The following is a 115343-nucleotide window of genomic DNA, read 5'->3' on the forward strand; positions in this document are numbered from 1 at the left end:
GGGGATCCCGGGGCGGCTGCCGGGGACAGCGGGGCACCCACGTCCATACCGTCGTCGACGTTGTCGCCGGGGTCGGCGGCGATCACCCGGTCGGGCAGGAGCACGATCGCCAGCAGCCCGCCGTACGCCGAGGTGCGCAGGCTAACCCGGATGCCGTCCCGCTTGGCCAGCTCCGCCACCACGTGCAGACCGACCTGTGCGCCGTCCTTCAGCGCCGTCACGTCCGGCGTCGGCGCGGTGGACAGCAGCTCGTTCGCGCGTTCGAGCGCGTCCGGCTTCATTCCCACTCCGCCGTCTTCGATCTCCACCGCGACACCGCGCTTGACCTGGTTGCAGGTGACCCAGACCGTCGTCCCGGGCGGGGAGAACGCGAGAGCGTTGTCCAGAAGTTCGGACAGGAGGTGGATGGTTCCGGCGACCGCGTGTCCCACCAGCGCGACGTCGGGGGCGTTGCGCAGCGTGATCCGCTGGTACTGCTGTGCCTCGGCGAAGGCCGCCAACAGCACCCGGCGGACCGGCACCGGATTCTGGAAGCGCCGGCCGATCTGCCCGCCGGCCAGGATGACCAGGTTCTCCAGGAAGCGCCGGGTCTGGGTGAGCTGGTGGTTGATGTCGAAGAGTTCCGTCAGCAGCTTCTCGTCGCCGACCCGGTTCTGCAGGTCCTCGATGACCTTCAGGCCCCGCTGGAGGGGGCGCTGCGGGCGCCGCGCGACGCCCATCAGCATCGCGAGGCCGGCGGCCCGGGTCTTCGCCTCGTCGATCGCCGCCCCCGCCGCGGCCTTCAGCGACCTGTTGATGACCTCGGCGACCTGACCGATCTCGTCACTGCCGTAATCCTGGTTGGGCAACTCGACCGCGAGGTCGACCTTTTCGCGCCGACGTAGTCGTTCCATCATCGCCGGTAGTCGTTGGTCCACCACCGACGCGGCGTCCTTGCCCAGCCGGGCGAGGCGGACGGAGAGCGCCTGGTCCACCAGGACCTGCGACTGGCGGATCGCCCAGACGATGGCGGCGATCGCGATGGACAACGCGATGAGACTGCCCAGCGACGCGGTCAGCAGCTGGTTGTTACCGGTACGCAGCGTCTCTGCCGAGACCCGGTCCGCCTGGACGATGCTCATATTGATCAGCTCGTCGGAGACCTGGCGCGTGATCGTCTCCCAGCGAGCCCGGTTCAGGGGCACGCTGCGGGGTACGCCGTTCTGCCATGCCCCGGCGGCGACGAGCGCGTTCTCCGCGGCGACGAGCTCCTTCCAGGGCTCGCTCGCCACGATGGTCTCGAAACGCTTGCGGACCTCCGGTTCCAGCTGCGGCGCGACGTTGGCCAGCGCGAAATGGTAGGCGCCGATCAGTTTCACGAACTCGAGATGGTCCTGCTGGTTGAGCTGGCGCGAGCTGAAGGCGCCGTCAATGGTGGACCCGGCCCGGGACATCAGGTCACTGGCCCGGAACGCGTCCGTCGCGGTGAGGCCGCCCAGGGACGCGGCCACGTCGGGCACGATCCGGGCCTGGGTGTCGAAGAGGTTCGTCGCGGCGTCCAGCAGGTTGTTGTAGTAATCGTAGATCCGTTGCCCACCGACCGACCGCGAATCGATCGTGCTCCGTACGCTCGGCAACTGGTCCAGGTAGTCGGTCAGCGTCCGCCACCGCGTCTCAATGGACTGGGGAGCATTCGCCAACGCCGCATTGGCGGCGGTACGCAGCGCGGACAGGCGCTGATCGGTCTGTTCCCGTTGGCCGATCAGCGCCTGGAGGTCCCTCGACGGCTGGGCCAGATAGGCGACGCTCAACCGCCGTTCCTGTTGGACCGAGGCCAGGGCGGGAACCGCGGGAATCGACACGTTGCGGACGCTGTTGGCGACTGTTCGGTTGTAGAAGCCCTGGAAGACGAGGTATCCGGACGCCACGAGCCAGAGCGCCAGGGCGACGACGCCCGGGATGAGAACCAGCCTGATGACGCGCCGTTTGATGGACTGCTGCCGGCCACGGCGCCGACTCGACGCTGTCGACTGATTGCGGTTATCCGAATCAGGTTGCCTGCTTGCGTGGTCGGCCTGGTTATGCGCCAACTTCTATCCAATCATGGGCAGCCCGGAAGAACCAGCAGGCGAAACACTGCTGGCGAACGCCGATCTGTGTGCAACCCTACCGGTGTGTCCGCTCTGGCACTAGCCCGCCCGAACCGTCGCTCCGGAGGGCAGTTGTTTGTACTGGTCAGCCTGGCGTCATTGCCATTAGCTACTAATCGACTACGCGGTGCCCGTACTAACCGGGATGTCGCACACTACCGTTCGTCCGTGCCGATTCGAGTCTACGATCCGCGACAACATAGTCACGAACTGGCCCTCGCTGAGGCGACGAAAGGGCTTTGCCGGCTTCGATCCGTGTTCGGTTGGTGGATCGGAGCGGCGGAAACGAAGGCCAATACTGGGCAACGCTGCCGGAAACCGAGGATGTCGAGGGGTGGGGTGGGGCTGTCGAGGGTTCGTACGTCCTCTGTGGACGAACAGTACCCGAGGATCGGACCGCCACTACTCCGACCACCGGCCGGGCACTACTCCACCGTCCGGATGGCGACTGCTCCATCCCCCGACGGACTCACCCGGCCAGGTGTCGGTAGGCGGTCGATTGTGGACGGCCCGGGTCATGCGGCGCCGGTGTTCACCACGCAGCACAGATTGTCGTCCGGATCGGCGAGCACGACGAAATTCGCGTCGTCGGGATAGCCCCACGGAACGCGTCGGGCACCGAGCGAGATCAGCCGTTCGACCTCCACCCGCTGCTCGATCTCGTCGGCGACGTGCAGATCGAGGTGCGTCGAGTCGGTCTCGTCGAGGGTGATGGCCGGCCCGTTCCCGTCCGGCGGCACCAGCACCGGGGAGTCGTCGCCGATCGGGCCGTCGCGCAGGACGTACTCCCACGCGCCGGTCCAGAACCGCGCGGCCCGGTGGACGTCGGCGACGTGTAGGACCACTGTTCCGATCCGCACCATGGCGTCCAGTATCGGGGACCGGGGTACGGCCTGCCGGGCGTGCGTCCGCCGGGCGTGCGTCCGCCCAGCGGCCGTCAGCCGGGTTCAGCCCAGGCCCGCCACGATCGCCCGGGCCACCGGCGAGGGGTCGGTGCCGTCCAGGACGAACCCGTCGGGAACGTCCACCCCGGGCTGGGCGAGCATCCGGGGCGTGGTACCCCGGTGCGGCCAGGTCGCGGTGTGCACGATGAAGGGGTGGCACAGGTAGACGTCGCCGGCCCGGCCGGTGGCCTCCGCCGTACGACGGCAGAACACCGACGCTTGCAGCCGCTCGGCGACCGCTCCGCCGCCCATCCCCGCCTCGCCGGCCGGGGCGAGGACCCGGGCCGCGTACGGGTGGGAGCCCACCACGAGCCGGGTCGGCGCGTCGTCGGGGCCGACGTCGGAGAAGAGGAACAGCGCCAGGAGACCCCGGCCCCGGGAACGTACATTGGTCCAGTACTCGTCGCCGCCCCACCAGTTGCCCTCGATGTGGTGGCCCACGTCGCCGGGGTACTCCTCGGACGGAAACCGCACCGGTACGCTGCCGCCCACACCCGTACGCCGGGTCCAGCGCCCCGGACCGATCAGCGTGTCGTACGCCTCGACGAGCGCCGGTGACGCCCCGGCGGCCGTGAACGGTGCCCCCTCGGGGCAGTCGACGTGGACGCAGGGGCGGGCCCAGGTGCTCCGGTCCGGTTCGGATATCCCGTGCTCGGCCAGCGCCTCCCAGATCAGGCGCCGGCAGCCGGCGGCGGTCTCCGGCTCGAAGGCACCGCGTACGGCCACGAAGCCGTCCCGTACGAAGGCGTCGACGTCCATCCATCCAGTGTGGTTCCCCCGTCCGCTCGACGCACCCGGGTTTCCGGCCCTACCAGGTGCCGGCGCGACGGTCCCGCCAGGCCCGGCCGTCCGGGTCGTAGACCAGCCGGTAGGCCGGGACCGCCCAGAGTCGCTGCCGCCACGGCAGCCGGTTGGTCTCGTGCGGCAGCAGCCGACCCGGCGGGCGGGGACCGACGCGCCCGCCCCGGTGCCAGTCCCGCAACGCGTCGGCGGCGGCGCTGATGGCGCGTACCGCCGAATCCGGGTCCAGCAGGTCCTGGTCGTCGTCGGTCCGGTCGAGGTGCTCCCGCCAGAGCGCCAGCCGCAGGTCGCGGGGGAACCGCCGGGCTCCGTCGCCGAGCCCGGCCGGATCCTCCGGCGTACGCCCGTCGTGGGTGTCGTCCAGCACCGCACAGGAGAGTTCGCTGTCGTGGGTCCACGACCGGCGGTTGAAGTTGTCGCTGCCGACGCTGCACCAGACGTCGTCGACCACACAGACCTTGGCGTGGACGTAGACCGGGGTACCGGCGTGGTTCTCCACGTCGAAGACGTGCACCCGGTCGGCGGCGGCGGCCCGGCACAGCGCGATCGCCTGCTCCCGGCCGACCTGGTTGGGGGGCAGGGCGAGCCGACCGTCCACGTCCGGATGCCGGGGTACGACCGCGACCAGGTGCAGTCCGGGGTTGTCCCGCAGCGCGTCGGCGAACAACTGCGCCACCTCTTTGGACCACAGATACTGGTCCTCCAGGTAGATGAGCCGGCGAGCCCGCTGGATCGCCTTCGTGTAGCCCCGGGCGACGGTCTGCTCACCACGCCCCGCGAAGCCGTACGCTGGTCGCATCGCCGGATAGGTCCGCAGTACCTGGACCCGGTGCGGCCCGCACGGCGGCGGGTCGGGTGGCTGCGGCGGCAGGCGGTCGGCGTGCAGGTCGGCGCCGCGCAGCCGGTCCCGGATGGTGCTGATCGGCCCGTGCTGGTCCAGGGGTGCCGGATCGGTCCAGCGCTCCCGAAAGGTGAGGTCCAGCGCGCCGACGACCGGTCCGCGCAGCGCCAGCTGCACGTCGTGCCAGGGCGGATGGTCGCCGTACGCCCGGGCCATCGCCACCGCCTGCGGGTCGCCCCGGTGGTCGGCGTCGTCGCGTCGGCTGTGGCACAGGTCGATGCCGCCGGCGAACGCGATGTCCCGCTCCGGCCGGCCCGGATGCCGGAGTACGACCAGCTTCTGGTGGTGTGAGCCGCCCCGCCGGACGCGCTGGTCCAGCAGCACCTCGCCGCCGGCCGCCTTGACCGCGTCGCCGAGGTGCCGGTTCTCCTCCTCGCTGTACGCCAGCTTGTCCAGATGTGAGCGCCAGATCAGCCCCTTGACCACCACCCCGCGCCGGGCGGCGTCGGCCAGCAGCTCGGCGATGGTCGGCCCGGCGTCGCGGAGCCGTTCGTCCGGGTCACCGCGCCAGTCGGTGAAGAACAGGTGGTCGCCCGCGCGCAGCTCCCGCACCTGCGAGACCAGCCGGTCGAAGTACGTCGCCCCGTGGATCAGTGGTTCGACGAGGTTGCCGTCGCACGAGGCGGGCAGCGAAGAGTCGGGATTACCGCGCTCCGCCGCAGTGAGGAACCAGTCCTGCGGTTGCACGGGACCCCTCTCGGTAGCTGATGTCCCCACCGTAGGACGGCACCCGGCCCGCCGCATCCCGATCCAGCGGGTACGTGATCGCCGGAACACCGATGAGTTTTCTTGCGAGCCGCCGTCTTTATCGGGTAGGCCGGAATCTGAACTCGACGGAGGTACCTCATGGCCAAGCTGCTGTACTCGGCCACCATGTCGGTGGACGGCTTCATCGCCGGTCCCGGTGGTGACATGTCCTGGATGACCGAGTACCTCGGGCCCAACCCGGCGGTGGACGAGTTGATCCCCCGGATCGGCGCGCTGCTCGTCGGCGCCCGCACCTTCGGCGGTGACGACCCGTACAGGGACACGCCGCAGGAGGGGGAGGCGTTCGGCGGCGGGTGGAGCGGGCCGCAGTTCGTGCTCACCCACCATGCCCCGGAGGTCCCGGTCCCGGACGTCACCTTCGTCGGCGACCTGGAGACCGGTGTCAACGCCGCCAAGGCCGCGGCGGGGGAGCGGTACGTCAACGTCCTCGGCGCCGACATCGCCCGGCAGTGCCTGGCGGCGGGAGTGCTCGACGAGATCTTCATATCCGTCGCGCCGGTCCTGCTCGGCGACGGTGTACGCCTCTTCGATCAGCCGGGTGGGCGCACCGTGAAGCTGGAACGCCTCAGCCTGCCCGCCGCGCCGGAGGCGACGAACGTCTGGCTGCGCGTGGTCGGCTGACGCCGGACGCCCGACGACGGCTGCCCGGTCGATCGCTGCGGGCGCCCGGTCGATCACGACGCTGCTCGGCCGATCATGATGCTGCTCGGCCGATCACTACGGCTGCTCGGCCGACCGCTGCGGGTGGTCGGCCGAGTCGGTCGGCGTGCGGCCGGTGTCCTCGTGCCCCGGCCACCAGGCGGCGTGACCGAGCAGCGCGGTGAGGGCCGGGGTGAGGAACAGCGACATCACGAAGGCGACGATGGCGATGCCGCAGGAGATGGCGAAGCCCATCTGGGTCAGGGTGCTGTTGCCGGCCAGCATGAGTGAGGCGAACGTACCCGCGAGGATGAGGCCGGCGGCGGCGACCGTCGGTCCGGCGTGCCGGATCGCCATGCTGGCGGCGTCGCGGGGGCTGCGGCCCTCGCGGGCCTCCTCCCGGAGCCGGGCGATCATCAGGATGTTGTAGTCGGTGCCGAGCGCGACGACGAAGAGGTACATGATCACCGGGAGAATGAAGATCAGGCCGGGCTCGCCGAGGCCGATCTGGAAGATCAGTACGGTGGCGCCGAGGGTCGCCGCGAAGCCGAGGCCGACCGAGAGCATCAGGTACCAGGGCGCGACGACACTGCGTAGCAGCAGTCCCAATATGATCATGATGAGGATGGCGGCGACCGGGAACACGACCGCGTAGTCGCGGTCGACCGCTGCCTGGATGTCGACGAAGACCGCCGTGATGCCGCCGACGAAGGCGGTCGTCCCGTCGGGTGCCGCCGCGTGCGCGGTACGCCGCAGTGGGCCGTCGACGGTCCGTAGCGCGGCGGCGGACTGTGGCGTGTCCGCGAGGGTCACCTGGAAGTTCGCGACGGTCCGGTCCGGTGACAGGGCCGGTACGCCGACCTGCCCGACGCCCGGCACCCGGGTCAACTCGCCCCGGTACGCGTCGAGCTGGCCGGCCGGCAGCGGGCCGCCGGTGTCGGAGCGCAGGAACACGTTCGACGGCTCGGTCGCGCCGGCCGGCAGGCCCTTGAGCAGTTCCCTGCTCCAGACGTTGGACTCCGATTCGGTCGCGGTCGATCCGCTGCTCAGGTCGAAGTTGGGGTGGAAACCGAACGCGAAGACCGCGAGTACGACAAGCGCTCCGCCGGACACCGCCGCGTACACCGCCGGGCGCCGGCCCAGCGAGCGGCCGATCGCGGCGAACCGTGCGCCGCGCGGCTCGTCGCGCCACGCCTTAGACGGCCAGAACACCTTCGTGCCGAGCAGCGACACCACCGCCGGGATGAGGGTGAGGCCGGCGAGCAGGGTGGTGGCGACCGCGATCGCCAGGGCGGGCCCGAGCGAGCGGAACAGGCCGAGTGTCGACAGGGCCAGGGCCAGGAAGGCGATGATGACCGCACCGGCGGCGGAGGCGATGGCCTCGCCGGCCCGGGCGACCGCGCTGACCATCGCCGTCTTCGAGTCCTCGCCCAGCCGCAACCGTTCGCGGTAGCGGAACATCAGGAAGAGGATGTAGTCGGTGCCGACCCCGAACAGCACGACGATCAGCATCGCGCTCACCGAACTGTCGGTCTTCAGGTCGAACGCGTCGTTGGCCCAGGCGATCAGGCCGGTCGCGATCTGCGACACCAGTCCGATGATGACCACCGGCAGGAGCGCGATGATCGGGCTCCGGAAGATGATCAGCAGCAGGATCAGGATGAGGCCGATCGTGGCGACCCCGATGATCAGGTTGGCCCGCTCTCCGGAGTTCTGGGCGTCGAGGGCCTGCGCGGCCGTACCCGTGATGCCGGCCTTGAGGTCGGAGCCGTCGAGCTGGGCCGGCAGCGCGTCCCGCAACCGCTGCACCGCGTCGGCCTGTGCCTGGTCCGCGGCGCTGCGCTGCGGCGTCAACTGCACCGCGATGATCTGGATCGACCGGTTCGGCGACGGTGGGGTCGGAAGGAGGGCCAGGACGTCCGGAATCCGTTGCCCGCCGAGCGCCTGCGCGATCGCCGCGACCTTTGCCGCGTCGGCGTCGGTCAGCGGCGTGTCGTCCATCCGCTCGAAGACGATGATCGCTGCCGGCGTCGTCGCCTGCGGAAACGCCTTCCGCTGTAGTTCCGCCGCGCGGATCGACTCGTAGTGCGAGGGCAGGAAGGACGCCTCGTCGGTGGTGGCGGTCAGCGTGGGCGCGAGACCGATCACCGCTCCTCCGGCGATCACCCAGGCCACGATCACCCAGATCGGATGGTGGACCACGAACCGTCCCACAGCGGCGAACACCAGCGGCACCTCTTCGTGATAGGCGAGTCTCCCTCCGTGATCAACCTAAACGCTTGATTGCCCGCAGATAGGACAAATGGCTGGGGTGCCGTCGACCGGGGCGCCGTGATCGGTCCCACCGATGCCACCGGCCGGGCCCGGCCAGCCGTCGGCCGGCAGCGGACGTACCGCCGGTGGCCGGCCGGCAGCGGGCGCGCGGCCCGCCACCGGCCGGCTGTGGCTATCCGTTCGTCGGCGGGCCGCTCGGCACCGACGTCGAGCCGATCGGGTTGAGCAGCTCGGCCTTGCCCTCGAAGGCGAAGAGGAGCAGGTCGACCATGCGGAAGGTCTCGTCGTCCGGGCCGAGCGAGGGCCGCCAGGACGGGTCACGCAGGACCGAGATCCGGCTGCCCTGCATGGCCCGGTGGAACACCTCGGCGACGATCCGTGCCCCGACGCCGTCGAGCCGGCCACCGTTGAACTCGGCCTCCCGCAGGATGTAGAACCACAGCGGGGTGTTGGTGGTCAGCGCCTCCTTCTGCTCGTCGGTCAGGTCGTCCAGGCTGGCGCCGCCCCGGCCGTTCAGGATCTCGTCGGGCTTGAGCGGCACCATGTCGAACAGTTCGGCCATCTGCTGGCCACTGGCGAGCCGGACCATGACGGCCCGGGTGAGGTTGCGGAAGGCGAGGTTCAGCTCGATCTCGGGGGGTGCGGTGCCGTGCCCGCCGAAGGATCCGAGCGGCAGGTTCCGCAGCGGATCCACCAGTTGGGTGTCGATCCGGCGGGTCAGGTTCAGCCCCGGGCCCTCGGTCGCCGGATCCACCACGAGATCGTCCCGGCCGGCCTCGGCGAAGTCGTACAGCCGACGGAAGTCCGCGATCCAGTTGGTGGGCAGGCGTTCGAACGAACCGGACTCGGGATCGGCGATGGTGCCGTCCGCGGAGAGGATTCCGCTGGTACCGGAGAACTGGAACAGCAGTTGCAGGGTGCCCGCCGGCAGACCGGTGTCGGTCCCGGTGCGGAAGATCCGGTTCCAGTCGTAGACCTCCCGGATCATGCTGTGCCCGAGCCGGTAGGCGGCGACGGAGAACTCGATCGGCATGGTCGGCCGGTCGCCCGGCTGCACCCACTTGCCCCGGCGCCGCCGGTTGTAGCCGGGTGACACCTCGAAGAACCGCCGCCCGTTGGTGAACACGTCGTCCACCACCGCCGGATTGACGATCCGGGGCAGGAAATCGTGCCAGAGCATCCACTGGTAGTGCTTCACCACCACGGAGCGGGCGGCCCGGAACAGCGCCTGACCGGACAGGCCGCCCGAGGCCAACTGGTCGACGACCCGGTTGTGGAACCGGATGAACGCCAGATGGGTCTGCGCGACGGCCAGGTTCTCGTCGTTGCGGGCGTCCGGGATCACCGCGGCCCGCCGTTCCCGCTTCGTCGAGCCCTGCCCCGACCGGGGCAGGTCGAACCCGGTCAGGTCCCGGTCCGCGGCGGGGTCCACCGGTGGCGGTGGCGGTCCGGAGACCGCCGCCGTGCTGCCCACCTTCAGGTGTATCCCGTCCTCGGCGTAGAAGACCTTGTCGTGCTTGTCGTCGGGGCCGCGGCCGTACAGGGAGTCGAGGTCGAGCGCGGGTGAACGGCCCTGGAGGAGGTCGTCCACCGAGACGTCCGAACCTAGCGCCGCGGCCGTGGCGTCCATCGTCAGGTCGTGGTCGACGAACTGCCCGAGGTACGTGTACCCGGCGGGGACCGCCGGCTCCGCCGAGTCGACGGACTGGCCCGCGACCATTGCCCGGGCCAGGGCCGCGCGCACTTCCTCCGGAAGTTGCACACCCTTCGGCCCGAGTCGGGAGAACCGGAACTTGCGCAGTTCCGCCGTTGTCGAAGGTCGTCTCGCTGCTGGCTCGTGCTGTTCGTCGAAGGCGAGCAATCCCTCACCCTCGACGAGGTAGTCCTCCCGCATGTGCCGTTTCATCAGTCGTTCCTCCCTCGTGAGGACCGGCTTGCGGACCTGGCCGCCACACGGGGGAAATCACCGACAATGATCGGGTGCACGCCAAATCAGGACGTGCGTCAGCCGGATCGGAGCCCCCGTGAACGCCCGCGATCTGCGCGGACCAGTCGACCTGGTTCGGTGCTCGCCGCCGGTCTCAGTCGACTGACTCCAGACTCCGTCGCGCAATTCGGATCGTCCACCTACTGTCACCGATACGACCACAGAGACGCGATTGTCACTGTACGAATTCTGATCCTGACTATACGAGCTGAATCAATATATTCGCGCCTATGTTGCCTGCTCTTTCAGCGGGTACGGGATGAAAGTGCTGCGATTTTCGTCCAGATCGAGGCGACGGCTGATCGGCGCGGCGGCCCGCTGCGGACAGGTCATCCGGGTGCAGGTCTTGCAGCCGGGCCCGATCGGGGTGGCCGCCTCCGTCGCGTGCAGGTCCATCCCGGCCGAGTAGACGAGCCGCCCGGCGTGCCGGGTCTCGCAGCCCAGCCCGATCGCGAAGACCTTGCCGGGCTGGCCGTAGCCGCCGTGGTGCCGGGTGACCGTACGGGCGATCCACAGGTAGCGCTGACCGTCCGGCATCGCCGCGATCTGCGTCATGACCCGACCCGGTGCGCTGAACGCCTCGTAAACGTTCCAGAGTGGACAGGTCCCGCCGGAGCGGGAGAACGGGAAGCCCGTCGCCGACTGGCGCTTGGACATGTTGCCGGCCCGGTCGACCCGGACGAACGAGAACGGCACCCCGCGCGCCTTTGGACGTTGCAGGGTGCTCAACCGGTGGCAGATGCTCTCCCAGCCCATCGCGAAGTGGTCGGTGAGCAGTTCTATGTCGTACCGCAGCGTCTCGGCGGCCGCCAGAAACTCCCGGTACGGCAATATCAGCGCGGCGGCGAAGTAGTTGGCCAACCCGACCCGCATGAGAATCTGTGTCTGCAGGTCGTCGAACTTCTCCTCCTCGATGATTTCGTCGATGACGTCGGCGTATTCCAGCAGGGCGATCTGGGCACCCATCCGGATCGCCTCCTGACCGGCCCGCAGCGAGGTCGACAGGTGCAGGGTGCGGGTTTCCGGGCGGTACCGGTGCAGCTCGCCGGCGAGCGAGTCGGTGTCCTGCCGGACGATCCGGATGCCATGCCGCTGCGCCAGTCGGTCGTTCAGGGCCAGTCGGCTCTCGCCCCGGCGTACCCCCAGCTCGGCCGCCAGGGCCTCGGCCGCCTCGTCCAGGTCCGGCACGTAGTTCTGCCGGCGGTAGAAGAAGTCGCTCACCTGGTCGTGCGGGCTCCGCCCGGCCACCAACTCGCGGTCACCGACCACCTCGGCCAGCTGGTCGTTGGCCTGCCGGTAGCGCCGGTAGAGGTCGATCACCGCCTCCGCCACCTCGGGCAGCCGGGTGGCGAGTTCCGTCAGGTCGGGCAGGGCGGCCCGGGTGGGCAGCGCCTCCCGGAGCTGCGCCACCAGCCGGGGCGTGTCGTGCGGGGCGAAGTACGCGGTGTCGACGCCGAACACCTCGGTGATCCGGATCAGTACGGCGACGGTCAACGGCCGGGAGTCGTGTTCGATCTGGTTCAGGTAGCTGGGGGAGATGGCGAGCTGCCGGGCGAGTTCGATCTGACTGACGCCGTGCTCCTCGCGCAACCGGCGCAGTCGCGCGCCCGCGAACGTCTTGACCATGGCGACTCCCTTCGCCTGATTCCGACACATTAACACATCTGTTAAGAACGCCATTCGCAAGTTCGCAAAACTGCGCGCCGACTTTTCAAAAATTGGCTGTTTCCGTATCTCGACGCTCCGAACGGGACCGTGCGATCGTTCCGACAGAAGCGAGAGGGCCGGCACGAGAAGACAGAGCCCGGAGGAGGAACCGATGAGTACGTCAGCGGAGCAGTTGCGTACCGAATGGGCCACCGACCCGCGCTGGCGGGGGGTGGAGCGGACCTACCGCGCCGAGGACGTCGTCCGGCTGCGCGGTGCGGTCCAGGAGGAGCACACGCTCGCCCGGCGGGGAGCCGAGCGGCTGTGGCGACTTCTGCACGAGGAGGAGTACGTCCACGCGCTCGGCGCGCTCACCGGCAACCAGGCGGTGCAGATGGTCCGGGCCGGGCTGAAGGCGATCTACCTGTCCGGCTGGCAGGTCGCCGCCGACGGCAACCTCGCCGGGCAGACGTACCCGGACCAGAGCCTCTATCCGGCCAACTCGGTGCCGGCGGTGGTACGCCGGATCAACAACGCGCTGCTGCGCGCCGGACAGATCAGCACCGCGGAGGGGGGCGCGACCGGGCCCGACTGGCTCGCCCCGATCGTCGCCGACGCGGAGGCCGGGTTCGGCGGCGTGCTCAACGCGTACGAGCTGATGAGCGCGATGATCGCGGCCGGCGCGGCCGGTGTGCACTGGGAGGACCAGCTCGCATCGGAGAAGAAGTGCGGCCACCTCGGCGGCAAGGTGCTGATCCCGACCGGGCAGCACGTGCGGACCCTCAACGCCGCCCGGCTCGCCGCCGACGTCGCCGGCATCCCGTCGGTGATCGTCGCCCGCACCGACGCGCACGCCGCCACGCTGCTCACCACCGACACCGACGAGCGGGACCAGGAATTCACCACCGGCGAACGGACCGCCGAGGGCTTCTACCGGGTACGCAACGGAATCGCGCCGTGCATCGCCCGTGGCCTCGCGTACGCCCCGCACGCCGACCTGCTCTGGATGGAGACCAGCACTCCGGACCTCACCGTCGCCCGCCGGTTCGCCGAGGCGATCAAGGCGCGGTACCCGGACCAGTTGCTCGCGTACAACTGCTCGCCGTCGTTCAACTGGCGGAAGCACCTCGACGACGACGCGATCGCCAAGTTCCAGCGCGAACTCGGGCACCTGGGGTACGCGTTCCAGTTCATCACGCTGGCCGGCTTCCACGCCCTCAACTACTCGATGTACGACCTGGCCCGGGGCTACGCCGCCGAGGGCATGCCGGCTTACGTCTCCTTGCAGGAGCGGGAGTTCGCCGCCGAGGCCGACGGATACACGGCGGTCAAGCACCAGCGTGAGGTCGGCACCGGCTACTTCGACCTGATCAGTACGGTGCTCAACCCCGCGGCCGAGACGACCGCGCTGCGTGGCTCGACCGAAGAGGAGCAGTTCCGATGAGAGTTGTCGTCACCGGCCCGATGCAGGAGCGGTTCGAGGAGATCCTCAGCCCGAAGGCCCTCGACTTCCTGGTCGCGCTGGACAGCGAGTTCGCGGCGCGGCGGGTGGCGCTGCTGGACACCCGTCGGGCCCGGCGGGCCCGGTACGCCGAGGGCCAGCTGCCGGGTTTCCTGCCCGAGACGGCGGCGATCCGGGCCGACCCGGACTGGCGGGTGGCGCCGCCGGCACCGGGGCTGGTCGATCGGCGGGTGGAGATCACCGGCCCGCCGGACCGGAAGATGACCGTTCACGCGCTCAACTCCGGTGCCCGGGTCTGGCTGGCGGACTTCGAGGACGCCCTCGCGCCGACCTGGGACAACGTGGTCCACGGTCAGCTCAACCTGGTCGACGCGATCGACGGCCGGATCGACTTCACCGACGGGCGGGGCAAGCGGTACGTCCTCGGCGCCGACCCCGCCACCATCGTGGTCCGGCCGCGCGGCTGGCATCTGGTGGAGAAGCACATCGTGGTCGACGGGCGGGCGATCTCGGCGAGCCTGGTCGACTTCGGGCTCTACTTCTTCCACTGCGCGCAGCGGCAACTCGACGCGGGCAGCGGGCCGTACTTCTATCTGCCGAAACTGGAGAGCCACCGCGAGGCGCGGCTCTGGAACGACGTCTTCCGGTTCGCCCAGAACCATCTCGGCATTCCGCAGGGCACGATCCGGGCCACCGTGCTGATCGAGACCATCACCGCCGCCTTCGAGATGGACGAGATCCTCTACGAGCTCCGCGAGCACGCCGCCGGACTGAACGCCGGCCGCTGGGACTTCATCTTCAGCGTCATCAAGAACTTCGGGCAGCGCGACGACTTCGTTCTTCCGGACCGGGCCGACGTGACGATGACGGTGCCGTTCCTGCGGGCGTACACCGAATTGCTGGTGCGGACCTGTCACCGGCGCGGCGCCCACGCCCTCGGCGGGATGGCGGCGTTCATTCCCAGCCGGGACCCGGCGGCGAACGACGTCGCGCTGGCCCGGGTCCGGGTCGACAAGGAGCGCGAGGCCGGTGACGGCTTCGACGGGTCCTGGGTCGCCCATCCCGGCCTGGTCCAGGGCTGCCGGGCGGCCTTCGATGCCGTCCTCGGCGACCGGCCGCACCAGCTCGACCGGCTCCGCGACGACGTGTCGGTGACCGAGGCCGACCTGCTGGCGGTCGACCGGACCCCCGGTCGGGTCACCCTGGCCGGCGTGCGGGGCAACGTCGCGGTGGCGCTGCGCTACCTGCACGCCTGGCTCGGCGGTGCCGGAGCGGTCGCGCTCTTCGACCTGATGGAGGACGCGGCCACCGCCGAGATCGCCCGCTGCCAGGTCTGGCAGTGGCTGCACCACGCGACACCGCTGGCCGACGGCGGCCGGGTGACGGCGGAGCTGGTGCGGTCCATCCTGGACGACGAGGTGACGGCGCTGCGGGCCGACTGCACCGGGTCCGACCTGGACCGGATCGCGCCGGCAGTGGAGGTCTTCGCCCGGACCGCGCTAGGCGAGGACCTACCGGCGTTCTTCACCACCGAGGCGTACGCCCGGCACCTGACCACACCGGCCCTCCAGGACAGGCCGGACGCTATGTGATCGGGTGGGGTCAGCCGGTGACCTGTTCGGTGGTGGAGGTCTGCGGGATGTTGACGACGAGGTCGTAGGCGTCCAGGATCGGCGCCTCCTGGTAGGTGTCCATCAGGCGGATCCTGTCGGGCCCGGCGACCCGGCCCCGCGCCGGGCGCAGGTCGACGATCCTCGGTCCGGACGCTCCGGTGAAGGCCGCCTCGACGCTGTCGTCCGCCGGGGATGCCAGCTCCGTGGCGATGATGTCGACCCCGCCGGGCGCGTCCGGATTGCGTCGGCGCGTCGACGTCCGGCCCGCCGAGCAGGTCGCCGCGACCGCGAGGTAGTTGCCGCCGAGGCGGTGTGCCAGGTGGTGGCCCATCGCGGACAACCCGAACCCGGGCGCGACGACCGGGGTCCGTTGGAGGTGGCTGTTGTGCGCGCCGAGAACGATCTTCGTGTCGGGGCCGAGCTGGTCGAGCAGCCAGAACACCGTTTCGGCCATGCCCCGGTCACGTGCGGCGACCTTCGGGTGGGAGGCGCCGGGGACGAGGTGGCCGACGTACCCGCGCAGCGCCTGATCCAGCAGGCAGGTCAGCCGTACCTCGTGCCGGGCGATCCGGTACGCCTCGACACCGGAGACCTGGCAGAAGTCCACTTCCAGGGCGTCGAAACGGCCGGCGAGTTCCGCCAACAGCGCGGTGATGCCGTCCCGGTCGGCTACGTCAAGTTGCGCGTACGCCTGGTACGCGGCCATCGAGTGCTCGCCCGCGTACTTCTGCACCCGCACCAGTAGTCGGTCGACCAGCGGGACCGCGTCGGGGTCGACAGCGCCGAGGTACCGCCCGATGTTCTCCAGCGCCGGCACCGGTGACGCGGTCGAGCCGGGTACGTCCACCCCGAAGAACCGCAGTGGCGTTCCGGCGGTGCCGTTGTGCTGACGCATCCACGCCAGCTGGGCACGCATCTCCGGACAACGGCCCATCGTGTACGTGATGTTCCGCTCGGAGAGCGTCCGTAGCTCGCCGGGGCCGCCGCGCACCCACGCGTCGACGGCCAGCCCCTCGCTGAATCCGGACTCCATCGCGAACACGGTGAACCCGCACCGCTCCACCAGGAAGCGCAGCAGCCGGTGTCGCCACTGGTAGAACTCCCGCACCAGGTGGGCGTTCTCGCCGATCGCGACCACCCGCGCGTCGCGGAAGAGGGCGACCAGCGGTTCGAGGTCGTCCAGTGGGGCGTCCGGGTCAACCGTCGCGAGCGGTACGGCATGCTCGGCGACGTAGGCGTTGAAGGTAGCTGGCATCCGGGCACGATATCGGCTGGAACAGCGGCGGCGCCGGGGCCCCAGCCCTTCGGCTGGCGCCCCGACGCCGGGCTACGGCCGACAGTTCGGCCGGGGAAGGTGCCTACTCGCCGTTCTCGGCGAGCTGGACGAGCGCGCTGGCGGTACGGAAGTACTGGCTCCGGCCAAGGTCGCCGATGGTCTTGATGCCGAGGGCCTCCTTGAGGTGCGTCGCGGCCCGCTCGCTGACGCCGGCCAGCGCGGCGACCGGGGCGTCGACGAGTTCGGCCAGGCTCTTGTCCTGGTACTCCTTGTCGACCAGCTTGACGAGGTTGGCGGTTACCGGCACGAGTGCTCCCAGTGAGTCGTCGGTCCGGCACGGCGCCGGACCCATCCGACATTGTTCCATATTGGACGGAACCGTCACCGACGCCCCACCCCACTGTCCTAGGACGCTGTACGGGTGGTGGCCCGAGTAGATCTTGACGATCTCTCGCTGTTCACACCACAAAAAGTCGTCAACATCTCGATGAACTCCGCGAGGCGGTACTCGATGGCGGCACGCCTCAGTCGTGGCGGGGTCGGCGTGCTGGTCCGTTTGGGTGCTATTCCTGGATGTTATCGATACGTGCGGCCGCGCCTTGTCGGATCAACGATTCGTGTCACCCCGGTGGCACCGAGCCCTATCGCGCGACGGCCGAGCGGCCCATCCTAGTTCCGTGATCCGGTGAATCCGTGCCGCAGCCAGATCCGTCGCGCGGTCAGGTCCGCTGTCTCAGTCAGCCGTCGCCAGGTTGTCCGGTCAACAAGGGAGAGCCCACATCATGGATAAATCTGATCAGGTCCCTCGATGGACTCGTCGATCGGTCCTCACCAGGACCGCTGGTCTGGGCGTGGCAGCCACCGTCCTCGCCACCGTGGGCACCGGTTCCCCGGCGTCCGCCTGGACGAACACCACACACTCCCCGTACCGGTTCTGCGGCGACTGCTTCGTGATGTTCTACTGGGGCCTTGCTCCCAGCGGGCACTGTCCGGCGACGGGATATCCGCACCGTCAGGTCGGCTGGTTCTTCATGATCCCGTTCGGGGGCGGCTGGACGCCCACCGACCAGCCCGACTGGCGGTGGTGCCGGAACTGTTTCGGGCTGTTCTTCAATGGCTTCTGGCCGGACCGTGGTCGTTGCATCGGCACCAACATCGAGAACATTCCGCACCGGACGGGTTCCACCTTCCCGTACAACTACGTACTGCCGCACGACATCGGGGAGCCGCCGGGCACCCAGGCGAACTGGGAGTTCTGCATCAACTGCTTCCAGCTGTTCTTCAACGGCTGGGCGCCACAGCGGGGAGTGTGTTTTGCCTACGGCGGGCCGCACGTTCCGGACCCGAACGCGTTCCACTTCGCCATCCCAGTCTCCAGCTACGAGTCCGGGCGCGGTCTGCGCGACCTCTCACCCGGGTTCGAGCCCTAGCTCTGGTGGACGTTGCGGGTGAGAGTGGCGAGTTCGGCCTCGCGGTCGGCGCGCTCGCGGGGCCAGCCCGCCGCGTCCGGCCGGCGCTGCCAGGGCAGCGGGCCGGCGGGCCGGCGGTACTCGACACCGAGGGCGTCCAACCGGTGCAGGTGCGCGGCGAGGCGCCGCGCGAAGTCGTCCTCGGGAACCCGAGAGGGCGTCGGCGTCGCATCCGCTGACGGGGCCGGGGCCGGGGACGGGGCCGGGGACGGCAACGGCAACGGCAACGGGGGCGGGGGCGGGGACGCGGGCGACCAGACCGCCTCGGCGAACGCGGACAGCCGGGGAAAGGCCAGGTAGTCGAGCCCGCGCGGGCTGTCGGCATGTTCGGTCCAGAGGTTGCACTGCGCCCCGAGGATCCGGTCCCGCAACTCGGCCGGCAGCGCGGCGGGCACCGGCTCGAAGGCCCGGACGTCCGCGACGGTGAGCACCGTACCGACCGGGATCGGCTCGTCCGGACCGTCGGACTGCCGGTAGTCCAGGTAGGCGGCGGTGTCCCAGCAGGCCACCACCTCATGCCCGGCGCGGGCCGCCGCGACCGCCAACGCCGGACCGCGCCAGGCGGCGACCGTCGCGCCGGGCGGAAGTTCGCCCTCCAGGATCTCGTCCCAGCCGAACAGGGTTCGACCGCTGGCGGCGAGATGCTGCTGAAACTGCCGGACGAACCAACTCTGCAACTCGTCCTCGTCGCGCAACCCGAGTTCCCGCCGCCGGGCCTGGGCGGCCGGGCTGGCCCGCCACTCGTCCTTCACGCACTCGTCGCCGCCGATCCCGATATGCCGGCTCGGGAAGAGTTCCATCACCTCGTCCAGCACGTGCCGGAAGAACGCGATGGTCTCGTCGGAGACGTTCAGCACCCGGCGGGAGACCCCCCAGCGGGTACCGACCGCGACCGGCTCGCCCGGGTTGTTGCCCAGTTCCGGGTACGCGGCGATGGCGGCCTGGGTGTGGCCGGGCAGGTCGATCTCGGGTACGACGGTGACGAACCGTTCCGCCGCGTACGTGACGATCTCCCGGATGTCGTCCTGGCTGTAGTAGCCGCCGTGCGGCCGGCCGTCGAACCGCTCGTGCTGACGTGACCCGACCATCGACTCGGTACGCCACCCGCCGACCTCGGTCAGTCGGGGGTACCGCCGGATCTGCACCCGCCAGCCCTGGTCGTCGGTCAAATGCAGGTGCAGCACGTTCAGCTTGTGCGCGGCGAGCAGGTCGACGAGGCGCAGTACCCCGGCGACCGGCAGGAAGTGTCGGGCGACGTCGAGCATGCAGCCCCGCCAGCCGAAGCGGGGCGCGTCGGTGATCTCGACGCCCGGCACGGTCCACGGGCCGGCGGTCACCGGCGCGCGGCGGTACACGGCCGGCGGCAGGAGTTGCCGCAGGGTCTGGGCACCGTAGAAGACACCGGCCGGCGAGCCACCGGCGATGGCGATCCCGTCGGGGCGTACCCGCAGGTGGTAGCCCTCGGCGGGAAGTGCCGGGTCGACGGTGAGGGTGATGCCGCCGGTCCCGTCGGGCGCGCCACCCCCGTGTGCGGCGCTGTCGACGGGACCGGCGGGGCCGGGAAACGGCAGGCCGGTGGCGGCGGAGAGCACGGTCCGCAGCCAGCGCGCCACCCCGGCACAGGCCGGGTCCGTGCCGAGGGTCGTCGCCGCGTCGATGGTGAAGGGACCCGAGCCGGTACGCGCGACGGCGACCGGCCGCGGCAGCATCACTCCTTCACCGCCCCGCCGAGACCGGAGACCAGCCGGCGCCGGACGAAGATGAAGAAGACCAGCACCGGAATGGTCATCAGGGTGGAGGCGGCCATGATCCCGCCCCAGTCGTTCTCGTCCGGCTTGAAGAACACCAGCAACGCGGCCGGCAGGGTCTGGTTCTCGGTGGCGCTGATGATGAACGTCTTCGCGAACAGGAAGTCGTTCCACGCGAGGATGAAGGAGAAGACGCTGGTCGCGGCCAGGCCGGGCGCGATCAGCGGGAACAGCACGCGCCACAGGATGGTGAACCGGGAGGCACCATCCATGATGGCCGCCTCCTCCACCTCCTTCGGCACCGCCGCCACGAAACCGCGCAGCATCCAGATCGCGAACGGCAGGCTGAAGGCGACCTGTACCAGGATCAGCGAACCGAGGGTGTTCAGCCCGACGCCCGGTACCGTCCGGCCGAGGTCGCGGATCTGGAAGAACAGCGGAATGCTCAGCGCCTCCACCGGCACCATCTGGGCGATCAGGAACAGCACCAGGATGGTGGTCCGGGTACGGAACCGGTAGCGGGTCAGCGCCACCGCGGCCAGGAACGCGATCAGCGCGCTCAGCGCGACCACGGCCAGCGCGACGACCACGCTGTTCAGGAAGTACCGGCCGAACCCGCTGACTCCGAGCGCCGACCGGAAGTGGTCCAGGGTCGGATGCAGCGTCCACGGGCGGGGATCGGCGGACAGGATCTCGCCGGTCGGCTTCAGCGCCGACAGCACCATCCAGTAGATCGGGAACACCGTCAGCAGGGCGACCAGGATCGCCACCCCGTCGGCGACGCGACGACGCATCAGAGCACCTCCCCGGTGCGGCGCAGGGCGCGCAGGTAGAAGAGGGTGACCACGAGCAGGATCACCGTCATCACGATGCCGATCGCCGAGCCCAGGCCGTACTGGGCGGAGGCGAAGGCCTTCTGGTACGCGTACACGTTGAGCACCATGTTCTGGCCGGCGATGCCGCCGCCCCGGGTCATCACGTAGATCTGGGTGAACACCTTGAAGTCCCAGATGATCGACTGGATCACCACGATCGTGATGAGCGGGCGCAGTATCGGCGCGGTGACCCGGCGGAACGTGGTGAAGGCGCTCGCCCCGTCCAGCGCCGCCGCCTCCAGCACGGCACCGGGGACGGCCTGGATCCCGGCGTACAGGGTGATCATCACGAACGGGAAGGAGTGCCAGACCACCACCGCGCCGACCAGTGCGAAGGCCACGTTCCGGTCGTAGAGCCAGTTGTAGCCGTCCAGGCCCAGGACCTCGTTGACCAGGCCGAGATTGCTGTCGAACAGGAACGTCCAGACGACCGAGCCGGTCATCGCGGGCGCGGCCCAGGCGGTCAGGGCGGCGAACGACAGCACCGTCCGGGCCACCCGGCCGATCCGGGTCATCAGCACCGCCAGCGCGGCGCCGAGGGCGAGCGTCACCAGCACACAGCCGGCGGCGAAGAGCACCGTCTGGTTGAGCACGCTCCAGAACGTCGGATCGCCGAACAGGGTACGGAAGTTGCCCGTCCCCACGAACCGGGCCGGCTCACCGCCGCTGACCTGTGGTTGCCCGTACTCGAAGGTGGAGAGCAGGCCGAGTTGGTACAGCGGGTACGCGAACATCGGCACGAGGACGGCGAGCGCCGGCAGCAGCAGCCACAGGGGCGTCAACCGCTGCCGGCGGTTCGTTACGGACGACGACACCGTCGCTACTTCCCGAGCGCCGTACTGATCTGGGTGTTCGCCTCGGCAGCCGCGCCGTCGACCGTCGCCTTGCCGGTGATCACCTTCTGCAGCATGTTCGGCAGGATCTTCTCGGCGTCGATCGTGGTCCACGCCTTGTCGACCGGGACGAACTTCGTACCGGCGTCCATCGTGTCGATGAACGGCTTCAGGAACGGCTCCTTGGCGGTCACCTCGGCCCGGCCCGACTTCATCGCCGGTACGAAGCCCATCGCGTCGTACAGCTTGAGGGTGTACTTCTTGCCCGCCAGCAGGTGCATGAACTCGACGGCGAGGCTGCGGTGCGTGGTGGAGCGGAAGACGCCGAGGCTGCTGCCGCCGGCGAAGGCGGGTGCGATCGATCCCGGCCTGGCGCCGGGCAGTGGTACGACGCCGTACTTCCCCTTGACCGCGCCGGCCTCCACGGCGGAGCGGTTGAAGTTGCCCAGGATCGCCATTCCGGCCCGGCCGGCGGCGAACGCCTCGACGGTGCCGCCACCGGTCAGGTCGACGCACTGCTGTGCCGGGCAGATGTCGGCGCCGAACAGGTCGGTGTACGCCTTGATCCCGGCCTTGGCCGCCGGCGAGTCGATGGCCGCCGTGTACTTGCCGCCGGAGTTGGTGGCGATGTCACCGCCGGCGTCCCAGACGAACGGCAGGGCGCCGAAGGTGTAGAGCCCGCCGACGGCGATCCCGAGCATCTCGTTGCGTTCGGCCCGGATCTTCTTGGCGGTGCTGACGAGTTCGGCGTACGAGGTGGGTGGGGTCAGGCCGAGCTGGGTGAAGACATCGGTGCGGTAGTAGAGCGCCCGTACCCCGATCCACCACGGCACGCCGTACGCCTTGTCGCCGACGGTCACCGTTCCGACCAGGTCGGCCGGCAGGTCGGCGCCCTCGGACCAGGACCTGTTCTCCGCGGTGACGTCGGCCATGCCGTTCGAGGCGACGAAGCCGGCCAGGTCGGTGTTGCCGACCTCGGTCACGTCGGGCGCGCTCGCCGGGTCGTTGAGCGCACCCTTGTACTTCTCGGCCCGGGTGTCGGTGGCCAGGTAGCTGACGTCGACCTTGACATCTTTGTGCGCGGCGGTGAACTCGGCGATCGCCTCGTTGACGACCGCCTCCTTGGCGGTGCGGTTGGCTTCGTCGAAGAGCCAGACCCGCAGCGTGCCGGTCTTGGCGTCGGTGCTGTCGGCGGGCTGGTCGGTGGAAGGTGCGCAGGCACCGGCGCCCAGGGCGAGCGCGAGCAGCGCGGGAAGGGCCAGGAGTTTCCGCACGGGCTCTCTCCTCGAATAACGAGCTAGGTTCGTAATTAGGTCGATATGGATGTCCTACAGGCTGGGCTCCCCGCAGCGCCGCGTCAAGTCACAATTTCCCTGCTCAGAGCCACTTTGTGGGCATGCCGGCGGGCCGCCCGGCAGCGCCGGACGGCGGGTCGCCGACGCGGTCAGTCGCCCAGGTACAGCACGGCGTCGATCTCGATGTCGAAGCCCTTGAGCGCGACCGGCAGCGTGGTCCGGGCCGGCAGGTTCTCGGTGCCGAAGAACTCGACGTAGATCTCGTTCATCGCCGGGAAGTCGGCGAAGTCCCGCAGGTACACGCCGACCCGGACGGCCTTGTCGAGGTTGCCGCCGGCCGCCTCGGCCACCTTGGCCAGGTTGGTGAACGCGGCCCGCGCCTGCGCCGCGAAGTCGCCCCGGACCCACGTTCCGTCCGGCAGCACCGGGCAGGCCCCGGCCAGGTAGACGTGGTCACCGGCGATCACCGCGTGCGAGTACGGCCCTCCGGGCGGGGCCGCCTGGTCGGATACGACGATCTTCTTGGACATGACTCAACCTCCGTGTCGGGGAAACTGTTCGGCGAGCCCGTCCGGGCCCACCAGGGGCGGGGTCAGCAGGTGGCGTACCGCGCGTTCCCGGTCGGCCAGGGCGTGCCGCTGGGCGTCGGTGAGCGGGATCCACGGCGGTACGGGTTGGGGCAGTCGGGGTGGCAACGGCCGGCCGGCCCGGTACGTCACCTCGTTCACCAGTCGGGTCGGCGAGTGGCGGCGCTGCCCGTGCACGTCGACGTACTCGAACCGGCCGTCCTGAACGGCGAAGACCGCGATGTCGGCCGGTGCGCCGACGCCGAGCGTGCCGACGCCACCGGTCAGCCCCAGCGCCCTGGCCGGTCCCACGGTCGTCGCGGCCACCACCTGCGGCAGGCTCATCCCGACGGCGAGCATCTTGGCCATCGTGGTGGGCAGGTCGAACGCGGGACCGTGCAGCGACCTGGCGTGCAGGTCGGTGGAGACGGCGTGCGGCGGCATGTCGGCCGCCAACTGCGCCTCGAGTACGTCGAAGGCGAACCCGCCGGAGCCGTGCCCGATGTCGAACAGCACCCCCGCCTGGTACGCCTCCTTCGCGGCCGGGTCGAATCCGTCCGGTCCGGCGGCGATGCCGCTGGCACAGTGCGTGATGATGTCGCCGGGTCGCAGCAGCGGCAGCATCTGCGCGATCGTCGGCGGACCGGCGCCGATGTGCACCATCACCGGCAGTTCGCCGGCCTGCGCCGCCTCGACCGCCCGGCGCAGCGGGGTCAGGCCGTGCGCGCCGACGTTGTGCCGGTCCATCCGTACCTTGATCCCGACGATCGTCTTCCGGTGCTTCCGGACGGTCGCGACGGCCAGCTCGACGTCGCAGTTGGCCAGCTCCCGGGACTCGCCGACGGGCGCGATCAGTCCCACCGCGGAGATGTTCAGCAGCGCCGGCACCCGCACCCGGTAGCCGGCCGAGGCGGCGGCGAAGGCCGGGAACGAGTACGCCCCGGCCGAGCCGGCGTCCACCCAGGTGGTCACGCCGGAGCGCCAGGCCACCGGGTCGGGGTCGATGCCCCAGTACGTCGCGCCCGGGTACACGTGTGAGTGCAGGTCGACCAGGCCCGGGGTGACCAGCCGGCCGGTCACGTCGGTGACCTCGGCGGCGGCGTCGTGGGGCAGGTCCGGCGCCACCATCGCGATCCGGCCGTCGCGGACCGCGACGTCGTGCCGGCCGGTCCGGCCGCTGCCCGGATCGAGCAGGTCTCCACCGGTGAGCAGCAGGTCCCACCGGACCCCCTGGCCGCCGCGTTGCTCAGTCATCGGGCCTCGATCGCGGTGCCGATGCGCAGCCGGTAGAGCCGGGCGGGGCGGCCCTTGCGGTGCAGTTGCGTGCTGCCCTCCACCTCGACCAGTCCGGAGTCGCTCAGCTTGCGGATCAGGCGCCGGCCGCTGGGATCGGTGATGCCGAGCTGGGAGGCGAGGTCGCTGGGAGAGATGGCCCGGCCCTCCAGGGTCCGCTCGATGGCGGCCAGCCGGGACAGCGTCGCCGCGCTCAGTCCCACCTCGCCGGCCAGTTGTTCCAGTTCGACGCCGTGTTCCCGGTAGGTGAAGGCGACCGCCGACCCGGCCGGGCCCATCGGGCCGATGATGACTCCGCTGTCCTCGATCAGGTACGCGCCGGGCGTCTCCTCCTGCTCGGCCCGGGTCGCCGCGCGTTCGGCCAGGTGCAGGCAGCTCCGGGCGGACGCGCCCACGCCGAAGCCGGCGACGACCCGGATCCCGAGGGTCTCCTGCGCCTGGCCGAGCGCGGGCAGCGACACCCAGCCGCTGGTCGCCTGCTCGAAGAGTGCCTGGTGGGCGAAGACCACCACTCCGCGCCGGCCCCGGTTCTCTATCCAGGCGTCGCCGAACTCCGGCGTGTTCAGGAGCAGGTTCATCAGGCCCACCCGGGCCCGGTCCAGGTCGAGCTGTGGGCCGGCCTTGCCGACCAGGAAGACACCGGCGGCGAAGCGCAGCGCGCTGGCCTGTTTGGACTGCACCCGCAGGGCCAGCTCGTGCAGTTGGGCGCGCAGCGTGGCGGGTCCGGGCAGGCCACCGAGCACCCGGGTACTGCCCTGGAGCTGTGCCGCGACCGCGGTACGCAGGCTGATCACGTACTCGGCGCCGGTTCGGGTCAGTGCCGAGTGGTGGAACGCCACGATCTCGGCCACGCTCTGTTCCGGGTCGTACGGCAGGCAGCTGATCTGCTTCGGGTCCAGTTCCAGGGCCTGGACGACCTCGTCGACCGTCCGCGCGTCGTACGTGTCGATGCTGACCGGGGTGGGACGCCAGCCGCGTGCCAACGCCTTGAACAGGGCCAGTGACAGGTCCAGCCCGGCCGAGCGGAGGATGGCGACGAGCAGGTCTGGGGGGAGCAGGTCACGGCACTTGGCGTACGGGACGGGGCCGAGCAGCAGGCCGTCGACGTGCTGCCGGGCGAGCAGACCGGCGACGAGCCGCCGTACCACGTCCTCGTGCTCGTAGACGACCCACTCCAGGGTCACCCCGGCCAGAGTGCGGGCCGCGTCCTCGAACACGGCGCGGTGGCTGGCGTGGATGACCAGACCAATCACCATCGGCGCTCCAGGTTCGAAAGTAGTTCGTTTCCCAGTGACGCGGACAGCCTGGGCCTTCAGGGCCGGGTCCGTCAAGCCTTCTGCGCAGGTCCGGCCGGCGGTTGACGTGAAGTTCGTGATCAGGCAGGCTCGGCAGCCAACAGCGAGCCACATCCGAACATGCGGGAGAGCCGTGCTCCGCGATCAGCTCGACGAGCCTGCCCTCGACTGGCGGGCCAAGGGATTCTGGCAGCCCGGTCCGCCGGTGTCGTCCGCCGACTTCGCCGCCGCCGGCCACCGCCTGTTCGGCGGCGCCGTGAGCTGGCCGGTGCTGGTGGCCCGGTCCACCGCCATCGCGCACAACATCGACACGATGGCCGCGTTCTGCGCCCGGCACGGCTTCTCGTTCGCCCCGCACGGCAAGACCACCATGGCGCCGGCGCTGTTCGCCGCGCAGCTCGCCGCCGGTGCCTGGGCGGTCACCGTGGCCACCGCCAACCAACTGCTCGCCTGCCGTGCCTTCGGCGTACCCCGGGTGCTGCTGGCCAACCAGCTCCTCGATCCGGTGCCACTGCGCTGGCTGGCCGGCGAACTCGACCACGGGTTCGAGGCACTGTTCTACGTGGACTCGGTCGCTGGGGTCGAGGCGATCGGCGCCGCCCTCGCCGACCAGCCGGGCACCGCGCCGGTACGCGTACTCGCCGAACTCGGGCATCCGGGTGGCCGGACCGGCTGCCGTACGGTCGACCAGCTGGTCGAGGTCGCCGAGGCGGTCGCCGGCACCGCCCGGGTACGCCTGGACGGCGTCAGCGGATACGAGGGTGGCCTGCCCGACGCTCCCGCGGTCACGGCGTACCTGGGGCGGATCCGGGAGGCGACGATCCGGCTGGCCGACCGGGGGCTGCTGGCGCCGGAGGTGATCGTGAGTGCCGGCGGGAGCGCCTGGTTCGACATCATGGCCGACCAGCTCGGCGGCGCCTGGCTACCCGGTCACGACCTGCGGGTGGTGCTGCGCAGCGGCGCGTACGTCACCCACGACCACGGCTTCTACGCCGAGCACACGCCGTTCCGCCGGGTACCCGACGAGGGGGCGCTGCACCAGGCGCTGGAGATCTGGGCGCAGGTGACGTCCACTCCGGAACCGGGACTGGCGATCGTCGGAATGGGCAAGCGGGACGCCCCGTACGACGAGGGCCTGCCGGTCCCGCTGCGGATCCGGCGTACCTTCGGCGTGGTCGACGCCGCCGAGGGGCTGAGCGTGACCCGGCTCAACGACCAGCACGCGTACCTCCGGGTGCCGCCGGAGGTCGTGGTCCGCCCCGGTGACCTGGTCTGCTTCGGCATCTCCCATCCGTGCACCGCCTTCGACAAGTGGCGGACCATCCCGGTTGTCGACGACGACGACACGATCGTGGACGTCCTGCACACCTACTTCTGAGCGTCCGCCGGGTCGCGGTCGGCCCGGAGGAAGTCGAGGAGGGCTCCGGCCAGCTGTACCGGTGCCTCCTCGGCCATGTGGTGGCCGGAGTCGATCTCGACGGTCTGCACCTCGTCGGCCCAGTTCCGCCAGATGGCGGCCGGATCGCCGTACAGCTCGACCATGTCGTCCCGGGTCGACCAGCCGAACAGGACGGGGCAGCCGATCCGGCGGCCGGCGGCCCGGTCGGCGTCGTCGGCGGCGCGGTCCACGCCCAGTCCGGCCCGGTAGTCCTCGCACATCGCGTGCACCGTCGCCGGATCGTGGATGGCCGCCCGGTAGTCCTGGTACGCCTCCGCGCCCATCTGCTCGGCGCTGCCCCGGTACCAGGCGTCCGGGTCGGCGTTGATCACCCGCTCGGCCGGCTTGGCGGTCTGGCCGAGGAAGAACCAGTGCCACCAGGAGCTGGCGAACTTCGCATCGGCCCGGGCCAGCGCCTCGCCGATGGGTACCCCGTCGAGCACGGCGAGCCGGGTCACCGCAGCCGGATGGTCCAGTGCCAGCCGCTGGGCGACGTACGAGCCCCGGTCGTGCCCGACCACGGCGAACCGCTCGTGCCCGAGGGCACGCATCAGGGCGACGCCGTCCCGGGCCATCGCCCGCTTGGAGTACGTCGAGTGGTCGTCGACGGTCGGCGGCTTCGTCGACTGCCCGTACCCGCGCAGGTCGGGGCAGACCACCACATGCCCGTGGGCGAGCAGCGGCGCGACCCGGTGCCAGGTGACGTGGGTACGCGGATGGCCGTGCAGCAGCAGCACCGGGGGACCGTCGCCACCGTGCCGTACCCGCAGCTCCACGTCGCCGACATCGATCCGGTCCAGGGTGAATCCGTCGAACATGATCCGTTGCCTTCCCCGTGGCCGGCCGGGGCGAAACCTCGGCGGGCGCGGCGGGCCGTGGCCGCCGACGATCCAAACTGTCCGAAACGCGGTCTACTTTCCGTGGATTGCAGCCAACTTTTGCATGTGCAGACCAAAGTTGCTGAGCTTCTCTCTTCTTTTCTCGCGACGCAGCCTCTAGCGTGTGTCTATCCGTAACAGAGACGAACGCTGATCGTCATATTCCGTTGGGCCCCCGCCCGGCGGAGCTTACGAAGGTGTCCCGGCCGCCACAGCCGGAACGCCCCTCCCCGCGCGCCGCGGGTGGCACGCCGGCGCGCCCGTCAGGTTGTTTCGCGCCCTCGCAGGACCGATCGGCAACGCGACAGCGGCGTTGGCCGGTTCGCCGCGCGCACCGAGGGCATGGCGTGAATCGATCCACACACCGGGCGGCCCCACACCGCCCGGACTCGGGGCGGCTCCGGCCGCCCGGAAAGGCGTGGGACATGACCAGAACAGACCAGCCGATGGACCCAGCGGCCCGGCGACACCTCACCCGGCGGAGCATCCTCGCCGCCACGGCGGGCGCGGCGGCAGCGCTCAGCGCGGTCGGCGCCAACGTGGTGCGGACCGAGAAGCCGGCGATCGCGCACGGCCAGCTCAGGGCCGAGCCGCTGATCCCGTCCCGGAACCGCGGAATCATTCTCTACAGTGTCCGGGACCGCATCTCGGCCGCCCCGGACGACAGCGGCGTCCCGTACGGCTTCGAGCGGGTGCTCGCCCGGGTCGCCGAACTCGGCTACAAGGAGGTCGAGTTCGCCGGCTACACCCAGAACACCGCGATCCTGGGCCGGCAGATCACCCCGGCGGAGATCCGGAAGATCCTCGACGACAACGGGCTGGTGGCCAACGGGACGCACGCCTCGATCAACCCGGCCACGTTCGAGGAGCAGATGGACATCGCCGAGACGCTCGGAATGGAGCACATCGGCACCGGCAGCGACCCGACGAACTCGTCGTACACCTCGGACTGGGACGCGGCCGCGGACGTCTGGAACGAGCTCGGCCGGCAGGCCCGGCGGCGTGGGCTGCGGCTCTACACGCACAACCACGACGCGGCGTACTCCTTCCTGCTCGACGCGGGACCGCTGGACGCGGGCGGGAAGCCGACCCGCTCCTCGGGCACCCGCCGGCTGGAGTACTTCTTCCGGAAGACCGACCCGAGGTACGTCTTCTTCGAGCTGGACATCTACTGGGCCTACGTCGCCCGGTTCAAGCACCAGAAGTACGTCGACCGGTACGGCCGCGAGAAGACCGACCTGTTCGACCCGGTCCTCAACGTGGTGGCGCAGAGCAAGCGCTTCCCGCTGTTCCACGCCAAGGACGGCAACCGGAACAGCGCGCTGGCCAACGGATACGAGATGACGCCGCTGGGCGAGGGTGACATCAACTTCCAGCAGTTCTTCCAGACCATCGGGGACGAGGACTACCGGCACGCCAACTGGGAGCAGGACAGCGCACCCGGCGGTGCCGCCAACCCCGGCCAGTCGCTGGACTTCGCCGCGCTCAGCTACACCAACATGTCGGAGCTGACCATCTACCGTCGCTGACCGTCCGGGCGGGGCGCGACGGCGTCCGCCCCGCCCGTTCCGACAGCCACCTCCCGCGAACCACCGACCGCACCCCCCCCGGGCTCCCCGGCGGACGTGGCACCGCGCCGGGGCACGAGCGTGTTCCTGCCCGCACGACCGTGTACCAAGACGGAGGAAACATGCAAGCGATCCTGCGCCGCTGGCTGACCGTTCTGGCGGCAACCGCGACGATCATTCCCCTGACCACCGCCGCACCGGCCGCCGCCGTACCCGATCCCGGCCCGGCGGCCGGCTCGGGCGAGACCCTCGTCGCCCGCGAGAACGGCCCGGCCGCGCTCCGGTCCCAGGCCCGGGCGCCCCGCGACTACGGCGTGCTGGTCTTCACCAAGACCGCCGGCGCGCGCCGGGCGTCCATCGCCGACGGCGTACGGGCGATCCGCGACCTCGGCCGGGAGAACGACTTCACCGTCACCGTCACCCAGGACTCCGGTGCGTTCACCGAACAGAACCTGGCCCGCTACCGTACGGTGATCTTCCTCAACACCACCGGGGACATCCTCAACGCCACCCAGGAGACCGCCTTCGAGCGGTACGTCAAGGCCGGCGGCGGGTACGCCGGGGTGCACGCGGCGGCCGAGACCGAGCCGGACTGGCCGTTCTACCAGAGCCTGCTCGGCGCGAAGGCGACCGGCGCGTCCGGTGTGGAGCCGGGCAACATCGACGTCGCCGACCGGGCGCACCCGTCGACCGAGACCGTGCCGCGCACGCTGACCCTGACCGAGGAGTGGTACAACTTCTCCGCCAACGTCCGGGGCACCGCGCACGTGCTGGCCACCGCCGACGAGCGGAGCTTCGCCGGTGGCGGCATGGGCTTCGACCACCCGATCGCCTGGTGCAAGGACTACCAGGGCGGACGGTCGTGGTACACCGGGCTCGGCCACTCGATCGAGACGTACCGGTCGAACGCCTTCACCAAGCACCTGCTCGGCGGCATCCAGTGGGCCGCCGGAGTGGTCGAGGGCGACTGCGGCGCGACCGTGACCGGCAACTACGAGAAGGTCACCCTCAACGACGAGCCGGGCGAGCCGATGTCGCTGGCGGTGCTGCCGGACGGCCGGGTGCTGCACAACACCCGGGGCGGCCAGATCCGGCTCTACGACCCCGCCTCCGGGGCCAGCCCGGTGATCGCGACGATCCCGGTCTACAGCCACGACGAGGACGGTCTGCAGACCGTTGCGATCGACCCCGACTTCGCCACCAACAACTGGGTCTACCTCTTCTACTCGCCGCCGCTTTCCACCCCGGTCGACAATCCGGCGACGCCCGGCGTCAACGAGGGCGACGCGCCGGCCACCAGCACCGATCCGACGGTCTGGGACAAGTTCAAGGGCTACAACCAGCTCTCCCGGGTCAAGATGGTGCAGGGCGCGACGCCGCACCTGGACATGAGCACCGAGCAGCAGATCCTGCGGGTGGACGTGGACCGGGGCATCTGCTGCCACGTCGCCGGCAAGGTGAAGTTCGACGCCAAGGGACTGCTCTACCTGATCACCGGTGACGACACCAACGCGGGCGGCTCGGACGGCTTCGTACCGATCAACGAGTCGCCGACCCAGGGTCCGGGGTACGACGCCCAGCGCTCCGCCGGCAACACCAACGACCTGCGCGGCAAGCTGCTGCGGATCAAGGTGAAGCCGAACGGGACGTACACCAGCCCGGCCGGGAACCTCTTCCCCGAGGCGCAGGACCACGCGGGCAAGACCCGTCCGGAGATCTTCCTGATGGGGCTGCGCAACCCGTTCCGGTACGACGTCGACGCCTCCGGCCGGGTGTACGTCGGGGACTACTCGCCGGACAGCCGTACGTCGAGCCCGACCCGTGGACCGGAGGGCACCGGGCGCTGGTTCTCGACCAACAAGGCCGGCAACTACGGCTGGCCGTACTGCTACTCGCCGGCGTTGCCGTACGTCGACTACGACTTCGCCACCCGGACCTCCGGAGCGCCGTTCAACTGCGGTGCCCCGGTCAACGACTCGCCCCGGAACACGGGTCTGACGGTGCTGCCGGCCGTACAGCAGCCGCAGTTCTGGTACACCTACGAGGCCCGTACCCCGTGCCCCGGCGCCTACCTGGAGACGCCGCCGACCAGTTGCGACTTCAAGTGGCCGGTGGTCGGCACCGGTGGGGTGGGACCGCACGGCGGCCCGATCTACTCGTACGACCCGGCGTCGACCTCGGAGACGAAGTTCCCCGAGTACTACCACGACGCCGTGGTGTTCGGTGAGTTCACCCGGGACAAGATCTTCATGATGCGGACCGACGGCAAGGGCAACCTGGCCGGGGTCGAGCAACTGCTGCCCGGGTTCGTCTTCGACAACCCGATGGAGATGGAGTTCGGCCCGGACGGCAGCCTCTACCTGCTGGAGTACGGCGACGGCTTCTTCACCGCCAACCCGGACGCCCAGCTCTCGGTGATCCGGTACGTGAAGGGCAAGCGGTCGCCGGTCGCGGTGCTCAACGCCAGCCCGACCTCCGGGCAGGCGCCGCTGACGGTGAACTTCTCGGCCGCCGGCTCGCACGACCCGGACCCGGGCGAGTCCATCTCGTACGCCTGGGACTTCACCAGCGACGGTACGGTCGACTCGGCCGACCCGAGCACGTCGTACACGTACACCGCGAACGGGACGTACACCGCCCGGTTGACGGTGACCGACTCCAGCGGCAGGACGGGAGTGCTGACCCGGGTCATCACGGTCGGCAACACCGCGCCGACGGTGACGGTGACCAGCCCGGTCGCGGGTTCCTTCTTCAACTGGGGTGACCAGATCCCGTACACGGTGACGGTCACCGACCCGGAGGACGGCACCATCGACTGCTCGCGGGTGACGGTCAGCTTCGTACTCGGGCACGACACCCACGGCCACGAGCACGGCTCGACCACCGGCTGCACCGGAACGTTGCAGTCCCCGGCCGACGGTGCCGACCATGCCGGCGGCTACCTGTACGGCGGGATCAGCGCCTCGTACACCGATCTCGGCGGTGGCGGCCAGCCGGCGCTGACCACGGTGAACCAGGTCGTCGTCCAGACGCCCCGGCAGCAGGCCGAGTTCGCCCAGGTACGGCAGAACGTCACCATCGCCAACACCAGCGACGCCGGTGGCGGTCAGCACGTCAACGGGATCGACGCGGGTGACCACATCGCGTTCGACCCGATCAACCTGGGTGACGCCAGCGCGGTCACGTTCCGGGTCTCGGGCGGCTCGGCGGCCACCGCCGGTACGCCCCGGGCCACGGTCGAGCTGCGGCTCGACTCGCCGACCGGCCCGTTGGTCGGCACCGCCACGCTGAATGCGACGACCGGCAACAACGACTGGTCCAGCCAGAGCCTGCCGGTCGACCAGCCGGCCGGTGGACACCGGCTCTACCTGGTCTTCCAACCGGTCGCCGGTGGTCCGACCACCGGCCTGGTCAACCTCAACTGGGTGGAGTTCACCGCTAAGTAGAAAAGTTAGGAAGGGCCCCCGCCTATCGTTTTTTGTATAGGCGGGGGCCCTTCCTAACGTCCCCAGGGGTCGGTGTCGCCGGTGACGTCCCGGGTGCGGCCTGGCCGGCGGCCTGGCCCGGCCCGCCGAACGTGCTGCGGCGGACGACCTCCAGGGCTGAGACCGGTGCCGGGAAGCCCTCGCCGACGGCGTCCTCGGCCCGCGCCGATCGTTCGCCTATAGGAGGAGCGACCGGAGCTTCGGGGAGTGGGGGGCGGCTGCTCGATGGCGGGCGAGGATACGGCGGCACTGATACGGCAACCCGACGCGCCGAAGCGGGCGACCCTGCTGGAACTCCTGCTGGACGTGGTCTACGTCGCGGCCCTCGCCCTCATCTCGATGCGGCTGGCGAGCGACGTGACCTGGCTCGGCGGGGTGCGGGTGCTGGTGCTGCTGATGGCGATCTGGTGGATCTGGTCGATCACCGCGCTGCTGACCGACTTCTACAACCCGGAGCAACTCAGGATCCAGCTCGTCGTCGCCTGGGCCATGCTCGGCAGCGTCGTGATGACGGCCGCGATCCCGCACGCGTTCATCGACCACGGCTGGCTGTTCGCCGGGATGTACGTCGCGATCCACGTCGGACGCGGAATCATGCTGGTGTCCCTGCTACGCGGACACGAGGCCCAGGCCCGTGCCACCCGGTTCCTCGTCTGGTTCGTCGTCTCCGGTACGGCCTGGATCGCCGGAGCCTTCCTGCCGAACCCGCTGCGGCTCCTGCTCTGGGGCATCGCCCTGATGATCGACTACATCGGCGGGGCACTGCGGTATCCCTCGCCTCGGCTCGGCCGGGTGCCGCTGGCCCAGTACGACAAGGGGAGCGAGCACCTCGGCGAGCGGTACCAGCAGTTCATCATTCTCGCCCTCGGCGACATCATCCTGGTGCCGGTGCTCCAGAACGACGGGCGTGGCTTCACCGCGGGTCGGCTGGGTGGACTGCTGCTGGCATTCGCCACGATGCTCCTGCTCTGGCACATCTACGTCTACCGGGCCGGTGCGTTCCTACAGGTGGCGATCACCAAGCGGCCCGGCCGGGCGACCCGCTGGGCGCCGTACACCCATCTGCTCATGGTGGCCGGAATCGTGTCGACCGCCGCCGGGTTCGAACTTGTGATCAATGGGAACAGGACCCGGGCGGGGCTGGGCTGGGTGCTGGTGGTGGTTGGCGGGCCGACCCTGTTCCTGATCGGGCGAACGATCTTCGAGTACGAGATCTTCGGCAGGTTCTCCTGGTCCCGGCTGCTCTGGGTGCTCGTACTGGTCGGGCTGACGCCGCTGGTCGCGTCCCGCCCCCTGATCCTCGCCGCCTCCGTCACCGGCGCCGCCCTGCTCGGCGTCGGCCTGTCGGACGCGGTCCGGGCGAAGGGGCGGCCGTCGCCGGTCGAGCGCTCCGAGCAGCCGTGACCCGCCCCCGGCCCACGCCGGGGCGACCAACTGCTCCGTCTCCCTGACTGTTCCGCTGTTTGCCGATTTGGCAACGGCGCTTGTCGAATCCGGGATTCCGGACGGACAGTCGAGGCGGGTGGCCGGCCGGCTGGTCCGGGCGGCACCCGAACGGGACGAGGAGGGCACGGAGATGGACAGGACATACGACGTACTGGTGGTGGGCGGTGGCGCGGCCGGACTGAGCGCCGGGTTGGCCCTGGCCCGGGCCCGTCGCGCGGTACTGGTGGTCGACGCCGGTGCACCCCGCAACGCCCCGGCCGGCCACGTGCACAACTACCTGGGCCGGGAGGGTACGCCGCCGGGCGAACTGCTGGCCGTCGGACGCGCGGAGCTGGCCGGGTACGGCGGCGAGGTCATGTCCGGCCGGGCCGTACGCGCCGAGTCGCTGGACGGCCGGCCGTCCGGTCCCGGCTTCCGGGTCGAACTCGCCGACGGTCGATCCGTGCTGGCGCGGCGACTGCTGATGGCCACCGGTCTGGTGGACGAGTTGCCGGATATCCCGGGGCTGCACCAGCGGTGGGGTCGGGAGGTGCTGCACTGCCCGTACTGCCACGGCTGGGAGGTCCGGGACCAGGCGATCGGCGTCCTGGCCACCGGCCCGATGGCGACGCACCAGGCCCTGCTGTTCCGGCAGTGGAGCCCGGACGTGACGCTCTTCCAGCACACCGCCGCCCCGCCAAGCGCGGACGAGCGGGAGCAGCTCGCCGCCCGGGGGATTCCGGTGGTGACGGGCGAGGTCGTGGGGCTGGAGCTGACCGACGACGGGCTCACCGGTGTCCGGCTGCGCTCGGGACAGGTCGTCCCGCGCCAGGCCCTGACGGTGATGCCACGGTTCACCGCCCGCGCCGACCTGCTCGCCCCACTCGGGCTGGCACCGACCGAGCTGCGGGTCGACGGGTACGTCGTGGGCAGCTACGTACCCGCCGATCCGACCGGTGCGACCGCGATCCCCGGCGTCTGGGTGGCCGGCAACGTGGCGGACGTCCGGGCAGGGGTGATCAACGCCGCCGCGGCCGGCCTGAACGTCGCCGCGGCGGTCAATGCCGACCTCGTCGCCGAGGACACCCGGCGGGCGGTGGCGGAGCACCGGCGCGGATCCGGCACGCCCGCCGGGTCGGCCGGCGCGTCGGCGGAGCCCTTCTCGGCCGAACACGAGCGGGAGCTGTCCGAGCGGGTGCTCGGGGACCGCCGGCACGGCTGGTGAGCCGATCCGGCACCGGGGCGGCCGGCCGGGCAGCGTCGACGACGGTGTGCTCCGGGCGAGTGGGCGTCCGCGACGGATCGGCGGTGCCGCCACGATGGCGTCAGTCGACCGGTGGTGGCGGCACCCGTTCCCGACCGTCCGGGGCCCGGCCGTCCGCGTCGGGCGTACCGGCTGGGTCCCCGCCTTCGGCGGTGTCGGTCCGGGATCCGTTCCCGGCGGGGGTGGCGCTGGACCTGTCCTCGGTGGCGTTGGCGCTGGGCTGGTCCTCGGTGGCGTCGGTCCGGGGCTCGGTCCCGGTGGTGCCGGCCGGCCGGCCGGCTTCCGCGGCCAGGGCCCGACGCCGCCGGAGCAGCCGGAATCCGACGGGTGCGAGCAGGGCCAGCACGGTCGCCACGAACAGCGTTCCGGAGATCGGGCGGGTGACGAAGCCGGTCGGGTCACCATCGAAGATCCGCATCGACTGCCGGAACGCGGTCTCCAGGAGGCTGCCGAGGACGAACGCCAGCACCATCGGGCCGGGTTCGAAGCCGGTCTTCTTCATCAGGTACCCGACCACACCGAAGAAGATCACCAACAGCATGTCGAAGGTGCTGTTGTTGACGGTGTAGACGCCGAGCATCGTCACCATCACCACGATCGGGGCGAGGATGCTGTCGCGTACCGACACGAGCCGGACGAAGACGCCCACCAGCGGAACGCTGAGGATCAGCAGGAATATGTTGCCGATGTACATCGAGTCGACAACGCCCCAGAAGACCTCGGGATTCTCGTTGATCAGGCGGGGGCCGGGCGGGATCCCCTGGAGCAGCAGCGCGCCGAAGATCAGCGCCATCACCGGATTGGTCGGGATGCCCAGCGTCAGCAGCGGAATGAACGACGACGTCGCCGCCGCGTTGTTCGCGCTCTCCGGCGCCGCCACACCCTCGATGGCGCCCCGGCCGAAACGTTCCGGCGTCTTGCTGCGGCGCTTCTCCAGGCCGTACGCCGCCATCGACGACAGCACACCGCCGCCGCCGGGCAGCAGGCCGATGACGAAACCGACCACCGAGCCCCGGCCCACCGCTCCGCGCGACTGCCGCCAGTCCGCGCGGGACGGCCACACGTTGCTGACCGTCGGCTTCGGCAGCTTGTTCCGGGCCCGGTGTTCGAGGTGGTACAGGATCTCGCCGAGCCCGAACAGACCCATCGCGAGGGCGACGAAGTCGACGCCGTCGGCCAGGTTGATGCTGCCGAACGTGAACCGTGGCGAGGCGAACAGCGGATCCGGCCCCATCGCGGCGAGCAGCAGGCCGAGCGCGGCGGCGGCCAGGCTCTTCGCGGTCGACACCGTGCCGAGGGTGGCGACCAGCAGGATCCCCATCGCGGCCAGTACGGCGTTCTCCGGCGGCCCGAACCCGAGCGAGAACCGGGCCAGCAGTGGGGCGATCAGGGTCAGCCCGATGATGCTGACCGTGCCGCCGATGAACGATCCGATGGCGGCGATGCCGAGCGCCGAACCGGCCCGGCCCTGCCGCGCCATCTGGTACCCGTCGATGGTGGTGATGACGGTGGCCGCCTCGCCGGGCAGCCGCAGCAGGACCGAGGTGATCGTGCCGCCGTACATCGCGCCGTAGTAGATGCCGGCGAGGAGGATGATCGCCGATTCGGCCGGGATCTCGTACGTGATCGGCAGCAGCAGGGCGATCGTCGCGACCGGTCCGAGGCCCGGCAGGACGCCGATCACCATTCCGATCACGACACCGGCGAGGACGTACAGCAGATTGACCGGGGTGAACACCACCCCGAAGCCGGAGAGGACGGGGTCGAAATAGTCCACTCAGAACGCCAATCTCGGTAACGGGACACCCAGGCCGGTGATGAACAGCAAATAGAGCACCAGGGTGGTGGAGGCGCTGACGGCGGCGGTGACCAGCCAGGACTCCCGGCCGAGTACCTTCAGCCAGAGCACCATGACCAGCAGGGTCGGTATCTCGAAGCCGATCCGGGTGATCAACAGGACGAAGACGACCAGGCCGGCGAGGCCCACGGCGATCCCGATCGCGCCCCGGCTGAACTGTTCGGCGTCCCGCGCCCCGCGCTCGAAGATCAGCGTCCACGAACCGGCGCCGACCAGCAGCAGACTGGCCAGCGCCGGCCACAGACCCGGTCCGGCCTCCACCGGCGTGCCGAGCGAGAGCGAGACCGAGTACGCCAGGCAGGCGAGCCCCAGCGCTATCGGCACCACGGCGGCAACGAGTTGCCCCAGCGGCCCGGCGGGCGGGATGTCGGTCGGCATCGCCTCCGGCAGGGCCGGCAACGGCTCCTCGTCGGTTTCCGCCCGACTCATTTCGGTTGGAGTCCGAACCGGTCGATCAGCAGTTTGTACCGGTCGAAGTCACCCTTGATCTTGCTGGCCACCTCGCTGCCCTCGACCTCGAACTGGTCGATGAAGTTCTTCTTCAGGAAGGCCTCGTACTCCGGGTCCTTGACCGCCTCGCGGAACGCCTTCTGTAGCGCGGTCACCGCGTCGGCGGAGATCGACTTTGGTCCGGCGATGAACCGCGCCTGGTCGACGGTGAGGTCGAAGCCCTTCTCCTTCGCGGTCGGCAGGTCCGGCAAGGACGGGCTGCGCTGCTGGCTGAACACCCCGAGCCAGCGCAGTTCCCCGGACTCCACCAGCCGCATCGACTCGGCCGGCTGGGATGCGCCGATGTCCACCTGCTTGCCGAGTACGGCGGTGACCGCCGGCCCGCCCCCGCCGAACGGGACGTCGGTGGCGTTGATGCCGGCGAGCTTGTAGAAGGCGGTCTGCGCGAAGTACGCCCCGGTGCCGACGCCCGAGTGCCCGTACGTGATCCGCCGCCCGCTGTTCTTGAGCGCGATCACGTCGTCGAGGGTCTTGAACGGGGAGTCCTTGTGCGCGACGAGGACGATGTTCTCGACCGTCAGCCCGATGACCACACCCAGGTCGTCGAGCGAGACCGTGTCGGCGTTCCTGACCAACTGTGGAGTGAGCGTGAACAGCGAACTCGGCGGGAAGCCGATCGTGTAGCCGTCGCCCTGGGCGGCGGCCACCTCCTTGGTGCCGACGGCGGCGGCCGCGCCGTCCCGGTTGACGATCACCATCGAGTGGCCGAGCGGCTTCTCGATCGCCTTGCCGAGCGTCCGGGCGATGAGGTCGGTGCTGCCGCCCGGCGCGAACGGCACGATCAGCTCGACCGATCGTTGCGGGTACGCCGAGCCGCCCTCACCGTCACCGCCGCCGGTCTGCACACCGCACCCTGCGAGGAACGTTCCCGCGCCGAGCCCCACACCCAGTCTCAGGGCGGCACGCCTGTTCACGGCGTGCCCCAAAGCCGAATCGGTCACTGGTTCCTCCCTGGCGGTTCAGGTTGGAGATCTTGTCCGGGAAAACGTGTCACCTTGATACCCGCCGATCTTCGGGCTGTCAATCAAAGCGGTGGCATCCGGACCGAAGTGGACGCAATGTGGGCGACATTCACTCCATACGCAGCATTTACCGCGGTCAACCCGAGACGGGCTCGCCCTCACGGCTTCCCGCAGCCGGTGTGCCCGGGGTGGAACGCCCGGTCCGGCGGCGTACGGCGGTGACGACCAGGTCGACGGCGAGGAAGCCGAGCAGGGTGGCACCGAGTACCGGCAGCGCCACCCCGACCGCGATGGTGGACAGCACGCCGACGAGCAGGAGCGGCCACCGCAGCAGTCGCCATCCGCCGCGGGCCGGTGGGACACCGACCGGAGCACGCCGGTCGGCCCGGACCGGGCGCCGCTGCCACCACATCCGGTAGCCCCAGACGATCACGCAGAGCAGGCCGACGGCGAGTGCGGCCAGCAGGATCTGGTTGACGATGCCGAACAGGTATCCCATGTGGGCCTGCACGCCGAGCTTGGACAGCTGCGAGAGCAGTGGCCAGTCCGCGAAGTCGCTCCGGGCGACCACGCCGGTGGCCGGGTCGACCACGATCCGGTCCAGGCGTACCGGCCACGAGCGGTCGTCCTCGGCGACCAGCCAGCCCTGCCCGGCCCCGGTGGGCACGGTGATGTCGACCGGCCCGGTGATCCCGGCCGCCCCGGCGTGCCGGAGCACCGCGTCGACGGCCGTGACGTCCACTGCGTCGCCCGTTCCGACCGCGCCCCCGTGGTGTCCGCCACCGGTGGTCGGGGACGGCGGTGCGCCCGGCAGCGTGGTGTCCAGGGTCGGGCTGTGCGCCTGGAGGGCGGACAGCGCGGTGCTGAAGTTCGCGCCGGCCCAGCGCGACCAGGTCAGCCCGGTCGCGGACAGGAAGATCAGGCCGATCGCGAGCCACACCCCGAGAGAGGCGTGCCAACCCCGGGTCCGCCGTACGCCCCGGGCGGTGAGGTCCGGCAGCAGGAGCCGACGGGTGCGGCGGCGTACGGTCCACTGCCGGTGCAGCCACAGGGTGAGGCCGCCGAGCACCAGTACCCACAGCCAACTCGCGGCGACCTCGGAGTAGACCCGGCCGACGGCGCCGAGGTGCAGGTTGCGGTGCAGGTCGTCGATCCAGGTCATCAGCGGGGTCTCGCCGAACCAGGTGACGAGGGTGCCCCGGATCCGCAGGGTGTACGGATCCACGTAGACGGTGTGTTGCCGGTCGCCCAGCTCCGGCAGGTTGAAGACGACCCGGGTGGTGGCGTCCGGGGTGGCGGCCGGCAGGACCGAGGCCAGGGTGCCGTCCGGATGTGCGGCGACCGCCGCCGCCACCTGCGCGGACACCGGGTTCGCCTGGTCGCCGACCTGCGCCACCCGCAACTCGTTCCGGTAGACCAGCGAGTCGAGTTGCGGGGTGAACACGAACGCGAGGCCGCTCAGCGCGGCCACGGCCAGGAACGGGGCGACGAGGATTCCGGCGTAGAAGTGCAGCCGGGTGATCAACGGGATGGGTGACCACGACCGTCGGGGCGCGGCCGCCGGGGGCCGGGCCGGTTCGGGCGGAGCGTCCGGGGCAACCCCGATCGACACGTCGGATGGCGTCATGGACACAGTTGGCTCCCTGTCAAGGCGGTGGCGCAGCGGGCGCGGACGGTCGAGACTCGACCGTCTGCAGGATCAGTCGCTCCACCGGGTCGACAAGTTCCCGGTCAATTCATAGACGTGAATGTATGCCGCGTTCGCCTCCGGCCCGGCCGCCCCGCCACCGTGCAGCCCGGCCGCCCCGCCACCGTGCAGCCCGGCCGCCCCGCCACCGTGCAGCCCCGCCGCCGCGACGCCGTGCCGGCCCGCCGCCGCGCCGTCACCGTGACGCCCCGCCGCCCGCCGCGCCGTCACCGTGACGCCCCGCCGCCCGCCGCGCCGCCACCGTGACGCCCCGCTGCCGAGCCGCCCCGCCGCCGTGCCGGCCGGGTCAGGCGACCCGGGCGATCGCCCCGACGGGTGGCTCCGGCACGGCACCCGGGTGCAGGATGGCGGCGATCGCCTCGACCCCGTCGACGAGGCGGGGGCCGGGACGTACCACCAGGCCGTCCGCGTCGACCGCCCACACCGGGACACCCGGAAGCCGCTCCGCGACGATCCGGGCCTGTCCGGCCGCGCCGTCGAGGTGGAAGCCGCACGGCGTGACGAGGACGAGGTCCGGCGCGGCGTCGGTGAACTCCTGCCAGGTGGTCTCCACCGACCTGGCACCCGGTCGAGCGGCCACCGGCTCGCCGCCGGCGGCCCGGACCAGATCGGGTACCCAGTGCCCGGCGGTGAAGGGCGGCTCGACCCACTCCACGACCGCGACCCGGGGCCGTGGCCGGTCCCGGACGGCCGAGGCGACCGCCGCGAGCCGGGACCGGAGATCGGCGACCAGCCGCTCGGCCCGATCGGGTACGCCGGTCCGGTCACCGACCGCGACGATGGTGTCGAGGACCTCGTCCAACGTGTACGGGTCGAGGGACAGCACGTCCGCCCGGCAGCCGAGGTAGTCGAGGGCGTTCTCGACGTGGTCCGACGGCAGGGCGCAGACCCGGCACAGGTCCTGGGTCAGGATCAGCTCCGGCGCGAGACCGGCCAGCGCGTCGGCGTGCAGGGTGTACAGGTCGGCACCTGCCGCGAGTTGCTCCTTCACGTAGCCGTCGATCTCGCCCGGCGTCATGCCCCGGGTGTCCCGACCGCCCACCACGACGGCCTTGTCGGTACGGGCGGACGGCGGCTCGTCGCACTCGAAGGTCACGCCCACGAGATCGTTCCCGAGCCCGAGGGCGTAGACGATCTCCGTCGCGGACGGCAGCAACGACACCAGGCGCATGCGCCTATCGTGCCTGTTCGGAGGTGGCCCGCCGGACCCGCCCCCGGCTCGGCGGCGTCCCCGACCGGTCAACCGAGGGGTTCCGTCGGCCGGGTCGGTCCGGCGGTTTCCATGTCGCCGGGGTTGGCGGGTTCCCCCGGCGGGGTCGTCAGGAGCCGGCGCACGATCTCGCCGGCCAGGGTGATGGCCGCGGTGCCCGCCATGATGGCGACGGCCGACTGGTCGAGCAGGGCCGCCCCGATGGAGAGTCCCACCAGCAGCAGTTCGATCCCGAGCAGGACCACGGCCACCGACGTTGCCGGCCCGCCGTGGCCGGGAGGGCGGCTTCCCGGTCCACAACAGTCGTTCGAGACCGGGTGGCGGCGCCGCACGCTAGACATAGGGCAATCATCTGGGTTCGGAGAGTGGCGCGCAAGTGCAAATGCACGTGCATTTGCACTTGCTTAACCGTTCACGTCGCCGATGCGACCGCTCAACGCCAGATCCACCGCGACCGCCCGGGGGCACCGCACACCCCGTCGTACGGTGGCTCTTCCGTGCCGCTGGCCCCGACCGCTGGAGGATGCTTCGATGCCGTTCGACCCCGAACCGCAGATCAGGCGGCACCGCAGCGCGGACGTCACGTTGACCGTCACCGAGAACGGCGTACCGGCGGCCGGCCGCGAGATGGTGGTCGCCCAGCGCAACCACGAATTCCTCTTCGGCTGCACCGGGTTCGAGTTCATCCCGCTGGCCAACGGCGAACTTCCGGCGGAGCCGGCGACCGGTCCCGGTGGCGGGCCCGGATCACTGGGCGAGGCCGAGGCGGGGCCGGTCGAGCGGTTGGCCGAGCGCTGGCTCGACCTGTTCAACTTCGCGACGCTGCCCTTCTACTGGGGCCGCTTCGAGCCGACCCGGGGGCGGCCGGACACCGCGCGGTTGCGCGAGACGGCGCGGTGGTTCGCCGACCGGGGCTGCGTGGTCAAGGGCCATCCGCTGGCCTGGCACACGGTGAGCGCCGAGTGGCTCACCGAACTGTCCAATCCGGAGATCGTCGAGGCGCAGACCGCGCGGATCCGCCGGGAGTCGGCCGACTTCGCCGGCCTGATCGACATGTGGGACGTCATCAACGAGGTCGTGATCATGCCGATCTTCGACAAGTACGACAACGGCCTCACCCGGATCTGCCGGGAGATGGGCCGGATCCCGATGATCCGGATGGTCTTCGACGCGGCGCGGGAGGCCAACCCACAGGCCACGCTGCTGCTCAACGACTTCGACATGTCCGCCGCGTACGAGTGCCTGATCGAGGGCGTGCTCGAGGCGGGGATCACCATCGACGCGCTCGGGTTGCAGAGCCACATGCACCAGGGCTACTGGGGCGAGGAGAAGACGCTCGCCGTCCTCGACCGGTTCTCCCGGTACGGCCTGCCGATCCACTTCACCGAGACCACCATCCTCTCCGGTCAGCTCATGCCGGCCGGGATCGAGGACCTGAACGACTACCAGGTTTCAGAGTGGCCGAGCACACCGGAGGGGGAGGAGCGGCAGGCCGACGAGATCGTCCGGCACTACCGCACCCTGCTGTCGCATCCCTCGGTACGGGCGATGACGTACTGGGGGATCGCGGACGGCGGCTGGCTGGGGGCGCCCGGCGGATTCGTCCGTACCGACGGCACGCCGAAGCCGTCGTACGAGGCACTGCACGCACTCGTCAAGGGCGACTGGTGGCTCCCGCCGACCACCTACCGCACCGACGACCGGGGCCAGCTCCGGTTCACCGCCTTCCTCGGCGAGTACGAGCTGACCGCCGCCGGCCGAACCACCACCTTCCAGCTCAACAGCCCCGGCACCGCGTCCGTCGAGGTTGAGGTGTAAGGAAGGGCCCCTTCCTATCGCTTTTTGTAGAAGAAGGGGCCCTTCCTAACCGGGGGGATCGGCGGGCTACTCGCCGGAGGGGGCGGTAAGTGCGACGCCGAGCCGGACCGGGGCGCCGAAGTTCGGCGTACCGTCGCTGTTCCAGGTGAACTTCTGGGCCCGGGTCGAGCGGTTCATGTCGCAACCGCCACCGGCCGACTCGTTGCCGTGGTAGACGATCCAGTCCTCGGTCCCGTCCGGGGACTTGAAGAAGCCGTTGTGGCCCGGCGCGAAGACGCTGTTGGCGTCGCTGCGCTGGAACACCGGGTTCGGGCTCTTCGTCCAGGATGACGCGGTCAGCGGATTGCTGCCGGTGAGGGTGAGCAGGCCGAGCTTGTAGTCCGGTCCCCAGCAGGCACTCGCGGAGTAGACGATCATCGTCCGGCCGTTCCGGTAGAGCGGCTCGGGCCCCTCCGCGACCGGATGGGTCTGCCGCTCCCAGCTCAGCGTGGGCGAGGTCAGCCGGACCCGGGATCCGCTCAGGGTCCAGGGATTGCTCATCGGGGTGATGAACAGACTCTGGCCGTAGCTGCCGCCGGCGTTGTAGGTGCCCAGAAGATAGAGGCTGTTGTTCACCCGCAGCACGCTGGCGTCGAGCTGCCAGTCACTGCCCAGGTCGGCCTTGAAGGTGTACGGCCCCATCGGGTCGGTGCCGGCACTCTCCAGTACGTGCAACCGCTGGGTCGGATTGAAGTCGCTGACGTTCTGCCCGGCGACGTAGTACATGTACCACCGTTGGCCGTTCGGGCCGTTGATCAGGTGAAACTCCGGTGCCCACATGTTGCAGCAGCCGTTCGCCCGCCCGGAGAGGTTGAAGACCACCTGGTCGGGGGCGCTGGCCAGACCGGCGAGGGTCTGCGACCGGCGCATGGTGATCGTGGAGTTCCAGGTGGTCGTCGCCAGGTAGTAGTACCCGTTGTGCTGCTGGAGCCATGGATCCGGCCCGTTGCGTTTGATCGGGTTGGTGAAGGTGCCGGAGCCGCCGGGGGCGGTGGGGGTCGGGGTACCGCCGACCGAGCCCACATTGATCATCTGCCACTGCTGGTTGGCGCCGCCGAGGTCCTGGTACTGCGAGACCATCGCACCGTCGGCGGTGGACCACTCCCAGACGTCGAGCGCCTTGCCGCTGCTCCGGTTGACCAGCCGTACGTAGCCGTCGGCCGAGTCGGCCAGCCGGAAGTGCTGGCGGGTGCTGCCGTTGTCGGCGTTCTGCACCAACTGCACGCCGTCGTTGGAGTTGGGCAGTTCGAGGACCTTGCCGCTGTGCCGGGACTGCACCCGATAGTAGCCGCCGCCGGCGTCGAGGAACCGCCACTGCTGCCAGGCGCCGTCGTTGCGGGCGTACTGGTTGATCGGCGCGCCGTCGGTGGTGGCCAGGTTGTAGACGTCGAGGGCCTTGCTGCTGTTCCGGTTGACCAGCACGTAGTAGACGTTCGGATCGGCGGTCGCCGCGTTGGCCGTCGGGCCGGCGACCAGCACGCCGGCGGCGACGACCACGGTGGCGACGCCGACGGCGAGCCCGGCTCGCCAACCTCGCCAGCGGGTCCGGTCGGGCCGGCTCTCCCGGGTCGGTGTCATGGGGTACTCCCTACGTTTCGGGGACGGGTCGGAGCTCTTTCGGGGAACGGGGCGGTCTCCCGTGGGGTCGGGGTCAGTAGACGAAGGGCCAACCGGCCGAGTCGTAGCCGATCTGGTTGATGCCGAGCAGCGACGCGCCGTTGTTCGCGTAGTAGTGGTAGACGAGGGCGTCCCCGCTGGTGTCCGGCAGCACCGTCTGGTGGCCGGGGCCGTGGATGCTGCCGTGTGAGGCGAGGACCTGGGTGCCGCCGCCCGAGGTCAACGCGGTGCCGTTCCGGTCGACGAACGGACCGGTCACGCTGGTGGAGCGGCCCACCATCACCCGGTACGTGCTGGACGCGCCCTGGCAGCAGCGGTCGAAGGAGACGTACAGGTAGTAGTAGTTGCCGCGTTTGAAGACCGTCGGCGCCTCGATCGCGCCGCCGTTACGGCCGGCGATGCTCCGGACGGTGCTGTCCGAGCGCTTGCCGGTGGCCGGGTCGAGGGCGACCATCTTGAGTCCGGACCAGAACGAGCCGAAGCTCAGCCACCAGCGGCCCTGGTCGTCCACGACCAGCGCGGGGTCGATGGCGTTGAAGTTGTCCGAGCTCTGGGACTCGATCACCAGCCCCCGGTCGGTCCACGATCCGGAGTTCCCGGACGAGCTGGTGGCCAGGAAGATCGCCGAGCGGTTGGAACCGAACGTCGAGGCCGAGTAGTACAGGTAGTACTGGTTGTTGTGGAACGAGATGTCCGGCGCCCAGAGGTTGCGGCTGCCGCCGGTGTAGGGGGTGGTCCACGGTGCGCCGCCCGGGAAGACCGCTCCGGCGTTGCGGAACGTCACCCGGTCGGTCGAGGTCTTCAACGCGACGTTGTCGCCGGTGTGCGCGAGCAGGTAGCCGCCGCCGCTCGGGCGCCGGACGATGGTCGGATCGTGTACGCCGACATCGCCGGCCACCCGCTGCGGGCTCGGGTACGCGGCCGGCGGCACGCCGGGGGTCGTACTCGGGGTCGGGTTGGCGGTCGGGCCCGGTGGCGTGGTCGGGTCCCCGCCACCGACGGAGCCGACCCGGACCAGTTGCCACTGCTGGTTGGCGCCGCCCTGGTCGGCGTACTGGCTGATTCGGCCGCCGTCGGCGGTGGACCACTCCCAGACGTCCAGGGCCTTGCTGCTCTGCCGGTTGATCAGCCGGACGTGGCCGCCGTCCGAATCGGCGAGCCGGAACTGCTGGTCGGTGCCGCCCTGGTCGGCCCACTGGATGATCTCGGCGCCGTCGGCGTTGGAGGAGTCCCGGATGTCGACGACCTTGCCGCTGTTCCGGGACCGGAGCCGGTAGTAGCCGCCGCCGGAGTCGACGAACTGCCACTGCTGCCAGGCGCCGTCGTTGCGGGCCCACTGGACGATCCGGCCACCGTCGGCGGTGGACCGGTCGTACACCTCGAGCGCCTTGCCGCTGTGCCGGGACACGAGCACGTACCAGGCGTTGGTGTCGACGGTCGCGGCCGAGGCCGAGCGCGTCGGTAGGGCGATCGCGGCGACGACGAGCATCGCGGCGACCGCAAGTACGGCGGCGGGGCGGATGAGCCGGGGTCGGCCCCGCCCGGCTGGTTGTGGGGAAGCTGAGGCTTCCATGGCCTTCCTTCCGTCGGTCCGCCTCGGGTGCGAGGACGGCGCCGAACCGCGGAACTCCGGCGGCGGTCGCGCCGCCCCGACCGGTCCGCGACGATCGCGCCGTGGCCGTCCGGTCCGGCGGCGTCGTGCCGGCCGCCCGATCCGGTCCCGTCCGGCGGCGGTGTCGCCGGCCGTCGCTTCGGGACCCGTCCGGTCCGGCGCCGGACGCCGGGAAGTTCCGCAGGTTGGCGTACTGGTCTGTCGGTGGTGGAGCGCCCTGCGTGCGGGTGATGTGGAGCGCGCCCTGCGTGCGGTGATGTGGAGCGCCCTGCGCGGTGGGTGCGCTCCGGTCGCCGGCGTCGGGGGCGGTGCCGGCGGGGGCTCCGCAGGACCCGGGTACCGGCGCTCAGCCGGCGTCGTAAGGTGACATTCCGCCCGGACGTATCGATGATGTTCGCGCTAACACTCATCGATGTCAAGGAGGAATCCGCTTTCCTGGGATGGCCGCGAGGCCTTGACTCTCATCGATGTTAGCGGTAACACTATCCCCCGTAACACCGAGGTAACAGAGGTACGTCCCACGGCGTCGACGAGAGGGATCCGGTCATGGTGTCGATACGGCGCAGAGCACTGCCGGCGGCGCTGGGCGCCCTGCTGCTGGCCGGGAGTTGCGCGGCCGTGCTGTCCGTACCGTCGACCGCCTCGGCGGCGGAGCCCTACGCCGGCTACGTGATGGGCTACTTCACCGAGTCGCCGGGCCGGGTGGCGAACAACTACGGACTGCACCTGGCGGTCAGCTCCGACGGGCTGAACTGGACGCCGCTGAACCAGAACAACCCGGTGGTGACCCCCACCGCCGGCACCCGGGGCCTGCGTGACCCGTACATCGTGCGCCGGCAGGACGGCACGTTCACGGTCATCGCCACCGATCTCAACGGCACCGACTTCACCCAGCAGAACCAGTACATCCACGCCTGGGACTCGCCCGACCTGCGCAGCTTCACCGGGTACCGACGACTGCGGATGCACACGATGGCGACCCACACCTGGGCGCCGGAAGCGTTCTGGGACGCCGGCCGTGGCCAGTACGGGATCATCTACTCGGCCTACAACGGCACCCGGGACGTCTTCTACGTCAACTACACCAGCGACTTCCAGACGGTCGGTTCGGCACAGCTCTTCTTCGACCCCGGATTCAACGTGCTGGACGCCACCATGCACATCAACAACGGCACCAACTACCTGTACTACAAGCACATGGGCGACGGACGGTTGTACGGCGCCCGGTCGACCAGCCTGAACCCGCGCAGCTTCGACCGGGGGACGTACACCGCCGGGGTGGTCAACGGCGGCATCGAGGCGCCGATCGTGGTCAAGGCCAACGACCGGAACGAGTGGTTCCTCTGGGGCGACTCCTTCTCCCCGAACAACGGCGAGCTGTACGCCTGGCGCAGCGGCAACGTCAATGCCGACAGCTGGTCACCGCTGAACAAGGCCCAGTACACCCAGCCGCTGAACGCCAAGCACCCGACCATCATCCCGATCACCGCCACCGAGCGGACGAACCTGCTCTCCCGGTGGGGTGCGCCGAACTGGAACCGGATCAGGTCCTACAACTTCCCCGACCAGTTGATCCGGCACAGCGGCAACGTCGGGCGGATCGACCCGTACCCGTTCGACCCGTTCGCCGACGCGCAGTGGCGGCTGGTTCCCGGCCTCGCCGACTCGGCCGGGGTGTCGTTCCAGTCGGTCAACTTCCCGAGCCAGTACCTGCGGCACTCCGGCTACGCGATGGTGCTGGCGGCGAACGACGGTTCGGCCGCGTTCGCCGGGGACGCCACGTTCCACCGTACGGCCGGACTGGCCGACTCGGCGTGGACCTCGTTCCGGTCGCACAACTTCCCCGACCGCTACCTCCGGCACTCGAACTACGTACTGCGGATCGATCCCCTGTCGAGCGGTTCGGCCGCCAGCGACCGGCAGGACGCCACCTTCCAGGTCGGCTACTGATGCCGATCGCCGGCCCGCCAGTCGTGGAGGAGAGATGACCATGCGCCGTCCCGACCCGCTTCCCGCCCCCGCCGGACCGCGCGGGCCGGGCGACCGTACCCGACGGGTGACCAGGCCGGTGGTCGCGGCCGCGACGGCGGTGTTCGCCGTGCTGGCCGGCCTGCTGCCGGCCCTGCCGACCCAGGCCGCGCCGGCGGTGAACTACACCAACCCGCTGGTCAACCAGCGGGCCGACCCGCACATCTTCAAACACACCGACGGCTACTACTACCTGACCGCCACCGTGCCGCAGTACGACCGGATCGTGCTCCGCCGCGCCACCACGCTGCAGGGGCTCTCCACCGCCGCCGAGACGACGATCTGGCGCCGGCACACCAGCGGCGAGATGGGCGCGCACATCTGGGCCCCGGAGATCCACTTCATCGACAACCGCTGGTACGTCTACTTCGCCGCAGGCCGCGCCGACGACGTCTGGCGGATCCGGATGTACGCCCTGGAGAACTCCAGCGCCAACCCGCTCACCGGATCGTGGACCGAACGCGGTCGGATCAGCACCCCGTGGGACACCTTCGCCCTGGACGCCTCGACCTTCGTCGCGAACGGGGTGCGCTACCTGACCTGGGCACAGCAGGAGCCGGGCGTCTCCACCAACTCGAACCTCTATCTCGCCCGGATGGGCAGCAACCCGTGGACCATCACCGGCACGGTGACCCGGCTGACCGTGCCGACGTACGACTGGGAGACCCGGGGCTACCGGGTGGCCGAGGGGCCGTCGGTGATCCAGCGGAACGGGCGGATCTTCCTGACGTACTCGGCGAGCGCGACGGACGCGAACTACTGCCTGGGGCTGCTCTCCGCCGCCGCGACGGCGAACCTGCTCAACCCCGCCTCCTGGACGAAGAGCGCGACCCCGGTGTTCGTCAGCAACGCCGCGACCGGCCAGTACGGCCCCGGACACAACTCGTTCACCGTCTCCGAGGACGGCCAGAGTGACATCCTGGTCTACCACGACCGTAACTACCGGGACATCAGTGGCGATCCGTTGAACGATCCGAACCGGCGGACCCGGATCCAGAAGCTGTACTGGAACGCGGACGGCACCCCGAACTTCGGTGTCCCGGTGCCGGACGGCGCGACCCCGGTACGGCTGCGTTCGCACGATCTCACCAGCAGCTACCTGCGGCACTACGACTACCGGGGGCGGCTGGAGGCCAACGTGGCCCCGCTGGCCGACTCCCAGTTCCGGATCGTCGCCGGGCTGGCCGGCTCCGGCTCGGTCTCCCTGGAGTCGACCAACTTCCCCGGCTACTACCTGCGACACCGCAACTTCGAGGTCTACGTGGAGCGGAACGACAACTCCGTGCAGTTCCGTGCCGACGCCAGCTTCCTGCGCCGGGCCGGACTGGCCAGCAGCGCCGGCATCTCCCTGGAATCGCAGAACTCCGCCGGCCGGTACGTCCGGCACCGCGCCGGGCTGCTCTACGTCGAGGCGGTGAGCGGCACCGACCAGGGCTCCGCCACCTTCCACCTCGAATGATGCCCTTCCACCTCGAATGAGGCTGCCGTTGTGATCGACGTTGCCACTTTGATCGATGTCCTGCCCCGCCGCCGGGGTCAGACGCGTTGAGTAAGGAAGCCGACACGGGGTGTGTTGGAGTCGGCCGGTAGCCAGCCAGGTCGGTAAGGATGGAGACATGTCTGCCTCTGCCTCCGTACCCCGTCACGCCGTCGTCATCGGTGGCAGCCTCGCCGGTCTCTGCATCGCGCGTACCCTGCTCGACCACGTGGAGCGGGTGACCGTGGTCGAACGGGACCGGTTTCCGGACGGCCCGCGGGTGCGGGCCGGCGTTCCCCAGGCACACCACCTGCATCTCCTGCTCACCTCGGGGCAGCGCGCCCTCGACCGGCTCTTTCCCGGGCTGATGGCGGAACTGCGCCTGTCCGGCGCGGTGTCGGTGTCGGCGCCGACGGACGTCCTGTACCTGAGCGCCACCAGTTGGCGGGAGCGGTTTCCCGCGACCCACGGTCTGATCGGTGCCAGTCGGGAGCTGATCGACTGGACCATCCGGCGGCGGTTGCTGGCCGACGAGCGAGTTCGGTTCCTGACCGCGCACGAGGCGGTCGGACTGCTGCCGGGGGAGGACGGGCGTTCGGTCGCGGGAGTGGTGCTGCGCCCGCGCGGTGGTACCGACGGGGTCGAGCGGCTCGACGCCGACCTGGTGGTCGACGCCAGCGGGCACGGTTCCCGTACCCCGGACTGGCTGGCGGCGCTGGGCTACGGCCGCCCGGAGGAGAGCCGGATCGACGCCGGACTGGGTTACGCCAGCCGGCGGTACGTCCTGCCCGGCGGGGTGGCCGACAGCTGGAAGCACATCCTGTTGATGCCGAACCCGCCGCAGACCTCCCGGGGCGGCGTGCTGTATCCGATCGAGAACGACCGTTGGATGGTCACCCTCGGTGGGCTGGGTGACGAGGCGCCGGCGACCGACGAGGTCGGATTCCTGGCGTTCGCCCGCGAGTTGCGCAGTCCGGTGCTCTACGAGGCGATCCGGGATGCCGTGCCGGATTCGCCGATCCACGGCTTCCGGTGGACCGCCAACAGCCGGCGGCACTACGAGACCATGGCCCGCTGGCCGGACGGCTTCCTCGTGGTCGGGGACGCCGCCTGTGCCTTCAACCCGGTCTACGGCCAGGGGATGAGCGTCGCCGCGCAGACCGCCGCGCTGCTCGCCGAGCACCTCCGTACCCATCCGGGCAGATTCGGTCGGGCCGCGCAGGCCGTGGTCGCCGAGACCGGCGCGGCGGCCTGGACGATCGCCACCGGCGCGGACCTGCGGTATGCGACCAACGGGGTCCGGCTGGCCCGGCGAACCCGGTTCTCGCACTGGTACCTGGCCCGGACCGCCGACGTGGCGAACCGGGACCCCTACGTGAACCGGACGTTGACCGACGTGCTGTACCTGGTCCGGCCTCCGGCGGCACTGATGCGTCCGAGGATGGCGCTGCGGGTGCTGCGGGGGCCGACCCGGCCGCCGCTGACGACGCCGCCGGTCCTGGTGCCGGAACCCCCGCCCGCCGCTGCGCGCTGACGCCACCGGCCGGCGGTCGCGCAAGGCTCCGCCGTTCCGTCCCGCCGCCACAGGCCGCTGCCCGGACACCGTTCCGCCGTTCCGCAAGTCGGCCGTTCCGCCGTTCCGCGTTCGGCCGTTCCGCAAGTCCGCCGTTCCGGGGACGGACCGGTTCTTCGAGGACGATCGCCGGTCGACGCCGACGGCGTTCAGGTATCGGTCCTGGCCCGGACGGTGAGCACCCCGGCGAGGTCGATGTCGTCGGAGCGGCCGCCGAACCCCGATTCCGAGATCAGCCGCGCCCCGAGGACGGTACTCCAGAAGGTCCGGGCCTCGACGTCGGCGGGACGGTCGATGACCCAGTCCCGGCGGTCGAGGATAGCGGTGAGGTACTGCTTCGCCTTGCGGAACAGCAGGGCGAGGTTCTGCTCCGCCACCGGGCGCAGCTCGGGCCGGCGTCGCGTGATCGACATCGCCTGTACGGCGATCGGCACCGCCGGCAGGGCCAGCGCGGTACGCGCCAACGCGGACCGGAACGACTCCGGCGTGTGGCGGCGCCGACCGACCGGCTCCAGTCGTTCGGCCTCGCGGAGCAGCAGCGCGAACGCCGCGTGTACGAACAACGCGTCCTTGGACCCGAAGTAGTAGGTGATCTGGTGCGGATGTGCTCCGGCGGCGGTGGCGATCTCGGCCACGCTGACGGCGTCGAAGCCGCGTTCGGCGAAGAGCACCGTGGCCTGTTCGAGGATCTGCGACCGGGTACGCCGACCACGGGCTCTCGGCGGTTGGCTGGTGGACATCCTCTAGTTGTATGCGATACAACTAACTGAGGACAAGCCGGCACACCGACGAGAAGGGGACAGCGTGAGCGAGCGCAGCGGGGAGAGGTCATGAGCGAGCGCTGCGAGCGAATCAGCTGGCTCAGTTTCCAGGCTCATGGCGTCGACGAGCGTAGCGAGGAGAGGGCATGAGCGGCCGTGACGTGGTCGTCACCGGACTCGGCGCCACCACACCGCTCGGTGGCGATGTCGACTCCCTCTGGCAGGGCATGCTCGCCGGGCGCTCCGGCGTACGCCGGATCGACGACCTGATGGCCTCCTTCGCGCACGCCGACGACCTGCCGACGAAGATCGCCGCGCCGATGGCCGTCTCGCCCGACGGGGTGCTGCCGCGCGTCCAGGCTCGCCGGATGGACCGCTGTCAGCAGGCCGCCCTGGTCGCCGCCCGGCAGGCCTGGGCCGACGCCGGCAGCCCGGAGGTCGATCCGGTGCGCCTCGCCGTGGTGGTCGGCACCGGGATCGGTGGCGTCAACACCCTGCTCGGCCAGGACGACCTGCTGGAGGAGAAGGGCCCGCGGCGGATCTCCCCGCTCACCGTTCCGATGCTGATGCCGAACGGGCCGGCCGCCTGGGTCAGCCTGGAGTACGGCGCCCGTGCCGGCGTCTACACCCCGGTCTCCGCCTGTGCCTCCGGAGCCGAGGCGTTGGCGCTGGCCGCCCGGCTGATCCGGTCCGGTGAGGCCGACGTCGTCATCGCCGGTGGTGCGGAGGCCGCGATCGCGCCGCTGACCATCGCCGGATTCGCCCAGGCTCGCACGCTGTCGAAGCGCAACGACGACCCCGAACGGGCGTCGCGACCGTTCGACGTCGACCGGGACGGCTTCGTCCTCGGCGAGGGAGCCGGGATCATGATCCTGGAGCGGGCGGACTTCGCGGCCGGACGGGGTGCCCGGATCCTCGGGCGGCTGGCCGGCTACGGCATCACCTCGGACGCCCACCACATCACCGGGCCGGACCCGACCGGCGCCGGCCAGATCCGGGCGATCCGCACCGCCGTCTCGGTCGCGGGCCTCGAACCCCGCGACGTCGGACACGTCAACTGCCACGCGACGTCCACAGTGATCGGCGACGTCGGTGAGGCGGTCGCCATCCAGCAGGCCCTCGGTGACGACGTCGTACTCACCGCGCCGAAGTCGAGCATCGGTCACCTGGTCGGCGCCTCCGGCGCCGTGGAGAGCATCCTCACGCTGCTGTCGGTCACCGGCGGTGTCATCCCACCCACCATCAACCTCGACCGGAAGGCCGCCGACGTCCGACTGGACGTCGTCACCGGCGGGCCCCGCGAGCGGCACCTCGACGCGGCGATCTGCAACTCGTTCGGATTCGGTGGGCAGAACGTCTCCCTGCTCTTCACCACCAACTGAACGGGCGCCGGCCAACGGGCGCCGGCCAACGGGCGCCGGCAGCGCCGGGCCGCGGGGATATTGACCTTGGCTAGTGCGGTTGGTTGAATGCGGCAAGCGCTCTCCATCGATCTTGGAGTCCCGTCTTGCAGATCTCGCGCCGCGCCGTACTGTCGATGATCCCCGCGACCGGCCTGCTGGCGGTGGCCCAGCCGCTGCGGGCCAGGGCCGCGACACCGCCGGACCGGGTGCCCGCCGACGCCACCGCCGACCACGCCGTACTGCTCGGCAACACCGTCGCGATCTTCGCCGGTACCGCCGAATCCAATGCCCGGCCCGAGGTCGCCGCCAAGCTCGCGGCCATCGAATCGACCGCGCGGTCCCGACTCGACGCGCTCGAGGGCGCCGGGCCGGGCGAACTCTTCCGGGGCGTGCCGCTGGGCACCAGTGACCCGAACCTGACGACGTCGTTCCAGTACCTTTACGAGATCGCCCTCGCCACCCGGGTCCCCGGCGGCACCCTTCCCGACCCCGACGCGGTGGCGCGACGGGTCGTCGACGGCCTCGGCTGGCTCTACGACAACTACTACGGCGACCAGTCGAAGGGCTACTACGGCAACTGGCACAACTGGGAGATCGGCATCTCCAACCACGTCACCAGGATCCTGGTCCTGCTGATGGCGCAGATCGCGGCGTACCGGCCCGACCTTCCCGGCACCTACGTCGGGGCGATGGACGCGTACCTGCGCAACGGCAGAGACGGCGACGTCGACCTCGACTCGCGGTTCCACACCGGCGCCAACCTCGCCGACATCGCGACGAACCGGATCCTCCAGGGTGCCGTCCTCGGCGACGACGCCCGGATCAGCAAGGCCCTCGCCGACCAGCTCACCGTCTTCGCCACCATCGACCCGTACGACCTGCGGCACGGGGTCACCGACGGCTACTACGCCGACGGCTCGTTCATCCAGCACGCCTCGGTCGCCTACACCGGCTCGTACGGCAAGAATCTGCTCACCCGGGTCGTGCAGACCATCAAGATCCTCGAAGGCACCGGTTACGTCCAGGGCGCGGACCTCGTCGGCGTGGTCCAGGGCTGGGTGGTGAACGGGTTCGCCCCGCTCATCTTCGAGGGCTGGATGATGGAGATCGTCAAGGGTCGCGCGGTGTCCCGGACCGCGACCGGGTACGCCGACGTCGCGATCGTGGTCGAAGCGGTCGTCGACCTGTCCGGTTACGCCACCGGCACCGACGCCCGGGCGCTGGCCGGCTACGTCACGTTCGTCCGGCAGACCTCCCGGGCCGCGCTCAACCCGACCACCTTCGTCTCGCCGGTCAGCATCGCCCGGTACGCCGACATCCTCGCCGATTCGTCGGTGCCGGCCGCCGACCTCAATCCGGCCGCCCGCAACGTCGGGTTCAACGCGATGGACAAGACCGTGCACCGCCGTCCCGGCTACGCCTTCGCGCTCGCCCGCAGCTCCAGCCGGATCAGCAAGTACGAGTACATGAGCGGCGAGAACCTGATGCCGTGGTTCCAGGGCGACGGCGCCCACCACCTCTATCTCGCCGGACAGGACCAGACCCAGGCGTACGGCGTCGACTACTACACGGCCGTCTCGCCGTACCGGCTTTCCGGCGTCACCGCACCGGTGGAGCACCGGCACACGATTCCCGAGCTCTACGGCACCGCGTGGTACGACAACCCGGAGCGCGGCTTCACCTCGTCGTCGGAGTCGCAGAACACGTACGTCTACTTTCCGCGTGGCACCAACGGGTACTCCGGCGGCGCCAGCCTCGGCCCGTACGGGGCGGCCGGGCTGGTCCAGTCCAGCGACGCCGGGTACGCCGCCAAGCAGGCCGGTGAGCTGCCCGACGACTTCGTCGCCTACCGTAACGCCGAGGCGACCAAGTCGTGGTTCATGCTCGACGACGAGATCGTGGTGCTCGCCGCGGGAGTCGGTGACAGCGCCGGCCGCGCGGTGACGACCACCCTGGACAGCCGGATCGCCGAGCCCTCGGACGCCGTCTCGCTGACCGGGGAACTCCGGACCGGCAGGGCCTTCACCGGCACCGGTACGGCCCCGCTGGCCTGGCTGCGCTACGCCAACGCCGGTCAGAACACGGCGGTCGGGTACGTCTTTCTCGCCGGCGGCCCGCCGATCGTCCTGCTCGACACCGTCACCCGGAGCCGCCGGGTCGTCCGCACCGCCAACCCCGACACCATGGTGCGCAAGCAGGTCTTCTCGGTCGCCGTCGAGCAGGCCGCCGGCGCACCGCCCAGCGCGCTGGCGTATGCGCTGGTGCCGAACGCGTCGGCGCAACGGCTGCGGTCGTACCGGCACGGGCCGGTGGTGGTCCTGGCCAACAGCACCCGGATCCAGGCGATCCGGCACTCGGGGCTGGATCTGGTCGCGGCCAACGTCTTCGGGTCCGGCCGGTACCAGGTCGACCGGCTCTCGATCGACGGCCCGGCGTCGGTGCTGGTGCGGCAGAACCGCGACCACAGCACCTCGGTCGCGGTCTCCGATCCGACGATGGGGCGCGACACGGTCTCGGTGACCCTGCGCGGCCGGCGGCTCCGGGTGGTCGCGGCGGACGACGTGGTCCGGGTCGACCGGATCCCCGGCGGCACCCGGATCCAGGTCGCCACCCGGCGGGCGTACGGCCGCAGTTTCGGCGTGACACTCCGGTAGTTCCGGTCGGCCGTCGCCGGTGACCACGCGCCTCGATCGTGGGATAGTGCAGAGCCATGGACGCCGCGCAGTTCTGGGCCCTGGTCGAGGAATCCGCCGCCGCGCACACCGATCCGGACGAGCGGTCCGAGTGGCTGATCGAGCGGCTGTCCAGGCTTCCGGTGAGCCAGATCTTCGCCTTCGAGGCCCGGCTCGCGCAGGAGGACGCCCGGGCGATGACCTGGCTGATGTGGGGAGCCGCGCACCGGATCCTCTCGTTCTGCTCCGACGACGGCTTCACCGACTTCCGGGCCTGGGCGGTCGGGCTCGGCCGGGACACGTTCCGGCGGATCGTCCGTCAGCCCGACGAGTTGGCCCTGCTGCCCGGGGTACGACGACTGGCGGGACGCCCGTGTCGAGATTGGACGGAGGTCGAGTGGCCCGGTTGGGAGGGCCTGACCTCCGTCGCCGACGGCGCGTACGAACGCCGCACCGGTGACGAGGGCGACCTCGGCGAGCAGTCCTGGCCGGTGACCGGCGACCGGCGTACCCCGGCGACGTTCACCGACCCGCGCTGGGACTTCGACGATCCCGTCGAGGCCGCCCGCCGGCTGCCCCGGTTGACGGCGCTCTTTCCGGAGACCGAGGCGCAACGGCACCGGCAGTTCGACCGGGAACTCGCGGCCCGGGGCGAAACTCCCGCGAACTTCTTCTTCGGCAACCGCGACTGAACGCCAGACCGGTCAGCTACTGAGCGCTGACCCGGGCAGCCACTGAGCACTGGCCCGGGCAGCCACTGAGCACTGGCCCGGTCAGCTCCGAGCGCGCGGCAGGCAGCACTTCTTGTACTTCAGTCCCGAACCGCACCAGCACGCCCCGTTGCGTTCCGGCGGCCACGGAAGCTGCGCGGAGCGGGTCGCCAGCTCCTCCGCGTACCCGGTCCGGCTCTGCTGCTCCGCCGGATCCGTGCCCTGCCGGGTGCCGTAGTCGGCGAGTCCGTCGGCCGAGCCGCGCAGCGGGCCCACCCCGATGCGCCCGAGGTTGGCCTGCCGGACGAGTTCCCGCTGTACCCGGGCCCGGTGCTCGTCCCAGTCCCGGCCGTACGTCTCGGCCAGGCTGGACCAGCGCGCGGAGAGGGCGTCGAAGTCGTCCCGTGGCCAGAACAGCCGGGCCTCGGCACCGGGTTCGGCGGTCGCGGCCTGGGTGGCGTTGCTGAACAGTTCGTTCTCCAGCCGGTCGGCCAGGTTGTCGTTCTGGTCGTGTGGCAGCGAGAGTTCGCGCCGTACCCGGTGCCGCTGTTGCAGCAGGAAGAAGAGCACTCCGGAGGCTTCCAGCGCCGTCGGCTCGGCCGGCGTCTGCGTGGACTCGGCCGGCGTTTCGGTGGACTCGGCCGGTGCCTCCGGCGGGGCGGCCCGGTCCCGCAGCGCGGTCTCCACCGCCGAGGTCAGCCACTGCTCGGCGAGGTCGGTCCGGCCACCCGTGTCGAGCGCGGCACTGAGGTAGGCGGCGGCGTCGGGGTGCTCGCCCAGCAGCGGACGCAGGACGGTGAGTTCGGCGAGTGCCTGGTCGGCCCGGCCGAGCCGGAACAGGATCCGCGCGTGCAGCGCCCGGGCGAAGCCCGCGTCGGTGTCACCGCTGTCCCCGTACGCCTGCACGGCCTGGTCCGCGTACCGCAGCGCGGCGTCGAGCTTCGCCTTGACCTCGGCGATCTCGGCGGCCAGCGTCAGCGCCCGGCCGGTGTCCGCCGGGTCCGCGAGCCGGCCCTGGGCGACCGCGTCGGCGATCTCGGCGGCGATGCCGAGCGGGTTGGCCGCGCCGAGCGCGGACTGCCGGAGTTCGGTGAGATCTGCGCTGGTGAGAACGTCTTTCGTCGGCACCGTTTCACCGTACTGCGGTAGCCCGGCGCAACCCGGCCGCTCGGGGAGTTGCGCCCGTCTCACCGGGCCTGCGGAACCAGAACCCGCTGGTGGTTTCGGCATTCCTGGCCGGATCCGGCCATCGTGACCGTCTTCACGCGGCCCACTCTGCGGCGTAACCTGCCTGAAACGATTCAGTAGGAGGACGGGTTGAGTCAGCCCAGCGCCGACCAGACCGCCGAGACCACCACCGCGTTCTCCCGCCGAGGGTTCCTCGCCGCGAGCGGCACTCTCGCGATCGGTGCCGCCTCCGCAGCCACCGGAATCGCGGTCGGAGCCGTGGCCGACGCCGCTCCGGCGCTCGCGACGCCCGCCGGGAAACCGGCCCCGACCGGCCTGCTCACCTCCCTCCTGGACACTCCGCTCGGAATCGTCCCGGACCGGCCACGACTGAGCTGGATCGTGCCCGCACTCGGCCGGGCACCCCGGCAGTACGCGTACCAGGTGCAGGTCGCGCACACCCGCAAGGAACTGTCCAGCCGGGGCGGCGTGGTCTGGGACAGCGGCCGGGTCAGCTCGGCCGAATCCACCGCCGTGGCGTACGCCGGGCCACCGCTGCGGCCCGGCTCGCTCTACCACTGGCGGGTCCGTACCTGGGCCACGCCGAGCCTCGTCTCGCACTGGTCCGAGCCGCAGACCGTGGTCACCGCCGCCGGGAACACCTGGATCGCGGAGCCCATCTGGGCGCCGGACGGCAGCGTGGCGCTCGGCGACGGCACGTTCGAGGTCTCGGTCACCATCACCGCCGTCGCCGCGAGCCTCTGGTTCCGGGCCCAGAACAGCGCCAACAACTACCTCTGGCAACTGCGCGCCGGTACGCCCGGAGTGCTCCGGACCCACGTACAGCGGGGTGGCAGCTACACGGTGCTGGCCGACAAGCCGATCGGGGTGGCCGTACCGGTGGGCACCCCGCTGCGGCTGCGGGTCGAACTCGACGGCTCCACCATCCGGACCTTTCTCGGGGAGAGCCTGGTCGACACGACTGTCGACGGCACGTACGCCGCCGGCAGCATCGGGTTCCGCAACGGCAGCACCGAGTCGCAGCGGTTCGGATCGGCGACCTTCACCGATCCGGCCGGCACCCGGCTGGTCGACGAGGACTTTCTGGCCGGGCCGGGAGTGTTCACCGGTGGCACCGTCGCCGACGGTGAGCTGGTCGTCGACCGGGGCCGGTCGGTGCTGGCGACGCTGGGCGAGAGCAACGACTGGGCCCTGCTGCGTACCGAGGTGGTGTTGCCGAACAAGCCGATCGCCGGCGCCTTCGTCCACGCGACCGCACAGTCACCGGAGCCGACCCGGCAGTACGTCTACAAGCTCTGGCTCGGCGGCCGGATCGTGGGCGTGGGGCCGGTACGGGCGATGGCCGGGGAGGCCCGTTACCAGACCCACGACGTGACGAGCCGGCTGCGCGCCGGACGCAACGTGCTCGCCGCGCTCTGCTACTCGCCGCAGGAGCGCGGCTTCCTCGCCCAGCTCGTCGTCGTGTTCGCCGACGGTACCCGGCAGGTGTTCGCGACCGGCGACGGCTGGCGGTCCCGCCGGGCGGGCGGCTGGCGGCCACCGTCGGGCACCACCGGCGGTGGCTACTACCAGGCGCCGCAGGAGTACATCGACGCCCGACGGGAGCCGGTCGGCTGGACCGGAACCGGCTTCGACGACCACGACTGGGAGCCGGCGGTGGCCGCCCCGCTCACCCGTGCGCTGGAACCGGCCTGGGTCACGAACATGGCCTACAGCTACCGGCGCCCGACGGCGGTCGAACGGCCCGAGCCCGGTCGGTGGCTCTTCGACCTGGGCCGGGAGGTGGTCGGCGGGATCCGGCTGTCGGTCGTCGGCATAGCCGGGCAGACCGTGGAGGTCCGACTCGGCGAGGAACGCACCGACACCGGCGCCCGGTACAACCTGCGGGCCGGGCAGACGTACCGGGAGGTCTGGACGCTGCGGGACGGGCGGCAGCAGCTCGAACACTGGGGCTACCGGGCCTTCCGCTGGGTCGAACTCGTCGCCGACCCGGCGCTGGACCTGACCCGTGCCGTCGAGGCGGCGGTGCTGAAACTTCCGTGGCAGGACGACGACGCCGCCTTCGCCAGTTCGGATCCGGACCTGGACCGGGTCTTCGAGATGTGCCGCTACTCGATCGAGGCGACCCGGCAGGACCTCTACCAGGACACCCCGACCCGGGAGCGCGGGCCGTACGAGGGCGACGCCATCATCAACCAGCTCTCCGAGTACGCCACCCAACGCTCGTACGCGCTGGCCCGGTACTCGACGTCGTACCTGGCCCGGCGGCCGACCTGGCCGGCGGAGTACCGGTTGCAGACCGTCCTCACCGCCTGGGCGGACTACCTGGCGACCGGTGATCCGTCGAATCTCGCGGCCGACTACGACCTCTTCGTCGACCGGCAGCTCGACGAGGCGCTCAATCCGGCCGGCCTGGTCGAGAAGAACCCGGGCAGCTCCAGCCAGAGCAATGCCGACCTGGTCGACTGGCCGGCGAGCAACCGGGACGGCTACGTCTTCACCCGGATCAACACCGTGATCAACGCCTGGCAGTACGCGGCCTTCGACGCGCTGTCCAGGATCGCCGGGGTGCTCGACCGCACCGCCGACCAGCAGCGGTACGCCGAGCTGGCCGCACGGCTGCGCACGGCGCTCAACGCCGCCATGTTCGATCCGGCCACCGGCGCCTACCGCGACGGGCTGGGCACCGACCACCAGGCCCAGCATGCGAGCGCGTTCCCGCTGGCCCTGGGTGTGGCCGAGGAGCGGCACGTCCGGGCCCTGGGGGAGCGGCTCGCAGCCGGAGGTATGCGGGTCAGCGTCTACGGCGCGCAGTTCCTGCTGGAGGCGCTCTACCGGGCCGGCATGGCCGACGCCGCGCACGCGTTGTTGACCAGCCGGGAACAGTCGTCCTGGCTGCACATGATGGACGACCTCGGCGCCACCATCGTGATGGAGGCGTGGGACCCGTCGATCAAGCCGAACACGACGTTCTCGCACGCCTGGGGTTCGGCACCGGCCAACATCGTGCCCCGGTTCGTCGCCGGGGTCCGGCCGCTGGCCCCCGGCGCCCGGGAGATGCTGATCGCACCGCAGCCCGGACCGCTGAGCTGGCTGCGTGCGACGGTGCCGACCGTACGGGGACCGGTCCGGGTGCACTTCGACCGGCGGCGCGGCGGTCACCTGAGCGTGGCCCTGCCGCCGAACGTCTCCGGGCGGATCGAACTCGAACTCGCCGCCCTCGGCATCACCGACGTCCGGCGGCTCCGGGTCCGCTCCGAGGGCCGGTCGCCGTACCGGTCGGTCGCGGACGGGCGGCTGGTGCTGAGCCGGGTCGAGCCGGGCTCCACGGTGGTCGAGTGGCCCGACCGGCACTGAACCGCCACCGCCACCGCCGTCACCATTGCCGTCCAGCCGAGTCGGAGCCGCGGCGATCGCAGTCGAACCAGCACCGCCAGCACCGGTAAAAGAGGAGACACAGTTGTCACGACGACGAACACCGCTACGCGTCCGGACCGCCCTGCTCGTCACCGCCGTACTCGTGCCGGGGAGTGTGCTCACCGGCGCCCCGCCGGCCGCGGCGACCCGGGGACACGCACCCAAGGCGCCGACCGCGCTGACGGTCAACGACCGGGTACGTCCACTGAACATCGAGGGAACGCCGCAGTTCGGTTGGCTGCCCCGGGACAGCGACCCGGGCGAGGTGCAGAGCGCGTACCGGCTGACGGTGTCGGCGGCGGACGGCGACGTCGTCTGGGACTCGGGCAAGGTGTCGTCCCGGCAACAGTCCTACGTGCCGTACGCCGGGCCCGCGTTGCTGCCCGGTGCCGCGTACCGCTGGGCGGTCCGGACCTGGGACCGGACCGGCCGGATCTCCCCGGCCGGCACCGGCGGCTTCGAGACCGGCATCTCCGACACGCAGTGGGAGGGCGCCAACTGGATCCGCCGGGTCACCGGTGACGCCGACGACTACACGCTGGCCCGCAAGGAGGTCCGGATCGGCCGGAGCCGGGTCGTCCGGGCCCGGGCCTACACCGCCGCCGACCACACCTACGAGCTGTACCTGAACGGCCGCCGGGCCGACCGGGGTACGTCGTTCGGCTACCCCGGCGAGGACTACTACCAGGCCGCCGACGTCACCGACCTGGTCAGCGCCGGCAAGCCGCTCGCGCTCGGCGTCCGCTACCACTGGTACGGCAGCGGCCAGGGCCGTCCCGCCGGCACCCCCGGACTGCTGATGAAGCTCGTCGTCGAGCACGCCGACGGCAGCCGGGAGGTGTTCGTCACCGACGGATCCTGGCAGGTCACCCGGGACGGCTTCTTCCCCAGCGGATCCGCCCGGCGCAACGGTGAAGGTGACCGGATCGAGCGCCAGGACGCCCGCGCCGAGATGGTCGGCTGGACCTCGCCGGGCTACGACGCCACCACCGCCGGCTGGACGCCGGCCACGGTCGTCGGGGCGCATCCGGCACCGGCGTACCCGCACCTGATCGGCCAGGAGACCCGGCTGACCGAGCGGACCGTGAAGCCGGTCGCGCTGACCACCGCCGCCGACGGCACGGTCGTCGCCGACTTCGGCGTGGTCATCCCGGCCCGCCCGGCGGTACGGTTCGACGCCGGAGTCGCCGGCCGCAGCGTGCCGATCCGGGCCGGCTACAACCTGAACCCGACCACCGGCCGGGTCGAGACGTCCACCCTGCTGTCCCAGGGCACCGACATGAGCTTCCCGTACGTGCAGAAGGACGGCCGGCAGGAGTTCCGGGCCTTCACCCACCTCGGCTTCCGCTACCTGGAGATCCCGGACGCGCAGGAGAAGATCAGTCGCGACGACGTCTCCGCCGTCGTGGTGCACACCGACGTACCGACCGGTCGGGAGGGGACGTTCCGCAGCTCGGACCGCACCCTCGACGCCGTCTGGGAGATGCTGAAGCGGTCGGCGATCTACTCCGTGCAGGAGGCGTTCGTCGACACCCCCACCCGGGAGAAGGGCCAGTTCCTCGGCGACGCGGCGGACATCTCGTACGCCACCATGGGCGCCTTCGGCGAACGGGACGCCACCCAGCAGGCGATCCGGGAGTTCCTGTACTCGGCCAAGCGGTTCTGGAACACCGGCAACGACCTCGGCCGGTACAACGCGGTCTACCCGAACGGCGACGGGAAGCGGGACATCCCCGACTACTCGCTGATGTTCGTGGACTGGGTCTGGCGCTACTACTTCGAGACCGGTGACCGGGCACTGCTGGCCGAGGCGTACCCGTCGATCCGGGACACCGCCGACTACGTGCTGCGGCACATCCCGGCCGACGGTCCGACCGCCGGCCTGGTGACCCGGCTCTCCGGCGGCAGCGGCGCCTACCAGTACGGCATCGTGGACTGGCCCGAGCCGGGCCGGTTCGGGTACGACATGACGGCGGCGGCCCGGACCACCATCAACGCCCAGGGCGTGGACGTGCTGCGGACCACCGCGCAGATGGCCGAGGCGTTGGACCGGCCGGACACCGAGGTGGCGAGCTACTCCGGGCGGGCCGGTGCACTCGTCGACACGATGAACGCCAAGCTGCGCCGGGCCGACGGCGTGTACGTCGACGGGCTCGCCGCGACCGGCGAGCAGAGCACCCACGCGGGCCAGCACAGCACGTCGTACGCGATCGCGCACGGCGTGGCACCGGCCGCCGATCGACCGGCGCTGGCCGGGTACCTCGCCTCGCTGGGCATGAAGCAGGGGCCGATGACGGCGCACTGGCTGCTCCAGGCGCTCGGCGACGCGGGTCGGCCGGATGCCGTACTCGACCTGCTGACCAACCCGGACGACCTGGGCTGGGCGAACATCCTCGGCCAGGGCGGCACCTTCACCTGGGAGGCCTGGACGCTCGACCCCGGCAGCAACTTCAGCCAGTCGCACGGCTGGGGAGCACAGGCCGCCGTCGACGTCCAGGAGACGCTGCTCGGGATCCGGACCGCGAGCCCGGGTGCCGCCGAGGTCGACATCGTTCCGCCGGCCACCGGACTGGCCCACGCGGCCGGCACCGTGCACACCCAGAGTGGCCCGGTGACCCTGGACTGGCGTCGGAGCGGCGCCGGTATGCGGGTCGAACTCGACGTGCCGGTCAACGTCACGGCGAGGGTCGCGCTGCCGGTGGCGGCCGGTACGTCGTACCGGGCGTCCGGCCCGAGCCGGGCGAAGTTCGTCGGCGTCGAGGACGGCCGGGCGATCTTCGAGGTCGGCTCCGGTCGGTCGAGTTTCCAGCCGGTGGGCCGCACGCACTGATCCCAGCACATCTATAGTGATCGGTCAGCCCACAACCCTCTGGTTGTGGGCTGACCGCTGTGATCACGAATGGTGTGGCTCGTCCCGGCCGACAACACTATTCGTGATCATCGGATACGAACTAATCGCTTGGGGGTGCGGCTGGCCAGGTAATTTGTGTTCTTTGCACAGGCGTGCGGATTGGACGGTGTAGCGGCCTCGACGTGGGACCTGGCAGGCTGCACGGCATGCCGAGAGAGAAGAATTGGCGGGTCTGGCCGTTAATCGGCTTGGTGATCGTCGTTGCGCTGGCCGCTTCTGCACTTGCATCAGTCGCGGTTTCCCGGGATTCGAGCCCCATCGGCGACGATGTGCAGACCGTGACGTCCGTCTTGGCCGTCACCGGCGGACTCGTGTTGTGGCTCTGGACCAGACTGCGTCCAGAGGTGCTGACATCGGCCGATGTGATGGCCCGTGCAAGTGATGCACTGGCGAAGGCCGTGCAGGGCCAGTGGATTCGGGCCGCGAACGAGCGGCGGCTGCAGCATCCCGCCCCGATAGCCATCCGCTGGCGGTGGGCACAGCGAGGAGTGACCGGTCCGGCGAGCGAGGCTCTCGGGACCGCCGGGTATGCGCGATTCGACGTCCTACCGGGGATGACGGCAGCGACGCCGGACACCGTGATGCAAGGCGACATTCCTGACATTTTCCGACTCTATGGCGGCTTGGATTCGGGCCGGGTGCTGCTTCTTGGCGATCCTGGAACCGGGAAGTCCGCGGCGGCAATCCTTACCGTGCTCAACGCGTTGAAGCAACGACAGCATCTCGACGAGCCACAGCGTGCGCGAGTGCCGGTACCGGTGCTCCTCACCGCGCAGGGCTGGGACCCTCGCCGTCAGCGATTGCACGAATGGCTGGTTATCCGATTGAACGCCGAATATGCGTTCCTCCGATCGGGAATGTATGGTCAGAACGCCGCGACCCGCTTGGTTGAAAGCGGTCTGGTGGCCCTGGTGCTCGACGGCTTCGATGAGATTGCCGACGAACTGCGTCCGGTCGCGCTGCGGGCCCTGGATGAGCAGGCAACGTTTCGGATGATGGTGCTGACCCGTACCGGCGAGTTGGTCGAAGCGGTGGCGGGTGGACATCTACATGGAGCGGCCGCGTTGGAGTTGCTGCCGGTGCCCGCGACGGAGGCGGCAGACTACCTGACCCGGAGCCAGGTCCACCCGACCCCACCGGCGTGGCAACGCCTCGTCGAGCATCTGCAAGGGACTCCGGAGAGCGCGGTGAGCAGTGCACTGGACAATCCGCTGATGCTCACCCTCGTTCGGGACACCTTTCCCACCCCCGCCGAGGTGGACGATCTCCTGACCCCGGGGAGATTCGCCAGCCGGGCCGAGGTCGAGGTACATCTACTGGGCCGGGTTCTCGCGGCCGCATATCGGTCACGCCCCGGGCAGAGGCCCAATTCGTACAGCCTCGATCAGGCTAGCCGATGGTTGGGGTACCTGGCCGCCGAAATGAGCCGCCGTAACACTCGCGATCTGGCATGGTGGCAGATCCGTCGATGGGCTCCCGCATCCCTTCGCAGTATCCCCGACGTTGTAGCGTCATCAATAGGTTACGGGGTGACGGTCAGTGTTCTCCTGGTGATCGCCTTCGACGCCGGTTCCCGTGTCGCGGCAGGTATTGGCGCCGGGCTCGTGAATGGAATCACCACCGGAATGTTGCTCGAGTGGCAGGATCGACGGAGAGACGCCGGCCACAGCCGGTTGCGGCTGTTACGCGGCTGCCCTCCGAACTTCGTGGACAGCCTCACGGTCGGGCTCGCCTCGGGACTCCTGTCCGGGCTCGCCGGTGGAGTCGCGGTCGGATTCGCCCTCGGCCTCGGCCGAGGCCCGGTCACCCTGCTGGTAGTCGGCGTCGGGGCCGCGCTTGCCTTTGGACTCGCGTGCGGCAGCACCGAAGCCATCCTGGTGGGGCGCAGGAACAGCAGTCCACGCTATCTGCAGAACCCCCGCCTCGGCGGCATCGTCTCCAGGAAGAATCTCCTGGTGGCGATCGGGTTCGGAATCGTCTTCGGGCTCGTGTCGCTACTCGCGGTCGGGCTTACCAGCGGACCGCTGGCCGGCCTGATATCCGGGCTTGCTGTCGGGGCCTTTGCCGGGCTGGCACTAGGGCTCCTCAATGGACTGGTACAGCCGTCGGCCCAAACGCTGAGTCCGATGGATCCGGTCACGAGCTGGCGTCGCGACCGTCAGTCCGGCATTGTCGAGGGCGTCATCTACGGGCTCAGCACGTTGCTCATGTTCGGGCTTGCGGGTGGGCTCGTCGATGGCATCGCGACCGGGCTTGGAGTCGGGCTCGTGGCGGGACTCGGCATTGGTCTTCCATTTGCCTTCTCCGTTTCCCAATCGTGGCTGGCGACATTCGGATTCGTAATGCTGCGGTGTGCGGGGCTCTTCCCCTGGCAGGGTATGCGTTTTCTGGAGGACGCTCGCGCACGCGGCGTTCTGCGAACCGTCGGATCGGTGTACCAGTTCCGGCATGCCCGACTTCAAGACGAGCTCTCCCTCTCCTACCAACGGGACGTCACGCGCCGATAGTTCACTGAAGGCTTGTGCCTCGTCGGTAGCCTGGCAGCGGGCATGGCCAGTGTTCCCGGGGTGAGTCGGAGGTCGATGTGGCGCGGCAGCGGGTGGGGCAGCAGCGGCCGGGCGGGACGCGCGCGCCGTACCGGGGGCCGGGCCGGCAGTCATCGCCGACCCTGGGCGTCGATGTCGGCGGCGTGATCGTCGCACTGAGCGGCCGGGACGAGGACACGTCCTTCTTCGGCAGCCGGCCGTTGGAGACGCCGGCGGTGGCGGGAGTCTTCGAGGCGCTCGCCACCCTGACCGCCGAGCCGTTCGCCAGCCGGGTCCACCTGGTCTCCAAGGCCGGTCCGAAGGTCGCCGCCAACACCCGCGGGTGGCTGACCCACCACGACTTCTTCGACCGTACCGGCATTCCCGAGGCCAACCTGCACTTCGTCCGGGAACGCCGGGACAAGGCACCGGTGTGCCAGCGGCTCGGCGTCACCCACTTCGTCGACGACCGACTCGACGTACTGGCGCACCTGGACACCGTCGAGCACCGCTACCTGTTCCTGGGCGGCACCGACGCGCGGGTCCCGGACGGTAGCCTTCCCGACTGGGCGACGGCGGCCGACACCTGGGCCGGACTCGCCACCCTGTTACGGGAGTCGGTCCCCGTCGGGGAGCGGCCGTAATGGTCGGGCCACCGGCTACCAGCGCAGCGGAAGGGTGGCGACGAGGTCACCCAGCCGGTCCGCGATGAGCTGATGGTCCTGGAGTGACGGGTGCCAGTGGCAGCCGCCGTAGTCCAGGCCCGAGTTCTCGTAGTACCAGTAGCGGATCCGGCTGTCGCCCTGGTCGTTGCGCTCCTGGACGATCTGCTGGGCGAGTTCCGCGAAGGTCGTGGTGTTGGACATGTGGGTGGCGCTGACCACGATCACCGTACGCGGGCCGTACCGGGCCCGAAGCTTGTCGAGGAAGGCCTGGTACGCGGCGCGGTAGGCGGCGACCAGGCTGTCGGGGGTCCACTGCTCGACCGGGTTGATCGCGGTGGAGAAGTCGTTGATGCCCAGGCCCACCACGACGAGCTGCGGCCGCCAGGTACCCGGGTTCTGCCAGACGTCGCCGTCGACGTTGAGCAGGGCCCGGTCGTAGTACGTGCGGTAGCTGGTTCCGGGTTCGCCGCCGTTGTAGTTGCGGACCATTCCCCGTCCGGAGAAGGCGTTGACCTGGTAGTCGGCGTTCAGGCGCCGTGCCGCGAGCGCGCCGAAACCGAGATCGGCGTTGGTGGTTCGGTTGACCTCGTCGGAGGTGCAGTCCCGGGTGGCGGACAGGTTCCCGTAACCGGCGGTGTAGGAGTCGCCGATGAACTCGATCTGCCGTTGCCGGGCCGGTGGCTTGGCCAGGATCGCGCCGCCCGGAGCGGCGACGAAGCCGCCGAACGTACCCGTCGCCCACGGGCTCTCGGTGCGCTTGACGAGTCGGACCCGGTGCACCCCGTTCGACAGGCCGTTGATCCAGTGCGTGGTCCGGCCCGGGGTCACCAGAGTGGCGACGGTGGCACCGTCGATCGCGACGTCGTAGTCGTTGGCGGAGTCGTCGAGGACGATCCCGACACCCGTGCCCCGGAACCGACCCTCGAAGTAGACACCGGGCCAGCTGTACCGCGCCGAGCCGTTGTCGACGTCGACCCGGCCGGCGGTGTGCGCCTTGGCCAGGACTCCGGGGGTGGGCTGCTGTACGGCCGGCATCGACTTGGCCGGCGCGGCCCCGTGGGCGGCTCCGGGCAGCAGCGCGGCGGCCACCAGCCCGGCGGCCAGGGCGGCGGTGAGACGTACGGGTCGCACGGGTTCTCCTTCCCGTTGCGGGCGAGGTCGACCGCAGGGATCTCGAGACGAACCAACCCGCAGGATGTTACAGATATCGATGGATCGGGGCGACTGCCGCGCGCCGGCCGGGTGGTTCGGCCTCAGGATCCGCTGTCCCGGAAGGTGCTGCGGTACGCCCGTGGAGCCACGCCGCTGATCCGCTTGAACTGGGTACGAAAGTTCGTCGGCGATGTGAAGCCGACCTGGTGCGCGATGCGGTCGATGCCGTGGTCGGTCGTTTCGAGGAGTTCCTGGGCCCGGCGGACCCGTACGGCGTTGAGCCACTGCATGGGTGTCTGGCCGGTCTCGTCGTGGAAGCGGCGGTTGAGGGTTCGGATGCTCATGGCCGCGTGGCTGGCGAGGTCGTCGAGGGTGAGGTCCTGGTGGAGGTTCTCCTCGATCCATCCCAGGATGTGCCCGAGGCCCGTGGCGAGTCGGCCGGGGGTCTTCCGCCGGATGAACTGTGCCTGCCCGCCGTCGCGGTGCAGCGGCGCCACGGTCAGCCGGGCAGCGTCGGCGGCGACCGCCGCCCCGTAGTCCCGATGGACCAGGTGCAGGCACATGTCGACTCCGGCCGTGGCTCCGGCGGAGGTGACGACCTGACCGGTGTCGACGTAGAGGACGTCGGGGTCGAGTTCGACGGTGGGGAAGGCGTTCCGGAACTGCTCGGCTGCGGTCCAGTGGGTGGTGGCTCGCCGGCCGTCGAGGAGCCCCGCCGCGGCGAGGGTGAAGGCGCCGACGCAGATCGAGACTATTCGGGTGCCGGTGGCCGCCGCGTCGCGAAGTGCGTCGAGAACGGCCCCGGGCGTCGGGGCCAGCGGATCGTTGCGGCCGGGGACCACGATCGTGTCGGCCCGGGTCAACGCGTCGAGGCCGTGGTCGGCGGAGAGCCGAAGCGGTCCGGCGGTCACGACGGGCTCGGTGGCGCAGATCAGCACCCGGTAACCGGGCCGGTCACCCGGCAGTCGTACCCGGCCGAACACCTCGACCGGGGTGCTCAGGTCGAAGGCGATGGTGTCCGGCATGGCGAGGACGGCCGCGGTGTGCACGGCAAAATCCTAGTGCTCGGCGAGACCGGCCACACCGGGCGTCAGGTGTCAATGACGGGCGCCATCCCTGTTCAGCGCGCTGGCAAGATTCAGCCGAATGCTGGCAATCGCGCCACTGGAGTTGACGGTGCCGGCTTGGCGAGCATGGACGGGTGCGATCCCGCACACCGAACCGTTCAGCTTGAGGAGCCTTTGATGTACGCCCAGATCGTCCTGTTCGACGGCTTCGACCCGCTGGACGTCATCGCGCCGTTCGAGGTGCTGGCGGCCGGCAGCGACGCGGTGGGCGGTGAGCTGATCGTGGACCTCGTCTCCGCCGAAGGGCCCCGCGCGGTGCTGAGCGGCACCCGTGGGCTGGTACTGAACGCGACCGCCCGCCTCGACCCGACCAGGCCCGGTTACGTCGTGGTTCCGGGGGTCAGCGGACCAACCGTCGGCGATCCCGACGAGGGGGTCGAGACGATTCCGGTGCTGCTCGCCCGCTTCGGCGACACCGACGCGGCTCCACTGCTCCGGCAGGCGCTGCGGAACCCGGCCGTGACGGTGGCGGCCGTCTGCGGTGGCTCGCTGGCCCTGGCCATGGCCGGCCTCATCGAGGAACGCCATGCCGTGACCCATGTCCAGGGCATGGACATGCTCGAGGCGACCGGTGTGCATGCCGTACCGGCCCGGGTCGTCGACGACGGCGATCTGGTCAGTGCCGGGGGAGTGACCTCGGGCCTGGACCTCGGACTCCACATCCTCGAACGCGAGTACGGGCCGAGGATCGCGCACGCCGTCGAGGCCCTCTTCGAGTACGAGCGTCGCGGCACCGTGTGGCGGAACAGCGGACGCCAACCCGTCGTGGTCTGACAGAGCCGCACCCTGACGCCATCCGATACCGCAGACAGCACAGCCGGAAGGGGAAGCCCGTGAACGCCATCGTCGGCATCTGGGACCTGACACTGAAGACGCCGATCGGTTCGCTCGCCGTCGTCTACACCTTCACCGACACCGCCGGCACCGTAGCCGGAACCGCCGAGGGCAGCGGCGAGACGGTTCCGCTCACCGACATCGCCTCGACGGCGACCGCCGACGGGCAGCAGGTCACCTGGCGCCAGTCCGTGACCAGGCCGCTGCGGCTGAACCTGGACTTCGACGTCACCGTTGTCGGCGACACCCTGAGCGGGCGGTCCCGCGCCGGCAGACTGCCCGCCAGCAGCGTCAGCGGCACCCGAAGGAGCAGTTGACCACCTCGCCGTCGAGGTCCCTCCGGTGAACCGGGCGCCGGCTCGGCGGGACTTTCGGGGCCGCACGGAACGCGTCACACCGGCACACTGGGGCGAGGATCGATTCTCCGGCGCCGGCCCCGAGCGACCGTTTCCGCCGGGGCGCCAACCGCACCAGGGGAGGTGTCGGACGTGAATGTGCCCCCACGTCGTACCGCGACGGCGCTGCTGGCGGTCGCGCTCGTGGTCGCCGGCCAGTGGTTCGGCCCGGTGCCCGCCGCCGGCCAGCGAGCCGGCGAGAACGAACGGCACCCGGCCGGCACGCCCGTTCCGGTGATCTACGACAGCGACATGGACTTCGACGACGCGTCGACGCTCGCCCTGCTCTGCGAGGAACACAAGCTGGGGCGGATCGACCTGCGGGCGGTCACGGTGGCCAACAACGGGTTCGGCGAGCCGCGCCGCGCGTTGACGCACGCGCGCAGCGTGCTGGACCAGTGCGGCCTGCCGCAGGTGCCGACAGCCGACGGTGCCACCGGTGCCGGCGTACATCCGGCGCCGCCGGAACTGGTCAGCACGATCGAGACCGTGCTGACCGCAGCCCTGGCCGACGCCGACCATCCGACGCCACCGTCGCCGATCACGGCCGCTCAGCTCATCGCGTTGACCGCCCGGACTGCGCCACGGCAGGTGGTCGTTCTCGCCACCGGGCCGCTGACCAATCTGGCCGACGCCCTGGCCTCGGACCGGGTCCGGGGCCGGATCGCCCGGATCCACGTGATGGGCGGTGCGCTGGCCGTCCCGGGCAACCTGTACGGCTCGGCCCTACCCGGATTCGACAACTCGCAAGAGTTCAACATCTGGCTGGATCCGGGGTCGGCACAACGGATGCTGACCCGGGCCCGTCCCGGCGTCGTACGGCTGGTGCCGCTCGACGCCACCCGCTTCGTTCCGATCACGCCGGCCTTCGTGTCCCGGCTCGGAGCCGACCAGCACGCACCGGGTGCCCGGATCGCGTACCGGATCGCCAGTCAGCCCGACCTCGCTGCGCTGATCGACCTCGGCATCATGTACTGGTGGGACGCGCTCGCTGCGGTGTCGGTCGTACACGACGGCGTCGTCACCCTGAGCCGTACGGTGCCGGTCTCGATCGTCCAGGATGGAGTCCAGTCCGGGCGTACGGTGACCACCCGGCACGGTACGCCGGTCCGGGCCGCCATCGAGGCGGACCGGGCGGCGTTCGAGGAGATCTTCCTCGACTCGCTCAACGGGCGGCGGTGAGTCGCGACCGGCCGGACGACCGACCTCGCGGGGTTCAGACGGAGGCGGGCACGGATGGGCGGGCGGCACGATCCAGCGCGTGGCGGATCGCGGCGGCCGGATCGCCGAGATGGTAGACGCGTTCGCTGGGTTCGATGTTGTCGAGGAACTCCTGGTATCGCACGGCGTAGGCGAGCTGTGCGAGCGGCTCGCCGATCCGCAGCGCCTCGGCCGGACGTGACCGGGGTACGGCCGCGCGCCAGGCCGTGATCCAGGCCTCGGCCGCCGCGCGCTGCCGGTCCGCCGGCAGGAAGTCGACCGCCCGCAGCCCGTCGAGTACCGGGTTGCCCAGGTGCGCGTCGGCGAGGTCGAGGACCACCGGTGGGCCGTCGCCGCGACGCCAGTTGCCGGGGTGGAAGTCGCCGTGCACGACCGTGTCGGGCAGGCCGCAGTCGGCCAGCATCTCCCACCGGGGTCGCAGACCCCGGACGGCCCGGAGTTCCTCGGGGCGAAGTTCGGCGCCGACCGGGCCGTCGAGCAGCTCGCCGACGGCGGCGGCCAGGATCTCCGGCCGCCGGTCCGGGATGCCGTGCGGCGCCGTGCCGATCCCAGCCTGCGCGGCGGCCAGCCGGCGCACGACGTCCGCCACCACCGCCGGGGACGCGTCCCAGCAGTCCGTACCGGGGATGTCGGCCAGCAGCAGCCGACCGGGCGCGCTGGCCAGCACGGTCGGCACCAGATCCGGATCGACCTCGGCGAGCGCGGCGATCGCGATCGGCTCGGCGGCGGCGAAGGGTGGGATGGCCTTGAGCCAGACCGGCCCGTCGGCGGTCGGCAGCCGGAACAGCCCGGCCAGGTTCCAGGTCTTGCGCTGTTCGGGCCGCCCGGTGCGGTCGACGTGCCGGTACGCCCAGTCGAGAAGTTCCCGGATGCCCGACGCCCGGGCCCAGGGCAGCCGGAGGGGGTGGTCGTCGTCGGTGAAGTCGCAGCCGGTCCGGTTCCCCGGTGGTCGGAGCGCCGCCACGTGGTACGTGACGTGGCCGTCGCGCGCCCCGTCGGCACCCTCGACGGTGAGCAGCCGCAGGACGAGGACCGGCACGCCGAGGGTTTCCTCCAGGTGCGCCACGACCGGCCCGACCTCGGCCCACCACGGAACGTCGACCGGGAACGGTCCGACCGTACCGACGCAGCTGCCGTCGTACGTCACCAGCGCGGTCACGGTTCGTCCCATCTCGCCAGTGTGGACCACCGGCAGCGGAGCCCGACCGAATAACGGACTGGCCCGGTCCGGGGGCGTACTGGCCGGATGTGGCCATCGGTAGCCATTGAATTGGGGCGGCGTCAGTGGACAGGATCTGTCCAAGATGCACTTGAGACGTTTCATCTGCCGCGAAGTGGGGAGTCGGCGCATGAGGGTCACCTGGATGCCCCGGTCGGGACTGTCGGCCGTACTCGCGCTGCTCCTCGTCGTACCGGGGAGTGCGGTTGCCGGACCGGCGCCGGCCGGTGCCGCGCCGCCCGGTCCCGAGCTGGCGGTGGCGGACCTGACCACCGAACGGGCGACCGACCCGATCGGACTCGACGTCGACCGTCCCCGGCTCGGCTGGACGATCAACTCCGCCCGGCGCGGCGTACTGCAACAGTCCTACCAGGTACGGGTGGCCAGCAGCCCGGCTCGGCTCGGTGACGCCGACGTCTGGGACAGCGGCCGGGTCAGCTCCCGGAACAGCACCCTCGTCCCGTACGCCGGTCCGGCGCTGAAGCCCCGCACCCGGTACGCCTGGCAGGTGCGGGTCTGGGACACCACGGGTCGCGCCTCCGGTTGGAGTACGCCCGCCTTCTGGGAGACCGGCGTCCAGGGCCCCGAGGGGTGGCGGGCCGACTGGATCGGGCTGGCCCCGCCGACCGAGTCCTGGGCCGACTACACCGTCGCCACCACGGTCCGGGTGGAACGGGACGCGGCCGGGATCTTCTTCCGGGCGAGCGGTCCGGGCAACGCCTACATGTGGCAGTTCTCCGTCACCGGCGGCGCCGCGAAACTGCGCCCGCACCTGCGCGTCAACGGGGCCTGGACGGTGCTCAAGGAGGTGCCGCTGGCTGCCGTCGTACCGGCGGACCGGCTGACCGCCCCACACAGCCTGCGGATCAGCGCGGTCGGTGACACCTTCACCACCTGGGTCGACGGCATCCAGGTGGACGTCACCCGGAACGCCACCCACCGGGCCGGTTCGGTCGGGCTGCGTACCTCCACCCAGGAGGCGGCGGTCTTCTCCGACTTCTCGGTCACCAGCGGCGATCAGACCCTCTACGCCGCCCCGCTCACCGACGGCGAGAACCCGTTCGGCGCCGGCACCTCGACCGCCGCCGGCCTGCGGGTCAGCGGCGACGCCGAGGCGATGCTCGCCGCGCTGGACGCGAACCCGCTGCTGCGCCGGGGCTTCCGGGTCGACGGGAAGGTCTCCCGGGCCCGGGTCTACGCCAGCGCGCTCGGCGTCTACGAGCTCTCGCTGAACGGCCAGCGGGTCGGCGACCACGAACTGGCGCCCGGCTGGACCGACTACGCCAAGCGGGTGCAGTACCAGACGTACGACGTGACCGGTCAGCTCCGGCAGGGCGACAACGCGTTCGCGGCGATGGTCGGTGACGGCTGGTACGCCGGCAGCATCGCCTGGTTCGGTAGCGACTTCTACGGGCCCCGGCCGCTGCTGAGCGCGCAACTCGTCGTCGACTACGCCGACGGCCGGAGCGAGACGGTCCGTACCGACGGCTCCTGGCGGGCCACTCCGGGACCGTTCCTCCAGAGCGACCTGATCCACGGCGAGACCTACGACGCGCGCCGGCTCCCGGCCGGCTGGGACGCGCCCGGTTTCGACGACGCCGGCTGGTCGGCGGCGACCGTCGGCGGCGACAACGGCGCCACCGCCAAGCTGGTGGCCCAGGTCGACCCGCCGGTCCGGGTGACCCAGGAACTGCCGGCCAGGGCGCTGACCCAGCCCACCCCGGGTACCTGGATCTTCGACCTGGGCCAGAACATGGTGGGCAAGGTACGCCTTCGGGTCGACGGCCCGGCCGGTACGACGGTACGGATCCGGCACGCCGAGGTGCTCAACCCGGACGGCACCGCCTACACCGCGAACCTGCGTACGGCCAGGGCGACCGACCACTACCGGCTGGGCGGCACAGGTCCGGAGGTCTACGAACCGACCTTCACCTTCCACGGCTTCCGGTACGTCGAGCTGACCGGCTTCCCCGGCACCCCCGAGCTGGGTACCGTCACCGGCCTGGTGATGCACACTGACGGCGAGCTGAGCAGTGAGTTCTCCACGTCCAACCCGATGGTGAACCAGTTGCACAGCAACATCACCTGGGGCCAGCGCGGCAACTTCCTCTCCATCCCGACCGACACCCCGGCCCGGGACGAGCGGCTCGGCTGGACCGGTGACATCAACGTCTTCGCCGAGACCGCGACGTTCAACATGGACAGTCTGACGTTCCTGACCAAGTGGCTGGCGGACCTGCGGGACGCGCAGTCGGCGAACGGCGCGTACCCGGACGTGGCGCCGAGGGCCTGCTGCGGCGACGGCGCGACCGGCTGGGCGGACGCCGGGATCACCGTGCCGCACACCCTCTGGCAGCGCTACGGGGACACCCGGGTCGTCGCGGAGCACTACGACTCGATGGTCCGCTACGCCGGCTGGCTGGAGGCCACCAGTTCGGGTCACCGGCGGACCAACGCCGGCCCGTACCTCGACTGGCTGAACCTCGACGATCCGACCCCGGCCGGGGTGCTCGGCACCGCCTACTACGCGCACAGCATCCGGCTGTTGGGGGAGATGGCCGGCGCTATCGGCAGAACCGCCGACGCCACCCGGTACGCCGCCCTGTCGAAGCAGATCGCCGACGCGTTCGTCGAGGCGTACGTCGCGGCCGACGGCACGGTGCAGGGCGACAGCCAGACCGGGTACGTCCTGGCGATCGGGATGGACCTGCTGCCGGGTGCACTCCGGACCAGGGCCGCCGACCGGCTGGTCGCCAACCTGGAGCGGCACGACTGGCACCTGGCCACCGGCTTCCTCGGCACCCCCGACCTGCTGCCGGCGCTCAGCGACACCGGACACCTCGACGTGGCCTACCGGCTGCTGCTCAACGACACCTACCCGTCCTGGGGCTACGAGATCGCCAAGGGTGCCACCACGATCTGGGAGCGGTGGAACTCGATCATGCCGGACGGCAGCTTCGGCGACGTGTCGATGAACTCCTTCAACCACTACGCCTACGGCGCGGTCGGGGACTGGATGTACCGCACGGTGGCGGGAATCCAGCCCGACGCCGCGAACCCCGGGTACGCCCACCTGACCATCGCGCCGCAGCCCGGTGGGAACCTGCGCTCCGCGAAGGCGTCGTACCGGTCGGTGCACGGCACCATCGGGACCGACTGGCGACTCGACGACCAGGGCCAACTCCGGCTGTCGGTCACCGTCCCCGGCAACACCACGGCGACCGTACGGATCCCGGCGCCCAGCCGGCACGCGGTCACCGAGGGCGGCCGGCCGGCGGAACGGGCCGACGGCGTACGGCTGCGCGGGCTCGACGACGGGGTGGCGGTCTTCGAGATCGGCTCCGGCAGCTACTCCTTCGCCGTCGACCGGGTGCTCGGCGACCTGGGCGAGGCCGGCGACGCGGTCACCGCGGCGTCAACGCTCGCGAACGAGGTGGCCGGGGACCTGAGCTGGCCGCTCGCCGTCTACCTGCGGGTCCGGCTGGCCCAACTGGCGATCGAGCTGGCCGCCGCCCGGTTGGCGTACGCGGCCGGAAACGAGCAGGCCACCGCGGCGGGAGTACACCGGACCCTGGCCACCGCCGCCGACCTCGACCGCTGGCTGCGTACCCAGGCCGGGGCGGGGCGGATCCCGACGGCCACCGCCGAGCGCTTCGGTGTCCTGCTGACCCGGCTCGACCAGCGGCTCTCCGCCGCCTCTTCGACACTGGTCGGCGCGGTGGTACGCCTCGAACTGCCGGTCGGTGAGGCGCTTCCCGGTGACCCGGTCCGGGCGACCGTGGTGCTCACCAACGCCGGCCGCAGTACGTTGACCGGCCTGGCCTCCACGCTGGACGCGCCGGAGGGCTGGACGGTGCGGCCGGTCGGCAGCCGTCCCGGCAGCGTGGCGCCGGGGAAGTCGGTACGGCACGACTACGACCTGCGGGTGTCGGCCGGCCAGTCCCCGGCGACGGTCCCGGTGACCGGGTCGGCGAGCTACCGGCACCGCTCCGGCACCGCGACGATGCCCCTGACGGGATCGCTGGTCGTGGCCCCGGCGGTCAGCATCGGCGCGTCGACCGTCGAGCCGGCCACGGTCGAACCCGGCGGCACGGCGACGATCCGTACGGTGCTGCGGAACCGCTCCACGGCCCGGGTGACCGGGCAGGTGGCGGGCAGCGCACCGGACGGCTGGCGGGTCGAGCCCGCGGTCGGGGCGTACGACCTGGCTCCCGGTGCACAGGTCACCCTGGACACCGTGGTCACCGCACCGGTGTCGACCACCGAGGGCGCGGCCGGGATCGTTGTCGCCACCGGGTCAACCGAGGCCGAACGCCGCACCGTCGAGGTGCCGGTACGGTTCACCAACCCGCCCGGAACGGTGCTCGACCACGTCGACCTCGGCGCGGCGGCCTCGGAGCAGGCGCACGGGCTCGTCGCGTCGCAGTACTCCGGCACCAGCACCGAGGCCGGGCTGACCCGCCGCTACACCAACGTCAGCTACCCCGGCGGGTACTTCGAGTTCGATCTCGCCGTCGCGCCGGGGCGGCCGTTCGTGCTCCGGGCCGTGGAGACGTACGACAGCGCCCAGTTGAAGGACTACGACATCCTGGTCGACGGCGTTCCCGCGCACGTCCGGGCGTACCGCCGGCCCGTCGGTGGGCTCGGCACGGTGAGCTACCAGTTCGTGGTCGACCGGCCGGAGGTGACCGGGGACGGCGTGGTCAGGGTGCGGTTCCAGGACACCGGCGAGGGCTACGACCCCTCCGTCGCCGACGTCTGGTCGATGCCGATGCCGGAGCCGCCCGCCGGGCGCTGAGCACCGGCGGCGCCGGTCCGGGGGAGGTCGCCTTCCGGACCGGCTGCCCGGCAGGGCTGCCCGGCCCGGTCAGCGGTCCGTCGGGCCGCCCGACCTGCGGCTGGATTCCCGGACCACCAGTTCGGGTTCGAAGACGACCTGCTGGTGCCGGTGGCTGTCGGGCTGGGTCACCTCGGCGAGGAGCAGTGCGGCGGCGGTCTGGCCGAGCCGTTGCCGGGGCTGGCGTACCGAGGTGAGCGGTACGGCCGCCGCTGCCGCGAAGTCGATGTCGTCGTAGCCGACCAGGGCGATGTCCTCGGGTACCCGGACGCGTTGCTGGGTCAGGCCCTGGAGGACGCCGAGCGCGAGCAGGTCGTTGGCGCAGAAGACGGCGGTGACCCGGCTGTCCCGGGGGGTGCCGAGGATGCGTGCGGCGGCGTCGCGGCCGGCGGGGGCGGTGGATGCCGGGGTGTCGAAGCGTTGCAGGGCGTTCTCCAGCCCGTCGAGCCCGGCACCGGTGACCGCCTGGACGGCACCGGCGTGGCGGTCGTGCATCTGTTCCAGCCCGGCGGGGCCGCCGACGAAGGCGATCCGCCGGTGACCGGCCTCCAGCAGATGTTTCACGGCCAGTTCGCCACCGAGCCGGTCGTCGACCGAGACCGAGCAGAGGTCGGGCTGCCGCGAGCGCCGGTCGAGCAGCACCACGTGGATGCCGCGCTCGCGCAGTTGCCGCAGCCGGCTGCTCGCGTCGTCGATCGGGGTGATCAGTACGCCCCGGACCCGCTGCTCCTTGAGCAGGTCGAGGTAGGCGTCCTCCTTGGCCTGGTCGCCGTCGCTGTTGCAGAAGATGACGGCCATCCCGGCGGTGCCGATGGTGTCCTCGACGCCCTTGGCGATGTCGGTGAAGAACGGATTCGCCACGTCGAGGACGACCAGCCCGAGGGTGCGACTCCGCCCCCGGCGCAGCTGCCGGGCGGCGTGGTTGGGCACGAACCCCAGCTCGTCGATCGAGGCGAGGACCCGGGCCCGGGTCGCACTCGCCACCAGCTCGGGCTGGTTGAGCACGTTCGACACCGTGCCCATGGAGACCCCCGCGTGACTGGCGACGTCGCGGATGCTCACCACGGGCGTGTCTCGCACCGGCTGTCCTCCTGGGCGGTCGTCGGAACTGAATCGTGTCAAGAATGCCTGCCGGCTCCGGCGCCGGGGGTCCTCTGACCGGAAGTGGCCACTGCGGCCCTGGTCGGAGCCGTCGATGCACCGATTCTGATCGATCGCCGCCGGATCCGGGCTGCCCAGGGCATCGATGGCGGTGTAGGAAAGGGCTTACCTGCGAGTAACGATTCAGTAACCGCCATGAAACGCTTGACCGGCCGGGAAGCCGGGCTCTACCGTCGTCATCACATTGGACTGAAACGTTTCATGGCTGGAGGGCGTTGATGCCCGAGCATGCGGACAACGACGCGGCGCGGCTGGCGCTGTCCGGCGTACGGAAGTCGTTCGGCGCGGTGCACGCGTTGGTCGACGTACGCCTCGAGCTGCGGTCGGGCGAGGTGCATGCCCTCGTCGGCGAGAACGGTGCCGGCAAGTCCACCCTGGTGAAGATCCTGGCCGGGGTGCACGCGCCGGACGCCGGTGAGCTGACCCTCGACGGCGTACCGCTGGCGTTGACCGGTCCGGCCGACGCCCGGGCCGCCGGGATCGCGGTGATCTACCAGGAGCCGACGTTGTTCCCCGACCTGTCGGTCGCCGAGAACATCTTCATGGGCCGGCAACCGCTGCGGGGACTGCGCCGGATCGACGCCGCGTCGATGCGGCAACGCGCGACGGACCTGTTCGCGCGGCTCGGCGTACCCCTTGATCCGGACCGGCCGGCGCGCGGCCTCTCCATCGCCGACCAGCAGCTCGTGGAGATCGCGAAGGCGCTCTCCTTCGAGGCCCGGGTGCTGGTGATGGACGAGCCGACGGCGGCGCTGTCCGGAGTGGAGGTCGAGCGGCTGTTCGCGGTGGTCCGCTCGCTGCGCGAGGCCGGCTCGGCGGTGCTGTTCATCTCGCACCGCTTCGACGAGGTGTTCGCGCTCTGCCAGCGGATAACCGTGATGCGCGACGGGCGGTGGGTCTCGACCGACCGGACCGAGGACCTGGACGTGGGCCAGGTGGTGCGGCGAATGGTCGGCCGGGAGGTCTCACAGCTCTTCCCCAAGCAGGAGACCGAGCCCGGGGAGGTGATGCTCCAGGTGCGCGGCCTGACCCGGCGCGGGGTCTTCTCCGACGTCAGCTTCGAGGTACGCCGAGGAGAGATCGTCGCCCTCGCGGGCCTGGTCGGCGCCGGTCGCAGCGAGGTGATCCGGGCGGTCTTCGGCGTCGACCCGTACGACGCGGGCGAGGTGCTGGTCGACGGCGTACGCCTGCCCCGGTCCAGGCCGGCGGCGGCGATGGCCGCGGGCCTGGCGCTGGTACCGGAGGACCGCCGGCAGCAGGGGCTGGTCATGGAGCTGTCGATCGAGCGGAACGCCACGCTGACCCGGCGCTGGTCGCTGGCCCGGTTCGGCCTGCTCGGCCGGGGCGCCGAGCGTCGCGCGGCCGGGACCTGGACCGAGCGGCTCCAGGTGAAGGCGGGCCGGCTCGGTGACCCGGTGTCGACGCTGTCCGGCGGCAACCAGCAGAAGGTGGTGCTGGCGAAGTGGCTCTCCACCAGCCCGAAGGTGCTGATCGTCGACGAACCCACCCGGGGGATCGACGTCGGCACCAAGGCCGAGGTGCACCGGCTGATGTCCCAGCTCGCCGCCGAGGGCGTCGCGGTGGTGATGGTCTCCAGCGAGCTGCCCGAGGTCCTGGGCATGGCCGACCGGGTGCTGGTGATGCACGAGGGGCGGCTGGCCCAGGAAATCGCCCGGGACGCGGCCAGCGAGGAGTCGGTGATGCTCGCCGCCACCGGCCAGCGAGGCAACCCGTGATCGGGCAGGGAGGAGAGCTGTGAGCACCACGAGCGAGCCGGGCACGGCCCCGGGCCCGGCGCCGGAACGTGCGGCGCCACCCGCCGCCGGTGTCCGGGCCGCGCATCGGCTGTTCCTCGGCCGGGAACTCGGCATCGCGCTGGCGTTGCTGCTGCTGCTCGGCGTGACGACGGCGGTGAACCCGAGGTTCCTGTCCGGACAGGGCCGCACCGACCTGATGCTCGGCGCGACCATCCTGGTGGTGCTCGCCGTCGGCCAGGCGATCGTCATCATCACCCGCAACGTGGACCTCTCGGTCGGATCCGTTCTCGGGCTGTCCGCGTTCGCCACCGGCAAGCTGTTCCTGGCGATGCCGGACGCGCCGATCGTGTTGGCGCTGCTCGCCGGGGTGGGCGTCGGCGTGCTCTGCGGCGTCGTCAACGGCGCGCTGATCGCGCTGGCCCGGGTGCCGGCCCTGGTGGTCACCCTCGGCACCCTGTACGTCTTCCGGGGCGTCGACTACTCCTGGGCCGCCGGCCAGCAGATCAACGCCGCCGACATGCCTAGCGGCTTCAAGGGCATGGGTACGGCCGACGTATTCGGCTTCCCGGCGCTCGCGTTGTTCGCGGTCGTGGTGCTGGTGGCCGCCGGGTTCTACCTCCGGTCCTACCGCAGTGGCCGGGAGCTGTACGCGATCGGCTCGGACCCGGCGGCGGCCCGGCTCTCCGGAATCCCGGTCGGCCGACGGGTGTTCGGCGCGCTGGTGGTCAGCGGCGCACTCGCCGGACTGGCCGGGGTGCTGTACGCGGCCCGGTTCGGCACCGTCGACGCCGCCTCCGGTACCGGCATCGAACTGAACGTGGTCGCCGCCGTGGTGGTCGGCGGGGTGGCGATCTTCGGCGGCAGCGGCTCGGTCTACGGCGCGGCGCTCGGCGCCGTACTGCTGAGCACCATCGGCAGCGCGCTGCCGGTGCTGCACGTCAGCCCGTTCTGGCAGCAGGCCGTCGTCGGTGCGTTGATCCTGGCCGCGATCGGCATGGACCGGGCGCTCGCGACGCGGGTGGCCCAACGTCTGCGAGGAGGTAAGGCCCGTGGCGCCTGAGGGAACGGGCCGACCGGCCCGCTGGTTCGCCGCGTTCGGCACCTGGGACGTGCTGGTGATCGTCGTCCTGGCCCTGGTCGTCGTCGCCTCGTCGGTGCTGGTGGAGGGCTTCGCCAGTGCACGCTTCTGGGGCTTCCTGCTGCTCGACATCGTGCCGATCGCGCTGATCGCCCTGCCGATGACGCTGATCGTCATCACCGGGGAGATCGACCTGTCGGTCGCCAGTGTGCTCGGCCTGTCCAGCGCGGTGCTGGGGCAGCTCTGGGTCACCGGCCTGCCGCTGCCGCTGGTCCTGCTGCTGGTGGTGCTGCTCGGTGCGGTGCTGGGCGCGGTGAACGGACTCTTCATCGCCGGGTTCGGGCTGCCGTCGCTGGCGGTCACGATCGGCACGCTGGCGCTGTACCGGGGGCTCGCCTACGTGGTGCTCGGCGACCGGGCGGTCGCGGACTTCCCGATCGGCTGGACCAGCAACAGCATCGAGGTGCTGCCCGGTACGACCGTGCCGTGGGTCGTCCTGCCCCTCGCCCTGCTGGCCGTCGGGTTCGGGGTGGTGCTGCACTACACGCCGATCGGTCGCGGCCTCTACGCGATGGGCAACAACGACCAGGCCGCCACCTTCTCCGGCATCGCGGTGGCCCGGACCAAGTTCTGGCTGTACGTCGTCACCGGTGCGGTCGCCGCCCTGGCCGGCGTCTTCTGGACCATGCGGTACGCCAGTGCCCGCGCCGACAACGGCAGCGGTCTGGAGCTGTCGGTGGTGGCGGCGGTGCTGCTCGGCGGCGTCTCCATCTTCGGCGGCCGGGGCAGCCTGGTCGGCGTACTCGCCGGGGTGCTGCTGCTGATGACGCTGCGCAACGCACTGCAACTCGCCGACGTACCGGCCGACACCCTGACGGTGGTGACCGGTGCTCTGTTGATCATCTCTGTCGTCGGGCCGAACCTGTTCGGCATGCTCCGGGACCGGACCCGGCGCCGACGATCTGCCGTATCGCCGGTGGCGGGCGCCCCGGGCGCCTGACCACGTCACACCTCCCCACCGCGCCGGGATCTTCCGGTGGCGTCGAAGGTACGGACAGCTGTATTTCGAGAAAGGACCGGTCATGACCGTCATTCGATCCAGAGCAGTACGCCTCGGCGCCACCGTGGCCACACTGGCGGCCCTGGTACTCAGCGCCGGGTGCGCGAGCGACGACGAGGGCGCCGCCCCGGGCGACACGGCGGCCGGCGGCGGAAGCACCATCAAGGAGGGGCTGAGCGTCGCGTTCCTGCCCAAGCAGGTGAACAACCCGTACTTCACCGTCTCCGACAACGGCGGCAAGGCCGCGGTCGAGGAGTTCAAGGGGGAGTACAAGGAGGTCGGCCCGTCCGAGGCGACCGCCTCGTCACAGGTCAGCTACCTGAACACCCTCACCCAGCAGGGCAGCGACGTCATCGTCGTGTCGGCCAACGACCCGAACGCGATCTGCGGCGCGGTCAACCAGGCCCGGCAGGGCGGCGCGAAGGTGGTCACCTTCGACTCGGACACCAACAAGGACTGCCGGGACCTCTTCGTCAACCAGGTGACCGGGCAGGGCATCGCGGAAAATCAGGTCAAGCTGATCTCCGACGCCATCGGTGGCCAGGGCAAGGTCGCGATCCTCTCGGCGACCGCGAACGCGACCAACCAGAACGCCTGGATCGAGCTGATGAAGACCGAGCTGAAGAAGCCGGAGTACAGCAAGATCGAGCTGGTCACCACGGTGTACGGCGACGACAAGGACGACAAGTCGTTCCAGGAGACCCAGGGACTGCTCTCGTCGCACCCGGACCTGAAGGGCATCATCTCGCCGACCACCGTGGGTGTGGCGGCGGCGGCCCGCTACCTGTCCGGCTCGCAGTACAAGGGCAAGGTCGCGCTGACCGGTCTCGGCACCCCGAACCAGATGCGCGACTTCGTCAAGAACGGCACCGTGAAGAGCTTCGCGCTGTGGAACCCGGCCGACCTCGGCTACCTGGCCGCGTACGCGGGTGCGGCACTCGCCTCCGGCATGATCACCGGCAAGGAGGGTGACAAGTTCACCGCCGGCAAGCTCGGCGAGTACACGGTCGCCGCCGACGGCGTCCTGGTGCTCGGCCCGCCGACCGTCTTCGACGCGGCGAACATCGACCAGTTCGACTTCTGAGCCACCTTCCCGGCGCCGCCCTGCCACGGGCGCGGCGGCGCCGGGAAGTTCCCATCCCGCCCACCCGTCGACGCCGGCGCACACCGCGTCGCTCGCGTCGACCCGACGGCGATACCGGCCCGGAGCACGGGGATGCCGGGCCAGACCACAGATCGGAGCAGTACGGCAGCACCGCATCGAGAGGAAGGAGTGGCGTCCGTGACCGTACCGATCGTGCAACGCCAACTACTGGACGACGAGGAACTGACCCTGCTGCGACTGCTCGCCCAGGGACTTCCGATCGACGCGGTCGCCCGCCGGCTGGAGATGTCCGAACGGACCGTCCGCCGCCGTACCCGGGCGATCTGTGACCGGCTCGCCGTGCCGGCGCCGATCTCCGCGGTGGTGTGGGCGGTCCGGCACGGTCTGCTCTGACCGGAGGCCGGCCACCGCCGGTCAGTTCGAGGCGGTCGACCGGTCCTCCGGCACCACCACGTACTGGCGGAGGAAGAGGTCCTGGAAGGTGACCGGCCCGCGCGGCCCGGGCACGTGGTCCACGTTGATGCCGGTCTCCGGTACGCCGTGCAGCTTGAACCCGTCCAGCAGCCGGGTCGAGGCGTTCCAGAAGACACCGGTGCCGACGGCGGCGGCGATGAACCGCTGTGCCGCCGCCCCGTCCTCGGTCACGATGGTCGCGGCGAGCCCCGAGGTCTCGGTGTTCGCGATCGTGACCGCCTCGTCGAGATCGGCGACGACGGAGATCGTGACCGTCGCCTCCCGGCCGCTGTCCAGGGCCCACTCGTAGCCGACCGGATGGTCGTAGGGCGGCAGCGACGCGCGTACGCCCAATTCGTCCATCGCGCGCTCGAAGGCCGGTACCGCCCGTTCGGCGATGCTCCCGTGCACGAGCAGGAGGTTCACCCGGTTGCACACGCCCAGCCGGTCCAGGCCGGCGACCAGCAGCTCGGTCGCCCGGGTGAGGTCGGCCGCGGCGTCGACGTACAGCACACCGCCGCCGTCGGCGTGGGCGAGGGTGCGTACGCCGTGCCGGGCGGCCTCGGCCCCGAGCGACCTGGTGGCGTCACCACTGCCGCGCAGGATCACCAGCGGGATCAGGTCCGGTTGACGTACCAGCGCGACGGCGCTCTCCCGGCTCGCGTCCGGAAGTAGCTGGACCGCGTCCGGGTCGAGCCCGACGTCGGCCAGACCGGGGGCGATGACGTGCTGGTAGAGGGCGCTGGCGGAGGTGAGCGCGGCGGACCCGGTACGCAGGACGCCCGCGTTGCGCGACTTCACCAGTTGGGACGCCACGTCGACCGTCACGTTCGGGCGGGCCTCGAAGTTGGCCCCGATGACGCCGACCGGGCGGCGGCGCTCGGACAGCCGCAGTCCGCCGGGCAGCGACCGCAGGAACGTCTCGCTGGCCGGGAACGGTGCCTCGGCGAGCAGCCTGAGCTGGTCGGCCATCCCCTTGAGGCGGCCGGTGTCCAGCCGGAGCCGGTCCTGGAGCGCCGGGCTCATCCCGCTGGCCCGGGCCGCCTCGACGTCCTCCGAGTTGGCGGCCAGGATCTGGGCCTCGGCGCCGACCAGACGGTCCGCCATCGCCTTCAGGGCCGAGTCGACCACCGCGTCCGGCGCGGCCATCAGCCCGGCCGCCGCGGCCCGGGCCCGCCTGCCACACTCGGCAACCAGCGCGGGTACGTCGTCCGTACCCTTCCGGCCCTGGTCAGTTGCCTCGCTCGACGCCACCGTCTGGTCTCCTTCGCATTCCCGCACCGCATGCCGTCGGCACGGACCGAGTTTGACATCTTGTTCAACGAGGGAGCAATGATGCCGCTGTGCGGCCCGGCCGGTGAGCCCGGAAGAGTCGCCAGTGTCGCATCCGGCGACGGCCGGCGGAGTCGACCGAACCGGTGTCCCAGATTCTGGCGCTCCCGGAGCCCGTACCGGGCCACCCGGGGGGCCGCAGCCGGTGGCCGGGGTACGGATAAGGTTCCGACCCATGTCAAAGAACCTGGTGCGGGTCGTGTTCGTCGACGCCGACACCGGAGCGCAGATCGGTCGGAGTGAACTGCCGGTCGCGCAGTTGCCGGAGAGCTTCCAGGCGCAGACCACGCTCGAACTGGCCGGTTCGGCGTGGTCGGTCGAGCGGGCCGAGCCACCGACGGCGACGGAGTTCGGCGCGACCGGAACGCTGGCGCTGACGCTGCGCCGGATCGAGTCGGTCCCGCCAACCGACATCCTGTACTCCCTGCCGACGATCTGTGCCGTCCTGCCATCGGTGGCCGACGCCCCAGCCAACGCCGCCCGGGTCGAGCTGCACGAGGATGACTGGCGGCAGGTGGAGCTGGTCAGCGCCGATCTCGCCGACGTGGTCCAGACCGAGTTGCGCGCGGTACGCCAGAGCTACGAACAGCACGCCCGCCGGGACGACGACGGCCGGGTGTACGGCTTCCAGGGCATCCACGTCCGCAGTCAGCCGATCCGCCCGCTCTCGACCTCGGTGTCCCGGCGCCGGCTGCTGGCCGCGCTGCCGCCGTCCGCCCGTGACCGTGGGGGGATCGGGTTCCGCGATCAGCGCGGAATCGTGCCCAGTTCGTTCGTGATGTCCGTCGGCCGGGTGCTTCTATACGGGCTCACCGACGGCGACGCCGTCGCGGTACTGGCCCTGCACATCGAACCGGGCCCGGCCTCCGAACCGCAGCCGGGACTCGTCACCGGACTGGAACAGGCCATGCGTTCGGCCAACCTCGTACTGGTCGACTGGTGCCGGGCCACGATGGTCAGGCCCGCCTCGCTGGGCGACTACCTCGCCGCAACCGCCGCCAACCGCCGGATCGGTTAGGAAGGGGCCCTTCTTCTACAAAAAGCGATAACAAGGGGCCCTTCCTTACCAGCCGGCCGAGGTGGACACGGTGCCTAGACTCATACCGTGCCCTCCGGCCCGGACGACCTCGAAGGGCTGGCCCGAGCCGCCGCCGACGGCGACCGGGAAGCCCTGGACCGCCTCCTCGTCGCGGTCCGCCCCGACGTGCTGCGGATGTCGGCGCGTTTCCTGCCGAACCGCGAGGACGCGGAGGAGGCGTGCCAGGACACCCTCCTGGCGGTCTCCCGGGGGATAACCCGGTTCGACGGCCGCGCGGCGTTCCGGACCTGGCTGCACCGGATCGCCGCCAACCGGTCGAGGTCGACCTATCAGGCGTTGCGTCGTCGGTTCGACGCCGAGGCACGGGGTGGACCGATGCCGGACACCCCCGATCCGCGCCGTACCAGTGTGATCGCCGGGACCCGGCTGGACCTGCTGGACGCGTTGGAGGCGATCGGCCCCGAACTCGCCGAGCCGGTGGCGTTGCGCGACGTCCTCGGCCTGCCGTACCGGGAGATCTCCCTCCTGCTGGAGCTTCCCGAGGGCACCGTGAAGTCGCGGATCCATCAGGCGCGGCGTCGGTTGCGGGACCACCTCACCGATAGACTGGCCTGATCCCGTGCGCCGCCGTGCCGCCCGGATCGCGCCGCTTGGCAGGGCCGGCAACACACTGGGAACGGCACCGCCGCCCGGCCGCGTCGGGCGAACCGCACTGGGCCTGCTGGTCGGAGCGGTGCTGGTCGCGGGCTGTGGCTCGGCGCCGGTCGCACCGCTGCCCGGCCGATGGCCGAGCCCCAGCCCGGCGGGACCGGCGACCGGGATATCGGTGTCCGGCAGCGCACCGGGACCGAGCGTTCCGCCGCCGCCGACAACGCCGCCGCCCGCGCCCCTTCCGGTGACCACACCCCGGCGTACGCGTACCGCCGCTGCGACGTCCCCCAGCACCGACCTCTCGCCGGCCTGCCTACCACGGGTGATCTACCCGGTCGACGGCTCGGATCACGCGCTGCTGCCGAAGGCGCTCTGCCTCACGGTCGCCTCGATCCTGCGGGTGCAGAACGTCGGGCCCGGGACCGTGACGGCGACTCCCGCCGACCGGGTGGCACAGCACTACGAAGCGGGCGTGATCGAGTGCCGGCTGTTGAGTCCCGGCAGCGTCAGGGTCGAGATCACCAGCGAGGCGGGCAGCCACACGATCACCGTGCTGGTGGTCGAGTGACGTACCGGCTTCATGGTCGTACCCGTACCCCGGCCAGCAGGGTGTCGACGAAGTCCGGTGTGGACGCCACCGGCGGCGCGACCTGTACGTGGACCAGGCCGGCGCCGTCCGGGCCGATGCCGGCGGCCTCGACAATCACCGGCTTCCCCTCCTGGCAGGCGGTGAACCCGGCCACGAACCAGTCGATGGCGCCCAGCCGTACCGTCCGGACCGGGGCCGCGACGCACTCGGCGTGTGGATGTTGGGCGACGTACCCGACCGGGCTGTGCCGGGCGGCCAGGGTCCGGGACAGCCCGACGAACGCCCCCGGTACGGACGGGTCGCGCCGCCACCGGTCCGGATCCGGTGACATCACCAGCGCCGGTTCCAGGGCCCCGTCCGGCCCGCGCTGGCCGAGCCAGCCCGACCCCGAGACGCGCCAGCCGTCCGGCAGGGCAACGGTGATCCGCCCCGTCGAGTCCTCGCCGATGTCGGTGTTCCGGTGCGGCCAGGCCACCGTCAGCACGGCGACCGTCGCCGCCGAGAGCGCGACGACCACCGCGAGCAGCGCGGCGACCAGCAGCGTACGGCTGCGTCTGCGACGTCGACGGTCGACCGGTTCGGCCGGCTCGACCCCGGTGGCCCGGTCCAGCGCGACGGTGAACGCCATCGCGTCCGGATAACGGTCATCCGGCCGGTGGGCGGTCGCCTTCCAGAGCACGGCGGCGACGCCGGCAGGTACCCCGGCCCGGAGCACCGGCCCGCTTCCCGGGGTGGTGACGGGATCCGACGGCAGGTCGTCGCTCGGGCTGCTCGACCCGTTCGGGGACGGGGTGGCGCCGAACGGGGTGGCGCCGAGTAGCGTCGCGCCGAGGCGACCGAGCCCGAACACGTCGGTCCGGGCGTCGACGAGGGCCAGCGAGGCATCCTGCTCGGGCGCCATGTAGCCGGGGGTGCCGGCCCGGGCCGTCAGTCCGGACGCTGCCGCGAGGGCCTTGGCGAGGCCGAGATCCGCGATCAGGACCGACTCGGTCGCGTCGGGGTCCAATGTCGCATTCTCGACCCGGTCCGGGGCGGTTCCGTCCGGACCGGCTTCGTGCGGGTCGGTTTTGTGCGGGTCGGTTTCGGGTGGACCGGTGCTGTCCGGGTCGGTTGCGTCCGGACCGGTTCTGTTCGGATCGGCCCTGTCCGGGTCGGATGCGTCCGGACCGGTTCGGTCCGACTCGTCTGCGGGTTCGGTCGACCGGCCGGCCTCGATCGTGGACGGTCTGGGCTGGAACAGCACGTTGCCCGGGGTCAGGTCCCGGTGCACGATCCCGTTGGCGTGCAGGACGCCGACCCCGAGCGCGATCTCCCGCAACACGCGCAGGGCCCGCGCGACCGGCATCGGTCCGGCGGCGAGACGGTCCCGAAGGCTGCCACCCTCGGCCCAGGCCATCACGAGGTACGGCCGGCCGTCGTCCAGTTCGCCGACCGAGTACACCCGGACCAGGCGTTCGTGGTCCAGCCGCCACAGCAGCCGGCCCTCGTCCAGGAACCGTTCCCGGACCCGCAGGTCCTGGGACCAGTTCTCGGCCAGCACCTTGATCGCCACCCGGGAACCCAGGGACGGGTCGTGTCCCAACCAGACGGTGGCGAACGAGCCGAAGCCCAGCAGCCGCTCGACCTGGTACGGGCCGATCCGCCGCAGCGGGTTCACCGGTTTGGCTGACCGGTGTCGCCGGTACGTCGCGCGCTGGTCACCAGCCAAGGATAGGCCCGGTGACCAGTGGCCCAACCGTCCACCGGCGCCCGGGTGTCCACTCAGCCGGGGTCAGGATGCCGTGGTGGCCTCCGCCGCCAGCAGTTCGCGGACCCGGGGGATCACCTCGGTGCCGTACAGCTCGATCGTGTTCATCAACCGCTCGTGCGGCAGGGTCCCGTTGGAGTACTTCAGGTCGAAGCGCCGCACACCGAGCACCCGTACCGTTCGGGCGATCTTCTGGGCGACGGTCTCGGCCGAGCCGACGTGCCAGGCGCCGCCGGCAATGTCGGCATCGAACCGGTCCCGGGTCATCGGGGGCCAGCCGCGTTCGCGGCCGATCCGGTTGAACAGGACCCGGGCGTGCGGCCACAGCAGGTCCGCCGCCTCTTGGTCGGTCGACGCGATGAACCCGGGCGCGTGCACCGCGACCGGCAGCGGCTCCTTGCCGAACTCGCCCAGCGCGCGGTGGTACAACTCGACGTACGGGGCGAACCGCGCCGGGTCACCGCCGATGACGGCGAGCACGAGCGGGAAGCCGTACCGGGCGGCCCGGACGACGGATTCCGGACTTCCGCCGACGCCGATCCAGGTCCGGATCCGGCCGGACTCGGTCTTCGGGTAGACGTGCTGCTTCTCCAGCGGTGGCCGTACGCTGCCCTGCCAGGTGACCGCGTCCTCGGTCAGCAGGTGCGACATCAGGTCGGCCTTCTCGGCGAACAACCGGTCGTAGTCGGCGAGGTCGTACCCGAACAGCGGGAACGACTCGGTGAACGAGCCACGCCCGAGGGTGATCTCCGCCCGGCCCCGGGAGACCGCGTCGAGGGTGGCGAACCGCTCGAAGACGCGTACCGGATCGTCGGAACTCAGCACGGTGACGGCCGTACCGAGACGGATCCGTTCGGTCCGGCCCGCGATCGCGGCGAGCACGATCTCCGGGGCGGATACGGCGAAGTCGTCGCGGTGGTGCTCGCCGAGCCCGAAGCTGTGCACGCCGACCCGATCGGCCAGTACGGCTTCCTCGACGACGTTGCGGATCACCTGGGCGTACGGGACGCGGTTGCCCTCGGCGTCGCCGGTGACGTCGCCGAAGGTGTCCAGACCGAATTCCACGGCCGTTTCCATGTCGTCCTCCTCCATCAGCGCGCACCGGTCGAATCCGCGCACACGGGCGATGTAACCCCGGCGTCGACGATCTTCTTCCCCGGCTGGATGATCGGGCTCGTCGGGAGGGTGATCGGGTTCGTCGGGTGGGTGATCGGGCTCGTCGGGTGGTCGGGTTCGTCGAAACGGATCCGGAGGAAGAGACCCAGGGGAAGGAATCCGGGAGTAGGAACCGGAAGAAGGAAACCGACTGGAGGAAATCGTCGTGGTGATCTTGCCTCGGCGCATTTCTGACGCTAACGTCGACAACGTGACTGCCGGGTCGGCCTTGGGCCACAACCGAGTAGGGCACCCGGCTATCGCGTGAGCCCCGGGTGGGCCCGAGGTCCGCCGTCCGTGTGCCTCCGCGTTCCCACGTAACCCGTTTCCGCGCAATCTGTCTGCGTGCAGCCTGCCTGCCGCGCCAGGTGCGACCTTCCGCGCGTGGGACGGTCCGGTTTCGTGACGCCGCGCGCAGCGAGCCGCCGCATCGATCCGCACAGGTGCGCTTCGTACGGGTGCGTTTCGGTTCAGGTGCGTTTCCGTACCGCCTCCTGGTACCCCTTCCGCGCCCTCTTACGCCACGCCGAGCCCAATTCGTGGTGTTCCCCTGCCGCCCGCCGGGCGGTTCTTCGCCATGCCCACGAACGGTGGCACAGTCACCAATCTTCGAAGAAGAAAGAAGCCATGCCGAACGATTTCAACCAACAGGTCATCGACGAGTTCCGCGCCAACGGCGGGGAGGTCGGTGGGCCCTTCGAGGGCGCCCGACTGGTCCTGCTGACCACCACCGGGGTGCGGTCCGGCGCCCCGCACACGACGCCGGTCGGTTACCTGCCCGACGGTGCCGAACGGATCCTGGTGATCGCCTCGGCGAACGGTGCTCCGCGCCATCCGGCCTGGTACCACAATCTGCGGGCCAACCCGCGGGTCACGGTCGAGACCGGCATCTTCACCTACGAGGCCGACGCCGTCGTCCTGCGGGGTACCGAACGCGACGACGCCTTCGCCCGCGCGGTCGAATCCGATCCGGGCTGGGCCGGCTACCAGGCCAGGACCAGCCGGATCATCCCCGTGGTCGCCCTGCGCGGTCTGCCGGGCCCGCCGAACCCGAACGCGACGTCCTGGGGTGCCGCACTCCGGCTCATCCACGACAGCTTCCGGCGGGAACTCGCGCTGATCCGCAAGGAGATCGCCGAGTCGGGCCCGGGCCTGGGCAGCCAGCTACGGATCAACTGCCTGACCGTCTGCCAGGGGCTGCACAACCATCACACCGGGGAGGACAACGGGATTTTCCCGTTCGTCGCCGACCGGCACCCCGAGGTCGCGCCCGTGATGGAGCGGTTGCGCCGGGAGCACCAGACGATCGGGGAACTGCTGCACGAGTTGCAGCGGATCATCGCCACCGAGGACGCCGATCCGCTGCTGGTCCGTACCGAGGTCGAACGCCTCACCGACGAGCTCGAACGGCACCTCGACTACGAGGAGGAGCACCTGATCCCGATCCTCGACGCGCACTGAGCTCCGGTTCTCCGTACCGACCCGGTGAGGGGGCGGGTCGGTACGGAGAACCGATGCGCCGCAATTGCCTCGCTGGTCATCGTGGCCGACGGGTATGGTTGCCCGGCCGGCCGCGGGACTACGGTGCGACTTCCGGAACCCGCCTCTGAAGCGATGCTTCGCAGTTCGTGCCCACATTCCCCGGCCGGCTTCCAATCCATGATGGAGGAGCGTCGTGTCGCTGTCGGACCGGGTGGCGTGCGAGGACGTGGTCATGTTCGTCAACGCGGCCGTCACCTCCACCGGGCAGCGCGAGTTCCGGGCCGGTGCCGCCGAGCAGCGCATGTCGCTGGACTTCCTGCACGAGTACGTCCTGGGGAACTACCGCGACCTGTACGCCGCGACCCTGGCGCTGGACGTGAACCACTTCAACGCCGCGATAGTGGTGACGAACCTGCTCCGCACCGCCCACCTCGCCGGTCCGGATCAGCGTGCCGTGGAGGGACGACTGATCGCCGCTCGACTGCGGCTGCTGCCGCCGCAGCGGGCGTACCGGGTGTTCCGCGAACTGCGCCGGCTGGGCGTGAACAACCGGCGTACCCGGGCGATCATCCGGGACTGGGTCGCGGCCCGACCCGATCCCGCCTTCGACGCGGTCAAGTACCGCCGGTCGCTGTCCATCGCCGCCCGCCACGCCCACCTGTCGCTGCCGGCCGAGGTGGGCACCGTGCTGTTCGACTGGCGTCGCCCGAAGCGGTACGGAACGCCGATCCTGGAGACGTGGCGCCGGGCGCACTACGAGCAGCGGGCGTTGTACGAGTTGCCGTACACGGTCGCCGAGGGGTTGGCCGTGCGGCACGGCATCAACCGGGCGCGCTTCCTGACGGGCATCGCGCCGAAGCTCACCGACGGCGAGCGGCTCCGGTTGCGGACCTCGGCCCGCCGGCTCGAGGTGGCGGCAATCGGCACGGATCTGCCCCGGGTGCCGTTGACCCGACTCGCCAGCTACGTCCTGTCGCTGTCCCGGCCCGAGCGGGTCCGGCGGGGCGCCGAGCTGACCGGCGCGCTGCGGGCCGCCGCCCGCCGGGCCGCCGGCCGGCAGGCCGGCAGTTGGGGCCGGGTCGTGGCGGTCCTCGACGACAGCTACTCGGCGTCCGGGTCGGGCGTGAAGCGGCGCCGCCCACTGGCGGTGGCGCTGGCGACCCACTATCTCCTGGAGACGCTCGCGGCGGACTACACCGGCCTCTGGCTGAGCCATCGGGGCGACCCGTTGCTGGTCCATCCGATCGGACCCACCGGGCTCGGGGCGCGCATCCTCGACGGGCTGGAGCGGCGGCCCGACCGGCTGGTGGTGGTCTCCGACGGCTGGGACAACGCCCCGCCGGGGCAGGCCGCCGAGGTGCTCCGGGTGTGGCGTAGCCGGCTCGATCCGGAAGAGCGGACCTCGGTCGTACACCTCAACCCGGTGTACGAGAGCGACAGTTTCGACGTACGCCGTCTCGCTCCTGCCGTGGCGACCGTCGGGGTACGCGACGCCGAGGACGCCGCAGCCCTGGTCGAACTCGCCCGCTTCTCCACCGGTACCGCCACCTTCGACGAACTGCGTGCGCACCTGGCCGACCGGGTGGCCCGGTTCCTCGCCGTACCCGTACCTGTAACCGGCCCCGGCCCTGACGACGCGGCGGTGGCGGCGTGACCGCCGTCGGGGGAGACCGACCGGATACCGGGCGCGGCCTACCGGAGCCGGTTGACACCACCGGCGCGGGGCCGGCCGGCCTGGACCTGACCGGCCTGGTCGCCGGGCCGGCCCAGGTCTGGGGCGCGGTACGGCTCCAGCCGCTGCTGCGTACGGCACCCATCGCCGACCTGCGGCTGCACGCCCGGCTGTACGACCCGGACGAGGTGTCGGTCGTCAAGGTCGGGCCACGTACCGCGTACGTCGCCTACGTCCCGCACGCGTTCGTGGCGAGTTGGACCACCGACGCCACTCCGGCGGCCACGTACGGCACCCAACTGCGTGACCCGGAGGCGACCGGTCAGCCCCGGGGGATCGGGCTGCACTTCCGGCGCCGGATGGCCCGTCGGGACGACAAGCGCCGGCTGCGGTTCCTGCCCCTGCACCTGGCCCTTGAGGGCTACCTCGCGTTGCAGTTCGGCGGGCCGGCGATCGCCTGGGAGGAGTGGACCCGGCAGGCCGTCACCCGTGGGCTGTCGCCCCGGGCCGAGGCCGCCTACACCGGTGTCGGGATACCGGGCCTGGCCGACGCGCTGCGGATCTTCGAGATCCATCCCGAGCAGTGCGGAATGCTCCTGTACGTGGCCGACGCGCTCGCCGCCGCCTTCGTCGTGCCACATCCCGACGACTACCGTGCGTTGCATCCCACCCTGTTGCAGGACCTCTACGGCGAGCTGGTCCACCAGTACGCCCACCTGTATCCGGCGGTGCCCGAGTTCCAGACCACTCTGGACGATGCCCGGGTGCACACCGTCGCCGACCTCCGTGCCGAACTCGACCGCAGCCGTACGGCCTGGTCCGAGCTGGATCTCCTGTTGGTGGACGGGTTTCCCGGTGCGACGCAGCTGTCGAGCGAACCGGTGTACCGGATGGGGCGGTACACCCTGTCGCGGTTCCTGCCGGCCTTCACGCCCGACACCGAGAACCACATCGGCGAGAGCATCACCGACGAGGGCGGCCGATTGGCGTACCTCAAGACCTTCCGGCTCTCCGCCGCGCAGACCCGCCGAGGCCACCTGCTCGGCCAACTCGCCGCGTACGACTGGAATCTCGACGCGACCGCCGAGGCGCTCGGTACCGACCGCCCGGGGCTCGTCCTGCGGCTCGACCGTTCGGGGTTCGGACACCTGCTGCGTCCGGACATCCTCGACGCCTGCCGCAACCAGGCCCGCCGGCTCCGGCGCGGCCGGCCACGACCGCCCGTCGGGTAACCACCGGCCGGCCCGCCGCCGACGGGCTCCACCGATCCATGGCCAGGATCGCTCGATGGCCCGAGACCGCTCCATGGCGCCGGGGTCGTTCGATGGCGCCGGGGTCGTTCGATGGCGCCGGGGTCGTTCGACGGCCCGGGATCGCTCGACGGCCGGGATCGATGCCGTTCGTTGACCGTCGGTCGGGTGCGTGATCTGATGCCGAGACGCGAGAAGTTCTCGACATTTCGCACAGACGCACTTGGGGGTCGGACATGATCGGGTTCCGTCGACCCGCGTTGGCCGCGGCGTTGGTACTCACCCTCGCCTCGGCCGCAACGCTGTCGGCCACCGTCGCCGCCCCGGGTACGGCCGCGGCCAGCCTGCCGACCGCCGCGGTCGCACTCGGGGACAGCTTCGTCAGTGGCGAGGGCGCCGGCGGCTACCAACCGGTGGTGGACGTGAACGGCACGTCGCAGGGCTTCCCCGGCTGGTCGGCGCCGAACAGCAACGCGTTCTTCTGTCACCGGTCGGCGAATGCCTCGCTGCACCAGGCGAACCTTCCCGGCGTACAGGCGCGGTTCAACCTCGCCTGCTCCGGCGGCCAGCCGTACGACATCGCCAACGCCTCGGTCAACCGCACCAAGGGCCGTACGGTGGCCGCGCAACTCGACCAGCTCCGGGCGGTGGCGCAGACCCACGACATCGATCTGGTGCTGCTGGGCCTCGGCTCGAACAACAGCTCGTTCACCTTCGGCGACGTCGCGTCGGACTGCGCCAACCGGTTCATCGCGGACGCCTGGACGGGGTGGTGGGAGTTCTGGGCGTACCTCGGCGGACCGGTCGAGCAGGCCCCGTGCGCGGGTGACGACCTCGGTACACCGGCCGAGTTCTCGGCGGCGACCGCGGAGACCACCGCGGCGGTCCGGCAACTGCTGAGCACACTCGACCAGGTCGACGCCGATGGGCAGCACCGGATCGTCTTCCAGGACTACACCAATCCGCTCCCGTTCGACCTGGAGTCGAGGTACCACGAGGAGGACAACCGCGACGACAGCCGGGACAAGTTCCGGGAACTCGGCGCCGAGCGGTACGCCGCGGGATGTCCGGTGCACCGGGCCAGCCTCGCCGCGGGTCACCTCTTCTCCGGCGGCCTCGGCACCCTCGTACAGTCGGTGCACGGCACCATGCGGGCCGAGTTCCCCGCCGACGACCTGGTCTATTTGAACGTGCAACGGGCCTTCGACGGAGCGCGGCTCTGCGAGACGTCGGTAAGCCCGACCGGCGCGCTCGCCACCCCGATCCGGTTGCAGGACGGCCCGACGGGCGTTCCGGTGACCAGCCTCTCCGGGTACGACAAGATCGCCATCCAACGGATCGCCAACGCCTGTGTCACGTACTTCCAGACCTGCCAGGAGTCCTGGCACCCCAACGCCGCCGGGCACGCGGTGCTCGGGCAGTGCCTCACGGGTGCGGCGGCCACCACCCCGAACCGCGCGATCGCCTGCGTACGGGCCGGCAACGGGTCGATCACGGTGAGCTGAGCCCGCTCAGAGATGTTAGGAAGGGCCCCTTCTTCTACAAAAAGCGATAGGAAGGGGCCCTTCCTTGCACTTAGTCGGCGCGGATGTTGTCGATGTGGATTTGGCCGCCGCTGTTGAGGAAGACCCAGACCGCGCGGATCTGGGTCAGGTCCAGAGTCACCCCGGCGGGGCAGCTCAGCTCGCTGAACTCCCGCGTGACGGTCCGGCTGGAGTTCGGATTGGTCCAGGTCCAGCGCCCACCCTGACACCAGGCGAAGTCGGGGCCGACCTGTACCGCGAACTCGCCGACCGTGCCGACCTCCTCGGCCCGTACGTCGTAGCGCAGCCGGGTGCTGCCGGTCAGGTCCAGCGGCTCGGCCAGGGCCCGACCGAACCAGTTTCCGTTGACCGGCGTCGCCACCGTCAGGCCGTGTCCACCGTCGGTGTGGAACGTCGTGGTCCGGGCCATGGTGCCGCCGGAGTCCGGGTTGGCGATCGTGAAGTCCTCGGTGCCGGACTCGAAGGAGAACAGGGTTCGCTCCGCCGGCAGCACGGGATCGTCCGGCCCGGCGCCACCGCAGGCCAGCGTCGGCGCGGCCCAGTCGGTGTGCGCGTTCGTGGTGGGATCGTTGCCGGTGGTCACCAGGCGCAGCCAGTCCGCCCCGGTCAGGTCGGCGGTCAGGGTCACCGGTGCCGCGCCCGAGACCACCGGTCCGCTGCTGGCCACCGCCGTGTCGTCGGCGTACACGGTGAAGGTCGCCGGCACGGGGCTGGTCGCCTCGTCGTCGATGCCCACGTCGGTGACCAGGGACGCGCACCGCCCACCGAGGTAGTAGACGATCTCACTGGGTGCGGTGGTCCCGAGTCCCCTGTTGTAGACCTGTCCACCGATGGTGATCAGGTTCCCGTCGTTGTCGGAGCCGCCACCGTTGCTCTGGTCGGTCTCCACCGGGCCCTCGTCGTTGCTGGAGCTGACCGGCACGATCGTGCTGAGGTGTCGTCTGCCGTCCCCGGGGGCGGTCACCACGACCGAGACGAGTTGGCTGGTGGTGCTGGCCGCGCGGTGTCGTGGGCCCCAGTCGTAGCCGGCGGTCACGGTGATCGGATAACGGCCGGCGGCGGTACCGTCGGGCACCGTCACAGTCCAGGTGGTCGGCAGCGACGCGTTCGTCGCCAGGCTGCGCCGGCTGTCGCTGCTGGTCGCGGTCACCGTCCAACCCTCGGGTGCCCGCGCGGTGACCCGCAGGTCGCGCAGGGCGCCGACGCCCCGGTTGGTCACCGTCGTGCTCAGGGTGCCGGTTCCGGCCGTACCCGGCACCAGCGTGCCCACGGTGGCTCCGACGCTGACCGCCGGCGGAACCACCGTCGGGTCGGCCAGCGGGCGGACCCGGTAGACCACCGTGCCGTGCGCGGGTACGCCGGCCGAGATCGTGGACTTCGCCTGGCTGACCTCCCCGGTCCAGACGTCCTGCAACCGGTACGCCCCGGCGCGGCGCAGCCCGGTGTCCCGGACCGGAACGCTGACCGTGGCCAGTGTGTCCGTGGAGTTGTAGAGCGCGATCGCCCGGTCACCATTGGCCAGTGGCTTGTCCAGCACCATCAGCCCGGCCTCGTCGGAGACGACGGCGCCCTGCACGCCCAGCCGGTCCTGGTCGATCGCGATGACGTCCCGGTTGCCGAGGATCGCCAGGGTCTCCGGCGAGGCGGTCCGCAGGTCGGTGCCGATCAGCAGCGGCGCGGCCATCATCGCCCACATGCTCAGATGGGTGCGGTACTCGGTGTCGGTCATCCCGCCGTTGCCGATCTCCAGCATGTCGGGGTCGTTCCAGTTGCCCGGCCCGGCGTACGCGGCCAGGGGCGCGTTCTGGGCGATGATCGAGCGGAGGCTGGCCCAGTTGTCGCTGATGTCGCCGGTGGTCCGCCACAGGTCACCCACGTCGGCCGCCCAGGTCCAGGGCTGGGACTGGCCCCACTCGCAGATGGAGTAGACGATCGGCCGGCCGGTGGCGTCGAGCGCGTTCCGCATCGCGGTGTAACGCCGGACGAAGTCGGCCTGCGAGCCGTCGGACTGGTTGTTGCAGTTGTCGTACTTCAGGTAGTCGACGCCCCAGTCCGCCCAGGTCTGGGCGTCGATCTCCTCGTGGCCGAGGCTGCCCGGATATCCGGCGCAGGTCGCGGTGCCGGCGTCGCCGTAGATGCCCAGCTTCAGACCCTTGGCGTGGACGTAGTCGGCGACCCCGGAGATGCCGCTCGGGAACTTGACGGGATCGGGGACCAGCCGGCCGTCCGGGCCACGTTCACGCAGCGACCAGCAGTCGTCGATGTTGACGTACTCGTAGCCGACGTCGGCGAGCCCGGCGGAGACGATGACGTCCGCCGTCTCCTTGATCAGGGTCTCGTTGACGTCGCAGCCGAAGGCGTTCCAGTTGTTGAACCCCATCGGTGGGGTGGGGGCGAGGGTCGGGGGAGCGGTCGCGGCAGTGGCCGCCGGGGCCGGTGCGGCCAGCGCGGGTCCCGGCGGCACCGCCACTCCGGTTATCAGCAGGGACGAGAGCAGAGCCACGATGCCCAGGGGACGGCTCCTGGCAGCGCGCATGACAACACCTCCGACGGCGGCGATCCGGATCGCGACCGGGCGTGGTCGCGCGGAAAGGTCCTGTGGACTGACGGATCGCCGAGGGTGCGGAGGTGGGTACGACTTCCGTCGGCATCGGGGACCGACCGCTGGCCGGCTCCGTGCCGTGGTGGATCCACAACCCGGAAACCGTATTCCGTTCTGTGATGCCCGTCAATATTTGAACGACGGGCCCCGCCCCGGGGTTCTTTCCCCGTGAGCGGGACCCGTCGCGGTGTCCGCCGACCGTCCCGGTACCCGATCCGGTGCCCGGTTCGGTGCCTGGTCCGGTGTCCGGTCCGGGGTCAGCGAACGTGTACGAAGACCGGGTTCGAGTAGAACCAGAGGTCGCTCCACGGGCTCTCCAGCCCGTCGGCGAGCGGCTCGGCCTCGTCGGTGCTGGTGCCGCGTACCCGGGCGTAGGTGTCGGCCTCGACGTTGCGCAGGGTGTGCCGGATGACGTACTCGGAGCCCTGCTTGCGCCAGTCGCGCGGGCCGAACCGGGCCACGACCTTGGTGGTCGGGTTGGTGTCGGCGTCGAGGTTGGCGTTCGGGCCGGTGATCTGGCCGACGATCAGGTCCACCCGGCGGACCTCCGGCCGGTCGCCGTTGCCGTTCTTGCCCGACAGCGGCCGGAACTTGATCTCGATCTCGACGTCGGTCCGGTTGCGCCGGCTCAGCGTGACGGTCTCGCCGGTCGCCGCCTCGCGGCCCTGGCTCTTCGCGGTGAGGTCGAGGCTGGTGATCAGGTCGCCGGTGGTGACCCAGATCCGGCCGTTGCGCAGCCCGTCCATGATGTCGGCGTAGTCCTGCCGGGCGTGCACGTAGGTCTTGCTGTACTCGCCCGGCCAGAAGTCGGAGCCGCCACGGGTCCAGTGCACGTGCGAGTCCGAGGTGGCGGTGATCCACCAACGCCGGCCCTCACCGAGCAGCGAGTCCCAGAGACCGCCGACCTTGGCGGTCATCTGGTCGAAACCGCCGTGCGTGGGGTAGTTGCCGTAGCCCCCGCGCGCACCGCCGTTGAGCGGGCCCGCCTGGTGTCCGGGGGCGCCCTCGAAACCGACGTAGATCTCCGGCGCCGCGTTGTTGCCGTTGCGGAACTCGCGCGGCGTGTCCTGGCCGTAGACCCCGAAGCCGGTCGCCGACCGCGAGGTGTGGTGGCCGATGACCAGCGGCTTCTGCCGCATGCTCCGGGCGACCTTCAGGAACTCGATCATCTTGGCCTCGGTGTCCCGGCCCGGGTCCGAGGGGAAGGCGTCGTTCTTGGCGAACCGGCTCTCCAGCTCGAAGAGCTGCTTCGCCTCGTCCTCGTGGTGCGGGATCATCAGCGTGTGGTGGTCCTGGGCCGGAGTGTCGAACTCCATTCCCCAGAACTGGAGCACCTCGGGGACGAGCCTGCGCGACCGCAGCAGGTCGGGGTACGCCTGCTCCAGGTTCACCTTCGAGTGCGTCGGGCCGCCGTGGTCGGTGCACATCGCCCAGGTGAGGCCGAAGTTCTTCGCCATGATGGCGTTCGTCACGATCGGGTAGACCGCGTCCGCGCCCTTGTGGAACGTCGGCGGGGTCTTCGAGGTGTCGAATTCGCCGCTGTACTCGGAGTGGATGTGGTGGTCACCGGCCCGCCACACCCGGTCGCGGGAGTCCCCGTGCTGGTTGCCCTTGTCATCGTCGTTGTCGTGCGCGAGCGCCGGGCCGCCCCCGATCAGGGGACTGGCGGCGACCAGCGTCGCGCCGACGCCGGCGTACCGGACGAGTTGGCGCCGCGAGATCTGCGCGCTCTCGGCCTCTTCCTTCATGGTGGAGCCTTCCCTTGAGCCAGCCATGGCTGTGACAACCAGGGAGTCTCAAGGGGTGGGCTGAATACCCGATGAACACCGGAGGCGGCGGCCGAAAACACTGCGCTCCGGCCGCCTGAATCGATCATGATCGCCGTGACCTGCGGATTCGTCCCTCCGGATGGACGATTGGGCACCGGTGACCCGGGTACGACCCCCGCCCGGCAGGCCGGGCCGGTGTCGCGGTCAGCAGTCGCAGGCGCAGCAGGCGCAGGTGCAGCAGTCGCAGGCGCCGCCGTCGCAGCTGTGGCAGGCCCTCGTGCACCAGCAGCGGTGGGAACACGTCTCGCGGCGGGTCCGGCTCCAGCGCGGTTGCCAGAGCCCACAGGTGCAGGTGGTCAGCGCGCAGGCCCCGCCGAGAAGCAGCGGGGCGCCGCATCCGTCCGGTGGTGGCGCCGTCCCGCCCCCGCCCGGGTCGCCGTCCCCGCCCCGCTCCGCTGGCGCGGTGTGCCGGTGCGACTCGGGATGCGGGTACGGGGGCCGGGGCAGCTGACCGGGCGTCCGGAGTTCCGGCGGAGCGGACGGACCGGGTCGGAAGTCGACCGGCGACGGCTGGTGCGCGAGCGTGAAGGTCCGGTCGATGGCGTCGCCGACCTCGCGGACCAACAGTGCCCGGGCCAACGTCCGGTCCCGCAGTTCCACCTCGGCCAGGGCCAGCCGAAGGCCGTGGTGGGCGTCCTCGCACAATCTGCGCGCCTCGGCCAGCCCGGTGCCGCTGGCCCGCAGCGGATTGAACGCGCCCCGGGCGTCGTCGTCTGCGTAGTCCTCGACCGCGTCCAGCAGGTGCGCGATCCGACCGAAGTACCGACCGACCTCGGTCAGCGCCTCGGCGTTGCCCGGTCGACCGGCGAGGATCGCGGTGTGCGCGAAGGCGGCGGCGACGGCGGTCTCGGTCGGTTCGGTCGCGAGCAGCACCGACGCGCCGGGAACGATCGCGCGCTCCAGCGTCGTCTGCCGGGCGACGGCGTCGAGCAGCACGCCGGTGTCGAAGCCGACGGCGTCGCCGGTCCGGGCGCCGGCCTCGGCCCACCGGTCGGCCAGCCTCCCGGCCACCCCGGCGAACGCGGCGACCCGCAACGCGCCGTCCCGGTCCGCGACGTGGTCCCGGGTCTTGCCGGCCGCGAGGACCAACGACACCGCCGCGGCCAGCCGGGCGCCGGAATCGGCGGACGAGAGCACCGAGGCACCCTGGAAGCCGCGCAGTGCGCACGGAGCCGCCCGCCGGTACCGGGCAGGTGCGACACGCTGTGCCTCCAGAAGTACGGAGATCAGCAGGCCGTCGTAGTTGGTCGCCAACCGGGCTCGGTGCCCGTGTTCGTCGCGCAGCGTCAGGCAGAGTCCACAGAGGTGGCCGAGCCAGGCGGTGTGCAGGTTGTCGCACATCCGGTGTCGACACGGCCGTACGATTCCGAACAATGCTCCCCCTGGTCATCTTCCGATGCTGGGCGGAGCCTAACGGCGCCCCGCCGTGGCCGACGACCGGAGGACCCGTCGCATGAGTGTCGAAGCCGCCAACGCCCTCACCGCGCGTTGGGCGTCCACGGTGGACGGGAAGCCGACGGTTTTCTCCGGCGTCGGCGTGTACCCGCTGTTGGCGCTGCTCGCGCCGTACGCCGCCGGAGCCGCCCGGGACGAACTGCTCGCCGTCGCCGGTGCTCCGGCCCGGTTCGACCTCGCCGACTCGCCGACGACCCGGCTCGCGATGGCCGTCTGGTCCCGGCACGACCTGCCGTTGACGTCCGGGTGGCTGGACGCGGTGCCGGAGCCGATGCGGGGCGTACTCACCGGCGACCCGGGCACGGACCAGCCGGTCCTCGACGCGTGGGCGTCCCGGCACACCGACGGCCTGATCCCGAAGATGCCGGTCGCGGTGGACGACGAGACCCAGTTGCTCCTCGCCAGCGCGCTCCTCGTCGTGACGACCTGGGCGGAGCCGTTCCGGGAGCAGTGGGTCCAGCCCGGCTCGGGGCCGTGGCAGGGCCGGGACGTCACCGGGCTGCGTCGCCGTACCCGGGACCTGGGCGTGCTGCGGGTCGTCGACACCGGGGCCGGGCCGCTGACGCTGGTGACCGTCCGGGGCAGCGAGGACGTCGATGTCGTCCTCGCGCTCGGAACGCCGGACCGGAGCGCGGCCGAGGTCCTGTCGGCCGCGATCACCGCGCCCGGCCACGGCCCGGGCCGCGCCGTCACCGACGGCCCCGGCGTCACCGAGCAGGTGGTGACGGCAATGGACGACCAGCCCGAGCTGGAGCTGTCGACGGTCCGGTTCACCGTGGAGGACGACCACGACCTGCTGGCGAACGCCGAGATGTTCGGCCTGCGCAGCGCCACGGACCGCAGCCGGGGCCACTTCCCCGGGATCAGCCCGAAGCCGCTGGCGGTCTCGGCGGCCCGGCAGAGCGCGGTGGCCACCTTCGGGGCGAAAGGGTTCAAGGCCGCGGCGGTCACCGCGATGGCGATGACCGCCGGCTCGTTGCCGCCGAAGCCGACGAAGCGGAAACGGCTGGTGACGGTCACCATCGACCGTCCGTTCGGGTTCCTCGCCGTACATCGGCGGACGGGCCTGGTGCTGGTCGCCGGCTGGGTCGGCGAGCCCGACCCGTACCAGCGGAGCACCGTACCCAGGGGCTTCTGACCGCCCTGTCCGGTCCGACCCCACCGTCGGCTCAGGGGGCGCCGTCGGAGCGAATCGCAGTTGCGGTCGCTCCGGCCGGTGGTCCATGATCTCCGCCATGGTCAACAGGAAGGGCGGCCACCGCCCACTGCGGTGAGCGCCGGAACGCCGACCCGTCGGTCGGTTCCACCCGCCTCCATTCCGGTTCGTCGTGCGCGGTCGCCGACGAGCCACCCCTCGGTCAGTCGCCGCGACGCTCGCGTCGCCGGCCGATCCTCCGGCGTCCGAAGACGCCCGTTTCCGTTTCCCGGGCTGCGGGTCCGTGGCACGGCAGATTCCAGATTCGAGTACGGAGGTTGCGCGTTGAACGATGGCCTGGGTAAGGCGTGGGAGCTGGTGGAGTCCGGTGACGCGGGGGCGGTGGTACAGCACCTGCGGTCCACCGTGGACACGATCGCGCTCGGCGATCTGGCCCGGCTGCTCGAACGGGTGGCCCAGCTGGTCGAGCTGACCGATCTGGCCGCAGCGGCGGCACGACTGGCACAGGATCCGGACCACCCCCAGGCGTTGTACGACTTCGGCTACGCCTGCATCGAACGCGGCCTGGCGTTCGCGGCCGTACCGGCGTTGCGCGAGGCGGTGCGGCGGGTGCCGGACGCGGACGGCGTACTGGCCGAGCTGGTCGTCGCGCTGGAGGAGGAGCATCGGCACGCCGAGGCGGTGGCCGTACTGGAACAGCGGGACGCCACCCTTCCGCCGTGGCCGCACCGCTATCTGCTGGTCTACAACGCGATCATGGCCGGTGACCTGGACCGGGCGACCCGGCACCTCGACCGGTTGCCGGCGCCGCAGGACCGGGACTGGCGGCCGGCCCACCAGCGGGTCCAACTCATGGTCGGCCGGGCCGGTCTGGTCGGCGGTGTCGGTCGGCTCGACGCCCAGGACCTGCGGGGCTGGCACTTCGTACTGACCGGCGGGGTGCTGGGCAGCCTGTCGCCGTACGGGTTCGACGCGGGAATGACCGGCCGGTACGCGTACCAGCAGGACAGCTTCGCGCTCTGCCGGCTCGGCCTGCACCGGTTGGAGTTGATCCTCGACGCCGCTGGCCGGCGGCCCCGGTCGGTGGCGCTACTGCCGGACCGGTCCAGCCGGATCCTGGGCCTCGCGGCGGCGCAGGTGCTCGGCGTGCCGGCGGAGCCGTTCACCGGCGCCCGGCCGGAGAGCGTGGTGGTGGCCTACGACCTGAGTGAAGTCGACGACGGTGGGCTGTTGACCGCGCTGCGCGACCGGGCGGCCGGACAGGTGCTGTTCGAGCACGCCACCTGCTGGACCGACCCGCCGGCGGTGTCCGCCGACGTGAGCACGATGTTGACCCAGGTGGTCGTCGCGCCGTGGGGTGAGCGGCTGCGCCGGGGCCCGGACGGTGGGGTCGAGCGGGGCACCGCCGACGACCGGCCGATCGAGGAGATCGCGGCCGAGATCCTGCGGGACGCGGGCGAACCCGACCCCGGTGACGGTGCCACCCCGGCGGATCCGGACGACGCGCTGGTCGGCTTCGTCTCCGCCGTCGCCGGCCGCTGGCTGGCCGGACCGCGCGACCGGGTCCGGTCACCGGGCCCGGTGCGCAGCTCGCGGTTCGGCTAGATCCGGCCGGTCCGGCCGGCCGGCGGACGGACCAGCCGTCGGCCGGCCGGCCGGGCGACCTTGCGATCTCGCAGGCCGGTCGTCAGGCGTCCGGCAGGGAGACCTTGGTATCCGGTGGGGCGACCTCGTGGGCCGGTCGGCCGGCCGCACCGGGTAGCAGGCCGAGTCCGCTCAGGGCCGCCGCGACCAGTTCCTCCGGGGTCAGTGCGACGTCGAGGGTCAGGATCCGCTCGTCCGGCTGCGGCGGCTCCAGGGTCGCGATCTGCGAGTCCAGCAGGCTGGCCGGCATGTAGTGCCCGGCCCGCCGGGCCATCCGCTCCCGGATCACCTCGGCCGACCCGTCGAGGAAGACGAAGTCGACGCTCGGCGGCCCCTGCCGGAGCACGTCCCGGTACGAACGCCTCAGCGCCGAGCAGGCCAGTACGGTGGAGACCCCCTCGGTGGCGCGTTCGGCCATCCAGCCGGCGAGTTCCCGCAGCCACGGCCACCGGTGCGTGTCGTCGAGCGGCACCCCGGCCCGCATCAGGTCCACATTGGACGCCGGATGGAAGCCGTCCGCCTCGGCAAAGGTCAGCCCGGTGGCGGCGGCGATCCCCTCGGCCACGGTGGTCTTGCCCGACCCGGAGACACCCATCACCACGATGTGTCGGGTCGGAGCGGACTGCGCGGCGGGGCCGGCGGGGCCGTCACCAGTCATGGACCGTGCCGTCCTTGAGCCGGTTGAACGGCAGGTAGGCCGGCACGTACGGAAACTGGTCGGCGGCCGCCTCGTCGAGTTCGACGCCGATCCCGGGCTGGTCGCCGGGGTGCAGGTAGCCGTCGGTGAAGGTGAACGACTGCCGGAACACCTCGTCGGTCAGCGGACCGTGCCGCATGTACTCCTGGATGCCGAAGTTGTGGATCGCCAGGTCCAGGTGCAGGGCGGCGGCCATCCCGACCGGGGAGATGTCGGTCGGCCCGTGGATGCCGGACTTGATCTGGTACTGCGCGGCGAAGTCGAGGAGCTTGCGCATCGCGGTGATCCCGCCGGTGTGCGTGACGGCGGACCGAACGTAGTCGATCAACTGCTCCCGGATCAGCGTCTGGTAGTCCCACACCGTGTTGAAGACCTCGCCGATCGCCAGCGGGGTGGTGGTGTGCTGGCGGACCAGCCGCAGCGACTCCTGGTTCTCCGCCGGGGTGCAGTCCTCCAGCCAGAACAGGTCGTACGGTTCCAGCGCCTTGCCGAGCTTGGCGGCCTGGATCGGGGTCATCCGGTGGTGCCCGTCGTGCAGCAGCGGCAGTTCCGGACCGAACTCGTTGCGTACCGCCTCGAAGACGGTCGGCAGGTGCCGCAGGTAGGCCCGGGTGTCCCAGTCCTCCTCGGCGGGCAGCGGGATGCGCTGGGCCGGCTCGTAGTCGTACCGCTTGCCGTCGGCGCTGGGCTGGGCGGCGACGCCGTACACCGCGTTGATTCCCGGTACCGAGGTCTGTATCCGGATCGACTTGAAGCCCTCGTCGAGGTGGCGCCGGATCGAGTCGAACAGCTCCGGGACGTCCCGCCCGGACGCGTGCCCGTACGCCATGATGCCGGTCCGGGACGCGCCGCCGAGCAGTTGGTACAGCGGCATTCCGGCGGCCTTCGCCTTGATGTCCCAGAGCGCGACGTCCACCGCCGCGATCGCGGCCATGGTGACCGGGCCGCGCCGCCAGTACGCCGACCGGTACAGGAACTGCCAGGTGTCCTCGATCCGGTGCGGGTCCCGCCCGAGCAGCAGCGGCACCACATGGTCGGTCAGGTACGACGCGACCGAGAGTTCCCGGCCGTTGAGGGTGCCGTCGCCGAGTCCGGTGATGCCCTCGTCAGTGGTGATCTTCAGGGTGACGAAGTTGCGATCAGGGCTGGTGACGATCACCTCTGCGGCGACGATCTTCACGACATGCCTTTCTTCCCGGGTGGAATGTGATGGACGGCGGGACGGCGCTGGTTCACCACTCCGCGAAGGAGCCGTCGGGGTGCCGCCAGGTCGGTCCGCGCCAGCTGTGCCCGCGCTTGTCCGCCAGCCGTACGGCGTTCTCGTCGATCTCGACGCCGAGCCCCGGGCCGGTCAGCCGGGCGATGTGCCCGTCGGCGAAGTCGAACGGCGTCCGGTCGACGACGTAGTCCAGCACCTCGGCGTCGGCGTTGTAGTGGATCCCGATGCTCTGCTCCTGGATCAGGTAGTTCGGCGTCGCGAAGCCGACCTGTAGACAGGCCGCCAGGGCGAGCGGTCCGAGCGGACAGTGCGGGGCGAGTTGTACGTCGTACACCTCGGCCAATGCCGCGATCTTACGGACCTCGGTGATCCCACCGGCGTGCGAGACGTCCGGTTGGGCGACCGCGATGCCGGCCTGGAGGACGGGCAGGAACTCCTGCCGGCTGTAGAGCCGCTCGCCGGTGGAGACCGGTGTGGTGGTGGACCTGACGAACTCGCCGATCAGGTGCGAGTTCTCCGGTACGACCGGCTCCTCGAGGAAGAACGGTCGGAACGGCTCCAGCAGCGGGGCGACCCGGCGGGCGTTGGCCAGGGTGAACCGGCCGTGGAAGTCGACCGCGACGTCCCGGTCGTCGCCGAGCACCTCGCGGGCGGCGGCGACCCGGCGGACCACGCCGTCGAGTTCGGCGACGGACGCGACCGGGCTCATCCGGCCGGACGCGTTCATCTTGACCGCGGTGAGCCCGGCGGCGACCTGCTCGGCGATGTGGTCGGCGACCTCGGCCGGCTCGTCGCCGCCGACCCAGCCGTAGACCCGGATCCGGTCCCGGACCGGGCCGCCGAGCAACTGGTGCACGGGTGCGCCGAAGTGCTTGCCGGCGATGTCCCACAGCGCCTGGTCGAGCCCGGAGACGGCACTGGCCAGGATCGGCCCGCCCCGGTAGAACGACCCCTTGGTCATCAACTGCCAGTGGTCCTCGATCCGCAGCGCGTCCCGGCCGATCAGCAGCTCGCTGAGTTGCTCCACGGCGGTGCGTACGGTCTCCGACCGGCCCTCGCAGGTCGCCTCGCCCCAGCCGACGATCCCGCTGTCGGTCTCGATCCGGACGAACAGCCAGCGGGGCGGGACGAGAAAGGTCTCGACCCTAACGATCTTCGTCACTTCGTCTCGACCTCAGCCCTTGGTGGCCCCGGCGGTGAGGCCGGAGACGACGTACTTCTGCACGAACAGGGCGATCACCATGATCGGCAGCGTGACCACCGTCGACGCGGCCATCAGGCCGCCCCAGTCGATGCTCGCGTAGCCGACGAAGTCGAAGATCGCGACCGGCAGGGTCTTGGTGTCCGCGCCGGAGAGCACCAGGGCGAACATGAAGTTGTTCCAGGAGAAGATGAACGACAGGATGCCGGCGGTCGCGATGCCGGGTGCGGAGAGCGGCAGCGTGATCCGGCGGAACGCGCCGATGTGGGTGAGCCCGTCGACCAGCGCGGACTCCTCCAGTTCCAGCGGGAGGCCGTCGAAGAAGCCCATCATGATGTACACGACCAGCGGCAGTGACACGAACATGTGGCTGAGCACGAGGACCGAGAAGCCGCCGACCAACTTCAGGTTGGAGAAGACGTAGTACCAGGGCACCAGCAGCGAGACGCCGGGGATGACCCGGGCCATCAGCACCACCAGGGCCGACTTGCGCATGTTGAACCGGCTCATCGAGTACGCCGCCGGCACGCCCAGGATCAGCGACAGCACGGTGGCGGCGAAGGCCACCCAGAGGCTGTTGCCGATGAACTGGAAGTAGTTCGCCTGGTCCAGGACCTTGCTGTAGTTCTCCAGGACCGGGGTGAAGACGAACGCCTTGCCCGTGTCGTAGATGTCGACGTTCGTCTTGAACGAGGCGGCGACCATCCAGACCAGCGGCGCGAGCAACGAGACCACCACGAGGGCCAGGGCAACCGCCCGGAAGACCTGGTACGGGGTACGGCGGGCCTTCATCGCGCAGCCTTCTTTCGCCGAGAGGTCAGTGCCCACATCGAGCCGATGATGATCAGGAAGAAGATGATGAGGACGGTCGAGGAGATGCCGTACTCGTTGTAGTCGAAGCTCAGGCCGTAGGCGTACACGTTGAGGGTTTCGACCTCGTGGAACGACCCGCCGCCGCGACCCTTCGTGGCGTAGAGGATGTCGAAGGTCTTCAGGGCGTCGATCCCGCGCAGCAGGATCGCGACGATGACCGTCGGCATCAGCAGCGGCAGCGTGATGTGCCGGAACCGCTGCCAGGCGTTCGCGCCGTCGACCCGGGCCGCCTCGTCCGGCTCGTTGGACAGCGAGGTGAGGCCGGCGAGCAGGATCAGGACGACCATCGGCGTCCACTGCCAGATGTCGATGAAGATCGTTGTCGGCAGTGCGCTGTGCTGGCCGGCCAGCCAGGGCTGCGGCCCGATGCCGATCCAGCCGAGCAGCTGGTTCGCCATTCCGATGTTGGGGTCGAAGATGAGCCGCCACATCATGCCGACCGCGACCGGGGTCGCGACCAGCGGCATCAGGATGGCGACCCGGACCCACTTCTCGCCCCGGAACGGCCGCCACAACAGCAGCGCGACCGCCATTCCGAGTACGACCTCGAAGAACAGCGCGACGCCGGTGAACCCGACGGTGCGCAGGACGGCCGGCCAGAACCGGTCGGTGTCGGAGAGGACTTCGAGGTAGTTCGCGAATCCGATGAACTCGGACTCGGCCCGGACCGATCCCTCGGCGTCGGTGAGGCTGAGGTACAGCGTCCAGGCGAGCGGAAAGATGATCAGTGCACCGACGAAGACCATGGCCGGTGCGGCAAAGAGCCACTTGCGGTGAATGTTCGCCCAACGCGTCCAGGCGGACGTGTCGGTCGAGGACGACGGGGTGGATGCGATGACTGCCATGAGGGGTCTCCGGCTTCGGCGGGCCAGGTGACGCGGGGGCGACGGAACTGGTCCGTCGCCCCCGCGCGGTTGGCTTACTTCTCCTCGTCCAGGAGCTTCTGGAAGGCCTCGTGGGCCGCGGTCGTCGAGCCGGCGACGTCCTTGCCGGTGATCGCGTCGACGATCGGCTGGCCGACGATCTCGCGTGCCTCGGCCACCTTCACGACCAGCGGCCGGTCGTGGCCGACACCGTTGGCGGTGCTGACCGCGATGGCGTCCGCGAGGTCCTTCGGGTACGTCGCGATGCCCTCGGGGTTGGCCCAGACCGAGGTACGGGCGCCGGGGACGCCGGCCTTCTGCTGCGCCAGCGCCTGCTCCTTGCCGGCCGCCCACTCGATGAACTTCCAGGCGTTGCTCTGGTTCTCCGAGGACTCGTTGACGCCGAGCGCCCACGACGGGATGTTGTACGGCTTCGAGCCGGCCGGGCCGGCCGGGAACGGCGCGAACCCGACGGTGTCGGAGACCTTCGACTTGGCCGGGTCGGTGGCGTTCTTGTAGAGCGAGTTGGCCTCGGTGTAGAAGGCGGCCTTGCCCTGGGTGAAGATCGCCATCGCCTCGGACCAGCTCATGTCGGTGCTGATGTTGTCCGGGCCGTGGTCCTTGAGCAGCCCGCCGTAGTAGGCGTACGCCTGCTTGGCCTGGTCGGTGTTGACCGTGGACTTGCCGCTGTCGTCGACGAAGTCGCCGCCGAAGCTGTAGAGGAAGCTGGAGAACTGGGTGACCGCAGCCGCCTTACCGGTCCGGGCGACGAAGCCCGCGGTGCCGGCGTTCTCGGACTCGATCTTCGCCGCCATGGTCTTCAGCTCGTCGAGGGTCTTCGGCGGGGCGCTGAAGCCGGCCTTCTGCACCAGGTCCTTGCGGTAGTACAGGACCTCCTGCTCGGTGATGATCGGTACGCCGACCACCTTGTCCTCGTAGCTGGTCGCCTGGACCGGTCCGGCCTGGAAGTCGTCGAAGCCGAAGGCGGCGTTCCCCTTGGCCTTGTCGGTCAGGTCGGCCAGATACTTGTTCTTGGCGAACAGCTTCCCCTCCTGGAGGGGCCGGTACATCATCACGTCGATGTCGCTGGATCCGGCGTTCAGCTTGACGTTGTACTGGTCAGAGAGCTGGTCCTCGCCCAGCTGGGTGACCTCTACCTTCAGGCCGGTCTGCTTCTCGAACTCCGGCAGGGCCTGCTTTATGTTTTCCGTCCAGACGTGGTTGACCAGCGTCACGCGCAAAGTGTTCGACTCACCGCTGTCGTCCCCGCCGCCCCCGCAGGCGGACAGGCCGAGGGCAGCCACCACGGCCAGAGAGGTTCCGATTACCGACCGACGTAACACGTCCATCTCCCCTTCCGTCGCGGCGACCCGCCGTTGGGGCGCCGCAGCGGATGCCCTACATCCGCTTAATGCCGGATGTTAGGCCGATAAACCAGACTTATGCAAGAGATGCCCTCCCACTGATAGGCTTTATTTATGGACATGCCGTCACCAGAGGATGCGTCTGTCCGGCTCGGCACCGCCGAACCGGGCCTGCACGCCCGCGTGCTCGACCTCCTCGGCACGGCCGTCTGCGCCGGCCAGCTTCCGCCGGGGTCCGTGCTCTACATCGACGACCTCGTCGAGCAGTACGCCGTCTCCCGCTCGGTCGTCCGCGAGGTGCTGCGGGTGCTCTCCTCGATGGGACTCGTCGAGTCCCGTCGCCGGGTCGGCACCCTGATCCGGGCCGCCAGCGACTGGAACGTCTTCGACCCCCAGGTCATCCGCTGGCGACTCGCCTCGGCCGGCCGGATCGCCCAGCTCCGCTCGATCACCGAACTGCGGGCTGCGGTCGAGCCGCAGGCCGCCGCGCTCGCGGCCGTCCGGGCGACCCCGCAGGAGGCCAGTGACCTGATCGGACTCGCCGCGAAGATGTGGGCGGCCGGCAAGGCCGGCGACGAGGCCGAGTTCCTCCGGCTCGACATCGAGTTCCACCGGCAGGTGCTGGTCGACTCCGGCAACGAGATGTTCCTGAAGCTGCACGAACTTGTCGCCGAGGTGCTCGCCGGCCGGTACCACTACGACCTGATGCCGCACTACCCGCACGAGGAGGCGTTGCAACTGCACGCCGAGGTGGCGCAGGCGATCCAGCGGCACGACGGCGACCGTGCCAAGGTCGCGATGGTGCAGATCATGGAGCAGGCCATGAAGGAGATGAGCGCGATCTGGGCGCAGACCGAACCCATCCCGGTCACGGGGACGGTTACGCCGGCCTGACCCGGAACCCTTGCCGCAGCTCAACTGCTTTGTCGGTGCCGCTGAGCGGGTCGAGTATGTCAGCGAGCTTTTGGCGCGCTGCTCTGGTGGCGGCGGAGGAGTTCTTGGAGTGCGTTGATCTCGGCGCGTAGCGAGTTCTGCCCTTGTTGGGTGATCTTGATCCAGGTCTTGGGTCGTCGGCCGTGGTAGCCCCGCTCGATCTGGATCAGATTCGCCTCCTCGAGCACGGCAAGGTGTCGGGAGAGGTTGCCGGGGGTGAGTTCGAGTGCGGTGCGCAGGTAGGCGACCTCCACTCGCTCGGATTCCGCCGCGATGGTGAGGATGCCGAGTCGGTGACGCTGGTGGACGGTGTCGTTGAGGCCGTTCGTCGGGTGCCCGGTGCTTCTCGGGTCGGCGGCCGGGGTGTTGGCGTCATTCCCAGTGCTCACGTCGACCTCTTGGACGCCTTCACCGTGTCAATGAGGGCGACGGTGCCACCGACGAGCAGGATCGGTGCCGGCAGCAGGGCCGCCAACATGAAGCTGAATCGGTTTAGATCCCCAGGTTGGAATTCCGTGGTTTGGAAGTAGGTGCTTACCAGGAGGACCGCGGCGGTGTAGCCCAGGACGACGGTCAACAGGCCCCGGCTGCGTTCGAGTCGAGCCAGGACCGCCAGTCCTACTGCGATGACCAGATGGGGGAGCATGCCTCTGTTGGAGATACCCAACAGGGGTGTGGTCGCCCAGCTTGTTGCGGTTGTTACCGGTGACCACGTGTTGAACAACATGAATGGCAGGACGATCGGCAGCACGAGGCCCACCAGGGTGCCCACGATACCGGCGGTGAGGTACGCACGGGTCGGGGTCTGCAGGCCCACCCGGGCGCCGCGCCACCGGTACCACCCGAGGCTGAGTATGTAGCCACCGATGAGTGCCGCCAGCCAGTACCAGCCAAGGGCCGCCGAGTGCTCCAGGAAGTCACCACCGAGGCCGGCCAGCGCGGGGATGGCTTTCACGCCCCGCATGCCGGCCGGTTCCACCGACTCAAGATACAGCGGCGCGGCGATCGCAATGAGCAGACCGAACAGCAGAAGTGGGAACCAGTACGCGTGTCGGGCGGCCCGGGTGCGCCGCCGGAGGGCGGTCACCGACGCAAGGAGTTCCCCCGGTG

At 70.7% G+C, this 115343-nt stretch carries 85 protein-coding genes (1 of these 85 cut by a window edge); 39 read left to right on the forward strand and 46 right to left on the reverse strand.

Features of this window, described 5'->3' with window-relative positions:
* The 4 genes from H4W31_RS20005 to H4W31_RS20020 form a co-directional block, all read right to left on the reverse strand.
* Nucleotides 1-1907, reverse strand: partial view of a sensor histidine kinase gene (locus H4W31_RS20005; RefSeq protein ID WP_318783284.1) — the 5' portion only. Its footprint begins 565 nt before the window's first position; 1907 of the gene's 2472 nt are visible here — the first part of the coding sequence; its start codon is at nucleotides 1905-1907; its stop codon lies off the left edge, out of view.
* A 737-nt stretch (nucleotides 1908-2644) separates the two neighbouring features.
* Complete coding sequence (locus tag H4W31_RS20010) at nucleotides 2645-2992, reverse strand: VOC family protein (RefSeq protein ID WP_192768056.1); 348 nt, start codon at nucleotides 2990-2992, stop codon at nucleotides 2645-2647.
* Between the two features lie 84 nt (nucleotides 2993-3076).
* Nucleotides 3077-3832 (reverse strand): phytanoyl-CoA dioxygenase family protein, encoded by a 756-nt coding sequence (locus H4W31_RS20015; RefSeq protein ID WP_192768057.1) that lies wholly within the window; start codon nucleotides 3830-3832, stop codon nucleotides 3077-3079.
* A gap of 49 nt (nucleotides 3833-3881) precedes the next feature.
* The gene (locus H4W31_RS20020; RefSeq protein ID WP_192768058.1) at nucleotides 3882-5462 is read right to left on the reverse strand and encodes a phospholipase D family protein; all 1581 of its coding nucleotides are present in this window, start codon (nucleotides 5460-5462) and stop codon (nucleotides 3882-3884) included.
* Between the two features lie 159 nt (nucleotides 5463-5621).
* On the opposite strand from H4W31_RS20020, the gene H4W31_RS20025 reads away from it, so the two are divergent.
* On the forward strand, nucleotides 5622-6164 hold the full coding sequence (locus tag H4W31_RS20025) for a dihydrofolate reductase family protein (RefSeq protein WP_192768059.1): 543 nt from the start codon (nucleotides 5622-5624) through the stop codon (nucleotides 6162-6164).
* Between the two features lie 96 nt (nucleotides 6165-6260).
* Here the strand turns inward: H4W31_RS20025 and H4W31_RS20030 are convergent, their stop codons facing one another.
* The 3 genes from H4W31_RS20030 to H4W31_RS20040 form a co-directional block, all read right to left on the reverse strand.
* Nucleotides 6261-8408, reverse strand: coding sequence for an MMPL family transporter (locus tag H4W31_RS20030; protein WP_192768060.1), 2148 nt, complete (start codon nucleotides 8406-8408; stop codon nucleotides 6261-6263).
* 220 nt (nucleotides 8409-8628) lie between these two features.
* Nucleotides 8629-10362, reverse strand: coding sequence for a peroxidase family protein (locus tag H4W31_RS20035; RefSeq protein WP_192768061.1), 1734 nt, complete (start codon nucleotides 10360-10362; stop codon nucleotides 8629-8631).
* Nucleotides 10363-10671: 309 nt separating this feature from the next.
* Nucleotides 10672-12069: a short-chain fatty acyl-CoA regulator family protein gene (locus tag H4W31_RS20040; protein ID WP_192768062.1), complete on the reverse strand. Its 1398-nt coding sequence runs from the start codon at nucleotides 12067-12069 to the stop codon at nucleotides 10672-10674.
* 193 nt (nucleotides 12070-12262) lie between these two features.
* On the opposite strand from H4W31_RS20040, the gene aceA reads away from it, so the two are divergent.
* Both aceA and aceB read left to right on the forward strand, forming a co-directional pair.
* Complete coding sequence (aceA, locus tag H4W31_RS20045; RefSeq protein ID WP_192768063.1) at nucleotides 12263-13534, forward strand: isocitrate lyase; 1272 nt, start codon at nucleotides 12263-12265, stop codon at nucleotides 13532-13534.
* Nucleotides 13531-15144: a malate synthase A gene (gene aceB / locus H4W31_RS20050; RefSeq protein WP_192768064.1), complete on the forward strand. Its 1614-nt coding sequence runs from the start codon at nucleotides 13531-13533 to the stop codon at nucleotides 15142-15144. Before aceA ends, aceB begins: the two co-directional genes overlap by 4 nt.
* A gap of 10 nt (nucleotides 15145-15154) precedes the next feature.
* On the opposite strand, the gene H4W31_RS20055 is transcribed toward aceB, so the two are convergent.
* Nucleotides 15155-16420, reverse strand: a complete 1266-nt coding sequence (locus tag H4W31_RS20055) for an erythromycin esterase family protein (RefSeq protein ID WP_192768065.1) — start codon at nucleotides 16418-16420, stop codon at nucleotides 15155-15157.
* 103 nt (nucleotides 16421-16523) lie between these two features.
* Nucleotides 16524-16748, reverse strand: a complete 225-nt coding sequence (locus tag H4W31_RS20060; protein WP_192768066.1) for a hypothetical protein — start codon at nucleotides 16746-16748, stop codon at nucleotides 16524-16526.
* A 544-nt stretch (nucleotides 16749-17292) separates the two neighbouring features.
* On the opposite strand from H4W31_RS20060, the gene H4W31_RS20065 reads away from it, so the two are divergent.
* A complete protein-coding gene (locus H4W31_RS20065; protein WP_192768067.1) occupies nucleotides 17293-17871 on the forward strand; it encodes a hypothetical protein in 579 nt (192 codons plus the stop codon).
* On the opposite strand, the gene H4W31_RS20070 is transcribed toward H4W31_RS20065, so the two are convergent.
* From H4W31_RS20070 to H4W31_RS20100, 7 genes are all read right to left on the reverse strand, one after another.
* Nucleotides 17868-19619, reverse strand: a complete 1752-nt coding sequence (locus H4W31_RS20070) for a beta-N-acetylhexosaminidase (protein ID WP_192768068.1) — start codon at nucleotides 19617-19619, stop codon at nucleotides 17868-17870. The two genes, H4W31_RS20065 and H4W31_RS20070, sit on opposite strands and share 4 nt — an antisense overlap.
* A complete protein-coding gene (locus H4W31_RS20075; protein ID WP_192768069.1) occupies nucleotides 19619-20452 on the reverse strand; it encodes a carbohydrate ABC transporter permease in 834 nt (277 codons plus the stop codon). Before H4W31_RS20075 ends, H4W31_RS20070 begins: the two co-directional genes overlap by 1 nt.
* On the reverse strand, nucleotides 20452-21348 hold the full coding sequence (locus H4W31_RS20080; RefSeq protein WP_318783285.1) for a carbohydrate ABC transporter permease: 897 nt from the start codon (nucleotides 21346-21348) through the stop codon (nucleotides 20452-20454). Before H4W31_RS20080 ends, H4W31_RS20075 begins: the two co-directional genes overlap by 1 nt.
* Before the next feature lie 5 nt (nucleotides 21349-21353).
* Nucleotides 21354-22640: an extracellular solute-binding protein gene (locus H4W31_RS20085; protein ID WP_192768070.1), complete on the reverse strand. Its 1287-nt coding sequence runs from the start codon at nucleotides 22638-22640 to the stop codon at nucleotides 21354-21356.
* A 170-nt stretch (nucleotides 22641-22810) separates the two neighbouring features.
* Nucleotides 22811-23191, reverse strand: a complete 381-nt coding sequence (locus tag H4W31_RS20090; protein ID WP_192768071.1) for a RidA family protein — start codon at nucleotides 23189-23191, stop codon at nucleotides 22811-22813.
* Nucleotides 23192-23194: 3 nt separating this feature from the next.
* Nucleotides 23195-24481, reverse strand: coding sequence for an amidohydrolase/deacetylase family metallohydrolase (locus tag H4W31_RS20095; protein ID WP_192768072.1), 1287 nt, complete (start codon nucleotides 24479-24481; stop codon nucleotides 23195-23197).
* A complete protein-coding gene (locus H4W31_RS20100; protein ID WP_192768073.1) occupies nucleotides 24478-25776 on the reverse strand; it encodes a helix-turn-helix domain-containing protein in 1299 nt (432 codons plus the stop codon). The genes H4W31_RS20095 and H4W31_RS20100 overlap by 4 nt, the downstream gene beginning before the upstream one ends.
* Nucleotides 25777-25948: 172 nt before the next feature.
* Between H4W31_RS20100 and H4W31_RS20105 the strand changes: the two genes are divergently transcribed.
* Nucleotides 25949-27193, forward strand: coding sequence for an alanine racemase (locus tag H4W31_RS20105; protein ID WP_318783286.1), 1245 nt, complete (start codon nucleotides 25949-25951; stop codon nucleotides 27191-27193).
* On the opposite strand, the gene H4W31_RS20110 is transcribed toward H4W31_RS20105, so the two are convergent.
* Nucleotides 27184-28071: an alpha/beta fold hydrolase gene (locus H4W31_RS20110; RefSeq protein ID WP_192768075.1), complete on the reverse strand. Its 888-nt coding sequence runs from the start codon at nucleotides 28069-28071 to the stop codon at nucleotides 27184-27186. The genes H4W31_RS20105 and H4W31_RS20110 overlap by 10 nt on opposite strands.
* A gap of 485 nt (nucleotides 28072-28556) precedes the next feature.
* Here H4W31_RS20110 and H4W31_RS20115 point away from each other — a divergent pair, with 485 nt between their 5' ends.
* The 4 genes from H4W31_RS20115 (at nucleotide 28557) to H4W31_RS20130 (ending at nucleotide 35834) form a co-directional block, all read left to right on the forward strand.
* Nucleotides 28557-29660 (forward strand): sugar phosphate isomerase/epimerase family protein, encoded by a 1104-nt coding sequence (locus H4W31_RS20115; protein WP_225945606.1) that lies wholly within the window; start codon nucleotides 28557-28559, stop codon nucleotides 29658-29660.
* Nucleotides 29661-29821: 161 nt separating this feature from the next.
* On the forward strand, nucleotides 29822-33145 hold the full coding sequence (locus tag H4W31_RS20120) for a ThuA domain-containing protein (RefSeq protein WP_192768076.1): 3324 nt from the start codon (nucleotides 29822-29824) through the stop codon (nucleotides 33143-33145).
* Nucleotides 33146-33409: 264 nt separating this feature from the next.
* The gene (locus H4W31_RS20125) at nucleotides 33410-34588 is read left to right on the forward strand and encodes a low temperature requirement protein A (RefSeq protein ID WP_192768077.1); all 1179 of its coding nucleotides are present in this window, start codon (nucleotides 33410-33412) and stop codon (nucleotides 34586-34588) included.
* Nucleotides 34589-34760: 172 nt separating this feature from the next.
* Nucleotides 34761-35834: an NAD(P)/FAD-dependent oxidoreductase gene (locus tag H4W31_RS20130; RefSeq protein WP_192768078.1), complete on the forward strand. Its 1074-nt coding sequence runs from the start codon at nucleotides 34761-34763 to the stop codon at nucleotides 35832-35834.
* A 100-nt stretch (nucleotides 35835-35934) separates the two neighbouring features.
* Here the strand turns inward: H4W31_RS20130 and H4W31_RS20135 are convergent, their stop codons facing one another.
* The 7 genes from H4W31_RS20135 to H4W31_RS20165 form a co-directional block, all read right to left on the reverse strand.
* Nucleotides 35935-37650, reverse strand: coding sequence for a tripartite tricarboxylate transporter permease (locus H4W31_RS20135; protein ID WP_192768079.1), 1716 nt, complete (start codon nucleotides 37648-37650; stop codon nucleotides 35935-35937).
* Nucleotides 37651-38160 carry a tripartite tricarboxylate transporter TctB family protein gene (locus H4W31_RS20140; RefSeq protein ID WP_192768080.1) on the reverse strand — a complete coding sequence of 170 codons (510 nt, stop codon included), beginning with the start codon at nucleotides 38158-38160 and terminating at the stop codon, nucleotides 37651-37653.
* On the reverse strand, nucleotides 38157-39182 hold the full coding sequence (locus tag H4W31_RS20145; protein WP_192768081.1) for a tripartite tricarboxylate transporter substrate binding protein: 1026 nt from the start codon (nucleotides 39180-39182) through the stop codon (nucleotides 38157-38159). The genes H4W31_RS20140 and H4W31_RS20145 overlap by 4 nt, the downstream gene beginning before the upstream one ends.
* Before the next feature lie 157 nt (nucleotides 39183-39339).
* Nucleotides 39340-40830, reverse strand: coding sequence for a PepSY-associated TM helix domain-containing protein (locus H4W31_RS20150; RefSeq protein WP_192772237.1), 1491 nt, complete (start codon nucleotides 40828-40830; stop codon nucleotides 39340-39342).
* Between the two features lie 72 nt (nucleotides 40831-40902).
* Nucleotides 40903-41121, reverse strand: a complete 219-nt coding sequence (locus H4W31_RS20155) for a hypothetical protein (protein WP_192768082.1) — start codon at nucleotides 41119-41121, stop codon at nucleotides 40903-40905.
* A 76-nt stretch (nucleotides 41122-41197) separates the two neighbouring features.
* Nucleotides 41198-42082, reverse strand: a complete 885-nt coding sequence (locus H4W31_RS20160) for an ABC transporter substrate-binding protein (protein ID WP_192768083.1) — start codon at nucleotides 42080-42082, stop codon at nucleotides 41198-41200.
* A 68-nt stretch (nucleotides 42083-42150) separates the two neighbouring features.
* Nucleotides 42151-42366, reverse strand: a complete 216-nt coding sequence (locus H4W31_RS20165; protein WP_192768084.1) for a hypothetical protein — start codon at nucleotides 42364-42366, stop codon at nucleotides 42151-42153.
* Between the two features lie 286 nt (nucleotides 42367-42652).
* Between H4W31_RS20165 and H4W31_RS20170 the strand changes: the two genes are divergently transcribed.
* Nucleotides 42653-43939 (forward strand): endo-1,4-beta-xylanase, encoded by a 1287-nt coding sequence (locus H4W31_RS20170; protein ID WP_192768085.1) that lies wholly within the window; start codon nucleotides 42653-42655, stop codon nucleotides 43937-43939.
* 66 nt (nucleotides 43940-44005) lie between these two features.
* Here the strand turns inward: H4W31_RS20170 and H4W31_RS20175 are convergent, their stop codons facing one another.
* Nucleotides 44006-45556: a family 43 glycosylhydrolase gene (locus H4W31_RS20175; protein WP_192768086.1), complete on the reverse strand. Its 1551-nt coding sequence runs from the start codon at nucleotides 45554-45556 to the stop codon at nucleotides 44006-44008.
* A 73-nt stretch (nucleotides 45557-45629) separates the two neighbouring features.
* Nucleotides 45630-47168: a family 43 glycosylhydrolase gene (locus H4W31_RS20180; protein WP_404825602.1), complete on the reverse strand. Its 1539-nt coding sequence runs from the start codon at nucleotides 47166-47168 to the stop codon at nucleotides 45630-45632.
* 585 nt (nucleotides 47169-47753) lie between these two features.
* Here H4W31_RS20180 and H4W31_RS20185 point away from each other — a divergent pair.
* From H4W31_RS20185 to H4W31_RS20195, 3 genes are all read left to right on the forward strand, one after another.
* Complete coding sequence (locus H4W31_RS20185) at nucleotides 47754-49157, forward strand: glycoside hydrolase family 43 protein (protein WP_192768087.1); 1404 nt, start codon at nucleotides 47754-47756, stop codon at nucleotides 49155-49157.
* A gap of 34 nt (nucleotides 49158-49191) precedes the next feature.
* Nucleotides 49192-50694, forward strand: a complete 1503-nt coding sequence (locus tag H4W31_RS20190; protein WP_225945607.1) for a family 43 glycosylhydrolase — start codon at nucleotides 49192-49194, stop codon at nucleotides 50692-50694.
* 157 nt (nucleotides 50695-50851) lie between these two features.
* The gene (locus tag H4W31_RS20195) at nucleotides 50852-52246 is read left to right on the forward strand and encodes an NAD(P)/FAD-dependent oxidoreductase (protein WP_192768088.1); all 1395 of its coding nucleotides are present in this window, start codon (nucleotides 50852-50854) and stop codon (nucleotides 52244-52246) included.
* Nucleotides 52247-52434: 188 nt separating this feature from the next.
* Here H4W31_RS20195 and H4W31_RS20200 read toward each other — a convergent pair whose 3' ends face one another.
* Nucleotides 52435-53025 (reverse strand): TetR/AcrR family transcriptional regulator C-terminal domain-containing protein, encoded by a 591-nt coding sequence (locus H4W31_RS20200; protein ID WP_192768089.1) that lies wholly within the window; start codon nucleotides 53023-53025, stop codon nucleotides 52435-52437.
* 167 nt (nucleotides 53026-53192) lie between these two features.
* Between H4W31_RS20200 and H4W31_RS20205 the strand changes: the two genes are divergently transcribed.
* The 3 genes from H4W31_RS20205 to H4W31_RS20215 all read left to right on the forward strand — a co-directional run bounded on the left by H4W31_RS20205 (nucleotide 53193) and on the right by H4W31_RS20215 (nucleotide 57813).
* Complete coding sequence (locus H4W31_RS20205; RefSeq protein ID WP_192768090.1) at nucleotides 53193-54428, forward strand: beta-ketoacyl-[acyl-carrier-protein] synthase family protein; 1236 nt, start codon at nucleotides 53193-53195, stop codon at nucleotides 54426-54428.
* Between the two features lie 125 nt (nucleotides 54429-54553).
* Nucleotides 54554-57103: a polysaccharide lyase family 8 super-sandwich domain-containing protein gene (locus H4W31_RS20210; protein ID WP_192768091.1), complete on the forward strand. Its 2550-nt coding sequence runs from the start codon at nucleotides 54554-54556 to the stop codon at nucleotides 57101-57103.
* Nucleotides 57104-57159: 56 nt separating this feature from the next.
* Nucleotides 57160-57813 carry a DUF4240 domain-containing protein gene (locus H4W31_RS20215; RefSeq protein ID WP_192768092.1) on the forward strand — a complete coding sequence of 218 codons (654 nt, stop codon included), beginning with the start codon at nucleotides 57160-57162 and terminating at the stop codon, nucleotides 57811-57813.
* A gap of 81 nt (nucleotides 57814-57894) precedes the next feature.
* On the opposite strand, the gene H4W31_RS20220 is transcribed toward H4W31_RS20215, so the two are convergent.
* The gene (locus H4W31_RS20220) at nucleotides 57895-58959 is read right to left on the reverse strand and encodes an SEC-C domain-containing protein (RefSeq protein ID WP_264084075.1); all 1065 of its coding nucleotides are present in this window, start codon (nucleotides 58957-58959) and stop codon (nucleotides 57895-57897) included.
* 189 nt (nucleotides 58960-59148) lie between these two features.
* Here H4W31_RS20220 and H4W31_RS20225 point away from each other — a divergent pair, with 189 nt between their 5' ends.
* The 4 genes from H4W31_RS20225 (at nucleotide 59149) to H4W31_RS20240 (ending at nucleotide 68516) form a co-directional block, all read left to right on the forward strand.
* Complete coding sequence (locus H4W31_RS20225; RefSeq protein ID WP_192768094.1) at nucleotides 59149-62376, forward strand: family 78 glycoside hydrolase catalytic domain; 3228 nt, start codon at nucleotides 59149-59151, stop codon at nucleotides 62374-62376.
* Between the two features lie 103 nt (nucleotides 62377-62479).
* Entirely contained in the window at nucleotides 62480-65266 is a 2787-nt protein-coding gene (locus H4W31_RS20230; RefSeq protein WP_192768095.1) for a family 78 glycoside hydrolase catalytic domain, read from the forward strand.
* 227 nt (nucleotides 65267-65493) lie between these two features.
* A complete protein-coding gene (locus H4W31_RS20235; protein WP_192768096.1) occupies nucleotides 65494-67854 on the forward strand; it encodes an NACHT domain-containing protein in 2361 nt (786 codons plus the stop codon).
* A 77-nt stretch (nucleotides 67855-67931) separates the two neighbouring features.
* The gene (locus tag H4W31_RS20240) at nucleotides 67932-68516 is read left to right on the forward strand and encodes a hypothetical protein (protein WP_225945608.1); all 585 of its coding nucleotides are present in this window, start codon (nucleotides 67932-67934) and stop codon (nucleotides 68514-68516) included.
* Nucleotides 68517-68531: 15 nt separating this feature from the next.
* On the opposite strand, the gene H4W31_RS20245 is transcribed toward H4W31_RS20240, so the two are convergent.
* Complete coding sequence (locus H4W31_RS20245) at nucleotides 68532-69668, reverse strand: SGNH/GDSL hydrolase family protein (protein ID WP_318783287.1); 1137 nt, start codon at nucleotides 69666-69668, stop codon at nucleotides 68532-68534.
* A gap of 122 nt (nucleotides 69669-69790) precedes the next feature.
* The gene (locus tag H4W31_RS20250; protein WP_192772242.1) at nucleotides 69791-70714 is read right to left on the reverse strand and encodes a GlxA family transcriptional regulator; all 924 of its coding nucleotides are present in this window, start codon (nucleotides 70712-70714) and stop codon (nucleotides 69791-69793) included.
* A gap of 219 nt (nucleotides 70715-70933) precedes the next feature.
* On the opposite strand from H4W31_RS20250, the gene H4W31_RS20255 reads away from it, so the two are divergent.
* The 3 genes from H4W31_RS20255 (at nucleotide 70934) to H4W31_RS20265 (ending at nucleotide 73227) form a co-directional block, all read left to right on the forward strand.
* Complete coding sequence (locus H4W31_RS20255; protein WP_192768097.1) at nucleotides 70934-71590, forward strand: DJ-1/PfpI family protein; 657 nt, start codon at nucleotides 70934-70936, stop codon at nucleotides 71588-71590.
* 59 nt (nucleotides 71591-71649) lie between these two features.
* Nucleotides 71650-71967: a hypothetical protein gene (locus H4W31_RS20260; protein ID WP_192768098.1), complete on the forward strand. Its 318-nt coding sequence runs from the start codon at nucleotides 71650-71652 to the stop codon at nucleotides 71965-71967.
* A 171-nt stretch (nucleotides 71968-72138) separates the two neighbouring features.
* Nucleotides 72139-73227 carry a nucleoside hydrolase gene (locus tag H4W31_RS20265; RefSeq protein ID WP_192768099.1) on the forward strand — a complete coding sequence of 363 codons (1089 nt, stop codon included), beginning with the start codon at nucleotides 72139-72141 and terminating at the stop codon, nucleotides 73225-73227.
* A gap of 34 nt (nucleotides 73228-73261) precedes the next feature.
* On the opposite strand, the gene H4W31_RS20270 is transcribed toward H4W31_RS20265, so the two are convergent.
* Nucleotides 73262-74437, reverse strand: coding sequence for an aminoglycoside phosphotransferase family protein (locus tag H4W31_RS20270; protein WP_192768100.1), 1176 nt, complete (start codon nucleotides 74435-74437; stop codon nucleotides 73262-73264).
* Nucleotides 74438-74615: 178 nt separating this feature from the next.
* On the opposite strand from H4W31_RS20270, the gene H4W31_RS20275 reads away from it, so the two are divergent.
* Nucleotides 74616-79283 (forward strand): family 78 glycoside hydrolase catalytic domain, encoded by a 4668-nt coding sequence (locus tag H4W31_RS20275; protein WP_192768101.1) that lies wholly within the window; start codon nucleotides 74616-74618, stop codon nucleotides 79281-79283.
* A gap of 69 nt (nucleotides 79284-79352) precedes the next feature.
* Here H4W31_RS20275 and H4W31_RS20280 read toward each other — a convergent pair whose 3' ends face one another.
* Nucleotides 79353-80402: a LacI family DNA-binding transcriptional regulator gene (locus H4W31_RS20280; protein WP_192768102.1), complete on the reverse strand. Its 1050-nt coding sequence runs from the start codon at nucleotides 80400-80402 to the stop codon at nucleotides 79353-79355.
* Nucleotides 80403-80701: 299 nt separating this feature from the next.
* Here H4W31_RS20280 and H4W31_RS20285 point away from each other — a divergent pair, with 299 nt between their 5' ends.
* The 5 genes from H4W31_RS20285 to H4W31_RS20305 all read left to right on the forward strand — a co-directional run bounded on the left by H4W31_RS20285 (nucleotide 80702) and on the right by H4W31_RS20305 (nucleotide 85876).
* The gene (locus H4W31_RS20285; protein ID WP_192768103.1) at nucleotides 80702-82219 is read left to right on the forward strand and encodes a sugar ABC transporter ATP-binding protein; all 1518 of its coding nucleotides are present in this window, start codon (nucleotides 80702-80704) and stop codon (nucleotides 82217-82219) included.
* 19 nt (nucleotides 82220-82238) lie between these two features.
* Nucleotides 82239-83300, forward strand: coding sequence for an ABC transporter permease (locus H4W31_RS20290; RefSeq protein ID WP_318783289.1), 1062 nt, complete (start codon nucleotides 82239-82241; stop codon nucleotides 83298-83300).
* The gene (locus H4W31_RS20295; RefSeq protein WP_192768104.1) at nucleotides 83290-84318 is read left to right on the forward strand and encodes an ABC transporter permease; all 1029 of its coding nucleotides are present in this window, start codon (nucleotides 83290-83292) and stop codon (nucleotides 84316-84318) included. The genes H4W31_RS20290 and H4W31_RS20295 overlap by 11 nt, the downstream gene beginning before the upstream one ends.
* An 82-nt stretch (nucleotides 84319-84400) precedes the next feature.
* Entirely contained in the window at nucleotides 84401-85462 is a 1062-nt protein-coding gene (rhaS, locus tag H4W31_RS20300) for a rhamnose ABC transporter substrate-binding protein (protein ID WP_192768105.1), read from the forward strand.
* Nucleotides 85463-85660: 198 nt separating this feature from the next.
* Entirely contained in the window at nucleotides 85661-85876 is a 216-nt protein-coding gene (locus tag H4W31_RS20305) for a helix-turn-helix domain-containing protein (RefSeq protein ID WP_318783290.1), read from the forward strand.
* A gap of 21 nt (nucleotides 85877-85897) precedes the next feature.
* Here H4W31_RS20305 and H4W31_RS20310 read toward each other — a convergent pair whose 3' ends face one another.
* Nucleotides 85898-87190, reverse strand: coding sequence for an aldehyde dehydrogenase family protein (locus H4W31_RS20310; protein ID WP_318783291.1), 1293 nt, complete (start codon nucleotides 87188-87190; stop codon nucleotides 85898-85900).
* 253 nt (nucleotides 87191-87443) lie between these two features.
* On the opposite strand from H4W31_RS20310, the gene H4W31_RS20315 reads away from it, so the two are divergent.
* The 3 genes from H4W31_RS20315 to H4W31_RS20325 all read left to right on the forward strand — a co-directional run bounded on the left by H4W31_RS20315 (nucleotide 87444) and on the right by H4W31_RS20325 (nucleotide 89526).
* Nucleotides 87444-88286, forward strand: coding sequence for a hypothetical protein (locus H4W31_RS20315; RefSeq protein WP_192768107.1), 843 nt, complete (start codon nucleotides 87444-87446; stop codon nucleotides 88284-88286).
* 87 nt (nucleotides 88287-88373) lie between these two features.
* A complete protein-coding gene (locus H4W31_RS20320; RefSeq protein ID WP_192768108.1) occupies nucleotides 88374-88922 on the forward strand; it encodes an RNA polymerase sigma factor in 549 nt (182 codons plus the stop codon).
* A 4-nt stretch (nucleotides 88923-88926) separates the two neighbouring features.
* Nucleotides 88927-89526 (forward strand): hypothetical protein, encoded by a 600-nt coding sequence (locus H4W31_RS20325; RefSeq protein WP_192768109.1) that lies wholly within the window; start codon nucleotides 88927-88929, stop codon nucleotides 89524-89526.
* 10 nt (nucleotides 89527-89536) lie between these two features.
* On the opposite strand, the gene H4W31_RS42920 is transcribed toward H4W31_RS20325, so the two are convergent.
* A complete protein-coding gene (locus H4W31_RS42920) occupies nucleotides 89537-91204 on the reverse strand; it encodes a serine/threonine-protein kinase (protein ID WP_318783292.1) in 1668 nt (555 codons plus the stop codon).
* Nucleotides 91205-91318: 114 nt separating this feature from the next.
* Complete coding sequence (locus H4W31_RS20335) at nucleotides 91319-92371, reverse strand: LLM class flavin-dependent oxidoreductase (protein WP_192768110.1); 1053 nt, start codon at nucleotides 92369-92371, stop codon at nucleotides 91319-91321.
* Between the two features lie 705 nt (nucleotides 92372-93076).
* On the opposite strand from H4W31_RS20335, the gene H4W31_RS20340 reads away from it, so the two are divergent.
* The 4 genes from H4W31_RS20340 to H4W31_RS20355 all read left to right on the forward strand — a co-directional run bounded on the left by H4W31_RS20340 (nucleotide 93077) and on the right by H4W31_RS20355 (nucleotide 98358).
* Nucleotides 93077-93910, forward strand: coding sequence for a nitroreductase/quinone reductase family protein (locus tag H4W31_RS20340; RefSeq protein ID WP_192768111.1), 834 nt, complete (start codon nucleotides 93077-93079; stop codon nucleotides 93908-93910).
* 214 nt (nucleotides 93911-94124) lie between these two features.
* A complete protein-coding gene (locus tag H4W31_RS20345) occupies nucleotides 94125-95585 on the forward strand; it encodes a hypothetical protein (RefSeq protein WP_318783293.1) in 1461 nt (486 codons plus the stop codon).
* Entirely contained in the window at nucleotides 95582-96835 is a 1254-nt protein-coding gene (locus tag H4W31_RS20350; protein ID WP_192768112.1) for an ARPP-2 domain-containing protein, read from the forward strand. Before H4W31_RS20345 ends, H4W31_RS20350 begins: the two co-directional genes overlap by 4 nt.
* A gap of 254 nt (nucleotides 96836-97089) precedes the next feature.
* Complete coding sequence (locus H4W31_RS20355) at nucleotides 97090-98358, forward strand: SGNH/GDSL hydrolase family protein (RefSeq protein WP_192768113.1); 1269 nt, start codon at nucleotides 97090-97092, stop codon at nucleotides 98356-98358.
* 70 nt (nucleotides 98359-98428) lie between these two features.
* Here H4W31_RS20355 and H4W31_RS20360 read toward each other — a convergent pair whose 3' ends face one another.
* The 3 genes from H4W31_RS20360 to H4W31_RS20370 form a co-directional block, all read right to left on the reverse strand.
* Nucleotides 98429-100933: an NPCBM/NEW2 domain-containing protein gene (locus tag H4W31_RS20360; RefSeq protein ID WP_225945609.1), complete on the reverse strand. Its 2505-nt coding sequence runs from the start codon at nucleotides 100931-100933 to the stop codon at nucleotides 98429-98431.
* A 323-nt stretch (nucleotides 100934-101256) separates the two neighbouring features.
* Nucleotides 101257-102747, reverse strand: a complete 1491-nt coding sequence (locus tag H4W31_RS20365; RefSeq protein WP_192768114.1) for a CehA/McbA family metallohydrolase domain-containing protein — start codon at nucleotides 102745-102747, stop codon at nucleotides 101257-101259.
* A 225-nt stretch (nucleotides 102748-102972) separates the two neighbouring features.
* Nucleotides 102973-104202, reverse strand: a complete 1230-nt coding sequence (locus H4W31_RS20370) for a DUF5685 family protein (protein WP_192768115.1) — start codon at nucleotides 104200-104202, stop codon at nucleotides 102973-102975.
* Between the two features lie 79 nt (nucleotides 104203-104281).
* On the opposite strand from H4W31_RS20370, the gene H4W31_RS20375 reads away from it, so the two are divergent.
* On the forward strand, nucleotides 104282-105421 hold the full coding sequence (locus tag H4W31_RS20375) for a serpin family protein (protein WP_192768116.1): 1140 nt from the start codon (nucleotides 104282-104284) through the stop codon (nucleotides 105419-105421).
* 342 nt (nucleotides 105422-105763) lie between these two features.
* A complete protein-coding gene (locus tag H4W31_RS20380) occupies nucleotides 105764-107044 on the forward strand; it encodes a tetratricopeptide repeat protein (protein ID WP_192768117.1) in 1281 nt (426 codons plus the stop codon).
* Nucleotides 107045-107126: 82 nt separating this feature from the next.
* On the opposite strand, the gene H4W31_RS20385 is transcribed toward H4W31_RS20380, so the two are convergent.
* From H4W31_RS20385 to H4W31_RS20410, 6 genes are all read right to left on the reverse strand, one after another.
* Nucleotides 107127-107741: a gluconokinase gene (locus tag H4W31_RS20385; protein WP_225945610.1), complete on the reverse strand. Its 615-nt coding sequence runs from the start codon at nucleotides 107739-107741 to the stop codon at nucleotides 107127-107129.
* Nucleotides 107731-108960 carry a D-mannonate dehydratase ManD gene (manD, locus tag H4W31_RS20390; protein WP_192768118.1) on the reverse strand — a complete coding sequence of 410 codons (1230 nt, stop codon included), beginning with the start codon at nucleotides 108958-108960 and terminating at the stop codon, nucleotides 107731-107733. The genes H4W31_RS20385 and manD overlap by 11 nt, the downstream gene beginning before the upstream one ends.
* A 52-nt stretch (nucleotides 108961-109012) precedes the next feature.
* Nucleotides 109013-110161, reverse strand: a complete 1149-nt coding sequence (gene dgoD, locus H4W31_RS20395) for a galactonate dehydratase (protein WP_192768119.1) — start codon at nucleotides 110159-110161, stop codon at nucleotides 109013-109015.
* Nucleotides 110162-110173: 12 nt separating this feature from the next.
* Entirely contained in the window at nucleotides 110174-110992 is an 819-nt protein-coding gene (locus H4W31_RS20400) for a carbohydrate ABC transporter permease (protein ID WP_192768120.1), read from the reverse strand.
* Nucleotides 110989-111918, reverse strand: a complete 930-nt coding sequence (locus tag H4W31_RS20405) for a carbohydrate ABC transporter permease (protein WP_225945611.1) — start codon at nucleotides 111916-111918, stop codon at nucleotides 110989-110991. The genes H4W31_RS20400 and H4W31_RS20405 overlap by 4 nt, the downstream gene beginning before the upstream one ends.
* A 74-nt stretch (nucleotides 111919-111992) precedes the next feature.
* Nucleotides 111993-113171 carry an ABC transporter substrate-binding protein gene (locus tag H4W31_RS20410; protein ID WP_318783294.1) on the reverse strand — a complete coding sequence of 393 codons (1179 nt, stop codon included), beginning with the start codon at nucleotides 113169-113171 and terminating at the stop codon, nucleotides 111993-111995.
* A 249-nt stretch (nucleotides 113172-113420) separates the two neighbouring features.
* On the opposite strand from H4W31_RS20410, the gene H4W31_RS20415 reads away from it, so the two are divergent.
* The gene (locus H4W31_RS20415) at nucleotides 113421-114194 is read left to right on the forward strand and encodes a FadR/GntR family transcriptional regulator (protein ID WP_192768122.1); all 774 of its coding nucleotides are present in this window, start codon (nucleotides 113421-113423) and stop codon (nucleotides 114192-114194) included.
* A gap of 59 nt (nucleotides 114195-114253) precedes the next feature.
* Here H4W31_RS20415 and H4W31_RS20420 read toward each other — a convergent pair whose 3' ends face one another.
* Both H4W31_RS20420 and H4W31_RS20425 read right to left on the reverse strand, forming a co-directional pair.
* Nucleotides 114254-114622 (reverse strand): transcriptional regulator, encoded by a 369-nt coding sequence (locus tag H4W31_RS20420; RefSeq protein ID WP_192768123.1) that lies wholly within the window; start codon nucleotides 114620-114622, stop codon nucleotides 114254-114256.
* Nucleotides 114619-115320: a hypothetical protein gene (locus H4W31_RS20425; protein WP_318783295.1), complete on the reverse strand. Its 702-nt coding sequence runs from the start codon at nucleotides 115318-115320 to the stop codon at nucleotides 114619-114621. The genes H4W31_RS20420 and H4W31_RS20425 overlap by 4 nt, the downstream gene beginning before the upstream one ends.
* Between the last annotated feature and the right edge of the window lie 23 nt (nucleotides 115321-115343).

It is taken from the genome of Plantactinospora soyae, from assembly GCF_014874095.1.
Taxonomy (GTDB): domain Bacteria; phylum Actinomycetota; class Actinomycetes; order Mycobacteriales; family Micromonosporaceae; genus Plantactinospora; species Plantactinospora soyae.

Coding starts and splice junctions, on each gene's coding strand:
- H4W31_RS20010 (WP_192768056.1), bottom strand. CDS start 2,992: ATGGTGCGGATCGGAACAGTGGTCCTACACGTCGCCGACGTCCACCGG.
- H4W31_RS20015 (WP_192768057.1), bottom strand. CDS start 3,832: ATGGACGTCGACGCCTTCGTACGGGACGGCTTCGTGGCCGTACGCGGT.
- H4W31_RS20025 (WP_192768059.1), top strand. CDS start 5,622: ATGGCCAAGCTGCTGTACTCGGCCACCATGTCGGTGGACGGCTTCATC.
- H4W31_RS20035 (WP_192768061.1), bottom strand. CDS start 10,362: ATGAAACGGCACATGCGGGAGGACTACCTCGTCGAGGGTGAGGGATTG.
- H4W31_RS20040 (WP_192768062.1), bottom strand. CDS start 12,069: ATGGTCAAGACGTTCGCGGGCGCGCGACTGCGCCGGTTGCGCGAGGAG.
- aceA (WP_192768063.1), top strand. CDS start 12,263: ATGAGTACGTCAGCGGAGCAGTTGCGTACCGAATGGGCCACCGACCCG.
- aceB (WP_192768064.1), top strand. CDS start 13,531: ATGAGAGTTGTCGTCACCGGCCCGATGCAGGAGCGGTTCGAGGAGATC.
- H4W31_RS20055 (WP_192768065.1), bottom strand. CDS start 16,420: ATGCCAGCTACCTTCAACGCCTACGTCGCCGAGCATGCCGTACCGCTC.
- H4W31_RS20070 (WP_192768068.1), bottom strand. CDS start 19,619: ATGCTGCCGCGGCCGGTCGCCGTCGCGCGTACCGGCTCGGGTCCCTTC.
- H4W31_RS20075 (WP_192768069.1), bottom strand. CDS start 20,452: ATGCGTCGTCGCGTCGCCGACGGGGTGGCGATCCTGGTCGCCCTGCTG.
- H4W31_RS20090 (WP_192768071.1), bottom strand. CDS start 23,191: ATGTCCAAGAAGATCGTCGTATCCGACCAGGCGGCCCCGCCCGGAGGG.
- H4W31_RS20095 (WP_192768072.1), bottom strand. CDS start 24,481: ATGACTGAGCAACGCGGCGGCCAGGGGGTCCGGTGGGACCTGCTGCTC.
- H4W31_RS20100 (WP_192768073.1), bottom strand. CDS start 25,776: ATGGTGATTGGTCTGGTCATCCACGCCAGCCACCGCGCCGTGTTCGAG.
- H4W31_RS20110 (WP_192768075.1), bottom strand. CDS start 28,071: ATGTTCGACGGATTCACCCTGGACCGGATCGATGTCGGCGACGTGGAG.
- H4W31_RS20115 (WP_225945606.1), top strand. CDS start 28,557: ATGACCAGAACAGACCAGCCGATGGACCCAGCGGCCCGGCGACACCTC.
- H4W31_RS20120 (WP_192768076.1), top strand. CDS start 29,822: ATGCAAGCGATCCTGCGCCGCTGGCTGACCGTTCTGGCGGCAACCGCG.
- H4W31_RS20125 (WP_192768077.1), top strand. CDS start 33,410: ATGGCGGGCGAGGATACGGCGGCACTGATACGGCAACCCGACGCGCCG.
- H4W31_RS20130 (WP_192768078.1), top strand. CDS start 34,761: ATGGACAGGACATACGACGTACTGGTGGTGGGCGGTGGCGCGGCCGGA.
- H4W31_RS20140 (WP_192768080.1), bottom strand. CDS start 38,160: ATGAGTCGGGCGGAAACCGACGAGGAGCCGTTGCCGGCCCTGCCGGAG.
- H4W31_RS20150 (WP_192772237.1), bottom strand. CDS start 40,830: ATGACGCCATCCGACGTGTCGATCGGGGTTGCCCCGGACGCTCCGCCC.
- H4W31_RS20160 (WP_192768083.1), bottom strand. CDS start 42,082: ATGCGCCTGGTGTCGTTGCTGCCGTCCGCGACGGAGATCGTCTACGCC.
- H4W31_RS20170 (WP_192768085.1), top strand. CDS start 42,653: ATGCCGTTCGACCCCGAACCGCAGATCAGGCGGCACCGCAGCGCGGAC.
- H4W31_RS20175 (WP_192768086.1), bottom strand. CDS start 45,556: ATGACACCGACCCGGGAGAGCCGGCCCGACCGGACCCGCTGGCGAGGT.
- H4W31_RS20180 (WP_404825602.1), bottom strand. CDS start 47,168: ATGGAAGCCTCAGCTTCCCCACAACCAGCCGGGCGGGGCCGACCCCGG.
- H4W31_RS20185 (WP_192768087.1), top strand. CDS start 47,754: ATGGTGTCGATACGGCGCAGAGCACTGCCGGCGGCGCTGGGCGCCCTG.
- H4W31_RS20190 (WP_225945607.1), top strand. CDS start 49,192: ATGACCATGCGCCGTCCCGACCCGCTTCCCGCCCCCGCCGGACCGCGC.
- H4W31_RS20195 (WP_192768088.1), top strand. CDS start 50,852: ATGTCTGCCTCTGCCTCCGTACCCCGTCACGCCGTCGTCATCGGTGGC.
- H4W31_RS20200 (WP_192768089.1), bottom strand. CDS start 53,025: ATGTCCACCAGCCAACCGCCGAGAGCCCGTGGTCGGCGTACCCGGTCG.
- H4W31_RS20205 (WP_192768090.1), top strand. CDS start 53,193: ATGAGCGGCCGTGACGTGGTCGTCACCGGACTCGGCGCCACCACACCG.
- H4W31_RS20215 (WP_192768092.1), top strand. CDS start 57,160: ATGGACGCCGCGCAGTTCTGGGCCCTGGTCGAGGAATCCGCCGCCGCG.
- H4W31_RS20235 (WP_192768096.1), top strand. CDS start 65,494: ATGCCGAGAGAGAAGAATTGGCGGGTCTGGCCGTTAATCGGCTTGGTG.
- H4W31_RS20250 (WP_192772242.1), bottom strand. CDS start 70,714: ATGCCGGACACCATCGCCTTCGACCTGAGCACCCCGGTCGAGGTGTTC.
- H4W31_RS20255 (WP_192768097.1), top strand. CDS start 70,934: ATGTACGCCCAGATCGTCCTGTTCGACGGCTTCGACCCGCTGGACGTC.
- H4W31_RS20270 (WP_192768100.1), bottom strand. CDS start 74,437: ATGGGACGAACCGTGACCGCGCTGGTGACGTACGACGGCAGCTGCGTC.
- H4W31_RS20275 (WP_192768101.1), top strand. CDS start 74,616: ATGAGGGTCACCTGGATGCCCCGGTCGGGACTGTCGGCCGTACTCGCG.
- H4W31_RS20285 (WP_192768103.1), top strand. CDS start 80,702: ATGCCCGAGCATGCGGACAACGACGCGGCGCGGCTGGCGCTGTCCGGC.
- rhaS (WP_192768105.1), top strand. CDS start 84,401: ATGACCGTCATTCGATCCAGAGCAGTACGCCTCGGCGCCACCGTGGCC.
- H4W31_RS20315 (WP_192768107.1), top strand. CDS start 87,444: ATGTCAAAGAACCTGGTGCGGGTCGTGTTCGTCGACGCCGACACCGGA.
- H4W31_RS20335 (WP_192768110.1), bottom strand. CDS start 92,371: ATGGAAACGGCCGTGGAATTCGGTCTGGACACCTTCGGCGACGTCACC.
- H4W31_RS20340 (WP_192768111.1), top strand. CDS start 93,077: ATGCCGAACGATTTCAACCAACAGGTCATCGACGAGTTCCGCGCCAAC.
- H4W31_RS20355 (WP_192768113.1), top strand. CDS start 97,090: ATGATCGGGTTCCGTCGACCCGCGTTGGCCGCGGCGTTGGTACTCACC.
- H4W31_RS20360 (WP_225945609.1), bottom strand. CDS start 100,933: ATGCGCGCTGCCAGGAGCCGTCCCCTGGGCATCGTGGCTCTGCTCTCG.
- H4W31_RS20365 (WP_192768114.1), bottom strand. CDS start 102,747: ATGAAGGAAGAGGCCGAGAGCGCGCAGATCTCGCGGCGCCAACTCGTC.
- H4W31_RS20375 (WP_192768116.1), top strand. CDS start 104,282: ATGAGTGTCGAAGCCGCCAACGCCCTCACCGCGCGTTGGGCGTCCACG.
- H4W31_RS20385 (WP_225945610.1), bottom strand. CDS start 107,741: ATGACTGGTGACGGCCCCGCCGGCCCCGCCGCGCAGTCCGCTCCGACC.
- H4W31_RS20400 (WP_192768120.1), bottom strand. CDS start 110,992: ATGAAGGCCCGCCGTACCCCGTACCAGGTCTTCCGGGCGGTTGCCCTG.
- H4W31_RS20405 (WP_225945611.1), bottom strand. CDS start 111,918: ATGGCAGTCATCGCATCCACCCCGTCGTCCTCGACCGACACGTCCGCC.
- H4W31_RS20415 (WP_192768122.1), top strand. CDS start 113,421: ATGCCGTCACCAGAGGATGCGTCTGTCCGGCTCGGCACCGCCGAACCG.